Here is a 115,343-nt window from a genome sequence, read left to right as displayed (position 1 = left end):
CTCCGCACCGGACATGAAGGACGCCGAAGTTCGCGGCATTCTGGGGTCATTCCTGTTCTCAGGTGACGACGTCGAGAAGCCGGCCGGTGTTCTGTCCGGTGGCGAGAAGACCCGGCTCGCCCTCGCAACCATCGTTGCATCCAGCGCCAACGTGTTGCTCCTGGACGAGCCCACCAACAACCTGGACCCAGCCAGCCGTGCGGAAATCCTCGGTGCACTGAAAAACTACAGTGGCGCTGTCGTCATGGTCAGCCACGATGAAGGCGCCGTCTCGGCCCTGAATCCAGAACGCGTGGTGCTGCTCCCGGACGGTGTTGAAGATCACTGGAACGAGGACTACCTGGACCTGATCACGCTGGCGTAGGGGCTGTTCACTTCTGCATCCGATGCGCGCCGTGGTTGCGTTCGCTACGCGGCGCGCCGGATTTGCCGCGTGCTCGCTCGTTCCTCGCTTAGACGCACGCTACGCACTTCAACCGCGTCGCGCCGCTCGGGGGCCCGTCACGATTACGGCGGTTAGCGGACTTGTAGTGGCTCCGCGTGAGTGATGTGAGCCAACTCCCCGTAGGTGATGGAGAACATTGAATTGTGGTCTCCGGCGCCGGCCCATAGGACGGGGTGTTGCTTCAGCGAGATATCCAGAATGGTGCGGATGTGGTTGGGGTGACCGACAGGGGCGACGCCTCCCACTTCCTGGCCGGTGTGTTTGAGCACGAAATCAGGCTTCGCCCGGCGGATCTTTCCGGTGCCCAGTAGTTTGGCTACCAGTGTTGTATCTACTCTCGCGGCTCCGCTGGCGAGGATCAGCAAGGGTTTGCCGTCGAGTTCGAAAATCAGGCTGTTGGTGATGGCCGCAACCTCGCATCCAAGGACCGAGGCGGCCGCTGCAGCGGTGGGCACTTTGTCCTCGAAGATCCGGACGGTGTCCTCGGCGCCTGCCGCCGTGAGGGCCGACTTCACGTTGAGCACCGGGTCCGGAATCGCTTCAGTAACCTTGGGCATCCAGGATTGCGTCTTCCTCTTCTTCCGACGTGGGGCGCTTATTCTTTCGGCTTGTAGGCACACGACGCTTGGACGGCCCACTGACGGCAATAACTTCGTCCTCGCCGTCTTCGTCCTCTTCCGCGTCGATGGCAGCGTTACGCGCCTGCTGCCGGGCTGCGTAACCAAAGCCAATGAACATCAGGACGCCGAAGGCAAACCACTGCAGGGAGTAGGAGAGGTGCGTGCCCTCTTCCGTGGCTGGTTTGGGGAAGGGCGTCGGCATGGGCTGGACCGCGGGATCCTCGCTGGCCAGCTGCCCATAGGCGCCCGTCGCTATGGGGTAGGGGAGTTCGCTTGCAAAGCTGGCAAGGTCAATGGATGGTAGCTGTCCATCCACCGCACCGCGGTCCAGCTTCGGTTCCGTTGGCTTGAGGCGGGCAATCACGGTCACCTCACCCACGGGAGGTGCCGGAACGACGTCGGGACGGCCAGGTGTGTTGTTGCCAATTGGCAACCAGCCGCGGTCGATAACCACCGCTTCGCCGGTGCTCAGGCGGAAAGGAACCACGACGTCGTAACCTGGCTGCCCATTCAACGGACGGTTTCGCACAACGCGCTGGCCGTTCAGGTCGTAGCTACCGCGCAGCTCTACCTGGGTCCATTCCCGCTCGGGGTCCATGGTACGGAACTGGTCCTTGATGTTAGCGAAAGGGACCGGTGTCGCTGAGTAATTGCTCACTACGCGGTTGATCTCAGCCAGCGTCTCTGCCCGCCGATCCATTTGCCAACGGCCGAGGAACACGCATGCTGTGGCGAAGATAACGGCCAGAACAAAATAGCCCAGCCACTTGCTGGAGAAAAGGAAACGATACATTCAGCGGGCCTCGCCAACGGCAGCGGCATCTGCCTCGAAAGGGACGGTCTCTTTCCAAAGGCCCCGGGTCTGGAGGTAGTCCTCAAGCCAATCGCGGTGCTCGTTGCACGAAAGCCAAACTTTCCGCCGCTCAGGAGTGTGGATCCGCGGGTTGTTCCACAGGAGTTGCCAGGCTGCGCCCTCCCGGCATCCCTTACGGGAGCAGAGAGCGGGGCCAGTGGCGCGATCAGGCTCCTGGCTGCCCAAACCGGCGCCCCCCAGGTTAAAGATGTTCATGAAGCCGCCCGTTCGTTGCCGGCATCGCCGGCCTTGGGTGTATGAGTCTCGTCAGGCTCTGTTCCCTGACCTGGTGGCTCGTCGTCTACCACTTCGCCTTTCAGCACCGTGACGTTGTCTGTCGATTCGTCTTCGGTGGAGTTCGAAGAGCCCTCGATTTCCGCTGATGCCACGTAGTCCAGCAGGGAATCGCTGTGGTCCTCGGCCTTATCGCTGCCATTAGCTATGACAACGGCAATCCAAGGGAGGAACACTGCGCCCGCCACGGCGATTATTTTCAACCAGCCGTCCACCACGAAGATCAGGATGATGCAGACCATGCGAATACCCATAGCTACTGCGTACTTGATCATGCGCTCCCGCATGTCCTCCGAGTGGGCAGCCGCGGCATCGGTGATGCTGTGGACTTCGGGGTCGCCGGAGAAAGCGTCCGGATCCCCGGGCACCTGCTGTAGGGGACTGTTTTCTCGTGTCACAGCTGAATCATCACGCTCCAAAGGCTTCTCTCAATTCTCTCACCAAGGCGGTAGGCGCCCAAACCGCGGGACAGGCCGGTTACCCGCGGGTTGGAGCAGGTGCCCGATAAGATCTAGGCAGGAAATCCCCTCTTCACCGCAGCACACCCATGCCGCAGAACCTGGAGCGAAAGTATGTCTGAAGCAGTATCCACCGGCCGCAGCGTCCTCATTACCGGCGGCAACAGGGGCATCGGTCTGGCCATTGCCGAGTCCTTCCTCGCAAACGGTGACAAGGTGGCAGTGACCTATCGAAGCGAAACAGAACTGCCTGAAGGCATCCTGGGAGTCAAAGCCGACGTCACTGACGAAGCCTCGATTGATGCCGCTTTCAAGACAGTAGAGGAAGCGCATGGCCCGGTGGAGGTTTTGGTTGCCAACGCGGGCATCACTAAAGACACACTGCTCCTGCGCATGAGCGAGGACGACTTCACGTCTGTGCTGGACACAAACCTCACCGGTGCGTTCCGCGTCATAAAGCGTGCTTCCAAGGGCATGATCCGGCTCCGCAAGGGCCGCGTGGTCCTCATCTCATCCGTGTCCGGCCTGTATGGAGCTCCGGGTCAGATCAACTACTCCGCATCGAAGGCGGGCATGGTAGGCATCGCACGCTCACTGACCCGCGAACTGGGCAGCCGGGGGATCACGGCCAACGTGGTAGCTCCCGGATTCATCAACACGGACATGACGGCAGAACTGCCCGAGGAAACCCAGAAGTCGTACCTGGCAAACGTTCCCGCAGGCCGTTTCGCCGAGGCTGCCGAGGTAGCCAATGTTGTGCGTTGGGTAGCCAGCGATGAAGCCGCCTACATTTCAGGCGCTGTAATTCCCGTTGACGGCGGTCTCGGGATGGGCCACTAAAGCGGCACGCACTGAGGCTATCAGCCAGTTTTTGTCGTCACCCGACAAAGGGGTTCGTTCCCACCACTGGCATGATGGAACCCGGACCCGCATATTTTTAGACGAAGTGAACAAAAGGAGCACGAATGGGAATGCTGGATAACAAGACCGCGATCGTCACGGGATCTTCCCGCGGCATCGGTGCTGAAGTCGCCAAGATCCTCGCGGGTGAGGGCGCCGCCGTCGTCGTCAACTACCGTCAGAAGGCACCGCGCGCCAACAAGGTAGTTGCTGAAATCGAGGCAGCCGGCGGCCGCGCTGCGGCCGTCGGTGCAGACCTCACCACCGACGAAGGCGTGCACACTCTTGCCAGCACCGCCATGGAGCAGTTCGGTTCGCTGGACGTCCTGGTACTGAATGCTTCCGGTGGCATGGAATCCGGAATGGAGGAGGGTTACGCCCTCAAGCTCAACCGCGACGCCCAGGTCAACATGCTCAATGCGGCTGTTCCCCTCATGCGCGAAGGCTCGCGCGTCGTCTTCGTGACCAGCCACCAGGCGCATTTCGTGGAGACCGTTCCCACCATGCCTGAATACGAGCCCGTGGCAAAGAGCAAGCGGGCCGGCGAGGACGCATTGCGCGCACTTCTGCCCAACCTTGCTGACAAAGGGATCTCGCTGGTGGTTGTTTCCGGCGACATGATCGAGGGCACCGTCACGGCCACCTTGCTTGACCGCTCCAACCCGGGCGCCATCGAGGCCCGCCGCGCAGAAGCGGGCAAGTTGTATTCTGTTGAAGAATTTGCGGCAGAGGTCGCCAAGATGGTGACGGCCGACGTCGAAACCGGCCACACCGAATACGTGGGCGGAGCAGACTACTTCGGCAAATCCGCCGAGTAGGCAACCTCGCAGGATTAGTTGTGGCCTGGACACGCGTCCGGGCCACAACTGTTTAACCGTTGAAATGCCAGGCAAAGGTGGGGGTGACAATTTGATAAATTATTCAGTTTTCCGCGACACGAAATGCGGTTAGTTGTTTCAAGTTCCAGTTTTTGCATTCACGAAGTCAATCTGATTGAATCTCCAAGGCGTCGTCGTCCCTAAATGTAAGCGAACTGTATTAGGCCAAGGTAGGAACTTTATGGCAGTGTCCAGGGTCGAACCCACTACTGTGAACTAGGAGCATCTTTGGACCTGTTACTGCATGCTGATGATATTCACGCGTCCTACGATCAAAGGCGCATCCTCAAAGGCGTTGAACTTTCACTCCACCGCGGCGAGATCCTGGGATTAATCGGAACCAACGGTGCCGGCAAAACAACTCTCATGGGTGTACTGTCCGGATCCCATAAGCACGATAGCGGGCAACTCATGCTGGCTGGCGAGAAATATGGACCGGATTCGATGGAGGAAGCCCAAGCTTGCGGCGTGGGCCTCATCCCGCAGAACTTCCGGCTCAACTCTGACCTGACCGTCGCCGAGGCAATTTTTCGGGAAACTTTTCAAGCCGATAAATCCCATGATGAACTCCGGGTTCAAGCAATCAAACTCATCCAGGACGTCGGAATCACCTTGGATCCCGACGTAAAAGTGGGCACTCTGATTCGTGCCGAGCAGACCCTTGTGGAAGTTCTGAGAATGGTTGCCGAAGAAGCCCAACTCGTGATCATGGACGAGGTTGCCGCGTCGCTACCGGATCATGACGTCGCCGTCCTGCATCGAGTCCTGAGGATGCTGGTCGGGCAGGGGCGTGCGATCATCTACATCACCCACCGACTCGATGAAGTCCGGTCCATAGCGCACCGTATCGCCGTCATGCGCGATGGCAAGGTCCACAAAATGCTGGAAGCCAGCCGGACCGACGTCGACGAGCTCGCCTTCCTCTTGCTCCAGCACAAGTTGGCTAACAACTCCAGGCCCACTGATCCGGCACCCGGAGATGAGGCTATGCGGGTGGTGGAGCTCACCGTGGAAGACAGTATCCGAGATATTTCCTTCAGCGTATCCAAGGGTGAGATTTTCGGTTTGGCCGGAACGCATCGCTCAGGCATATATCAATTGGTTGAAGCGCTGGTAGGTATTCACCCGAGTACCTCGGGCCGCATTTTCATACAAGGGAAGCCCGTAGAGATCCGGGGGCTGCAGGATGCACTGCGTTTGAAGATCGGTTACTTGTCAGACACCGCAGACACCCTGGAATCGGCAAGCGGAATCGTTGAAGGCCTTCAGCGCAGCGACGATACTTCCGGGGCGAATTTACAGGATGAGATCACACAGCTTCGTGGCGTGATCGAACTGGTTCGCCGCATGCGCATCAACACGACAAACATTCATGGCGCCATCACTACTCTTTCCGGTGGCGATCGGCAGAAGGTGCAGCTTGCCAAATGGATGACCAGTGATTGCGATGTGTTGATTCTTAGCCACCCCAGTCGCGGCATAGATGTTGGGGCCAAAGAGACGGTGTACAGGATGCTCCAGGAGCTCAGCCGGACGGGGGTTGCAATCATCCTCTTGTCGTCGGATTTATCGGAACTGGTCAGTTGGTGCCATCGGATTGGTGTGATGCGCAACGGCGAAATGGTGGCCATCGAGGCAAATGCCAATACCAACGAAGACGCCCTGGTGCACCATATGCTGGGCGAGAAGTTCACCTCGGGCAGTGGGGAAGCACGCCGGGTAAAGAGTTGACGGCACTGTGCCCTCTTGACGTGAAACGACTGTGCCCTTCCTGACGTAAAACGACTGTTCCCTTCCTGACGTGAAACCGAAAGGGGCGCCCGCGAATGCGCGGCCGCCCCTTTTACTCTTCCAGTGAAGATCAGATGGTAATTCCCTTGGCGAGGTTACTGAGCTTGTGGCGCGCCAGTGCAAGGTTTGCGTACGTTCGGTCCAGCACCAAGTAGACAAACAGGCCCTTGGAACCGCCCGAGTTCAGGACGTTAATCAGGTGGTACTGCGAGCCGAGAGTGATGAGGATATCTTCGATATCGCTGTCCACGTGGAGGTCCGCCATGGTGCGGAGTTTTGCACTGACAACATTGGAGTTGCCGGCAGCTGCCACGCCCAGGTCAAAGCCAGGGTTTCCACCTTGGGCTAAAGCCATTCCGCTGGAATAGTCCACGACGGCCGCGCCTGTTGCGCCCTCGATAGACAGCAACTGCTTTATGGATTCGTCAAGCGTGCTCATAATTTGTTCTTCCTTTTCTTTCTCATCATCACCGATATGTGTGAAGTAGACCGCCCGGGCTTCCAGGTGCACCGGCACATTACGAAATGACTCATCCTCATTGGCGCGCACTTCAGTAGATAAATACTTTTTCTGACGTTTCCACCATCTTCGTGCGTGCCGCGAACGATTCACTTTCTGCCCCTGCTTTTTATTGACCCCGGGCTGCCTAACGCATCACGGCTCTGTCTTGGAGTTCCCAACTTTACACATTAAAAAGCCGCAGGAATGCTCCGTCTCAAGAAGCGAAACAGTCAATGACAATCGCATAAATTATTCCCGAGTTGGCGTCACGAATTGTGACCCTAAGCCTCTGAATCGTTTCTGTACAGCGACTTTCGATTAATGAAGGCAACGTTGATAATATGGTCCGCTCCGGCCTCGGTCGTATTTTGGAAGATCACTTGATACGGGATACGCCCAATCAAAAGGGCTATCCCGTCAGGAGCCCTGTCAGGCGTTTTGGACGCGTGTGCGAGCATGTCCCGGAAACCCGGGTGGTTCTCCACGTGCCCACGGATCCCGGATTGATCAAAGGATGCAAGGGTAGACAACCACACAGTTCCATCTGCTTCGATAACTCCGTGAGCCGGGTACACAACATGGCCGGTTTCGGTGGCGAAGCCGGATTCTGTTGGAAAGATCTTGAACCGCGCACACCACAAGGTGAAGTGCTTCCTCAGCACCCCGTCCGGGTCAGCTGAAACAACAGATCTGCAAAGGATTTCATGCTCCAGCAACGCATCTCCTTCGGTATGGGCAAGGCGACGTGCGCCAACTGGCAAGCGTCACATCTGATGAGTGTCCTGAGAGCGCCAATCGTTTCGCTGAAAAGGTTGTGGAATCCGCGTCATGAAGACTGTGCGGGCGCTACTCGGATGGTGGAGGCCCTCGGCCACGTGTCCAGGGCACCATCAATCGAAGGGGAAAAGTGTGACCAATCAACGCGCCTCACGACATTGGCGAGCGGCCGCAGCCACCTTGGTGGGGGCGGTGCTGGCTGTGTCCCTCTCCGTCGCGCCGGCATCCGCAGCGCCGGTGATCAACAGTGACCAAGCCGGTTCCATCACCGTTCACAAGTTCGAGAAGCCCAATATCGGCGGCGGTGGCAGCGGGAACAACGGCGGCGGTGGCCACAACAACGGCGGCGGGAACAACTTTTCCCGCGCCGTTCCTGACACCACCAACCTGACGCCCTTGCCTGGTATTGAGTTCACCATCCAGCAGGTCAATACCATTGATCTATCCACCAATGCCGGCTGGGACGCGGCACACAACCTTAGCTATGTGTTTGCGTCGTCTGACCCGTCCGGTTCCATCAATGCCGCTGGATACAGCCTGGGTGCCAGCCAGGCCCAGGTCACCGCTGCCGACGGTACTGCCATCTTCGCCAACTTGCCCATAGGCCTGTATCTGGTGACCGAGACCAACTATCCTGCCGGTGTCACGCCTTCGGCTCCGTTTCTTGTCTCGGTGCCGATAACCGATCCGGATAACCAGGACAACTGGATCTACGACGTCGATGTGTACCCGAAGAACTCTGTTTCCGGTGCGGAGAAGATCGTCACTGATGCTCCCGACGTCAAGCTCGGCGACCAGATCGATTGGACGATCACCGCTGATATCCCGAACGAGGCCGTGATCGACGGTTACAAGGTTGTGGATCAGCTCGACACCAAACTGACGTACGTCGGTGCCACCGTCATGCTGGAAGACGGTACTGAACTTATTGAAGGTACCGAGTACGTTGTGGGCTTCGATGCCACAACCAACACCGTCTCGGTGGTCTTCACCGACGCCGGCCGCGCCTTCCTGGCCTCCAGCAGCGGAACCCGTGTGCAGATCGTTGTGAGCACCAAGGTCAACACCATAGGCGAGATTGAAAACGTCGCACTTGCCTACCCGAACGCTGCGAGCTTCAACATCACCCCCGGTCAACCCGGAGGGCCGGTAGTAACGCCGCCTGTCGTTACCAAATGGGGCGGCATGACGTTGCAGAAGGTAGACGAGAATGCAGCCGGCCTGGCCGGCGCTTCTTTCTCCGTCTACACCAATGAGGCTGATGCCAAGGCGGGTACCAACCCCGTGGATATTGACGGCCAAAGTGTCTTCACCGTTGCCGACGATGGAACCTTGACTATTTCAGGCCTGCGCTACTCGGATTGGGCCAACGGTGCAGCCGTTGCCCCTGGGGACACCGACTACCGCACCTACTATCTGGTGGAGACCGCAGCACCGGCAGGCTACGAACTGCTTGCCGAACCCTTGTCTTTCCTGATCAACTCCTCGACCACAGCCGTCGGCATTGACCTGAGCGTGAAGAACATGCCTTCCAACGCCGGGTTCGAGCTGCCGCTGACCGGTGGGGTAGGATCGGCCCTGCTTTACGCAGCCGGCGCTCTCCTGGTCATTGGTGCGGGCCTGCTGTTCGTCCGTAACCGCAGGGCAGGTAACAACAGCTAGGCACCTGGGGTTCAGACGTTGGCGATGTGCCGCACGGCATCAAGGTACGGCATGTTGACGACGGCGTCTGCCACTGCACGGACGGCCGGTTTGGCGTTAAAGGCAACGCCAATTCCGGCTGCACCCAGCATGTCGAGGTCGTTGGCGCCGTCGCCCACCGCGATGGTGTGCTGAAGGTCGATCCCCTCGGCAGCTGCCCATTTACGCAGGTACTTCTCCTTCGCTGCGCGGTCAATGACGTCGCCCAGCACCCTGCCCGTCAAAGCGCCGTCGACTATTTCCAGCTCGTTGGCGATCCAGTAATCCAAACCGAGCTCTTCAGCTATGGGCCCCAGGATCTGGTTAAAGCCACCGGATACCACAGCCACCACGTGGCCAGCTTTCTTGAATGCGGCCACCAGTTCTGCTGCGCCAAGGCTGAGGCGCACTTCCGCACGTACAGAATCGACGACGGCGGCCGGCAGCCCGGCGAGGACCTCAACACGGGCGTAGAGGCTCTGTGCGAAATCCAGCTCCCCACGCATGGCTGCTTCGGTAACAGCTGCAACTTCGTCGCGCTTGCCTGCATAAGCGGCAAGCAACTCAATGACTTCCTGTTGGATCAGCGTGGAATCCACATCCATGATGAGCAGTTTCCTTGGAGCCTGTCGAAGGGCCTCCGGGACGATCGCAGTATCTACTCCGGCATCCGCGACCTCAGCCACCCGCCGTCGAACCGCCGCCAGGGCTTCGGGCGTGACTGCTTCAACGGCGAGACCAGCCGTGTGAACACCAAAGCGGTCGTCCCCGGACTGTGATTCCGATGACACTGCGGCACCGGCGTCAGCCAGCACTTTGCGCACGTTATCAAGCGATTCAGGGGACAAATTTACGCCATAGCTGACCGCAGCCAAGTTCGAAGTCATGGCCTCAATCCTACTGAGCATGCTACGTTCACCCGAATTCGTTTCTCCGCAGCAGCGGGCACATATGGCCAGTTATCAGTCATCTGTATTTTTGTCCTAGTGTCTACTGCTATGAGTGATGTTCTGGAATTGGCTTCCGTCAGCGTTGTCCGAGGCAAAAAGACCCTGCTGGACAAGGTTGACTGGCAGGTCAACGAAGGCGAACGCTGGGTCATTCTTGGCCCCAACGGTGCCGGCAAAACCACACTTCTCCAGATTGCTGCAGCGCGCCTGCATCCATCCAGCGGGACGGCCGGAATTTTGGACGAAACCCTGGGCCGCGTCGACGTCTTTGAACTGCGGCCCCGCATTGGCCTCTCTTCGGCAGCACTCGCTACCCAGATTCCGGAACACGAGAACGTCCTCAATGTCGTAGTTACCGCAGCTTACGGCGTTACGGGCCGCTGGCGCGAGGGATACGAACGCGATGACGAGCGACGTGCTTTCGGCCTCCTGAACGACTGGGGGATGGGCCCGCTGCTTAACCGTACGTTTGCCACGCTGTCCGAAGGCGAACGGAAACGGGTGCAGATCGCGCGCGCACTCATGACCGACCCCGAACTCTTGTTGCTGGATGAACCGGCCGCTGGCCTGGACCTCGGGGGCCGCGAGGAACTCGTCCACAAACTAGGTGAGCTGGCCAAGGACGAGGCAGCTCCTGCGATGGTCCTGGTCACCCACCACCTTGAAGAAGTTCCCCCGGGCTTCACCCACGCCATGCTGCTACGCGAAGGCGGGGTGGTGGCCGCCGGTGTGATTAAGGACGTCCTCACGGACGAACACCTGAGCAACACCTTCGGTCTTGCCCTGGACGTCACGGAAAACGCCGGCCGCTACACCGCAACCGCCCGCCGCTAGGCGGACCCCTGGTCGACTGTGGAGATTCTTAGCAGCGTTCTGGTCTTTTTTGCGGGCCTGTGGGCCGGCACCATCAATGCGGTGGTCGGCTCCGGCACCCTCGTGACCTTTCCTGTGCTCATCGCGCTGGGTGTGACTCCGGTGGTTGCCTCCATGAGCAACGCCATGGGCCTGGTGGCCGGCACTGCCGCCGGAGCATGGGGATATCGCCGGGAACTTGCGGGCCGCGGTAGGCAATTGTTGAAGCTGCTGCCAGCTTCCCTCCTGGGCGGTATCACCGGCGCATGGTTGCTGCTGCACCTGCCGGACAAGGTGTTCCACTACGTCGCCCCCTTCCTGCTGGTACTGGCGCTGCTGATGGTGATGTTCCAGCCTCGCCTCCAGGCCTCCGTGCGAAACCGTGAAGAGAACCCGGAGCATGCCCTCAGGGACCGGAGCCACGGCATCCTCCTGGTGGTCCTGGTTTACCTCGCCGGCGTTTATGGCGGCTACTTCGTAGCAGCCCAAGGGATTCTGCTCGTAGGAATACTGGGCGTGTTCCTCACCGGGACCATGCAGAACGCCAACGCAATGAAAAACATCTTGGTGCTCGGCGTCAACATGGTGGCTGCTGTGTCCTATCTGATCTTCGCCTTCGATCGAATCAACTGGCTCGTGGTCTTGCTTATTGGCGTGAGTTCAACTATTGGCGGCCTGGTTGGATCCAAGGTTGGCCGCAAGCTTTCGCCGCGCGTCTTGAGGGCTGTCATCTTTACCCTGGGCATCGTCGCCCTCGGCTTCATGATCGCCAATCTGCTGAAATAATCAGCCGGTGACGTTCCACTATCTCGAGTCCGCCGATGATCCCCGCGTGACCGACTACACCACGTTGACGGATGTGCACCTTCGCAAGCTTCGCGAGCCGGAGGAAGGCATGTATATTGCCGAATCCTCCAGGGTCCTTCGCCGCGCATTGGCAGCAGGTCATCAGCCACGCTCGTTCTTCCTGGCGGAGAAATGGCTGGAAGACCTCGACGACGTTTTCCAGGCCTATCCCGACGTTCCGGTGTTCATCGGCAAAGCCAAGCTTCTGGAAGAAATCACGGGATTCCACCTGCACCGCGGAGCGATGGCAGCCATGCACCGTCCGGCACCCGTGCCGCTGACGCAGCTGCTGGGGGGTGCCCGGCGGGTTGCCGTGCTCGAAGACATCGTGGACCACACGAACGTCGGCGCAATCTTCCGTTCGGCTGCCGCGTTGGGCATGGACGCCGTGCTCGTTTCGCCGCGCTGCGGGGACCCGCTGTATCGCCGGAGCGTCCGGGTCAGTATGGGAACGGTCTTCCAGGTTCCTTGGGCCCGTCTGGAAAGCTGGCCTGGTGACCTGGAAAGGCTCAAGGATCAGGGCTTCACAGTTGCCGCCATGGAATTGACCGAAGACGCTGTTGACCTTGATGAACTCGCTGCCCGCAACATCCCCAAACTCGCTCTGGTACTCGGCACGGAAGGTGCCGGAATGAGCGCGGAGACGCTTGCCGCCGTCGATCTCGCCGTCAAGATCCCGATGCGCGCCGGCGTCGATTCGCTAAACGTCGCATCCGCTTCGGCGGTGGCGTTCTGGGAACTTCGCCCCCAGGGCTGAGCCTGGTTCGTGCACCCGGCTGGTTTCGGCTATGATTGATTGTTGGCCCGGCCGCTGAAATCTCTACCTTGCAGCAGGCGGACCACCTCCATTCATACCTGGCAGCTGGCAAAATCCAGTTGCGTGAACAAAAGGTCCCATTATGAAGTCTGATATCCACCCGAAGTACGAAGCTGTTGTTTTCAACGACCTGGCTTCCGGCACGAAGTTCCTGACCAAGTCGACTGTGTCTTCCTCGAAGACCATCGAATGGGAAGACGGAAACACCTACCCGGTTATCGACGTCGAAATCTCTTCGGAGTCCCACCCGTTCTACACGGGCAAGCAGCGCATCATGGACTCCGCTGGCCGCGTCGAGCGCTTCAACGCTCGCTTCAAGGGCTTCGGCGGCACGAAGTAACCCACTTCGCCCCAAGGCTTTTCGAAAGCCCGCATTGCTGGAATTTCCAGCAATGCGGGTTTTTTCGTTTTCCGGCAAGATGGAAACCATGACGTTCCAGCCCGCACCCGAACAACACCCTAAGTACATTGACGACGGCGCCGCTCGCCTTCACGGGGAGTATAAAGTTCCCGGCGGCAAACTCGTGGTGGTGGACTTGGACGTCCAGGACGGCCTCTTGGCCGACGTTTCACTCAGTGGAGATTTCTTCCTGGAACCCGATGAGGCCCTGGGGGACATCAACGCCGCTCTGACTGGACTGCCCGCGACGACCCCGGCTGCAGACATCTCTGCGGCTGTCTCGGCCGGGTTGCCCCAAGGGGCTGTGTTGTTTGGATTCTCTCCAGAGGCCGTCGCGGTGACCGTCCGCCGTGCGCTGTCCAAAGCCACCAGTTGGTCCGATCACCAATGGGAAATCATCCCTCCTACGGTCCTGCCCACACACGTCAACGTTGCACTCGACGAGGTCCTCACGGAAGAAGTTGGCGCGGGACGCCGAAATCCCACCCTGCGGTTCTGGGACTGGGAAGAACCTTCGGTGGTCATCGGGAGTTTCCAGTCCGTTCGGAACGAGGTGGATCCCGACGGCGTGTCCAGGCACGGCATCACGGTAGTTCGCCGTATCAGTGGTGGCGGTGCAATGTTCATGGAAGCTGGCAACTGCATCACCTACTCCCTCTACGTACCGCAGACGTTGGTGGATGGCATCAGTTTCGCCGATTCCTACGCCTTCCTTGATGCATGGGTCATGGCGGCGTTGGAGAAGCTCGGCATCACCGCTTTCTATGTTCCCCTCAATGACATCGCCACTGAGCAAGGCAAGATCGGGGGCGCGGCCCAGAAACGGCTGGCCAACGGAGGGATGCTGCACCACGTGACCATGAGCTATGACATCGACGCCGACAAGATGGTGGAGGTGCTGCGCATCGGCAAGGAAAAGCTCTCAGACAAAGGCACGCGCAGCGCCAAGAAGCGAGTGGACCCATTGCGCCGTCAGACCGGCTTGGCCCGCGCCGCCATCATTGAGGCCATGCAGGAAGTTTTTGCGGAACGCTACGGCGCAGTTGAATCCCGCGTGTCGGACGATGAACTTTCCGAAGCCAGGAAGCGGGTGGAAACGAAGTTCGGCACGGAGGAGTGGTTGAACAGGGTTCCTTAATGCGCTGATGCCCCTACCCGGCTGCCTGTGCCGTCAGCGCCCGCAGCAGGTGGCTACGCTGTTCGATGATGATGCGGCGCAAAGCACGGGGAGCGTCAGTATGCTCCTGCAGCCACCGGTCAGTCGTTACCAGCACTGGATGCGTGATTGGCTCCATTCCGGCCGCCAGATCCTGGGCGCCGGGGTAGAGGCCCCTGACGATCCTGCCTGCGATTTCGATGCTGCGCTCAGTCCAGACACGTTCCAGGCATTCAAAGTAGGGCTCGATGTATGGCTCCAGGAGGTCTCTGGGCGCAATGGTGAAACCCGTGATTGTTGCGCTGAGGATCTCGTTGGACAGCCCGGTAGTGTTGACGGCTGCGTCCCACGCTGCCGCCTTTACGGAGGCATCAGGGCGGGCTGAGGAGGCTACTGCATGGCCTTCGCGGCCGGAGGCCGTCTTGTCCGCCTCAAGTTCAGCGTCCAGCTCGCGCTGCATGGCTTGTCCGTGGGCGGCGAGGGCCTGCCAGAAACTCCAGCGCAGTTCGGCATCGACCGCCAAGCCGTCAATGACCGTGGCGCCTTCAAGGATGCCCCGCAGCAGGGGGAGCTCGCTGTCGCCGTGCCTGGAAACATCGGCCAGGGCCCTGGCCCAGGCAAGCTGGTGGTCGGATCCAGGGGCTGCGGATTGCAATTGGGCGGCGGCGACTGCCAGAAAGTCCTTACGCACGCCATCCCGCACGGCACCGGGGACGTAACGTTCAATAGCGGTGGCTGCATTTCCCAACACGTTCTGGAGGACGCCGATCCCGGTTTCAAGGGGCGCGAAACGCTCGACGGCGGCAATGTACCGTACCGCTGGCGTTGCGCCGTCCCGAGCCGAATCCCACAGGGCGGTCCAGCATAGCGCCCGTGCCATGGGGTCCTGGATGGTTCCCAGGGAGGTCCGGACTGTGTGCTCCGAAAGGGCGTCCAGCCGCACCTTCGCGTAGCTGAGGTCCTCATCGTTGACCAGCAGCAGGGCGGGCCGGGGCCTCCCTGCCAGTTCGGCCACCAACGTGCTCGGGCCGGAGACGTCCAGCTCGATGCTCTCCCTCCGGACGAGGTGTCCCGAGGAATCCGGGTCATACAAGCCCAACCGGAGCCGGTGGGGCCGCAACTCCTGCTTGCCCGTCAGTGGGTCCCTCGCATCCTGTTGGAGCGTCACGGCGCCCATGATCCCGTCGTCATCCACAATGTCTGCGGTGATGGTGGAAATGCCTGATGTCTGCAGCCATTGGCGCGCCCAGCCGGCAAGGTCCCTTCCCGACGCGACGCTGAGCGCTTGTAGAAGGTCGTGTAGCGAGGTGTTGCCGAACTCGTGGTCCCGGAAGTACTGACGGGATCCGGCGATAAAGTCGTCAAAGCCCACGTAAGACACCAGTTGCTTCAGAACAGAGGCCCCTTTGGCATACGTGATTCCATCAAAATTCTGCTTGGCCGCTTCGAGGTCCGGAATGTCGGCAACGATGGGGTGCGTGGTAGGCAGCTGGTCCTGTACGTAGGCCCAGGCTTTGCGCTTGCTGGCGAAGTTCACCCATGCGGTATCCCAGTCAGTGGCCCGGTCCACGCCGAGGGTCCCCATGTAGTCGGCAAAGGATTCTTTCAGCCAGAGGTCGTCCCACCAGGTCATGGTGACGAGGTCACCGAACCACATGTGGGCCATCTCGTGCATCAGAGTGTTGGCGCGCGCCTGGTACTGGGCGTCTGTTGCCCGCGAAGCATAGACATACTTCTCAGTGAAGGTGACCAGGCCGGGGTTTTCCATGGCTCCGAGGTTGTACTCGGGCACGAACGCCTGATCGTATTTGCCCCAAGGGTAGGGGTAGTCGAAAAGTTCATTGAAGAACGCCAGCCCGCTCTTGGTCAGCCGGAAGAGTTCATCGGCATCGAACGACTCCGCCAAAGACGCCCGGCAGTAGAGGGCCAGTGGGACGTCAAGGCGGGTGCCGTCGTCGAGCGTTGCTCCCCAATGATCAGTGGCCTTGAAGTAGGGCCCGGCAAGGATGGTGGTGATGTAGGTGGACATCCGCTTGGTGGTAGCAAAGTCCCAGCTGCAGGCTGCCGCATCGTCCGCTAGAGGCGCTCGGGCGGTCTCCACGCCATTGGAGGCGACTTCCCATCCTGCGGGAGCGACGACGTGGAAAGTGAATTCGGCTTTGAGGTCGGGCTGCTCGAAGTTGGCGAAGACGCGACGGCTGTCGGCCGGTTCGTACTGGGTGTAGAGATAGCACTGGCCATCGGCGGGGTCGACGAAACGGTGCATGCCCTCTCCGGAGCGGCTGTAGAGCGCTGTTCCTGTCACAGTGACCGTGTTTTCGGCGGCCAGGTCTTCCAGGATGATCCTGTCCCGGTCCACTACACGGTCAACTTCAAGGGCCTTGCCGTTCAGCATCACTGACTTCACTCCGCCACTGATGAAATCCAGGAAGGTAGCTGAGCCGGGTTCGGCTGAAAACCTGATAGTGCTGGTGCTCGGGTAGCCGGCGGTTGCGGGATCTGCCGCGTCGCGGACATCGAGGGTGACGTCGTAGCTATGGGTGGTGATCAGGGCTGAACGTGTTGCGGCTTCATCGCGCGAGAGATTGTGATTCGACACACAGCTATCTAATCATGATCCATACGGCGCCCAGGCCTAGCGATGCGATGAGCAGCCACGATCCCAGTGCCACAGCAACGGCACGGCCCCCGGTATGAACGAGGGTGCGTACACGCACCGCGGAACCGAGCCCGAACAGGGCGGTCGCGAGCAGGATGTCCTGTACACCGGCGGCGGCTTCCAGAGCTGCCGGTGGCACCCACCCCAAGGTGCGAACGCCCACCATCGCGATGAAGCCAACCACAAACAGAGGGACAATTGGCGGAAACCGGCCATCGGCGTCGTGCTGTCCTGATTGACCCGATACGCCGTTGGCCCGTCGCCGTACGTGCACCACGCGCTGGTGAAGCCCTGCTGCCGCCGCGATGGGCGCCAAGAGCACCACCCGCGTCAATTTAACGACGACGGCGACAGCCAGCGCCGCCGTCCCTGCAGTTTGGGCGGTGGCAACCACTTGGCCCACGTCGTGCACGGACGCACCGGTCCACGCTCCGAATTGTTCCGGGTTCAAGCCCAGGGGGTGCATGAGGAGGGGGAGCACCCCAATCGCCAGGGTGCCACACAACGTCACCAGCGCCACGGGAAGTACAGTGTCCTGGTGCTTGACCCGCCTTACCGCTGCCATGGCCCCGATGGCCGACGCACCGCAAATGGAGAACCCTGTGGCGATCAGGAGTGCCGCCTCATCCGGAAGGCGGAGGATCTTCGCGAGTCCGTAGGTTCCGGCAAAACTCAGTAACACCATGGCTGCAATCAGAAGCAGTGACAGCCACCCCATTCCGAGGATGTCGCCCATGCTCACCTTGAGTCCAAGCAGGACGATTCCGGCACGCATAAGGTGCTTCCCGGCGAAGTCCAGGCCTGGCCGGGCGCGCCCCGCCGCCCAGACAGCAGTGCCCGGTATATTTGCAGAGAGCAGGCCCAGTGCAACAGCAAGCGTCATGACGGGAATAGCCCCCAATGCCGGAAATACCGCGTGGACGGTGAAGGCGACTCCCGTTGCGGCAATACTCAGGACCAACCCCGGCCCCAGCCGGGACAGGTGGGGCGCAGGACTGTTCAAGGGCATGCCTCAACCCTGCCGGATGGGGGCACCGAAAGGCGAACCGGGAGTCTCCGGAAACCGCGACACAACCAGTGCGAAATGCGCTTGACTCAAAAAGGTGATTGTCTAATTCCCATGTCTGACCTATTTCAGGATTATTCCGAGGCCGCTGCGCGCAGCGGCGCCTACGACGAGATGTTCGCCCCCGGCCACGTCGCCAGAAAATCCTACGGTCAGGTTGCCGGTGCACTGCGCGAGCTTTCCCTGGCCGATGTCACCGCCCGCGCCGATTCCATGGCACGCACGTTCCTGGACCGCGGTGTGACTTTCGACTATGCGGGGGAGGAGCGGCCGTTTCCGCTGGATATCGTCCCGCGCGTTATCCCTGCTGACGAGTGGGATGTCCTTGAGCGCGGCGTGGCACAGCGGGTCAAGGCCCTTGAAGCGTTTCTCAACGATGTATATGGCCGGATGGCAGTGGTGGCTGACGGAGTCATTCCCCGGCAACTTGTCACCACAAGCGCCCATTTCCACCGTGCCGTTCACGGCTTCGAACCGTCCGGCGGAGTCCGCGTCCACGTATCCGGCATCGACGTCGTCCGTGATGCTGAAGGCACCTTCCGTGTCCTCGAGGACAATGTCCGCGTCCCGTCCGGAGTGAGCTACGTACTGGAGAACCGCCGCGCCATGGCCAAGGGCCTGCCCGAGGCATTCGGCCAGCAGCACATTCGGCCCGTGGAGGAGTACCCCCGCAGGCTCCTCTCAGCGCTGCGCAAGACCGCACCGGCCGGCGTCGACGATCCCACGGTTGTGGTCCTGACGCCGGGCGTTTTCAACAGCGCATATTTTGAGCACACCCTCCTTGCCGGACTCATGGGCGTGGAGTTGGTGGAAGGGCGGGACTTGATCTGCCGCGGCAACCGTGTGTACATGCGGACCACAGCCGGCGAGCAACGCGTCGATGTCATTTACAAGCGCATCGACGACGACTTCCTGGATCCCTTGCAGTTCCGTTCCGATTCCATGCTTGGCTGCCCGGGCCTCGTCAACGCCGCCCGCGCTGGTGGTGTCACCATCGCCAACGCTGTTGGGAACGGCGTAGCCGATGACAAGCTCGTGTACAGTTACGTGCCTGACCTGATCCGGTACTACCTTCACGAAGAGCCGATCATCGCCAACGTCGACACTTTCCGGCTCGAGGAAAAGGAAGCCAGGGAACATGTTCTGGACCGCTTGGAGGAGCTGGTGGTCAAGCCCGTCGATGGCTCAGGCGGTAAGGGCCTGGTCATCGGCCCGGATGCTTCCAAGGACGAGCTTGATGCTTTGCGGAAGCGCGTGATGGCGGATCCCCGTGGCTGGATCGCACAGCCAGTTCTCCAACTCTCCACGGTACCCACGCTCTCCGGAGATAAGTTCGGCCCGCGGCACGTGGACCTCCGCCCCTTTGCAGTCAACGACGGCGACGACGTCTGGGTCCTTCCCGGCGGCCTGACCCGGGTGGCACTCAAGGAAGGTTCACTGATTGTGAATTCCAGCCAGGGCGGCGGTTCCAAGGACACCTGGGTGTTGGCCAATTCGCCGCAAATGCCTGCCGAGATCATTCCGCGCCAGTCCGTGACGGTCCGCGAACAGGTCTCTGTGTGGCCGGTGGAAAGCAACTGGCGGGACCGCCAGACGGAGCAGCAACAATGATCCGGATGGCAGGGCCCAGAGGGACCCCTGCTCCATTGACCCCCGAACTTCGACAAGCACCACGCGAAGGAGGCGCAGTTTCATGCTGAGCCGTATTGCCGAGTCACTTTTCTGGATCGGACGCTATGTAGAGCGGGCCGACGGCACTGCCAGAATCCTGGACGTGCACTTGGAGCGCCTGAACCATCTGCCCCTTGAAGAGCAGCGCAGTGTTGCGCGCGAACTCCTCGCCGTAATGGGCGCTAAACCACAAAGCGAAGACTTCGGCCTGCCCGAATTGCTGCATGCACTTGCCTATGACAAGCAGAGCGCATCCTCCATCGCGGGCTCGCTTGGCGCCGCACGTGAGAACGCACGCAGGGCGCGGGAAACCGTCTCGCAGTCACTCTGGGAAAGCCTCAACACCACGTATTACGGCCTCAGCCAGCATCGCAAGGACGTTGTGGGAACCTACCGTTTCTGCAACTGGGTCCTTGAGCGGACCGCCATGGTGCGCGGGCTGGCGGACACCACCGTCAGCCACGACGAGAGCTGGCTGTTCATGGTGCTCGGGCGTTCGCTTGAGCGTGCCGACATGACAGCACGCATGTTGTCCACACGGGATGTGCAGTCCGCCGGAATGTCCTGGGTGAACATGCTGCGGTGTGCTGGCGCGTACGAGTCCTTCATCCGGACCCGGAGGGCCGCATTTGGCGACCAGCACGCAGCCGAGTTCCTGCTTCTGGACCGTTTGTTCCCACGCTCGATCGTCTACGCCCTGCGCGACGCGGACGAGTGCCTGGCAAAGCTGGATCCGTCAGCACAGCGGGTCGGCTTCATCAACGATGCCCGTCGGATTGTTGGGCAGGCCAGAACGTTCCTTGAGTTCCACAGGACCGATGACCTGATGTCCGAATTGCCCGAGCATATGGAACGTGTGCAGAAGGCCGTAACCCAGGCTTCGGACGCGATTTCCCGTAAGTACTTCAATCAGGCTGATGAGCACGCCTGGGTGGGAGAAGTTTCATGACCCGGCTGAGCATCGTCCACAAGACGGCTTACAAATACAACCGACGCGTGACGTTGTCCTACAACGAGGCGCGGATGACTCCATTGACGGACGGCCAGCAGGTTGTCTTGGAATCCTCGCTGAAGGTTTCACCGAACCAGGCCTCGGTCAGCACCTACCGCGACTACTGGGGCACGCGCGTCACTGCCTTCGATATGCAGATGCCCCACGAGAGCCTGGAGGTCCTTGCGACGGCCACGGTGGAAGTGCACCGCACCGAGCGCGTGGCAACCGAAGACGACATCGTGGGCTGGGACGTCATCGGCTCGGAGAAGATCCAGGACGAGTTCAGCGATTGGCTGCCCCAGTCCCGCTTGAGCGGTCCGGGTGAGGAAGTCCTCGGCATCATTCCAGGCGTGGTGGACGGTAAGAACCCCCATGAGGCCGCGTTGGCCATCTTTTCGTGGATGGCCGGCGAGATGACGTACATGAAGGGCACCACGGGTGTCACGACGAATGCCGAACAGGCGTGGACGCAACGCCAGGGTGTCTGCCAGGACCTTGCCCATTTGGCCATTGGCGCCTTGCGTAGCCGGGGCATACCAGCGCGCTACGTTTCGGGCTACATCCATCCGCGGTCCTCCGCTGACATCGGCGAAACGGTGGCCGGTCAGTCCCACGCGTGGCTGGAATGGTGGGACGGCGAATGGCGCAGTTGGGACCCCACCAACCACAAGCCCGCCGGCGACTACCACGTGACCGTGGCGAAGGGACGGGACTACCGGGATGTTCCGCCGCTGAAAGGCATTCTTTCCGGGGGTGGAGGTTCGGGCCTATCCGTTTCCGTGGAGATCACCCGCCTCGCATAAGTATTTTTCTTTACAGATATGGCCCCTGGAAGCATTCCTAGGGGCCATATTCTGTATCAAAACTCAAAGAATTCTTGATTTACCAGGGGGAGGGCTTGTAGTCCTTGAGGAACACCCCGTACTGGTCCTCGCCGTTCTCGCCCATCACGATGGGGTCGTACACGCGGGCGGCACCGTCCACCAGGTCCAAGGGCGCGTGGAATCCTTCTTCCATGAGCCGCACCTTGGTGTAGTGCGGGCGTTCATCGGTGATCCAACCGGTGTCTACGGCAGTCATGAGGATGCCATCGGAATCCAACATTTCCTGGGCGCTGGTGCGCGTCATCATGTTCAAGGCGGCTTTGGCCATATTGGTGTGAGGATGTCCCGGACCCTTGTAGGCGCGGGAGAACTGCCCTTCCATGGCCGAAACGTTCACGATGTACTTTCGACGTGCCGTTGAGCGTTTCATGGCATCGCGCAGTCGGCTGACCAGCAGGAACGGAGCTGTGACGTTACACAGCTGCACTTCGAGCATTTCGAGCGGATCCACTTCGTCCACTACCTGCGTCCAGCTGTTGATAGTGGCGAGGTCGGGGACCAGCCCACCGGCATCGATAGCCGTTCCGGATTCGATCCTGGCCAAAGACGCCGAACCGGTAGAGAGCGCCAGGGAAGTGATCGCGTCTCCGGCAAGGACAGGATGTTCGGTGACGCTGCTGGCTAGGGCCAGTGGATGCTTGTCATGGGCGTGGCCGAACGTGACCAGCTCGGGGCCTCCGTTGGCAGCCTCCAAGGCGGCCGGCAAGGGTTCGTCCTCGGCGTCTACCAAGGGCTTGTAGGCGTTGCCGGAGCGTCGCACGGTTTGCGCGGCATTGTTGATGATGATGTCCAGCGGGCCGGCCTTGTTCAGGGAGTCCGTCAGGGCCATCACCTGGGCGGGATCACGGAGGTCGATGCCAACAATCCGCAGGCGGTGCAGCCAATCCGCGCTGTCTTCCATGGCAGCAAACCGACGTGCCGCGTCTTTGGGGAAGCGTGTTGTGATGGTGGTGTGGGCGCCATCCCTGAGCAAGCGGAGCGCAATGTACATACCAATCTTGGCGCGTCCACCGGTTAACAAGGCATTGCGGCCCGTGAGGTCCGTGCGGGCATCGCGTTTACTGTGGCTGAATGCAGCGCACTCCGGGCACAGCTGGTGGTAAAACGCATCCACCTGCGTGTAGTGCTGCTTGCAGATATAGCAGGGACGGGAACGGATCAGGTGGCCCGCAACCTCGCCGGTGGCTGACGGAGCAAGCTTGTTGCCACGCGTTTCGTCGTCAATGCGGTCCGGCGCAGCTGTTGCGGTGAGGGCAATGACTGCACGGTCGGCTTCCGCTATCAGGTCCCGCTTGGTGACGCGGCGGTGCCGCTTGACGGCTTTGAACATCTTGCCCGTTGCACGGCGGACTGCGACGTAGTCCGGGTGCTCCTCGTCATAGACGTGGATTGTGGTCAGAACCTTGAGGCAGGCCTGGATCTCTTCAGGCGTCAGATCGGTGGAGCTCATTGACCTGATTTTACAGCCTTGGGAGCCTGAGGCCTGCCTCGGGTTCTACCAGCGCAGCCGGTGCCGGGCGGGAGACTAGCGGCCGGCGCCCTGTGATGCTGCGTCTACTACCCGGGCCTGGATGCCGGCAGCTACCTTTTCTGCAGAATCCAGGATTTCGGGGTCATCCTGGGTGGCAGCCTTAACGGCTTCCGGCAGGCCGCGGCGGTACTCCGCGGACAACGCGAGCTCCTCCTCGCCAGGTTCAGGTACAAGCTGTCCCTTGGCAAGTACTGTGATCCCGGATTCGGTGACCTTGTAGCCACGGGCCTTGTCCAGCGCCGGGTCCAGGCCGATCGCGGCGCCGGCAGGGACCTTGACGTTCTTGTCCAGGATTGCCCGCTTGATCACTGCGCCTTCGCCGACGCGGACCTTATCCATCAGTACTGAATCCTGGACACGGCTGCCCGCCTCCACGAAGACGTCGTTGGAGAGCACGGACCCTTCAACGATGCCGCCTGAGATGACCACACCGCTGGCCACGATGGAGTCCAGGGCGGTGCCCACTGTGCTGTTCCCGCCGCGGACAAACTTAGCGGGAGGGGAAATGCTCTGGCGGGTGTAGATGGGCCACTCGGAGTTGTAGAGATTGAAGACGGGAACGGGGGAAATGAGGTCAACGTGGGCGTCGTAGAAGGAGTCGATGGTGCCAACGTCCCGCCAGTAGGTACGGTCGCGTTCCGTCGCCCCAGGGATGTCATTAAGCGTGAAGTCATAGACGCCGGCCTCACCCTTGTCCACGAAATAGGGAATGATGTCCCCGCCCATGTCGTGCTTTGTATCCAGGCGCTCGGCGTCAACATGAAGGGCCTCAACCAGGGCGTCCGCGTTGAAGACATAGTTGCCCATGGAGGCGAGGAACTGGGTGGGATCGGCCGCAAGCCCGGGCGTGCTGGCCGGCTTCTCCACGAATGCCGCAATCTTCTGGGGATCGTTCTGGTCAACTTCAATCACACCGAACTGGTTGGCCATGTTCAGCGGCTGCCGTACGGCTGCTACTGTAGCCTTCGCGCCGCTGGCGATGTGCTGTTCCACCATTTGTGAGAAGTCCATGCGGTAAACGTGGTCCGCGCCGACCACAACCACAATGTCCGGAGCGTCATCGTGAATAAGGTTCAGGGACTGGTAGATGGCGTTGGCGCTGCCAAGGAACCAGCTCTTGCCGACGCGCTGCTGCGCGGGTACGGAAGCTACGTAGCGGCCCAACTGCGTGGACATGCGCCAGGTCTCGGAGATATGTCGGTCAAGGCTGTGGGATTTATACTGCGTCAGAACGACGATTTTCAAATATCCCGAATTGACCAGATTCGATAGTGCAAAGTCAATAAGCCTATAGCCCCCCGCAAACGGAACCGCTGGCTTCGCCCGGTCCGCCGTCAAAGGCATGAGGCGATTGCCTTCGCCGCCAGCCAACACGATTGCCAATACTTTCTTCAACGCCATGGTCATAGCTCCCCGTACGTCTTCGTAGCCCCCAAAAGTCCGATTTTCCGGACCCTTTCACACTAGAACACATAAGCCGGAACGACTACGTTGGGTAACGTGCGAATAGACATTGTGACTAAAGAATTCCCTCCGGAAATTTATGGCGGTGCCGGTGTCCACGTTGCCGAGCTCAGCCGGGTGCTGGCGAAGCACGTGGATCTTCATGTTCGGGCGTTTGGCGCCCCACGTGATGCCGACTACCATGGGGCCACCGTGGCTTCCTACGGCACACCCGAGGACCTCGGCGACGCCAATGCTGCCCTCCAGACGTTGGGCGTGGATCTTCGGATCGTTCCGGACATTGCGGGAGCGGATCTCGTCCACTCGCACACCTGGTACGCGAACATGGCAGGGCACCTCGCTTCGCTGCTGCATGGCATTCCCCATGTACTGAGTGCCCACAGCCTGGAACCGTTGCGTCCGTGGAAGGCCGAACAGCTCGGTGGCGGCTACGCATTGTCCTCATGGGTGGAGAAGACAGCCTACGAAGCTGCCGCGGCGATCATCGCCGTATCCGATGGAATGAGGCAGGACATCCTGCGCAGCTACCCTGACGTTGACCCCGCCAAGGTCCGGGTGGTGCATAACGGGATCGACGTTTCCCTGTGGGAACGGGACGAAGAGGACGACGCCATCCGTGCGTTGGGCATAGATCCCGCCAAGCCAAGTGTGGTGTTCGTTGGCCGGAACACCCGCCAAAAGGGCGTCCCCTACCTGCTGCGCGCCGCTTCCAGCCTTCCCGCCGATGTTCAACTGGTCCTCTGCCTTGGTGCAGCTGACACTCCCGAATTGGCAGCTGAAACAGCACGCCTCATTGAGGAGCTCCAAAGCAAGCGTGAGGGCGTGATCCTCATTGAGCGAATGCTGCCGCGCCGGGAACTCATCCAGGTCCTCAGCCATGCCACCGCATTTGCCTGCCCCTCCATCTACGAACCGCTGGGCATCGTGAACCTTGAAGCCATGGCTTGTGGCGCCGCTGTGGTGGCAAGCGCAACCGGCGGCATTCCAGAGGTGGTCCAGCATGGCGAAACCGGTTTGCTGGTCCCCTTGGAGCAGGTAACCGACGGTACGGGAACACCGCTGGACCCACAGAAATTTGTGGCCGACTTTGCTGCAGCCCTTAACGAGGTAGTGGCAGATCCAGCGCGCGCCCGCAAGATGGGCATGGCGGGACGGCGCCGCGCCGAGGAACACTTCTCGTGGGAATCGATCACTGAAACCACCCTTGAGGTATACCGCTCCGTTCTTAACTGAGCAGCCTTAGCTCAAAACCGTCCGGAAAAGCAGAGAAAACTACGACGGCGCCGCCCCCTTGACTGGGGACGGCGCCGTCGTGGTTTGGCCAAGCTTTCGATAAAGTTCACTGACCGGAAATCTCGTACCGTTAGCGGGACTTGGACGCCTTCAGTGCCAGCAGTGACTTCTCGTCCGCTGGCGCGGTGCCGCTGGCCCGCTCTTTACGGAAATGGGTTCGGGCCTCATCCTGGCGGCTTGCTTCGGCGCCGGTCGCGATTGCTGCGCGCAGGTGCTCGGGTCCGTAGCCAAAGGCATCCACGAGGTCCAGCGCGTGGGGACGGATCTTGACCAGCAGCCGGTTGATGTACGTCCCCACGGTCCGGCCCCGTTGCATGGAGAGCCGGCCGTTCATGAGGTACCACGACAAGTGCTTCTCGATGAGCGAAAGCCCGAACAGATCCCGCAGCCAGGTGAGGACCCGCTTGGTTCCCTCATCGGAAACCTCCGCCAGTGCCTCCGTGAAAGCTTCCCACTGGAGGAGCTCGGCATGGGCTTGAGCGGCTTCGATGAGTTCATGCTGGTGCTGGTTGAACAGGGCTGCCGCCTGGTGCTGCGGCAGCTTGTTGGCGCCCTTCAGCGCCGCACCTACTTCGGCCACCATGGACTGCACGCGGTCCGTCAGCAGGGTCCGCTGGCCTTCCTCGTCGCGCAAAGCCAGTGCTGCTTTCTGCACCGAACCCGTGTCAGCTACGAACTGAGCAACCTGCCGAAGGCCCGTCCTGTGCAAGGCGACACCCGCGGCCTGGTCCACTACATACCGCGCAAGCACGCCGAAGTCTGCATTGCGGAATTCCTTGGCATAGTCGGCCAGTAGACGCTTGGCCACCAACTGCAGCAGGACGGTGTTGTCGCCTTCAAAAGTCACGTAAACGTCAAGGTCGGCGCGCAACGAGGCAAAGCGGTTCTCGATCAGGAAGCCTGCGCCACCACAGGCTTCGCGGCACTCCTGCAGAGTGTCCAGCGCATGCCAGGTGCTGAGGGGCTTCAGTGCGGCCGCCAAGGTTTCCAGATCCTGACGGTCGGCGTCGGTATCGTGGGCGCCGGAGAAAACGTCGTCGAACTTTTGCAGGAGCTGCTCGTGGGCAAAACTCGCAGCGTACGTCGTGGCAAGGCGGGTGAACAGGCGCCGCTGATGACGCTGATAGTCCAGCAGGACTTCTTCGTCAGTGGGTGAGGAAGCGTTGAACTGACGGCGCTCGGTGGCGTACTGGATGGCTGTCTTGAGCGCCACCTTGCTGGCCGCCACAGCTGCCCCGTCCAAGGAGACCCGGCCTTGGACCAAGGTTCCAAGCATCGTGAAGAAGCGGCGGCCCGGGCTCTCGATGGTTGATGAATACGTGCCATCGACAGCTACATCGCCGTATCGGTTCAGGAGGTTGGTGCGGGGGATACGGACGTCGGTGAAGTGGAGCCGGCCGTTGTCGATGCCGTTGAGACCGCCCTTGATGCCATCATCTTCCCCGCCGATGCCTGGCAGGAATTCTTTGGTGGTGGGGTCGCGCAGCTCCACATAGAAGGCGTGCACGCCGTGGTTAATGTTTTTGGTTACCAGCTGCGCAAACACGACGGCGGCCAGGCCATCGTTTGCGGCGTTGCCGATGTAGTCCTTCCAAGCTGCCCGGAAGGGGGTGTTGATGACGAATTCCTGGTTCGCCTCGTCATAAGTGGCCGTAGTGGCGATGCTGGCGACGTCGGAGCCGTGGCCCGTCTCCGTCATCGCGAAACAACCCGGAATTGCCAGGCTCATGATGCCGGGGAGCCATTTGTCGTGGTGCTCCCGGGTACCAAGGTGCATGACAGCGGAGCCAAAGAGGCCCCACTGAACGCCGGCCTTGATCTGCAGTGACGGGTCGGCCGTAACGAGCTCTTCGAATCCGGCAACATTGCCGCCGTGATCATCCGAACCTCCCAGGCGGGTGGGGAACGCCCGGTGTACAGCATTGTTGTCCACCAGGAACTTCAATTGTTCAAACACGCGGGCCCGGTGTTCCGTGTGGTGGAGGCCTTCAATTTTGCGGACGTCGGGATGACCGGCTATTTGGCGGGCTTGGTGCCGGATGTGGGCCCATTTGCCCAAGAGCTGCTCACCCAGCGCTGCGACATCCACCACCGGGTCCGCAGCCCGCTTGCCGGATCCACTGGTACCGGAGTCACTGGTGCCGGAGTCATTGGTGCGAATGGCCGCGTCCTCGCGGCCTGATGGTTGATGGGCTGATGAAGCCCGGTCCACTACTTCAGTCATGTTGGTTCCTTCTTTGGTTCTTACAACTGATGGATCACTTCTCATGTCAGTTGGCCGCTTTGAGTTCAGGAGCGATGCCCAGGCATAGCCAATCCGTAATGTGGCCGGCCATGGTTGCCTGGTTCGGTTTGCTGTCCGAGGCAGGGCTTCCCAGCCACATTTCACCGGCGTTCCGAACGAGCCCGATGGCGGCAGTGGGCCAGTACTCGATCAACGCCTCTTTTTCTGCACCGAGGTACTGCCGCATAGGCGTGGCGATCATGTCGGTGATTTGTTCGAAGAAGTTTCCCAACGCGCCTGACGCCGCAATCGCATCCTGCGAGGAAGCTTCGCCAGGCATCAACCGGGTGATGAACGCATAAACGTTGGGACTGGATTCCGCCATTTGCAGGTAAGCCGAAACCATGGCGTACAGCCCTTCGCGTGGTGTCTGCGCCAACTGGGCCGCCTCTTTCATGCGGCGTTGCATTTGCCCTAGAACTACTTCTCCCATGGCCTGTTGAAGGCCTGCCTTATCGCCGAAATAGCGGTAGTAGACCGACTTTGAGGTGCCCGCGGCACCGGCGATGTCTTCCATGGATGCTTCGCTTCCCAAGGCGTGCACAGCCCTGCGTGCTGCCTTGATGAGCTCGCGCCGACGCTCCTCGCGATGGCTCTGCCATCTGGCGGCACGCCCATCTACCGCAAGGTCCCGAACAGAGTTGCCGGACTCCACGGTGGCATCAACAGCACCCGTGCTGGAAGAGGCAGGTGCGTTCGGAAAATCTGTACGGCGACGGTTCACGATACCCAGCGTATCAGGTACGCTGGGTATCAGTAACTGCTATTCATCGAAGGAGTCAAGCATGGCTGCAGCAGACGCGCCCGCGGGCAAGAACACAGGTACCGCGGGCACGCACAGCACGCACACAGGTACAGACGGCTTCGCAAGCGGAGAACAGAGCAAGGGCGTCAAGGGGACGCGTGCTGCCGTGATCGTTGGTGGCAACCGGATCCCGTTTGCCCGCACGGGCGGCGCTTACGTGAAGTCCTCCAACCAGGACATGCTTACTGCTGCACTGGATGGGCTGATCGCCCGTTTCGGGTTGCAGGATGAGCGGATCGGTGAGGTAGCTGCTGGAGCGGTGCTGAAGCATTCACGGGACTTCAACCTCACCCGGGAGGCTGTACTGGGTTCGGCGTTATCTCCAGAGACGCCCGCGTACGACCTTCAGCAGGCATGTGCCACGGGACTGGAAACCGTGCTTGGGCTTGCAAACAAGATCAAGCTTGGGCAGATCGAGTCCGCGATCGCCGGTGGCGTTGACTCCGCGTCCGATGCCCCGATCGCCGTCAGCGAGGGGCTGCGGGAAATTCTGCTGGACCTCAACCGCGCCAAGACCTCCGTCCAGAAGCTGAAGGTCCTGGCCCGCATCCGGCCAAAGGATTTGGCCCCGGATGCTCCCAACACCGGCGAACCGCGTACTGGCCTGTCCATGGGCGAACATCAAGCGCTCACCACGGCACAGTGGAAGATCAGCCGGGAGGCGCAGGACGAACTGGCCTTCAACAGCCACCGCAACCTCGCCGCCGCGTACGAGCGCGGCTTCTTCGAGGACCTCATTACTCCATACCGCGGCCTCAACCGGGACTCGAATCTTCGCGCAGACACCACGTTGGAGAAGCTCTCCACACTGAAGCCTGTCTTTGGCAGGAACCTGGGATCCGAGGCCACGATGACCGCCGGCAATTCGACGCCGCTGACCGATGGCGCCGCAACCGTCCTGCTTGCCACCGAAGAGTGGGCGGACAGCCGGGGCCTTCCCAAGCTCGCCACCGTCCTGGACGGCGAGGCGGCCGCCGTCGACTTCGTCCACGGTAAGGACGGACTTCTGATGGCGCCGGTCTTTGCCGTACCGCGCCTCCTCGCGCGCCATGGGCTGACTTTGGAGGACTTCGACTTCTTCGAAATCCATGAGGCTTTCGCCGGGACCGTCCTCAGCACGCTGGCTGCCTGGGAAGATGAAGACTTCGGACGAACGCGGTTGGGGCTGGACGGTGCGCTGGGAAAGGTGGACCGCACGAAACTCAACATCAATGGTTCTTCACTCGCTGCCGGGCACCCGTTTGCAGCAACCGGTGGCAGGATCGTGGCCTCGCTGGCAAAGATGCTCCATGACAAGGGAGCTGTGGATGGAAGGCCGGCACGTGGCCTGATTTCGGTGTGTGCCGCCGGGGGGCAGGGCGTTGTTGCCATTCTGGAAGCAGCCTAGGGGAGCGTGATGACAGACAAGTACGCCAAAATCGTCAGCAAGGGACTTGGCAAGGACGTCGCCAAAAGGCTCGGGCTGCCGCAGCCGGTTGAGCTGCGTCGACACCAGCCAGGCGCGCCGCTTATCGATGGGCCGGTGCTGGTCAACGGCGACAGCCGCGGCGCGGATGACCTCGCCACCACGCTTCTTGGTTGGGGCCTGGACGTCCGCCGTCATGCATTGCCCAAGGAAAAGCTCGGGGCCATCATTGTTGTCCTCGACGCCGTGCAGCACCCAGAGGACCTGGGCAAGCCGGTGCTCACGATTGGTGCTTCCTTGCGGGACCTTGCACCCAACGGACGGGTGATTACCCTCTCAAGAACGGCCGGGTCCGCATCAGGGCCCGCTTCGGCGGCTGCCCGGCAGGGCGTAGATGGCCTGCTGCGTTCATTGGCCAAGGAATTGCGCGCAGGCGCCACCGCCAACGGCCTTCTTCTCGATGCGGATTTGGCCACCACCAGTCCGTCCGCGCTGGGAGCCCTCCGGTTCTTCCTTTCCGGCCGCTCCGCCTATGTGGATGGCCAGTTCCTGACCATCAGCTCCTCGTCCGGTAGCTTGCCCTTTGACGCCGAAAAACCTCTTGCCGGCAAAGTTGCCGTGGTCACTGGTGCAGCGCGGGGTATTGGTGCCGCGATCGCCCGGACGCTACACCGTGATGGGGCCAAGGTTGTGCTGGTGGATGTCCCTGCCGCGGGGGATCATTTGGCGGCAGTGGCCAACGAGGTCCGCGGGACCGCCCTCCAGCTCGACATCACCCGTGACGACGCCGGTCACCGGATTATCGACCACGCGGTGGAACGCCATGGCAGGCTCGACGTCGTAGTCCACAACGCCGGCATCACCCGCGACCGGCTCCTTGCCAACATGGATGAGCGCCGCTGGCAGTCTGTCATCGCTGTCAACATCGCGGCGCAACTGAGGATCAATGAGGCCCTCCTGGCATCCGAGCACTTCAAGGAGAGGCCGCGCATCGTTTCGGTGGCATCCACCAGCGGCATTGCCGGCAACAGGGGCCAAACAAACTATGCCGCGTCCAAGGGTGGCGTGATCGGAATGGTGCGCTTAACAGCGCCGCTCATGGAGTCCTTCGGGGGGACGATCAACGCTGTAGCACCGGGGTTTATTGAAACAGAGATGACAGCCCGGATGCCGTTCGTCATACGGGAAGCCGCGCGTAGGGCCAACTCCCTCAGGCAGGGCGGCCAGCCCCGGGATGTGGCGGAAGCCATCGCTTTCCTGGCGAGCGATGCCGCGGGAGGAATCTCGGGCGAAGTCCTTCGCGTGTGCGGACAGCAACTGGTGGGAGCATGAGCAAACCACAGCCGGTCATCCTTGGGGAGCTGCCGTCGCTGTCCAAGCTCTACATGAATGCCGCGGCAACTGCCGCTCGCCGCCGCATTATGGGGTCATCTGCGGGGCAGGCGACACTGCCCGCCGTCAGCCACGAGGTCAAGGGAGTCCAGGCGGACGTCGCCAACCTGACCGCCTACCAGCACTTGCTGGGGGAGACCGCCAGCGACATCCTGCCAGCAGGATTCGTCCACGCGCTGGCTTTTCCGGTGTCCATGAGCGTGATGAACCGGGATGATTTTCCGTTGCCGTTGCTCGGGATGATCCACCTCAGGAACCATGTAGAGCAGCTGGTTCCCATCCAGTTCACAGAAGCCCTGGACATCCGGTCTTGGTCGGAGAACCTTTCGGGTCATCGCGTGGGTACGCAAGTGGATGTCATCACCGAAGTCCGCTCCAGCTCCTCAGGCGAGCTGCTGTGGCGGGGAATTTCCACGTACCTTGCGAAAGGGGTCTTCCTGCCTGGTATCGACAAGCCGGGAAACTCAAGCGGCTCCGGGGACAATGGCAACTTTTCCCCGCCGGACCCCACAGCCCTGTGGCAACTGGACCTGGACATCGGACGCAGTTATGCCGCCGTCTCCGGAGATTTCAATCCCATTCATCTGAGCGTGCTATCGGCCAAAGCATTGGGTCTGAGGGGATCCATTGCCCACGGCATGTACCTTGCGTCGCGAGCGTTGGCAGACGTCGGAGCGGTCAAGTCTGATGCCTTCACCTGGGACGTGACGTTTGAAGCGCCGGTTTTCCTGCCTGCCCGGGTGGCGCTGGACATATCCACCATCCAGGCGGAAACCGGGGCTTGGCAGCGTTCGGACTACGTGGCGTGGAACCCACGCAGCGGCCGGCGCCACTTCAGGGGGAGCGTGGCTCCATTGTCGTAGGCCCTCCATAAATCCTTAGGGGCGGGATATTCTCTTCAGACGGACCGCCCGTAGGAGGAGAGTCTTGCCACATGAACCAGATAAGTTTGTGCGTCTCGACCTACAACCGGGTTGATGATCTGAAGAGGTTGCTCTCCAGCGCTCTCGGCCAGGAACCCGCAATTCCCATCATCGTCTATGACGATGCATCCTCGGACGGCACTTCAGAGGTGGTCCGAGAGCAGTTTCCCGCCGTTGAACTTATTACGGGTCAGGAGAATGTCGGTTTGATCGCTGCCCGGAACATCTGCATCCGGGCAGCATCCACTCCATTCGTCCTCATCCTCGATGATGACGCGTACTTCACATCCGCCTCCACGGCCCGGCAAACCGTGGCCGACTTTTCATCGCCTGCAATTGCCGCCGTTGCGGTCCCCTTTACCGAGAACGGCGCCTTGATGCAGGGCGACCAATCAGGCGATACTGTTCAGCTGGCCCGGAGCTTTATCGGCGCGGCTCATGCTCTGCGCCGGGATGCCGTCCTGGCCTGTGGCGGTTTGCGTGAATCCTATAGGTTCTATTGTGAGGAATCGGATTTATCGATTCGACTGTTGGCTTCGGGCCTCGTAGTCAGGCACGGAACCTCGGATCCGGTGGAGCACTGCCCGAATCCTGACCGTCACCCGCTACGTAGGCGCCAATTGCGCTGGCGAAGCGAACTTCGCTTCAAGTGGTGCCACACACCAACTTTGTTTGTGGTGCCGGTACTCGTAGGTCATGCGGGTCTCCTGCTCGTGAGGTCGGGGCAATTTGGTGGCCTTCGGGAATCTTTTCGGCTGTGCTACTCATCCTGCAGGGACGTCTTCATGTCGCGGTTCGAACGCAAAGGTGTGGATATCCGGACCTATCTCCTGTGGAGACGCCTTGCCAAGCTTCCCCGATTGACTCTGGACGCGACTGACCACGTTCTTGCCTTTCGACGTGCTCCTCAGCAGCGGCAGGTTCAGGGGCGCGGCATTTCGCTCAAGCGATGAGCCAGGAAAATTGGATTGGTGGGAGCGATGATCATGAGGGAACGCCACCTGACCGTACGGCGACAAGCGGCTGCATCCGGTGCCTCCATCTGGGCTGTGTTAGCCGATTTCGGGAACCTCGCCGACGTCTGGAACGGCCTAAGGGCATCACAATCGGTCGGTAACAAGACCCAAGGGCTGGGCGCCCGCCGTCAGGTACGCTTGTCGCCCGTCGGCTCGATGATCGAAACCATCACCGAATGGGAGGAAGGCCGCGTCCTCGCAACGAAGAACGAGCAGTCGACACTGGTGCCCTTCAAACAAGCCAACTCCAGGCTCGTCCTCCAGCCGGATGGCGAGGGGACAGCGATGGCCTTTGACTACCGTTATGTACCCAGGGGTGGGCCTCTCGGCCGCCTGACCGGCCCTCTGATTGACAGAATGCTGACGGCGACCTTCGAAAGTATGCTGGCGGCGGTCGAGAAGGCTGCCCGCCAAGGCAGCTGAAAGGTGATGCCGCCGTGCAGACCCTCAGCCTTATTCGAATATATGTTCTATTCTTAGTCCATGAGACCCAAGCAAGACTCCAAAGCTTTCGCCCGCATGATGTTGCAGACGGAGGCGGAGGCAAAGCACCCTAAACCTGACGATGGCAAAATCATGGAGCTGGAGCCGGGTGCCCAACCGCTTGTTCGTGTTGGTGAGGTGTATGGACGGGCGATCAAGTACACGCGGACCTATGGCCTCGTGGAGTGGGTGGATGATCGGCGTGACTACCATGTGGAATGGTTTCCAGCCGGACAGATCAAACGGGTGGCCCAGGAGTCATGGCGGGGCTGGCCGTTGGCGTAGTAAAACGCCACCCATGACTGACTAGAAGGGGGGCGGCGTGGTTGAGGGCACAAAAAAACCCCGGTTTCCCGGGGCCTTCTTTGTGCGCGGAGGGGGACTTGAACCCCCACCCCCTTTCGAGGACTAGCACCTCAAGCTAGCGCGTCTGCCATTCCGCCACCCGCGCAGGTGGTGTTCAGAGAAGCCATTCCGCACCTTCCGGTGCTTCACTTTCCTCCGAAGCAGCGAGAAAAACTCTAACACGGTTTGAAGCAACTAAAAAATCGATGCTGGTCAGGACGGGTTGCAGGCCTCCAACGCGTGGTGGCGCCGGGAATTGCCAAACCGACGGCGCTTCCGGTGAGTAGGCTGGTGGAACACGGGACGGTAGAGCTGCGGGGTCCGCAGTGCGCGTCGCCGGCACCTGCAGCCCAGCCAACGCAAGGAGAATTTCCATGTCTGTCATCCGCCCCGAAGACGAAGTTGTCCGGATCTGCCAGGAGCTCATCCGGATCGACTCCTCCAACTTCGGCGACGACACCGGACCGGGCGAACGTGCTGCAGCGGAGTACACAGCTGGCCTGATCACGGAAGTGGGTCTCGAGGCCGAGATTTTCGAGTCTGCACCGGGACGTGCCAACGTCGTCACGCGCATGGCCGGGGAAGACCCCTCAGCTGACGCGCTGGTGGTGCACGGACACTTGGACGTTGTACCTGCCCTGAAGGATCAGTGGAGCGTTGACCCCTTCAGTGGTGAGCTGAAGGACGGACTGATCTGGGGTCGCGGTGCCGTGGACATGAAGGACATGGATGCCATGATCGTTTCAGTGATGCGGGACTTCGCCCGGACTGGTCGCAGGCCCAAGCGGGACATCATTTTCGCCTTCTTCGCAGACGAGGAAGCTGGCGGCACTTATGGCGCCCGGTATGCCGTGGAGCACCGACGCGAATTGTTCGATGGGGCCACCGAGGCTATCTCCGAAGTGGGCGGCTTCTCCGCGACCATCGGCGGCCAGCGAACGTACCTGCTTCAAACTGCCGAGAAGGGTTTGTCCTGGCTGCGGCTGGTGGCCCATGGACGGGCTGGCCACGGTTCGCAGATCAATACGGACAACGCGATCACCCGGCTCGCGGCGGCCGTCACCAGAATCGGCGAATACAAGTGGCCCGTAGAACTGACTCCCACAACCAGGCAGTTCCTGGACGGCGTGACCGAACTTACTGGCGTGGAGTTTGATGCCGACAACCCGGATATCCTGCTCAAGGAGCTTGGCACGGTGGCCCGCTTCGTGGGAGCAACGCTGCAAAATACTTCCAACCCCACCCTGCTCCGCTCGGGCTACAAGCACAATGTCATCCCGGAATCGGCCGAAGCATTCGTGGACTGCCGCACGCTGCCCGGCCAGCAGGAACTGGTGTTCGAAACCATCAAGGAGCTCGCTGGGGACGGCATTGAGATCAGCTACGTCAACAAGGATGTCTCCTTGGAGGTGCCGTTCGCCGGCAACCTGGTGGACTCCATGATCGACGCCTTGCACTCCGAGGACCCGGGCGCCAAGGTGCTTCCCTACACCCTCTCCGGAGGGACCGACAACAAGTCCTTGAGCAAGATCGGCATCACCGGCTATGGCTTCGCTCCACTGATGCTGCCGGACGAGCTGGACTTCACAGGCATGTTCCACGGCGTGGACGAGCGAGTGCCGGCGGAGTCCCTGCAATTCGGCGCGCGCGTCCTCAACAGGCTGCTGAGCAACTACTAAAACGCAATCTTTACGAAAGACGGTGGGCGATGACTCCAGAGGAAATCCTTCCGGATGCGCTGTTGGAACGTCTGCGCGGACGGGCGGCCGGTTATGACCACAACAATCTCTTCTTCCATGAAGACCTGGAAGAGCTGGCAGCCGCCGGTTACCTGAAACTCTTCGTGCCAGTTGCCGACGGCGGTATGGGACTGGGTCTGGAAGCGGTAGCTGCGCTGCAGCAGCGCCTCGCCACGGCCGCCCCGGCCACAGCACTGGCAGTCAACATGCACTTGGTCTGGACCGGCGTCGCGCATGTCATGGCTGCCAGGGGAGAGGCCACGCTGGACTTCGTGCTGAAGGAAGCCGGCAAGGGGGAAGTGTTTGCTTTCGGAATTTCCGAAGCGGGCAATGATTCAATGCTGTTCGACTCCACTACTGTTGCGGAGCCGCTGCCCGACGGTGGTTATCGATTCACCGGACGGAAGATCTTCACTAGCCTCTCCCGTGGCTGGACCCGTCTGGGAACGTTCGGCAAGGACGCCAGCGCCAGGAACGGAGAGGGCGAGTTGGTTTTCGGGTTTATCCATCGTGATGAACCCGGGCACGAAACCCTTAACGATTGGGACACCCTGGGAATGCGGGCCAGTGCCTCGAACACCACCCTGTTGAAGGGAGCGGCGGTTCCAACGGAGCGGATCTTCCGCAAACTGCCTGTCGGGCCAAACCAGGACTTACTGATTTTCGCGATTTTTGCCTGCTTTGAGACCTTGTTGGCAGCCGTCTACACGGGATTGGCGGAGCGTGCATTCATGCTGGGCATTGAAAGTGTCAAGCGACGGGTCTCGGCAAAACACGGGGGACGCAGTTTCGCGCAGGACCCGGACATCCGCTGGAAAGTTGCCGACGCGGCCTTGGCCATGGACGCTATCTATCCCCAGTTGTCGGCTGTAGCCCGCGACATCGACAACCTGGTGGACCATGGAGCCCAGTGGTTCCCCAAGCTTGTTGGACTCAAGTTGCGGGCCACGGAAAATGCCCGCTATGTGGTGGATCTGGCGATCAGGGTCACTGGAGGATCGAGCTACTTCCGCGGCTCGGAACTGGAACGCCTCTACCGGGATGTACTCGCTGGAATTTTCCATCCGTCCAACGACGAATCGGCGCACAACACGGTGGCGAACGCCTGGCTTGGGCCCCTGGATAACTGAGGAACCTGTACAGCTGAGGAACCTGGATAACTGAGGAACCTGGCAGCTGACTAAACCGTGCGCTGCACGGAATAGACCTTTCGGCGCAACCAGAAGCGCCTGCCGCCACCGAGGTATAGCCGGCTGCGTTCCAGCTCCCACTTTCCGTACTCGGAGTGCTCTGCGAGCCGACGCCGAGCTTCGGGCAGTGAATCGTCAGGTCCTACCGTCAGTACGAGGTACTCGTACTGACGTGCATAGTCACGTTGGCGCTCTTCGGAGCTGCCTCGAAATTGTTCCTTCATCCCTCTCCATTTTCGTCCTTTTCGGGCTAACGTGAAGTCATGAGCATCGATCCGCGTGTCGCGCTTCAGTCACTGACTGCTGCCCTGGAAGAGCACTTGGCCGCCGCTTCAGCCCGCCGGGGCGAGGGTGACCCCAACGTCGAGGCGGCGTTCTTCGCCATCGCAGACGCCTTCGAGGTTTACGAAGACGCCCTGTACGAGGCATATTCCGAGGTTACTCCGCTGCAGGTGTTTGATGACGAGGAAGAGGACGATGACGAGGTCCTGGACGAAGACCTCGAAAGCCTGGAGGACTAGGGAGCCTCTAATACTAGGGAGCCTTCAATAAGCGGCAACCAACCGGCCACCGACGGTGGCCGGTTTTTGGGTTATAGGACAAAACGTGTGTAAATCCCGGGTGTGTCATGATCGTCCGGCCCAGCCTGCGCGGTGCCAGAGGCCTTCATCGGGGCTGAGGCCGGTGCTGTAGATCTCGGGGCCGGGCTCCGGTTCTGTGGTTGTGCTGGCGTTGGTCCTGCCGGGTTTGTAGTGCCGGTTTTCGATGAGCTTCGCCGGGGGCCGGGGTTGGTCGCTGTGGAGGTAGAGGTACCACTCGATGGCGCGTTTTTGGTGGTCCTCGCTCATGCCCCGGTGGGCCCGCAGGATCAATCGGAGTTGCGCGTTGGTGCCTCCTTCGATCCGGTTGGTCGTCGAGGCGATATCCAGTCCGGTGTATTCAGCCTGCAGATAGGTAAAGAGGGTCCCGGCTTGGCCGAGTCGTTCCAGCAGCCGGTAGGCCTTGCGGAGTCTGTCGTGGGTGTACCACCAGGTTTGGTTGGCCCGGACCCATCCCGGAGCCATGGCCGTAGCGGTGCGGTACGTGCGGGCCTTGACCAGATGCCCGTGTTCCTGATGCCAGTCATTGAGACCCGCGAGCCAGGCGGCTGCTTCGGCGGGGGCTTTGATCCTGGTCAACGCCCGTCCCAGCCGCAGCAATGCTTTGCCCGCATCCGTTCGGGGCCGGCTGGTCAGGTAGGTCCGGACATTGCGTTGGACATGGACCAGACACCGTTGGACCGCGGTTTCTGACCAGCACTCCGACAGGGCTGCGGCGATCCCCGAACCGCCGTCAGTGATCACCACGCGAGGGGCAGGGAACCGTTGCAGCAGCGCCGCCCACGCGGCCTTTTTCTCGGTGTCGCACCACTGCCGGCCAAGCACGTAATCACCGGCAACAGCGATCAGGCAGCACCACGACCCGACAAAGATCCCATCGACCTGGATCTGGTCATGGACCTCCCCGGTCACGGGAATGCGCGGGGCGATGTTCCAGCACCAGGCCGTGCGCCGTCGGAAGGACCGGGCCGTGCCGAACATGGTCAGCGACGACTGGCCTGAAGTGCCTAACAACCAACCAAGAAACGCCTCCAGCTCAGCGCGACGGCTGACATCCGGACGTTGACCGGAACGGCTCGCCCCGCAGTTCAGGCACCGGTAGCGCTGTTTGCCCGCTGCCGTTTTCCCGTTCCGTACCAGCGTCTGGCCGCAGACCAAACATTCCCCAGATATGCAAGCACCCCAGCCACCCTAAGCTCCAAAAGCTTAGCTATCCCGGAATTCGCCCGCCAGCGCTGGAAAGCAGGCCCAACCAATACACACGTTTTGTCCTGTAACCCCGGTTTTTTGTGTCGTTTCGCGAGCTGTTTGTCCTGTTTCCAGCCCGGAATGTAGCGGTTTTCGGTGGCGCCGTGAGGCTTAAAGCACGTAGTCCTGCCACATCAGGCTAGGTACTCGCACGTAGGAGCCATGGGTAAAGCTGCGCAAACTTGAGTACCGACTACTGGTGCGCCTCCTGACAGCCGCCGCTTCACTGGGATGTAGGCAACGGCAGGTCTGCGAAGAAGGCTGACATGGTAAAAGTTCCAGTCTTGCGTTCGGGCAAGGTGGCAGCACCACAGGGTGCGCCTAACTTTTCCTTGGGCGCGGCGTTCACCGCGAAACCTGGTGTTGTCGATGTCAATCCGCCGGTGTCTCCCTGGATTGACAAGTCCGTTGCTGCACAACGGGCTGAAAAGGCGGGACTGGCGGCGTTGAGGGCAGATGTCACCCTGGACCTCGAGCCGCCAGTCACCCACCGCAACTCCCGCAGCGCCTCCTCCGGGGCCGAACGGTACAACGGATCCGGCTGGGCCAAGGCGCTCACCAACAGTCTTCGATTGGCAGACAGCGCCCTGGTAGCGGCAGCAGTCACGTCAGGTTTCCTTCTCAACACTGACGGTCTTGCCGTTGCGGCAGGCGGCGCGGGACATGAGCGGCAGCTTTTGCTCGGCTTCATACTTGGAATTGCCTGGCTGGGCGCACTGGAGGTCTATCGGACACGGGATCCGAAAGTGCTCGGGGTTGGGCCCGAAGAATACAAGCGTGTCCTGTCCGCAAGCCTGCGCGTTTTCGGCTTTCTGGGGCTCGTGGCAGTCGTTTTCCAGTTGGAGTCCGCAAGCTCATTCGTCTTGGTGTCCCTGCCAGTGGGCTTGGTGGCCCTGACAGGCAGCCGGTGGATGTTCCGCCGCTGGCTGACGCGCGAAAAATCACGCGGCCGCTGCCTCTCCCGTGCCATTGTGGTCGGGGAGCCGCAGGATGTCAGATACGTCATCAAGCAAATCAACCGGAAGTCCGGTGCTGCGTACAACATCCTGGGGGCATGCCTTCCAGGGGCCCGGCGTGGCGCCGTCCTGGTGGTGGATAACGTGCGGGTTCCCGTCTTGTCATCGATTTACGGTATTGCCCATACCGTGCGTCAGACGGGCGCCAACGCGGTGATCGTTGCCGGTCCGGTCCCTGGCGGCAACCAGTTCATCCAGGAGTTGGGCTGGCGCTTGGAAGAAGATGCCGCCGAACTCGTCCTGGCAGCAACGCTGACCAACGTGGCAGGCCCGCGCATCCATTGGCGCCCGGTTGAAGGCCTGCCCTTGATGCACGTGGATATTCCGCACTACTCCGGTGGCAAACACACTCTCAAACGCCTCATGGACATTGTGGTGTCGGCTGCTGCCTTGCTTTGCCTGGCGCCACTGCTGGCTGTTTTGTCGCTGATAGTCAGGTTTGACAGCCCGGGGCCAGTCCTTTTCCGGCAGGAACGGATAGGTAGGCGAGGCACCACCTTTCAGATGCTGAAATTCCGTTCCATGGTGGTTGATGCCGAAGCGCGGCTGGAAGAACTCAGCGGTAAGGACCAGGGAGCCGGTGTCCTCTTCAAGATCCGCGAGGATCCCCGCATCACCAAGTGCGGCCGTTGGATGCGCAAGTACTCCTTGGACGAGCTACCCCAGTTCTGGAATGTGCTGGCCGGGAACATGAGCCTTGTGGGCCCCCGACCGCCACTCCTTCGCGAAGTCAATGGCTACGAACGGCATACCCATCGCCGGCTGCTCATCAAACCTGGAATTACTGGCCTGTGGCAGATCAATGGACGATCAGACCTTCCCTGGGATGAAGCCGTCCGGCTGGACCTCTATTACGTCGAAAACTGGTCGATAGCGGGCGACCTGATGATCATGTGGCGCACCTTCAAGGCCATGATCCAGCCCTCCGGTGCCTACTGATGAGGGTTGGAACCAACCGTCTGACCCGGGACATGCCGGGCAGCACAACAAGCAGTACTTGAGAAAGAACCGAGCTATCCAACACAGAATCCGAGTGGAAAATGAGCATAGGAACTATTCCATCAGGCCACCTCAACGGCCACGGGATGACCCCGAAATTGCGGATCGCCGTGGTCGGAGCGGGATATTGGGGCCCGAACCTCGCCAGAAACCTTAAAGCCAGCCCCGACTGGGAACTCGTGGCAATTTGCGATCTTGACGTGGAGCGCGGACTTCGGCTGGCCGAAACAGTAGGCGGCGTCGCCGTCGTCGAGTCCTTGGACGAACTCCTGGACACCTACAACCTGGACGCCGTCGCCGTGGCGACCCCGGCGCACACACATCACGGAGTAGTGATGACTGCCTTGCGCGCCGGCATGCACGTACTCGTCGAGAAGCCACTCGCGGATAGCCGTGCCAAGGGCCTGGAAATGGTGGAGGAAGCCAAAGCCCGCGGCCTGGTCCTCATGGCAGACCACACCTATTGTTTTACTCCCGCGGTTTTGAAGATCCAGGAGCTCGTATCAAGTGGGGCATTGGGCGACATCTTGTACGTCGACTCCGTGCGCATCAACCTCGGACTTGTCCAACCGGACGTCAACGTGTTCTGGGATCTTGCACCGCACGATCTCTCGATCCTCGATTTCGTCCTACCGGGAGGCCTGCACCCCACCGAGATCTCTGCCCACGGCGCAGACCCACTGGGTACCGGCCGCGACTGCGTAGGCCACCTGACCTTCGGCCTGCCAAACGACGCCATGGTACATATCCACGTGAACTGGCTCAGTCCCACCAAAATCCGCCAAATGATCATTGGCGGCTCAAAGAGGACGCTCGTCTGGGACGACCTGAACCCGCAACAACGCCTCAGCGTCTATGATCGCGGCGTCAGCCTGGAACAACAGCCACGGTCCGCGGCGGACAAAAAGACCTCGGCCATCTCTTATCGCCTAGGCGACACCTGGTCACCGGCGTTGCAGGAGCGCGAACCGTTGGGCCAAGTGGTCGCCGAGCTGGCCGGCTCCATCCGGAACCACACGATACCGCGCACCAGCGGAGAATCCGGGCTCAGGGTCCTCTCAGTACTGGAAGCCGTCACCCAAAGCCTGGGAACAGACGGCCAGTCCACCATCGTTGCGGGCAACGAGGTCGCTCTCCAGGTCGCACAATGAAGAAGCTGCTCGGCGCCAACGTCCTGGTCACCGGAGGCGCCGGAACCATCGGATCCACCCTGGTAGACCAACTGCTCGACGCCGGTGCGGCGCACGTGGACGTCCTGGACAACCTCGTCAGGGGGCGCCGGTCCAACCTCAACGATGCCTTGGCTACCGGACTCGTACAGCTGGTGGAAGGTGACCTGAGGGACCGGGACATGGTCCACGACCTCACCAGGGGCAAAGATCTGGTTTTCCATCAGGCTGCGATCCGTATCACCCAATGCGCCGAGGAGCCACGGTTGGCGCTTGAGGTCTTGGTGGATGGAACCTTCAACGTGCTCGAAGCCGCCGTTGAGCACAATGTGGAAAAGATCATCGCGGCGTCCAGTGCCTCCGTCTACGGAATGGCAGAAGAATTCCCCACCACCGAGAGACACCACCACCACAACAACGACACCTTTTACGGGGCCGCGAAATCGTTCAATGAGGGAATGGCGAGGAGCTTCCGGGCCATGTCCGGCCTGGACTACGTCCTCCTGAGGTACTTCAACGTCTACGGTCCCCGCATGGACGTCCACGGCCTCTATACAGAGGTACTCGTCCGTTGGATGGAGCGGATAGTCGATGGCCTTCCGCCCCTGATCTTCGGCAGCGGCCACCAGACAATGGACTTCATCCACACCGTCGACGTCGCAAGGGCCAACATCCTCGCAGCCGCCAGCGACGTCCGGGAGGGCGTCTACAACGTGGCCAGCGGCACGGAAACCAGCTTGGCCGAACTCGCGCAAACACTGCTACGGGTCATGCAGTCCCCACTGCACCTTGACCACGGACCTGAACGTGCAGTCAACGGCGTTGCCCGACGGCTCGCAGACGTCACCGCCGCCAAGCGGGACCTCGGTTTCGAAGCCGCGATAGAACTTGAAGACGGACTCCGCTCACTCGTCACCTGGTGGCGTCCGCTCCGTGAAGAAATCGCAGCCTCCCGGCAGCTTGCCCGGCCGGAAGCACCCTCAGTGGGTGCACGATGACAACCGCCGAAACCTCCCTGGCGCGCATCGACGTCATGAAACCGTGGCTGGGGGAAGAAGAAGCCCAAGCAGTGGCCGAGGTCATCGCTTCCGGCTGGGTGGCCCAAGGCCCCAAAGTCAAGCAGTTCGAAGAAGCCTTCGCCCTGGAGCAACAAGCCGCTTTCGCCGTCGCGGTCTCCAGCTGCACCTCCGCCCTGCACCTGGCACTCGCCGTCGCCGGTGTCGGTCCGGGAGACGACGTCGTCGTTCCCTCCTTCTCCTTCATTGCCACGGCAAACGCCCCCACCTATGTAGGCGCCCGGGCGGTCTTCGCCGACGTCGACGTACTAACCGGTTGTGTCACCGCTGAAACGATTGCCGCTGCCTTGACTCCTGCCACACGGGCAGTCATAGCCGTGGACCAAGGCGGAGTACCCGTGGATCTCGATCCCATCCGGGCCCTGTGCGACCCCCTCGGCATCACCGTCGTGGAAGACGCAGCCTGCGGCATCGGTTCCCGCTACCGCGGCCGCCCGGTAGGAGCCGGCGCCGAACTGGTCGCTTGGTCCTTCCACCCCCGCAAAATCCTCACCACCGGCGAGGGCGGGATGCTCTCCACACCACGCCAGGACTTCGCAGACCGGTCCCGCCGCCTCCGCGAACACGCAATGAGCGTCTCAGCCGCAGACCGTCATGCAAGCATCCTCGCCCCCGCCGAGGAATACCTCGAAGTAGGTTTCAACTACCGCATGACTGACCTCCAGGCCGCCGTCGGGATCGTCCAACTCGGCCGCCTGCACCAAGCAGTACAACGCAGGCGTGAACTGGCCGCCAATTACGCACACGCCTTCGCTGGCATCGAAGGCCTCCGTCTAGTGGAGGACCCCGGATACGGAACCGGCAACTTCCAGTCCTGCTGGCTGGAAGTAGGCACAGCTTTCCCCCTCGGAAGAGACGCCCTGATGACCCGCCTCGCAGAGGACGGAATATCGGCACGACGCGGCATCATGGCCGCACACCGGCAACCTGCCTACGCCCGGACAGCCAAAGGAGCGGTTTCACTGGCAGCAACCGAATGGCTGACAGAGCACACATTGATTCTGCCTCTCTACCACCAGCTCACCCTGGGTGACCAGGTCCGGGTCATCGACTCAGTACTTCGCGCGGCAGGACAGGGAAGATGACCGAACTCCTCCTCATCGCCGCCAGCGGACTCGCCCGCGAGGTCCTGGCCATGGTCCGCAACACCGGACAATACGACGTCATCGGAATCCTCGACGACGACGAAGACAAACTCGGACGCGTCGTGGACGGCGCCCACGTACTGGGCCCCATCCGCGATGCCCTGACCTTCCCACACGCCATGCTGCTTGTCTGTATTGGATCCGGCCGAGGACGCGAAAGCGTCGTCATGCGCTTACGCACTCTGGGCCTCGCAGAGGACCGCTACGCGACAGCGATCGACTCATCAGTACATCCGCCGGAGGGATGCAGGATCGGCCTTGGCAGCATCCTCCTGGCCAATGTCACCATGACAGCCTCCGTCACAGTGGGAAGCCACGTAGTAGCCATGCCAGGAGTCACGCTCACCCACGACGACGTCATCAGCGACTTCGCCACCCTGGCCGCAGGCGTATCCCTCGGCGGCAACGTCCACATCGGGCGCGCAGCCTACATCGGCATGAACGCTAGCGTCCGCGAGCGCCGCACCATCGGCGCCGGCGCAACCATCGGCATGGGGGCGGCCGTGCTTACCGATGTTCCCGACGAGGAAACCTGGGCCGGGGTGCCCGCACGCGTCATCCGCCGCGGCTTTTCCCCCGAACTGGAGGACGCCCTGTGACACTTCGCAGCCGTCCTGCAATCCCGCGAACGCCCACTCCAACACGGGCGTTTGTCATCAGCGTCCTGAACGCAGTCGTGACACGCCTGGGAACGATCGCAATTGGCATAGCACTCGCGCGGTTACTGGGGCCCGAGCAATTCGGAACATACGCTGTGGCCTTTGTGGCACTCATGGCTGTACTGAGCTTCAACGAACTTGGGGTCAGCCTGGCAATCGTTCGATGGCCAGGGGATCCGAAGGAGATCGCAGCGACCGTGACGACGATCTCGACGGCATGCAGCATTGTTCTCTTCGCAGGTTCGTATGTGATGGCGCCATACTTCACAGCAGCCATGGGAAACGAAGCTGCCACCGACGTGGTCAGGGCGCTCGCATTATGCATCATTCTCAACGGGCTGGTGGCTACGCCTGCGGCCGTTCTGCAACGAAACTTTCGCCAGGGCCAACGAATGATCATTGACCAGGTCAACGTTTGGCTTGGGGCAGGCGTCTCCCTTGTTCTCGTCATTATGGGGATGGGCGCTATGAGTCTCGCCGTTGGACGCGTGCTGGCCAGCCTTGTTTCCGCTGTCCTTTTCCTGGTTTACTCTCCGTTGCCTTATCGCTTTGGGTTCTCCATGAAGCTGGCGAAACAGCTGCTGGGTTTTGGGTTGCCTTTGGCGGGCGCGAGCATAGTGGTCTTCGGCGTGGGTTACGTTGACCAACTGGTTGCTGGAAAGATGCTCGGTCCGGTGGTGTTGGGTTTTTATGTCATGGCCACGAATATGGCCGGTTGGCCAGCCAGCTTGTTGTCGCAGCCTCTGCGCAGCGTGGCACCTGCGACATTTGCCAGACTGCAGGATGCTCCCACGGAGATGCGTGCCGCCATGCTGTCAATCGTTGCGGTGGTGGCATCAGCCATGCTGCCGGTTTCGGCCGTCCTGACTGCCTGCGCGGTTCCGGTGGTGACGCTGCTGTATGGGGAGGCGTGGGGGCCGGCTGCCGGGGCCCTGGCTTGGCTGGCGCCGGTTGCGGTCTTCAGGGTTTTTCACGAACTCATTTATGACTACCTGGTGGTGATAAAGCAGTCTGTTCCCATTCTGAGGGTCCAACTCTTGTCCCTCCTTGCTTTGATTCCGGCACTTGTGCTGGGCGCACAACTGGGCGGCCTCCAAGGCTTGGCGGCAGTTCCGCTGTTCATTGCGGCGGTCGTAACTTCGCCGCTCTATTTAGGTGCGCTCTCTCGGGCTGGCATTCCCTTGAGGAGCCTTGCAGTCAGCGTGAGCGTGTCCACCGGTATCTCGCTCGCCGCCGGAGTGGCGTGTTTCGTGCTGTCCTCTTCGATTCCTTCGCCGTTTCTGGCAGTTGGTGCCAGCCTGTTGGTTGGTTTGCTGGCGCTCGCGGTCTCGGTGTTCCTCCGGCTGGGAGACATTCATCAGTTGCGTCGAATGGGTCGGGAGCAGGAGGCTGTCCGGTGAAGATTCTTATCTATCCGCATGACCTTCGAATCGGTGGCAGCCAGGTCAATGCCATTGAGTTGGGAGCCGCTGTCCGGGATCTTGGCCACAGCGTGGTCATTTTTGGGCAGCCCGGAACGCTTACCCGGAAGGTGCGGGAGCTTGATCTGGAGTTCATTCAGGCACCGACTCCCCGAAAGCGGCCATCCCCGTCAGTGTGCGCGACGTTGGGCAAGCTCGCCCGGGGCCGCATGCTTGACGTACTCCATGGTTACGAGTGGCCACCGGCCCTTGAGTGCTTGATTGCTTCAAGACTGGTACCCGGCAGCAGCAGCATGGCGACTGTCATGTCCATGGCCGTTGCGCCGTTTATCCCCAGGACGATGCCCCTTCTTGTAGGAACTGAACAGATTCTAGGTGCAGAGTCAGCTTCCGGTCGCCAGCGCGTGGGGCTTCTGGAGCCTCCCGTCGATGTCATCGCAAACAGTCCGTCAGCCGTTGCAGGGCCGGTCAAATTCCGGGAACGGTTTGGACTCAATGACCAGGCCCAACTAGTTGTTTGCGTTTCACGACTTGCCCGGGAGTTGAAGCTTGAGGGCATCTTGTCCTCGATGGACGCCATCGCTGAATTGGCACGGCTGAGAGACGTTCGCCTAGTGATCGTTGGCGACGGGCCAGGGATGAGCGACGCGATTGCCAAGGCTTCCGCTATCAATGACGGGCTGGGACGTCGCGTGGTCCTGCTAACAGGGGAGCTTGAGGACCCCAGGCCAGCGTACGCGGCTGCTGATGTTGTCCTGGGGATGGGCGGCTCGGCCTTGCGTGGTCTTTCCTTTGGGAAGCCGCTGGTGGTTCAAGGGGAGCGCGGCTTCTGGGAATTGTTGTCCCCGGAATCTGTGGACCGCTTCCTCTGGCAGGGATGGTACGGCGTAGGCAGCGGCACGGAAGCGGGGCGGGAAAACTTGATTTCCATCCTTGGATTCCTGCTGGACAACGAGCAGGAACGAGCCCAGCTGGGCTCCTTTGGGCGCGAACTTGTTCAGGACAGGTTTTCGCTCACAAACGCAGCCCGGGTACAGGTGCAGTTCTACCGGCGTTCACTGGAAGAAAGCACAGGTACATTCTCTTCGTTGAGGGCCGAGGCGCTAGCTGGTGCTCAATATGCCGCCTACGTGGGGCGTCGACGCTTTCACCGCTATTTCGGACACAACGCAGCCGATGACTTCAATGCCAAGCCGGTGGCATCGATGCCTTCCTTGGCCGTGCGTGGACGGGACAGCTGATGGAAACGATCGTCTATTTGTCCGGGACCCGCTGGGACAGCCTTTCGGGTACTGACAAGATGCTGGCCACCTCGTTGGCCAAGACACACCATATCCTCTGGGTTGATCACCCGGTTCCACTTACCAGCTACGAGGATGTCCGACGCCACCTCGTCCGGAGCCTTCGTGGTGTCGGCGAAGATGTGGCGACGAATATCAGCCGCCTCCGGATCCCGGCTCTGCCCGGCGTGAGCAAACCAATGGTGCGTCGCTCTACGGATGTCCTTGTACGCCGCTGCGTGGGTGCAGCGTTGGATCGGAGTGCCAGGCGTATTGCCGGCATAGTCAATTCGTCGCCGATCATGCTGTTTCCGTCCCGCCGCCCGGAAGGGACACGGCTCCTGCACGTGACAGATGATTGGTTGGCGGGGACGAACCTCATGGGCTTCACTTCGTCCCATTTGATCCGCGTATTGGAAGAGAACATCCGATCTGCCGACGCTATTAGCGCAGTCTCTGAGGAACTGGCAGCCAAGATCTCCCGGTTTTCCGGCAGGCCCGTCGAAGTCTTGCCCAATGGCTGCACTCCCGCGACCACGCCATCAGGTTCCAGCCGCAGTCCGGTTGTGGCCCTGGTTGGTCAGCTCAACAACCGGTTGGACCTGGACGCCCTGGAATCCGTAGCAGCAACGGAGGTCCCACTGCTCATCATTGGTCCCCGGGCGGACGGTGATCCAGTTGTCCGCTCCAGGTTGGATGCCCTCTTGTCCAGGCCAAACGTGGATTGGAGGGGGTTGGTGGCCCAGGAGGACGTTGCCCTATTGCTGCAAAGCGTGTCAGTCGGGATCACTCCTTATGCGGACACAGAGTTCAACCGATCAAGTTTTCCTTTGAAGACCCTTGAATACCTTGCTGCAGGGCTCCGGGTAGTAGCCACAGACCTGCCCTCGACCCGATGGATTGACTCGCCCGCCATTGCGGCGGCCCGGACACCGACCGAATTCTCGCAACTCGTTCTCAAGGCCCTGCGTGAGCCTATGACACGGGAACTCCGCAAAGATATGGACGCAACCGCCAGGCAGCACAGCTGGGACTCACGGGGCGCCAAAATCCGGGGGCTCCTGTCGGCTCCTACCGTGGAGGGGCTGGCGGATGACGTGCGGCCGACGGTAGACCACGCGCTCCTGACCCGGTTCAACCTTCCGTCAAAGGGCTTTGAGAGCCTTGTCCGAGCCAAAGACGGGTGGCTTCACAACCGTGTTGAACTCTTCGAGAGATATTGTCTTCCCTCGGTTCGTGCCCAAACACGCAAAGGTTTTCATTGGATCGTCTATTTCGATCCCGAGAGTCCTAAGTGGTTGCTGGACAGGATTCAGGATCTGAGCGCCGACGGTCTGTTCACTCCGATTTTCCGGGCGGAAGTTTCTGCCGACGAGCTCCTCTCGGACATCGAGGAGGTAACGGGGCGGCAGACACAAAATCTGCTGACCACCAACGTAGACAACGACGACGGCCTGGCAGCTGACTTTGTGGCCCAGGTTCAGGATGTCCAATGCTCCGAGCTGCCGTCAGCTATTTATCTCTCCTCCGGATTGATAAAAGGAGATGCCTCCGTGTACTTGAGGCACGACGACCGAAACGCTTTTTGCTCGGTCCGGTCCAGCTGGAGTGCTCCAGTAACTTGTTGGTCTGCCTGGCATAACCAGCTGAGCGAGATCATGGCCACGGAGGAAATCGGTGGCCCGCCAGCATGGTTGCAGGTTGTGCATGGGCTAAACGTCAGCAACAGAATCCGGGGACGGCTTGTGGCCGCTGATCCATTCGCTGACAGGTTCCCTGGGTTGCTCGACGACGTAGCCACAGTGCGCATGCTGGAATTAGTGCGCGATGCCCTGTTTGAGGGGCCGGTGCGGCTGCTGCGCGACGGCCTTCGCAGCGCAATCAAGGCGGCCACGATCAGGCTCCTTGGCAGAAGCGGAATCGACAGGGTGAAAGTGTTCCTGGGACAGAGTAGGCGGGAGATCGAATAATGCAAATTCGAACGATTCTAAGAAGCCTGGGACGCAGGTGGTACTTCGTGATCATCGGCTTGGCCATGACTCTTGTTCTGTGTTTTCTGGTCCAACAAAACACCCCCGAGAAATTCAAGGCGCAAGCCAGCCTGGTGATCATGCCATCAGCGCATAGCGTTGGCGTCGACGGTAATCCGTACCTGAACCTGGGCGGGATGGGTGAGGCGCTGGACATCCTGACGCGCCGGCTCTCGGCCGAAGACATCCGTGGCAAGATCGCGGACCACTTTGCCAACGCAAGCTATACGGCCGAGACCGATCGAGGCACGAGCGGCGCTATTCTTCTCATCACCGCCACGTCACCGAACCCGGATGAATCCTTGGGCACCATGCGCGCGGTCATGGACCAAGCCCCACTCGTGCTGGAAAACATGCAAGGCGCGTTGAACGTTCCACAGGAGTCGCGGATCTCAACCATGACCCTTCTGGTCGATAGCCGGGCAACGCCTGAATCCAAGGCAAGGACCCAGATCCTCCTCGTGGCGGCAGCCGGGGGAGTAGGGCTGACCTTGGTGCTCACCGTTCTGTTGGACAGCCTGCTGAAGTCACGCAAAGCCCGTCGCCACAGGCAAAAGGGTTCCCGGATTCCGGAGGAGATCAACCATAGGGTGTCGGTTACAGCGCCAGCACTGGAACCAGTGCGCGACGACGTCCCGCTCACCTTGCCAGTCTCCCATAGGCCCTCATAGCCATGATGCCCAAGACTCTGCTCCAGGTCCTGCGAAGGAGGTGGTATGCCGCCGTCGCTGTTCTGCTGATTGGCTTCGCCGGATTGGGGGCGATCCGGTCCCTGGATCCTGTGTATTGGACGCAAGCAGAAGTCTCCTTCGTTGCACCTAGTGGAGAACCTGCCTACTGGATACCGGGGGGAGATGTTGCCTCGCTTGTCCCATTCGCCGCTTTGGTGGAGCGCCGGGTCAACGATAACTCCGACTCAGTCGATTTGGTGCTGTCCCGGGGCACCCTCTATGGAGCGGGAGTCAAGCACGGGTATTCCGTGACGCTCCCCAACACTGGAGGTCAATGGACCAAGAGCTTTTCCAGGCCAGTGCTGGCGGTTCAGGTGGTGGACTCGAGCGCGGAGCGGGTGAACGAAGTACTGTCCGCGGTCATTAAGAGAATCCAGGAGGAGTCCGCAGCGCTGCAGAAGGAAACGGACGTTCATGGCGCCCTGATAACCACGGTGACCACGCCCTCAAGTCCCGAGATCATCTTCGGCGGGGGTACGCCGACGGACCGCATTAAGGGTGCCAGCGCCTGGCTCGCCCTCGCTGGCGCTGCCGCCGTGGCAGTGGCCGCCACTGTTGAACGCCAGATTGTCCGGCGCAGTGTGCTACGTCGAGGGGCAGGTCAGTAGACATGCGGGACACATCAGGTGGTTGGGACCCGCGGGGAGCAACTGTGGTCCCGGCTGCGGTCCAGATGGAGAAGCAGCGCGAGCGCTCGGATGTCGCCACATTCGTGACCATATATCTGGTGGTCACGTGTGCCGTTCCTTCCAATCTGACGATATCGGCCTTGGGCACCGTAGGACGATTGACTACCTTGTGGGCCCTCTTGGCACTCGTATGGTGGGTTCTGTACCAGGTCCACAGGACCAAGCCGGAGGCTGTGGGTCGCCGCCCCGTCCGTCTCGCCCTTGCCCTCTTTTTGGCTGTTGCGATAGCCAGTTACGCCGTGGCGATGCTCCACGGCCTGCCCGATAAGGAATCCAGTCCTGCAGATGGTGGACTCATTCGTTTGCTTGCCTGGGCCGGGATTCTCCTCCTGATCCACGATGGGCTCAAGAACCGACGTGGACTGATTATCATCATGCGCAGTGTTGTCATGATGGGAACGTTCACCGCAGTCCTTGGACTTCTCCAGTTTGTTACCGGAGCGTCCCTCATCGACTGGATCACCATCCCGGGTATGTCATCGAGCCCGGACTTCTCCAACATTGACGTCAGGGGCGGATTTGTCCGGGCCGCCGCCATGGCGTCCCACCCGCTCGAGTACGGAGTTGTACTTTCGACCTCATTCCCCATTGCTTTGACCTTGGCACTGACGCAGACCACCAGGAATTGGCTGCTCCGGTGGCTACCGGTTATGGCTATCGCCGTTGCTTCCGTCTTGTCCGTCTCCCGTTCTGCATTGATCGCGGTCGCCATCGCATTCGTTATCCTCATCCCTGCGTGGTCCAAGTCAATGCGGCGACGTGCCTATGTGGCGTCGGTAGGCCTCGTAGGCGCCATCTATATCGTGACTCCTGGACTGCTTGGCACGCTTCGAGGGCTGTTCACGGTGGGGGGCGATGACTCAAGCATTACTTCCAGGACAAATGGGTACTCCACCGCCTTGGGGATGTTGGAAAACAACCCCGTCATTGGGCGGGCGTTCGGAACGTTCCTGCCCGAGTACGTCATCGTCGACAACCAGTATTTGGGACTGCTTGTGGAACTAGGGTTTCTTGGACTGGCCCTGTTCCTGGCCCTCATCGTCAGTGGGCTTACGTGCGCCTGGCGCGCGCGGCGCCTGGCGGTGGACAACGACATGCGTCAATTGAGCCAAGCAGTCCTGGCGTCCCTTGCAGCCGTAGCTGTCACCTTTGCCTTCTTCGACGGGCTCTCTTTTCCCATGGCCGCCGCGATGTTGTTCTTGATGCTTGGAGTCGCGGGAGCCTTGTGGCGCATCGTGCGGGAAGAACGACGGGACCTTCCCACGGCAAAGCTGACCGCGCCAACCATCGGAAAGACCCCTGGATTTGGATTGCTGCACCCGTATCGAGACGGAGTTGATGATGGTTCGAACAGATGAGGCCTTCCGTGTTGGTGCGCCGAGAATCCTCCTCGTCAAGACCAGGGGACGCTCGACAGTGGAGCGGGCTGACCGACAACGCCTGGAGTCCTCTGGCGCAGAGCCCCGCAGTCTCCTGTTTGAAGAAACCCTGAACTGCGATGTCCTCGATGAAAACACCATTCAACACACGGAGGGCCTCCGGGCACACATCTATAAGCGTTTACCGGCCTTTGCCGCCCAGGCCTTCGAAGCCGCGCGGCTCAGCGGCTCCTACGATGTGATTATTACGTGGTCGGAACGGCATTCAGTTGCCGTTGCGGCACTCTTCGCCGTCCTCCGTATCAGGACTCCGCATTTAGCCATGATGTTCTGGCTTTCAAAACCGGCAGTTCGATGGCCTCTGAGGGTTGTCCGGACCGGTATTGACAGAATCGTGACATGGAGCTCGATCCAACGGACCGTGGCGATTGAACAGATTGGGTTCAGGCCCGACGACGTAGTCCTCGTTCGCCATCCCGTAGATCTGGAATTCTTCAAACCAGTCGATTCCGAGCGTGAAATTATCTTTTCAGCAGGCTCAACCCAACGGGACTTTCCAACCTTCGCAGACGCAGTCCGGGGATTGGACGCGCCCGTTCATATAGCCGCCTCACTGGTGGTTGCCCTTGACGGATACAAAATCATCACGCGGGACGTTCGTGATGAACCGGGCTGGCCAGAGAACTGCCAGGTCCGACCCCTCACGTCCGTTGAGCTGCGGGACGCGTATGCCAGTGCCAAGGTGGTGGTTGTCCCGCTGCTGCCCACCGACATTGACGCAGGCGTGAACGTCATTCTGGAGGGCATGGCCATGGGAAGACCTGTCATTGTCTCGGAAACCCAGGGCCAGGTGGACGTTATCCGTGACGGCGACACCGGAGTTTTCGTGCCAACAAAAGATTCCCCGGCACTCAGGAGTCGCATAGAGTCTTTCCTCGCCGACCCGGAAGCCGCGGAGGAAATGGGGCGTCGTGGTCGCGCCTACGTGGAGCAAAACCACCGTCTGGAAGACTTCATAGATCACGTCAGGAGCAATGTGCTCGAGTTATCGGCGCGGCCAAGCAGAAGAAGCTTTTGGTCCCGGAGGAGCGGCGTAACGCTGGGGTCGGTCCGGAACTAGCCCGGCCCGCCCGGAACTAGCCCGAGCTTGCAAGGCAAGCCCACCCGCCCGGGTCCGCCCACAGTGGTTCTACTGCCTGCTGCTCTCATCGCGTTCCCAGGAAGAGCTCGCTCTCCCCGTAAAGAATGCTCCACACCGGCCAATAACGGCGAAAGCAGCGTATACGAGCGCATCGAATGCACTGACCGGCCCGCGTACTGAAACGGCCAGCTCCTGCAAAGTCCGCGCCGTAGAGGTGGCTGTGCCGGATGACGTCGACAGGGGGCCCCGTGAGGGTCCTTGCTGTTGGTTTCCGCGGTATGTGCGCCGAAGAATCGCGAGCAACGCCCTGGATGAGCGCGGGGTCCGGACAACCACAGGGTCGGTCGCCAGAACAGCTTTTTCGGCCGGCTGGAACAAACGGTCCACGTAGTAGTCGTCGCCGGTCAGAGCGGGAAATTCTCCGAGCCGTTCATGGCCATCTGCGTTCATTGCGTAGACTCCGGCGCCCCACAGTCCTTGAGCGTTTCCAGGAATCCGGTTCCGGGCCCTGTAATAGGCCCTGACCAATACGGAGGCTCCGCTGGTGTCGTAGCGGAAGGCTGGCCGTGCAGCCAGAAGGGGCCCGGCCTCCAGGGCCTTAAAAACGGCGTGCAGGGCCTCGGAGTTGAGCTCTACATCGGCATCCAGGTACAGGCGCGGCCACAGTTCCGTGGCATCGTCCGCGGCGTTCAGTGCTGCTGTCTTTGACGCTTCCTTGACGTGCAGGACCTTAACGCCGCGATACCGCGAGGCAATGGATTCCGTATCATCGGTGCAGCCATTGCACGCCACGATGACATCTACAGATCCGGCACTTATGACGTCCTTCAAAGAATCCAATGTCCGGCCAATCACTTTTCCCTCATTGTGCGCCGGGATGATGACGGCTCCGGTTGGAAGGCCTTTCGAAAGACCAGGGGATCGGGTGGCATGAGGCAACGTCTGCCACAGCTGTTTCCTCAAAAGGGCCCGCGCTGCTTCCCGGTGGCCAGGTTTGTTTATGCGTGCTATCTCAGCGGCGCACACGGCCGCCCGGAAGAACAGAGCCCTGCTCCGCCCGAGATGTTTGGCTGCATAGCGAACACGATTCACGGACAGAAGTGCCGTCAGTTGAGGCGAGGTACCTGAACCCCCGCCTTCATGCCACATCCTTGCTGTGGGCTCGAACCAGATTGACTTCCCTGCTTCACGGAGTCGATGGCAATAATCTGTCTCTTCCGAATACAAGAAGAATTGCTCGTCCCATTCCCCAACGGCCTGGGCTGCCTCGTCGCTTATCAGGAGGGCCGCGCCTGTGGCCCATTCGATGCGGTGAGCGTATTGGTAGCCCTCCACGTCGAAGTCCATTTCCGAGAGCCAGGCGGGCCGACGGCGCAGATGGCTGCCCAGTGCGGCATCCCCAAGAGCCCGCATCACGCTCGGCTCGCGGCGCAGCGAGGGATAAACACTGCCATCATTTTCCAGCAGGACCGGCACAACGGCCCCAGCGTGGGACAGCCTCATTCTTCGGCGCAATGCTGCTACTGCGCCCGGCTCCACCCGCAGGTCCGGATTCAAGATGAGGTAGGCGTCGGCGGGGCCCGCCACGCGCATCGCCGCGTTGATGCCACCCGCGTAGCCGAGATTTCCGCCCGTCCGCAAAGAGATGACATCCGAATGCTTCCCCAGCTCTGTCATGGTGCGATCGTCAGGAGAATTGTCCGCCACCACTACCTTCATGGTTTGCTCGCCCGTCATAGCCCTCAGGCTCGAAATCAGGGGCCCGACGTCGTCGGCGTTGTTGTAGGTAACAACTATGGCTGCCACCTCTGCCCTCACCTCAGCCGGGAGGAAGGGCTGCGGCGCCTGGTTGTTGATCGGGGCAGGGGCAATTATTGAATCCTCTGGCTTCCGGCCCGCGGGCAGTGCGGTAGGAGGCACTTCCGCAGCGCTGACCTGACGCAACTTCAGGTATGCCTCGGGCCCATCCACCAGGTACCGGCGGGCAAGTCTGCGCGGCTCCAGCATGAGTCGCCAAGCCCACTCAAACCCGTGGGAACTGATCCAGGATGGGGCACGCCGGATTCGGCCAGCCAGGAAATCGACAACAGCACCGAACGCCAGCAGGATCTTGGCACCCGTGAGCCGACCATACTTGCTCACCCACAATTCCTGGCGAGGCTTGCCCATGCCCACCACCAGGATGTCCGGAGCAGTGGCCGATATCTGCGCGGCAAGTTCCAGCGAAGCCTGCTCATCGCTGATCACGGACCTCTCCGGGGCCCACCAGCCTGCGATCGCCAAATCCGGACGCTCCGCAGCGAACCTGCTGCGGATAAGTTCCTGGGCCTGCTCCGTGCCACCAAGGAATCCCACGCTCAGGCCGCGGCGTTCGGCTTCGTCCAGCAAGGGCTCCACAAGATCGCTTCCCGCCAATCGCGGCCACGGTTGATCCGTAAGACGACGGGCCTCGGCTACCAAGGGGGCTCCGTCCAACAGCGTCAGCCACTCCACGGACGCGTGCTCCGCCATGGCACCCATCCACCTGCTTCCGGCCCCAAAGTGCAGGATATGGTCCAAGTTCGCAGAACAAACTCCAAGAGGTGACGCGCCAACCGAAGTTGCCCGGTCCATAATTTCCCGCAGGGCGCCATCAAACTCCAAGAGCTTGACGGGAACTCCGCCCAAGCTCACCCACAGACCCTGCCCTGCTGGTGAAACTGTTGGCGGTCGGGAACCATGCGCTCTGGCGTCCCCAGGGCGAAGCCGGGTAGAAATGTGGTGGGTGGCCACCCGGGAGGGCGCAGTCTCTTGGTGCAGCATTCTCGGCTCCAGGCTCGACGATCCAACTCACGGCACAAAAATATGCCGGCGATCCAAGTTGCTGCACTTCCCGGATCGCCGATGCCGGACGGCGGGTGCCGCCCGAACTTACTTCCTTGAGTTGTCTCCCGGCCCTACTTTTTCGAGGCTGCCGTAGGGCTACTTTAGGACGATTTGCCTGCGTACACCAGAGCGCGCGTTTGACTCATGGGAAGATCCGCGGTCGCAGGGTATTGCCTGCCGGCCCCTGCCGGGAGAGGATGCGTTATGTCGACACCGAAGGGACCAACTCTGACCACGTAGAGGACGGACATGGGCAGCGAGATCACAGATTGTTCGCGGGGCTCGGCAACGCATTTTGTTCTGACACGCTTCAACGTCCGCAGCTTTTATCACAAGGCAGAGCCCACGGACGAATGGCTTCGCGAGCGCCTTCAACTATTTGAAATGTACTGCATCCCTTGCTTCCGGAATCAAACCGAGGCCCGGTTTACTTGGCTGGTTTTCCTTGACTCCCTGTCACCATTGTGGTTGCGGCAGGAAATAGACAAACTATCCCAAGGCCTCTTTCGGGCTGTTTACGTTGAGGGTGCCTTCTCGCAGGAATTCCTTAGCCGGACAATTGGCCAACTTAGTGTCACTCCCTACGTCATCACCACACGGGTCGACAACGACGACGCAGTAGCAAACGACTTCATTGAGACAATTCAGAACTGTTTCGCGGAACAGGACAAAACCTTCGTTAATCTAGTGAATGGTGCGCAGTATGCCGGGCGGAAACTTTACGTCCGCCCCTACACGATGAATCCATTTTCGAGCTTGATAGAGCGGGTTGCGAACCATCGTCCCGCCACCGTGTTCGTTGAACATCATTACCGGATCGATGCATATGCCCCTGTCCTGAACGTGCGCACCGCACACCCGATGTGGTTGCAGGTGATCCACGGCGGCAACGTCCTCAACGAGGTCGTAGGCCTGCGAACGAGTGCCCAACGCATTGCCCCACACTTTTCTGTTTCCCTCGAGGTGGATGATCGACTGTTCAGCCGCAGCGTGGACAGGGTGCTGGGCGCCTGGAGGATTTTCCTGCGTCTGCTCCGAAAGCCATCGCGGCTGAGGGACTTGACCAGGACCCTCGTGGCGCGGAAAGCGGGAAGCTTCGTCTCAAAGTGACGTTCCGGAACGCAGATATGCTTCCAAGCGGGCATGCGACATGGACGGAATGAAGCCCGCTTCCTTTATTTTCGAAAGGTCCAGGATGCTGCTGCCTGGGCGCGGCGCCGTCCCGGGTTTTGCGTATTCGGAGGTGCTGATGGTGGTGATTTTCCCTGGATCCGCACCGCAGAGTCGATAGACATCCTGTGCAATGTCCGCCCAGGACTGCGGCTCGCCGTCGTTGGTGAGGTTGTACGTTCCGTAAGGTGCCTGTTGGGTAATCAGGTGCCTGATGCCTGCGGCAATATCAGAGGCAAATGTCAGCCGCCCCCATTGGTCACCCACCACCGTGGGCGCAACGCCTTTCGCCGCCAGGCCAGCCATGGTGCGGACGAAGTTGCGGCCCTCGCCCACTACCCAACTGCTCCGCACAATGTAGTGCCGCGGCACCGCAGCAACGGCAGCGTCTCCGGCGGCTTTGCTTTGCCCGTAGACACCCAGGGGAGCAGGTGCCTCGTCCTCCCGGTGCACGGCGGCCGTGCCGTCGAACACATAGTCGCTGGACACATGGACAAGCGTCAGTGAATGTTCGACGGCGGTCCTGGCAAGGCGGGACACTGCAGCTGCGTTAATGCTCCAGGCAGCAGTGCGGCCTTCCGCTGTCTCCGCGGCGTCGACTGCTGTGAAGGCGGCGGCGTTGATGATGGTGGAGTACTTGCGCCAATCGGTGGCGAGATAGGAATTCTCTGCGGAGATATCGAACTGGGCTCGTCCCGCAAAGTCGACTGTGGGGTCGCCGTCGAACTCCTGTCTGAGCGCCTTCCCCAATTGTCCGTCCGCGCCGAGTACCAATGTCCGCCTGGATTGCATGGGTGTGACTGCTGCCAGCCTCGGATGGTTGCGGTCCTGCGCTGACAGGATGGCCCGCTCCAAGGGTATGGGCCACGGGACGGCGACGTTTTCGTCGCCAACGTTCAGGAACGTATATTCGGCTTGGGCGCTGGCGCTCCAATGGTCGTTGACCAAGTAGGTGTAGGCAGTGTCGTCCTCCAGGGTTTGAAAAGCATTGCCCACACCGCGCGGAACGAAGATAGCGTCCTTGGCCGTCAGCTCGGCATGGAACATCGTTCCGAAGGTTGGCCCATCCCGCAGGTCCACCCATGCACCAAAAATCCGCCCCGATGCGAGCGAAACAAACTTGTCCCATGGTTCGGCGTGGATACCGCGCGTTGTTCCACGGAGGGCATTGAAGGAGATGTTGTTCTGCACCGGCCCAAAATCCGGCAGGCCCAAAGCCATCATCTTGCTACGGTGCCAGTTCTCCTTGAACCATCCCCGGTGGTCACCGTGGACCGGCAGCTCGAAAAGCACCAACCCAGGGATGGGGGTGCTGCGGGCTGTCAATTCAGTGGGTTCCATTGGTTAGTGGCCTTGACCCGCATACTTGGTTTCGGTCGCAGCTTTTTGCGGCCGCCACCAAGCTTCGTTGTCCTGGTACCAGCGCACGGTGTCAGCCAATCCGGCGTCGAAGTCTGCAAACCGGGGGACCCAACCAAGTTCCTTTCGAAGCTTGCTGGAATCGATCGCGTATCGAAGATCGTGACCGGGCCTGTCGGTCACCAGGTCATAGGCTTCAGGGGACTGTCCCATCTGTCGAAGAAGCTTCTCCACGACGACCCGGTTGGACTGCTCACCGTCAGCACCGATCAGGTACGTTTCACCAATCCGCCCACGCTCCAGGATTGCCGCCACAGCCGAGGAGTGGTCCTCCACATGGATCCAGTCCCGCACATTGTGGCCGTTGCCGTAGAGGCGGGGACGGTTGCCATCCAGGATGTTGGTGATCTGTCGTGGAATGAACTTTTCCACGTGCTGGTAGGGCCCATAGTTGTTGGAGCAGTTGCTGATGGTCGCTTGGAGGCCGAAGGAACGGACCCAGGCCCGCACCAACATGTCTGAACCGGCTTTGGTTGCCGAGTAGGGGCTGGTGGGCCGATAGACCGACGACTCGGTGAACCGCTGCGGATCTTCCAGGGCCAAATCCCCATACACCTCATCTGTGGATATGTGGTGGAAGCGGGTACTGTGCTTCCGCGCCGCTTCAATGAGCGTGAACGTGCCGACGAGGTTCGTGTCCACGAACGGCCGGGGATCCTGCAGCGAATTGTCATTGTGGGATTCGGCCGCAAAATGCACCACGGCGTCAACGCCTGCTGTCATGCGGTCTACCAGTGGGGCATCGCAGATATCGCCCTGGACGAATTCGAAACGTTCAGGAGGCAGACCGGCGAGGGACTCGATGTTTCCGGCATAGGTGAGTTTGTCCAGGGCCGTGACATGGAGGCCTGTGTGCTCCATGATGTAGTGGATAAAGTTGCATCCAATGAATCCGGCCCCGCCGGTGACAAGGATTCTCTGCATGGCCATAGCGTAGCCGCCAATTGCGGCTATGTGCAGCGGGAAGGGACAGCTAATATGCGCGGCATCGTTCTTGCAGGCGGCACGGGCTCCCGGCTTCACCCAATAACGCTTGGAATCAGCAAGCAATTAGTCCCCGTATTCGACAAACCCATGATTTATTACCCGCTTTGCACGCTGATGCTTGCCGGCATTCGGGACATTCTGGTGATTACTACACCCACGGATGCGCCCCAGTTCGAGAACTTACTGGGCGACGGATCCCAATTCGGCATAAACCTCAGCTATGCACAACAACCCACGCCTGATGGATTGGCCCAGGCATTCGTCCTGGGGGAGCAGCACATTGGCAGCGGCAAAGTAGCGCTCATCCTGGGGGACAACATCTTCAACGGTCCGGGGATGGGCAACCAATTCCGCAAGTACGCCGACGTTGAAGGCGGCGCGATCTTCGGTTACTGGGTCAAGGATCCAAGTGCTTACGGCGTCGTGGAATTCGATGACGATGGTCTTGCCGTATCCATCGAGGAAAAGCCAGCGTCCCCAAAGAGCAACTACGCGGTCCCGGGCCTGTATTTCTACGACAATGACGTTGTCGCCATGGCAAAAAACCTCAAACCTTCCCCTCGAGGGGAGCTGGAGATCACGGACATCAACCGGCAGTACATGGAGCTCGGAAGGCTCCATGTGCAGAAATTCCCCCGCGGCACCGCCTGGCTGGATACGGGAACATTCAGCGACCTCAACGACGCATCGAACTATGTCCGCACCACCGAGAACCGGCAGGGCCTGAAGATCGGAGCGCCTGAGGAGGTGGCCTGGCGAATGGGATACCTGAACGACGACGAACTCCGCCAACAGGCGTCCAAGCTCGCCAAGAGCGGCTACGGCAGCTACCTGTTGGACATCCTCGACCGCCAGTAAGGACCTCTAAGGCTATACCGCCGAGACATCCTCCAGAGCGCGCGAAATTTCGGCCGGGAGAACCGTCAACTGGGCATCCAGCAGTTCCTTGAGCTGGACAGCGTTCCGGGCTCCCACTATCGCCGTGGCAACGCCGGGACGCGAAAGCAGCCAACTCAGCGATACGTCCACCGGCGATCGTCCCAAACCCCGCGCCGCCATGGCGACGGCCTCCACTACACGTGATGCCTTGGGTTCAAGGTACGTCTCAACATACGCAGCAAGCCTGCTCTGCGCAGCACGTGAATCCGCGGGAATCTGGCCCCGGTACTTTCCGCTCAAGACACCACGGCCCAGGGGAGCCCAGGCCATCAGGCCGAGCCCGGCATCCTCCACGGCAGGAATGAGCTCTTCCTCCGGCTTTCGCTGCACCAGGGAATATTCGGATTGGTTAGCTACCAGCGTGAAACCAGCGACTGCCGCCGCTTTGGCTGTCTGCCAACCGTTGTAATTGGAAATTCCCACGTAGCGGGCACGTCCTGTCCTCTGCGCGAGCTCCAACGCTGACAGGGTCTCGTCCAAGGGAACATTCGGGTCCCACTCATGAACGAACCAGATATCGAGGTAATCGGTTCCAAGCCTTGCCAGGCTGGCGTCCAACGCTGACAACAGGGCACCGCGTGATGCGTTGATGCTGCGCCTGGATTCCGACGCCGAGACACCGGCTTTGGTAGATATCACGACTTCGGAGCGAGCCACGACGTCACCCAACATGGAGCCCAACATCGCCTCAGCCTGGCCTTGGGCATACGATGCAGCGGTGTCGATGACGGTGCCACCTGCGTCCACGAAAGCGTGGAGCAACTCCGCAGCGTCCTGCTCATCCGTCTCCTGCGCCCAGGACATTGTTCCGAGGGACAAAGAGGAGACACGGAACCCGCTGTTCCCGACATAACGCTGCTGCATGCTGATAGCTTACGGGGAGTTCCCAGTCTTCATGACGTAGGGTCTATTCACGTGAACTGGATAGAAGCAGCCTTGCTGGGCCTGGTGCAGGGCCTCACCGAATTCCTCCCGATCTCTTCAAGCGCACACCTGCGGATCGTGGGCTCATTCCTTCCGAATGCAGCCGATCCCGGTGCCGCCTTCACGGCCATTACCCAACTGGGTACGGAGACTGCGGTCATCGTCTATTTCTGGCGCGACATTGTGCGGATCATTGGAGCCTGGTTCAGGTCCCTGGGCGGAAAAGTGCCCCGAAACGATCCTGACGCCCGAATGGGGTGGTTGGTGATCCTGGGCAGCCTTCCCATCATCGTGCTCGGCTTGTTGTTCCAGGACCAGATCGAATCGGTCCTGCGGAGCATGTGGATTGTCGCCACCATGCTCATTGTCTTCGGCATGATCCTGGCAGTCGCCGATGCCGTAGGTCGCCAGGAACGCGATCTCACACAGCTCAGCTACAAACACGGCATCCTGTATGGCCTTGCCCAGGCGATGGCCCTTATTCCCGGCGTTTCACGGTCTGGCGGAACCATCACCGCCGGCTTGCTGATGGGGTACACGCGTGAAGCTGCGGCCCGGTATTCGTTCCTCCTCGCCATTCCGGCGGTTTTCGGCAGCGGCCTCTACCAGCTCTACAAAACGGTTTCCAAGGAGGGCCTGGCCGGTCCCTTCGGCCTCCCGGAGACGGCCCTGGCCACAGTCATCGCCTTCGTGGTGGGCTACGTGATCATTGGTTGGTTCCTTAAGTTCGTCTCCACACGCAGCTACAGGCTCTTTGTCTGGTACCGCATTCTCCTTGGCCTGGCCTTGTATGTCCTGCTCGGTTTCAATGTGATCAGCGCCTAGCACTAAGGTTGAGTCGTGAAATCGTGGACTTCCCGCCCTGTTCCTGAGCTGCCCGGCACAATGCCGCAACTACGCCTCTTCGACACCGCCCTCGGCCGTGTCGTGGAGATAGAGCAGCAGCCGGAACAATCGATGTACGTCTGCGGCATTACGCCGTACGACGCCACGCACATGGGCCACGCCGCCAGCTATGTGGCCTTCGACCTCCTCAACAGGGCTTGGCGCGATGCCGGGATCCGGGTGGCCTACGTCCAGAACGTTACGGATATCGATGACCCGCTGCTTGAGCGCGCCACCGCCACCGGCGTGGACTGGCGTGAGCTGGCGCAGAGCCAGATTGAACTGTTCCACACGGATATGGACGCGCTCAACGTCCTTGCTCCGAATCACTACATCGGCGCGGTGGAAGCAATTCCGGATATTGTGCCCGCCATCGAGCGGCTTATTGCCGATGGCGTCGCCTACCGCGTACAAGGCACAGACGGCGAGCCCGACGGCGATGTCTACTACGACGTCGAAATGGCCGGCAAACGATCCGACGCCACGGATGCATGGACCCTGGGCGACGTTTCAGGCCTCGGCGAAGCGGAAATGCTTGCCCTCTTTGCAGAGCGCGGCGGCGATCCGGACAGGGCGGGCAAACGCCAAGCGCTCGATCCCTTGCTCTGGCGGGTAGCGCGTGAAGGCGAACCCAGCTGGCCGGGGGCCACTCTCGGCGATGGCCGTCCCGGTTGGCACATCGAGTGTACGGTTATCGCGCAGAAGTACCTGCCCGCACCTTTCACCGTGCAGGGCGGCGGCTCCGACCTCGTGTTCCCGCACCACGAAATGGGAGCTGGACATGCTTACTCACTGGCGGGCGTTCCACTTGCCCGGCACTATGCCCACGCTGGCATGGTAGGCCTTGATGGGGAAAAGATGAGCAAGTCAAAGGGCAACCTGGTTCTGGTCTCCAAGCTCCGGGCTGCCGGAGAAGAACCAGCAGCCATCCGCCTTGCCATCCTCGCGCACCACTACCGCTCTGATTGGTCCTGGACCGAGGCGGACTTCGGGGCAGCAAAGGATCGGCTCGCCCGGTGGCGCACTGCCCGCGACGCCGCCCCTGCCGGTTCGGCCGCAGCACTCGTCGAGGCCATGCGCCTGGAATTGGCCAATGACCTCAACGCTCCCGGAGCCATTGCCGCCGTCGATCGCTGGGCTGAGGAGGCATTGCGGAACAACGCCCCGGTGTCCGGGATGGACGCCGCACTTATGGGCGATGCTGTAGACGCGCTGCTCGGCGTGGAGCTTTAGGGCCGGTCCTTACGCTTTAGGGCCGGTCCTTGCCGCGCCGCTTGAGGTAGCGCTCGAATTCCCGTGCAATCGATTCGCCGGATGCTTCCGGGAGGTCTGCGGTGTCCTTGGCCTCCTCCAACTGGCGCACGTAGGCGGCAATCTCAGGATCCTCGGTGGCAAGTTCGTCCACTCCGCGTTCCCAAGCCTCGGACTCTTCCGCCAGGGCCTGGCTGTCCAAGGGAACCTGGAGCAAGTCCTCGATCTTGTGAAGGATGGCAAGTTGGGCTTTGGGCGAGGGTGGTTGCGCAACATAGTGGGGGACCGCTGCCCACAATGACACCGTTGGCAGCCCTGCCAGCATGGCAAACTCGGCGAGCACACCCACAATGCCCACGGGCCCCTCGTATTGGGAGGCCTCCAGGTTCAACCGTTCCCGAAGGGAACTGTCTTCTGTGGTGGTGCTTACCGGAATAGGCCTGCTATGGGGAACGTCGGCCAGCAGCGCGCCCACAAGAATGACCGAGTCCACCTTCAGCGCCTCCGCATGGACCAGGAGTTCGGTGGTGTAGGCGCGCCAACGGTATGAAGGTTCGGTGCCAAGAACAAACACAGCGTCCACATTGCTGTCCGGAACTGACGCTTTGTAGATCCGGGTTGACGGCCATTTGACTTTGCGCGCACCAGAGGACGTGCGCCGCACGGTGGGCCGGGTGAACTGGAAGTCGTAGTACTCCTCGGCGTCCACTGTGGCAACCTTCTTGCCCTCCCAGAGCTTGTTCAAATAGTGCAGCGCATCGCTGGCAGCCTCACCGGCGTCGTTCCAGCCTTCAAACGCGGCGATCATTACGGTGACGCGCTGGCCTTCCGCGGGTTCCTTAAGGAAACGCTCGGGCTCCGCGGTGTTGTCCTGTCCTTCGGGGGTCCCGTCCACACTGTTCATCCACTCACCCTACGTCCAAGTCCCTTGCGGATGCATGGCATTTCGCGCCGGAGCGTGTCCTGTATTCGCCCACAGCGCAAGCCCGGCCGGAAGCGCCCCGGCTTCCACGTAGACTTGAAACCATGCCTTCGTCATCCAGTCAGCCCCTCCTCAAAGCCGTGCTCTGGGATATGGATGGCACCCTCGTGGACACTGAGCCCTACTGGATCGCCGCCGAGCGCGCACTCGTGGAGGCCCATGGTGGGACATGGTCACACCAGCAGGCCATGCAGTTGGTGGGCCAGTCCCTGCTGCACTCCGCCGCTGTACTCCAATCTGCAGGAGTCCGCCTTGAAGCCCGGGAAATCGTGGATACCCTCAGCGCACAGGTGATCACGCACGTCCGCAATGAAGTTCCCTGGCGCCCGGGAGCACGGGAGTTGCTTGACGAATTGCACGAGGCAGGCATCCGCTGTGCTCTCGTCACCATGTCCGAGGGCCCGCTCGCCGGCGTCATCGTTGAAAGCCTCCGCAAGCCCTACTTCGAATTCCTGGTCACCGGAGACACCGTCACCAACGGCAAACCGCATCCGGAGGCCTACCTTACGGCTGTTGAACGGCTTCGGCTCGACGACCCGTCCCTGACCATCGATCACTGTGTTGCGTTGGAAGATTCCATTCCGGGCGCTACGGCTGCCTTGGCATCGGGCGTACTGACTGTGGGCATCCCGCACCAGGTTCCGTTGCCCGGGTACCCCGGCATGGTCATGTGGGAAACCTTGGTAGGCCGGTCCGCAGCAGACGTCAGGCAGTTGGTTGCCGACCGCTTCGCGACAGGAAACCTGCTTGAAGGGGCAAACTAGGTGAGCAGCTCCTCCACGCCACACCATGCTGTTACCAAGAAGGACGGCATTCCACTAGGGAGAATCGCGGGAATCCGCGTGTACCTCGCGTACTCGTGGTTCGTCATCGCGGGTTTCACGGTGATCGTCTATGGGCCGGCCCTGCTGGTTCGAATGCCCAACCTGGGCATTTGGGCCTACTTCGTTGCCCTCGGCTATGCCTTGCTGCTCGCCCTCTCCGTCCTGGTCCACGAGCTTGCCCATGCGCTGAGCGCCAAAGCGTTCAACTGGCCGACGGAAAAGATTGTCCTGAACCTGTGGGGCGGGCACACCCAATTCGAGAGCTTCACCGCATCCCCGGGACGCTCAGTCATCGTCGCACTTGCCGGACCGGTGTCGAACTTTATCCTGGCCGGCGGCATGTGGGCTGTCCTTACTTCAGGCATCCTCGGTGGCGTTGCGGAAATCCTGGCAAACATCCTGATGTGGGCCAACCTCCTCATTGGCATCTTCAACGTTCTTCCCGGTTTGCCCTTGGATGGCGGCCGCTTGGTGGAGTCGGCGGTATGGAAAGCCACAGGCAGCCAGGACAAGGGAACCATAGCGGCAGGATGGTCGGGCCGTGTCATCGTCGCCGCACTTGTCATTTGGTTCATCGGAGTGCCGTTCCTTACTGGAGCGCCCCTGGACATCAGCCTTATGCTCATCACCGTCCTTGTTTGCGGTTTCCTGTGGATGGGCGCATCGAGCTCAATCCACCATGCAAAACTCCGCAGCCGCCTTTACCTGGTGAGCGCGGCCGGGCTTGCGGAGCCCGCGGTGGGCCTCCCGAACGCGGCTACTGTGGCGGACATCCTGCTGGTATCACCTGCCGGGAGTCCCGCCGTCGTAATTTGCGGTCCTGACGGAAAACCCCAGGGAGTGGTGGACCCGGGCGCGGTTGCCGCGGTTCCTCCCGAAGCCACAGCGACGACGCCGGTCACCGCCGTAGCGCATGCCCTCGCTGCCGGCGCCTACGTCCCGGAATGGTCCAAGGGCCAGGAGCTGATCCAGTATCTGGCGCGGCTGGAGGGTGGCGAATACGCTGTGGTGGACCACAACGGAACCGTGACCGGGTTGCTCCGCCAACAGGCGGTAGTGACAGCGATAACAGGTAAAGAAGCACGGGGCAGCGGGCGCGCCTGACCCCCTTGCCGGTAGAGTTACGTGCCGGTCAATAAAACAAACCATAGATTTCGGCGCCCATACGGCAGCAACACATGGCGGCCCAGCCGCAAGGAGCGAGGAACACCACATGAGCAGCGAAACCGCCGCGGCTGAGACAAGCGCAGGCACTGTCACGGGTGCGGACACCGGCATCGACAAGCCAGCCACTGACTCTGCCACGCAACCAACCGGGGCAGCCCGGCGCCGTGGGCCTTTCCGTGTGGGCGAGCGGGTGCAGCTGACCGATGAGCGTGGCCGGATGAACACCATCACGCTTGAGGTGGGGGGAGCTTTTCATACCCACCGCGGGTTCCTGAACCACGACGAAATAATCGGCAAGGTTGATGGTTCGGTAGTCAGTAATAACATCGGCCAGCAGTACCAAACGCTGCGTCCCCTCCTCTCGGACTTCGTGCTGTCCATGCCCCGCGGTGCGGCGGTTGTCTATCCGAAGGATGCCGGCCAGATTGTCACGATGGCAGATATCTTCCCCGGTGCCCGTGTTGTGGAAGCCGGCGTGGGCTCCGGTGCGCTGTCCATTTCCTTGCTCCGTGCAGTAGGCGACGGCGGCTACCTCCATTCCTTTGAGCGTCGGGAAGAATTCGCGGATATCGCCCGGGGGAATGTGGAGACGATTTTCGGTGGCCCGCACCCCGCTTGGCAGATCTCCCTGGGTGACTTCCAGGAAGAAGTGGTCCGCACCGAGGCGCCCGGCTCCGTAGACCGTGTAGTCCTGGACATGCTTGCTCCCTGGGAGTGCCTTGACGCAGTGGCAACGGTTCTGGCTCCGGGGGGCGTCTGGATCAATTACGTGGCCACGGTGACGCAACTTTCCCGCACGGCCGAGGCCATCAGGGCTGACGGACGCTTCACCGAGCCCGATGCCTGGGAATCCATGGTCCGCGGCTGGCACCTTGAAGGACTCGCAGTGCGCCCGGACCACCGCATGGTTGCCCACACGGGATTCCTCCTGGTCACCAGGCGGCTCGCCGACGGCGTCACTGGAATCTCCGTCAAACGGCGCCCATCCAAGACCGAATTCAGCGAGGAAGACCTGAACGCCTGGACTCCGGGAGCAGTAGGGGAGCGTGCCGTATCGGATAAGAAACTCCGGCGCGCCGCACGTGATGCCATCGCCGGAACCAACGTCCAGGACGACCCCCCGGTCACAAACTGAAAAGGTCACAATAGGGTCCGCATTCCGGATGTCACACAGCACCCTGAGCTTTTCGGGACTAAGGTCTTCTTAAGCGCAGGAAGGGGCTGATGAATCGTGGATACGTCGAACAACAACGACATTGGACGGCCGACGCCGGAGGAAGCTAACGCCGCTGCTGAAGAGGCAGCAAACCGGAGGCTTGCCGCCATCCAGCCGCCCGACCCATCCAGTGAATTGACCGTGGCCGAACGCCAGATCAACATCCTTCGGGACAAGCTTCGCCACATCGACCGCCAGCTTGCTGCCGCCACCCAGAACAACAGCAAGCTCGTCAGCATGCTTGAAACGGCGAAGAGCGAGATCCTCCGTTTGAAGGGTGCTTTGGAGCAGGAAGGGCAACCGCCCTACAGCTTCGGAACAGTGGTTCAGATCAACCCCCGCAGGCAGCCGGCCCCGGGAAGTTCCGGGCAGGCGGCCACGGAGGAATCCGTGGACATTTTCAATGCAGGCCGCAAGATGCGTGTTGGCATCAGCCCGCTGGTAAATGTCAACCAACTCGCCGTTGGTCAGGAAGTCCTCTTGAATGAGGCACTGCTGGTGGTTGCCGGGCTTGGCTACGAACGGGCGGGTGAACTCGTTACGCTCAAGGAGTTGCTGGGCAAAGACCGTGCGTTGGTTGTTGGCCGTGCGGACGAGGAACGCGTAGTCCGCCTTTCCGGGGCGTTGCAAAACGTGCACCTGAAGGTAGGAGACGCACTATCCCTGGATTCGCGCACCGGCTATGCACTGGAGAAAGTCCCGCGCGCTGAGGTGGAGAACCTTGTCCTGGAAGAAGTTCCGGACATCACCTACCAGGACATCGGCGGCCTTGGTCCCCAGATTGAACAGATCCGAGATGCTGTAGAACTCCCGTTCCTGCATCCGGACCTGTACCGGGAACACGGGCTCAAGGCGCCCAAAGGCATCCTCCTCTACGGTCCGCCAGGTTGCGGCAAGACCCTTATCGCAAAGGCGGTGGCCAATTCCCTGGCAGCCCGTGCCGCTGAGCGCGCAGGCAACACCGACCTCAAGAGCTACTTCCTCAATATCAAGGGCCCTGAGCTCCTGGACAAGTACGTCGGCGAAACCGAACGGCACATTCGGCTGATCTTCTCCCGTGCCCGGGAAAAAGCGTCCGATGGCAGCCCCGTGGTGGTCTTCTTCGATGAAATGGATTCACTGTTCCGCACCCGTGGAACTGGCGTATCTTCCGACGTCGAAACCACCATCGTCCCGCAGCTGCTCAGCGAGATTGATGGGGTGGAGCGATTGGACAACGTGATCGTTATTGGTGCCTCAAACCGCGAGGACATGATTGATCCCGCAATCCTCCGGCCGGGCCGCCTTGACGTAAAGGTCAAGATCCAGCGACCCGATGCCGAAGCCGCTGCAGATATCTTTGGCAAGTACATCACCACCGACCTTCCCTTCCATGCACAGGATCTGGCGGAGTACGGTGGGGACGTCCAGGCCACTGTCGACGCCATGATCCAGCGCACGGTGGAGGCAATGTACTCCACGGAGAAGTCGAACGAATACCTTGAAGTCACGTACGCCAACGGTGATACGGAAATGCTTTACTTCAAGGATTTCAACTCCGGCGCCGTGGTTCAGAACGTTGTGGACAGGGCTAAGAAGTACGCCATCAAGGACCTGCTCACCAACCATCAGAAGGGTCTGAGGATCGATCACCTGCTGCGTGCGGTGGTGGATGAATTCCGGGAACATGAGGACATGCCCAACACCACAAACCCTGACGACTGGGCAAGAATCTCAGGGAAGAAGGGTGAACGGATCACGTACATCCGTACGATCGTGCAAGGCAAGGCCGGCCAGGAACCTGGCAAATCCATCGAGACCACAGCCAACACGGGTCAGTACCTGTGACGGCCAGAACCGAGGGTGTGCCCGGGGAAAGGTTGCCTGTAGGTGGCGCGATGCGCGTCATGGGTTCCGAAACCGAGTACGGAATCCATGCGCCATCGGCGCCCGGGGCGAACGCCACCATGATGTCCGCCCGGATCATCCAGGCCTATGCCACGGTCACGCGCCAACGTGCCGCCGGGGGAGCGGAAACGCGTTGGGACTACACAGACGAAGAACCTTTACACGATGCCCGCGGTTGGACCGTTGACCGGGCGTCCGCCGATCCCAGCCAGTTGACTGACCAGCCGCCAGTGCTCGACGCCGAGGCAGTGGCGTTGGCGTATGGCCGCCAGGAACTGGAACTGGACGGCCAGGACGAATCCGGTTCGCTCCTCATGAACATGGTCCTCGGGAACGGCGCGCGCCTTTACGTGGACCACGCACACCCGGAATACTCAAGCCCTGAAGTCACCAACCCACGGGATGCGGTGGCCTGGGATGCAGCCGGCGATCTCGTCGCACTTGCCACGGTGAGGAAAGTGGCGGCAGACACCAGCCTTCCGCCGATCAATCTCTACAAGAACAACACTGACAACAAATCAGTGTCCTATGGCTCGCACGAGAACTACCTCATGCCCCGTTCAGTTCCCTTTGGCGACATCATCCGGGGGCTCACGCCATTCTTCGTGTCCCGGCAGGTGATTTGTGGGGCCGGACGTGTGGGGATCGGACAGGACAGTTCCACGGCCGGCTACCAGATCAGCCAACGGGCAGACTTCTTCGAGGCTGAGGTGGGCCTTGAAACCACTATCCGACGCCCCATCATCAACACCCGGGACGAGCCCCACGCGACGGCGGATAAGTACCGGCGGCTTCACGTCATTATCGGCGATGCGAACCTCAGCCAGGTTTCCAACTACCTGAAGTTCGGCACCACGGCCATGGTTCTCAGCCTCATTGAAGCTGGCCAGGCACCCCGCATCGAAGTCCATGAACCCGTTCAGGCGCTGCAGGCCATCAGTCATGACACAACCCTGGCCACTGCCGTAAGACTGCTGGACGGACGCAGGGTGACAGCCCTGGACATCCAGTGGATGTACTACGAAGCCGCCGCAAAGCTGGCGCAGGAGACCGGAGTTGCCGATTCCGTCACTGGCGACGGGCACACGCATGGCGTCCTTGAGCGCTGGGAGTCAACCCTGTCACTGCTGGGCAGCGACCCCGCTGCTGCGGCGTCATCCGTGGAGTGGGTAGCCAAGAAGTCCCTCCTTGAGGGGTACCGGAACCGGGACGGCCTTGGCTGGGACGATGCCAGGCTTGGGCTGGTGGATCTCCAATGGTCCGATATCCGGCCGGAGAAGGGCCTCTACTACAGGATGCTGTCCAGGGACAGGATGATCCGGATCGTCGACGACGCCGACATCGCCAGGGCGGTGGGTGAACCGCCGTCGGATACTCGCGCGTATTTCCGCGGACGGTGCGTCTCAAGCTTCGGCAAAGATGTTGTCGGTGCCAGTTGGGACTCGGTCATCTTCGATGTGCCGGGACTGGGGAAATTGCAGCGTGTTCCCACGCGCGAGCCGTTGCGGGGCACCCGGGCGCTCACAGGAGCCCTCTTTGACCGGCATAAGGAGGCTGGCTCGTTCCTGGCCGAATTGCTGGGCCAGAAGCCGCCGCCGCCGCCCAAGGACTGACGCGTTCAGTCCCGGGACTGTGGCGTTCAGGCACAGGAAAATGGTGCCCCGGCAAAGCCGGGCGCAGCAGCCCACGGCGTGGCAATATGGCAGTAGGAAGTCCCCACAAACGGGGGCTGACAGTAGGGAGAGAGAAATGGCAGCTCAGGAGCAGCAGCAACCGCAGTCACGGGACACCGAGACCGAAGTAGACGTCCCGGAGGCACCACCGGCAGCACCCGAAGCCCAGGCCTCGGACGCCACGCAGGGTGTGGACGATCTCCTCGATGAAATCGATGGCGTTCTGGAATCCAACGCTGAAGAGTTCGTCAGGGCGTTCGTCCAAAAGGGCGGCCAGTAAGCGGACCCGGACAAACCATGTACTGCCCGGCCGGCGCGAGGCCGCCGGGCATCGGAATGCAGAGTCGAAGGAGTGCAGCAATGCAGGACCCATCAACCGGCCCCCTGGCCACCCAGGCAACGTCTTCATTCACGGAGCACCTTCAACGCTCGCGTCCCGAACTCCTTCCTTTCAACCAAACGTTGCCGGCCGGCACCGTACCGTCCTCGCCGCACGCAACCACCATTGTCGCCTTGACGTATGCCGGCGGGGTGCTGATGGCGGGGGACCGGCGGGCAACCATGGGAAACGTGATCGCCAGCCGGCACATTGAGAAGGTCTTTCCCGCGGACCAGTATTCGGTTCTGGGTATTGCCGGTACAGCTGGCCTGGCCATCGACATCACCCGGCTCTTCCAGGTGGAACTTGAACACTACGAAAAGATTGAGGGCACCCTCCTCAGCCTGGTTGGCAAGGCGAACCGTTTAGGCGCCATGATCCGGGGCAACCTGCCCATGGCGATGCAGGGAATGGCGGTGATTCCGTTGTTCGCCGGCTTCGACCACGTGTCAGCCACCGGGCGGCTTTTCTCCTACGACGTCACGGGTGGACGCTACGAAGAACAGGAACACCACTCCGTGGGTTCCGGTTCTGTTTTTGCGCGGGGAGCGCTGAAAAAGCTTTGGAAGCCCAATCTCACGGAAGAACAAGCCGTGGCCGTCGCGGTGGAGGCCCTCTATGACGCCGCGGACGACGACTCCGCGACGGGCGGCCCGGACCCCGTCCGCCAACTCTGGCCAGTGGTTTACACGGTCAACCGTGCCGGTAATCGCCGGGTACCTGAACGGGACCTGGCGGCGATAGCCGGTGCCATCGTCGAATCCCGTGCCATCGCCGGACGGGAGGCCTGACATGACGCAGCAGTTTTATGTCTCGCCCGAACAGCTGATGAAGGACCGTGCGGACTTCGCACGGAAGGGCATTGCGCGCGGACGTTCCGTAGTGGTGATCAGTTGCGCCGATGGCATCGCACTGATTGCTGAGAACCCGTCACCTTCGCTGCACAAAATCGGCGAGATCTACGACAAAATCGCGTTCGCGGCAGTGGGCAAGTACAACGAGTTCGAAAGCCTCAGGCAGGCTGGGGTACGGTACGCGGACGTCCGCGGCTACTCGTACGACCGCGAAGACGTGACCGCCCGGGGACTGGCAAGCGTCTACGCGCAGAGCCTCGGCGCCGTGTTCACCGCCGAACAAAAGCCGTTCGAAGTGGAACTGGCGGTGGCTGAAGTCGGCCTGGCGCAGGAGCAGGACCACCTGTACCGGCTCACCTTTGATGGTTCGATTGCCGATGAGAACGGCTTCGTGGTGATGGGTGGACTTGCCGATCAGATTTCCGACGTCGTAAGCGGGGCTTGGGAGCCCGAGCTTGGTTTTGCAGGGGCCATGAGATTGGCTTTGCGCGCTTTGGCGACAGATAAGGAAGCCGACGCCCTCCCGGCGACCGCCGTCGAAGCCGCCGTTCTGGACCGCGCTTCGGAGAGTCGCCGGGGTTCCCGCCGGGCTTTCCGGCGTCTGGGTCCCGAGGACATGACACAGCTGCTCACAGAGGAGGCTTGAGATGGACAAACGCATATTCGGCATCGAGACGGAGTTTGGGATTTCCTATTCCAGCCCCGACTCACGTCCTTTGGCCCCCGAAGAAGTGGCCCGCTATTTGTTCCGCAAAGTGGTGAGCTGGGGCAGGTCTTCCAACGTCTTCCTGACCAACGGTTCACGCCTGTATCTGGACGTTGGTTCGCACCCGGAATACGCCACCGCAGAATGCGACGACCTCGCGCAACTGATCGCCCACGACCGCGCCGGCGAGCTCATCCTGGACGACCTCGTCGATGAGGCCCAGGCCCGCCTGGCCGCGGAGGGTTTCAATGGCACGGTGTACCTCTTCAAGAACAACACCGACTCCGCCGGAAACTCCTACGGCAGCCACGAGAATTACCTCATACCCCGGCGGGGGGAGTTCTCCAGGCTGGCCGAGATCCTCATCCCGTTCCTGGTGACCCGGCAGCTCATCGCGGGAGCGGGCAAAGTCCTGAAGACGCCCCACGGTGCAACGTTCGCCTTTTCACAGCGGGCGGACCATATCTGGGAAGGCGTGTCCTCTGCCACCACCAGGTCACGCCCCATTATCAACACCCGTGACGAGCCGCATGCCGATGCAGAGTTCTACCGTCGGCTTCATGTGATCGTGGGTGATTCCAACATGTCCGAAACCTCCGCGCTCCTCAAAGTGGGCACGGTGGACCTCATCCTGCGCATGATCGAGGCAGGGGTGATAATGCGGGACATGCGGATGGAAAACCCGATCCGGAGCATCCGGGAAATTTCGCATGACCTCACGGGCAGCGCCCTGGTCCGCCTGGCAAACGGCAGGCAGCTTTCGGCGCTCGATATCCAGCGGGAGTACCTGGCAAAGGTGACAGAGTTCGTCGCCGCGAACGGCGCGCACAATGCCCACGTGCCCCTTATTCTCGATCTCTGGGAGCGGACTCTGGACGCGATTGAAAGCGGCGATACCAGCACCATCGACACCGAGGTGGACTGGGCCATCAAGAAGAAGCTGATGGACAGTTACATGCGTCGGCACGACCTCAGCCTGGACTCGCCTCGCATTGCCCAGCTGGATCTCACCTACCACGACATTTCGCGCCAGCGCGGCCTCTTCTTCCTGCTGCAATCACGGGATGCCGCACGGCGTTTGGTCCCCGAAACCGAGATCAAGGACGCCGTGGACACTCCTCCCCAGACAACCAGAGCCAAGCTGCGGGGAGACTTCGTCCGGAGGGCGCAGGAACTCGGACGCGACTACACGGTGGACTGGGTGCACTTGAAGCTCAACGACCGCGCACACCAGACGATCCTGTGCAAGGATCCCTTCCGTAGCGTGGACGACCGCGTTGATGCGCTCCTGGACTCCATGGGCTAAGGGGTTTCTTAGCGGACTCCCAGCTTCACCGGCTATTCTGGACTGTGGCCTCTTTCCAAGAGGCCATTGGCTTGGATCTGCCATGCGCCTTTCCGAGTGTCCTTTGCCCCGACGAAAGTGTCTTTTTGTGCGCCGACTCCTAGCAATTCTTCTTCCTGCCCTGCTGCTCATCACTGCGTGTGGGGGCGGGGGCACGCCAGCCGCCGAGCCCACCAGCCAGTCATCCGGCGATGTCTCCAAACTCGATTCCGTGAAGGTGACGGACAACGGAGATGACAAGGCCCCTGGCCTGGACTTCACCAAGCCGCTCACCGTCGCTGAACCCACTATCAAGGTAGTCAGCGAAGGCAATGGCGAGCGTATCAAGGCCGGCCAGGTTGCCGAGCTCGCATACATCGCGGTGGATGGCAATGACGGCAAGACCGTTGAAGACGTCTACAAGAATGGCCCCCAGCCCATTGAGCTGAATGACGAGCTTAAGAAGGGCAACGAGCTGATCTACAACGCCATTGTTGGCGCCAAGATCGGTTCCCACATCGCGTTCGCTGCGCCGGGTTCGGCAGCTACGGGCGCGGCAGCCGGCTCTACGCAGTTGGTGGTTTTCAAGCTGCTTTCAGCTAAGGAAGCAGCTCCGGTCCTGTCGAAGCCGGAAGGTGAGACCGTCACTCCTCCGGCTGGGCTCCCCACCGTGAAGGAAGACGACAAGGGCATCCCGCAGATCTCCGTTGACGGCGCAGCCGCTCCGAAGGAACTTATCGCACAGGACCTGATCAAGGGCTCCGGCGCTGCTGTTAAGGCCACAGACACGCTCACGGTGAATTACGTAGGCGTCAACCTTGTGGGCGGCCAGAAGTTCGATTCGAGCTTTGACCGGGGGCAGACGGCAAGCTTCGCGCTTTCCGGTGTCATCAAGGGCTGGACCCAAGGCCTGGAAGGCAAGACGGTTGGCTCCCGCGTCCTTCTGGTAATCCCGCAGGACCTTGCTTACGGCGCCGCTGGACAGGGTGAAGCCAAGGGCGATCTCGTATTCGTCGTTGACATCCTCGGCGTCAAGTAGACTGCCACCTGATCCGGGACTGGCTAAGCTTGATCCTGACACCACTCACCCCACACACCAAGGAGCAACCATGTCATTTGGTCAGCGTGACTTCGACCGCACCAAGCCCGAAATCGACTTCCCCGAAGGCGACGTTCCCACCGAACTCGTCATCACGGACCTCATCGAGGGGTCCGGCGCTGAGGCCAAAGCCGGCGACACCGTTTCCACCCACTACGTTGGCGTCGCCTGGTCAACGGGCGAAGAGTTCGATGCTTCCTGGGGCCGTGGCGCTCCGCTGGACTTCCGCGTTGGCGTGGGCCAGGTCATCCAGGGCTGGGACCAGGGCCTGCTGGGTATGAAGGTTGGCGGCCGTCGCCGTCTGGAGATCCCTTCAGAACTGGCGTATGGATCCCGTGGCGCCGGCGGAGCAATCAAGCCCAACGAGGCGTTGATTTTCGTCGTTGACCTCGTAGCTGTCCGCTAAGGCGCAAGCTTCCTGCCAAGGCGCGTTACCTTCCGGCTTTGCCGGACCGGTGACGCGCCTTGCTGCTTTCGCCCAGGACTTTAGTAACGTAGCAAGCGTGTCCGCATCCCGCACTGAACGACTCCTGAACCTCCTGCTTGCCCTGCTCAATACCAGGGTGGGCCTGCCGCGCTCTGTCCTGCGGGAGAAGGTCTATCACGACACCGCCGAAAACGACGTCGCGTTCGGACGGATGTTCGAGCGCGACAAAGTGGATCTGAAACAGTTCGGCTTTGAGATCGAGACCCTCACAGACCCCCGGAGTTTCGGCGCCGAGGATCCCGCATCAACCCGCTACCGCATCGGCAAGGACTCCAACAGGCTGCCTGATGTCAGCCTGACGCCCGCCGAGTCCACCGTTCTCCTCCTTGCGGCCCAGTTGTGGGAGCGCGCTGCTCTCGGCAACGCCGCAGTCAACGCCGTCCGCAAACTGCAGGCCGCAGGCGGATTCACCGACGTCGACCTGCCTGCCGGCGTCCAGCCGAGGATTAAGCCAGCCGGACAAGCCTTCGACGACGTCGTTGCAGCCATGCACGCCCGGCATGCGGTCCGCTTCGGGTACCTCGCCGGAAGCACCGGCCGAGAGGAAGTGCGCGAGGTGGAGCCGTGGGGCCTGGGGAGCCGGTTCGGGCAGTGGTACCTCGTGGGATTTGACCGGGGGAGGGCAGCCAAGAGGATTTTCAGGTTGTCACGCATGACCACTGCCGTCTCGGTCATGCCGGGCAGTTCCTTCGAGCCACCAGCGGGGTTCAATGCCCGGGCGGAGCTGGATTCGCTGAACGAACTTCCCCTGCAGCAAGCTGTCATGGACGTAGACGCCGGACGCCTTCTAGCCCTGCGCAAGCGTGCTGGTTCCAGCGGTGCCGGGAAGGAACCGGCTGAGAAGGAATTGGGCGGCCGGGACAGGCTGATGGTGGACTTCCGGGATCCCGAGCAGTTCGCCGAGGAACTGGCCTCGTATGGCCCCCACGTCAAAGTAGTTGAACCCGCCGGTCTGCGTGCCGCCGTCGTACGCCGACTCAAAAGCGCTGCGGAGTTCAATGCGTCTCCGGCCATCGAAGTGGAATTTCCAGAAGCTGCACGCGCGCAGCGATCCAGGAAACGCACCTCCGAAGACCAACTCACGCGCATGCTGCAATTAGTTCCCTTCCTGGTCCACCATCAGGGCCTGCACGTACAGGAAGTAGCCGATCGCTTCGGCATCAGCCGCAAAGCACTTATCGACGACCTAAAAATCCTGATCTGTTCCGGGCTGCCCGAAGGCTACCCGGACGATCTCCTGGACATCCAATGGGAAAACGACCATGTGTACATCACGGAACATTTGGACCTGAACCGTCCGGTTCGCTTCAGCGAGGACGAAGCAGCCGCGCTGCTGACTGGATTGTCGATGCTGGGCGATCTGCCTGCGCTTGCAGGTTTGCCCGAAGACGAACCGGGCAGCGCCCTGGAGTCTGTGACCATCAAATTGACGGGCGCCGCAGGACAGGCCGGACGCCTGGCCGGTGCAGTTGCAGGCCAATCGGTGGCACCCGAGCAATCGGAGGCGTTCGCCACCATTACGCACGCCATCAGGGACGGCCAACAACTGCGCCTGAGTTACCTTTCCCCCCAAAGGGATGAAGTAACCGAGCGCGACGTGGACCCGCTGCGGCTGTACTCCCTGGACAACACCTGGTACTTCGAGGCCTACTGCCATAGCAAGTCAGGACTCCGGAATTTCCGGCTGGACCGCGTGCAATCCCTGGAAGCCAACGGCCGTCCAGTCTCCGGAACAGCAACTGCTGATGCAGACTTCCCGGCAAGGCTCTTCACCCCCAGTGACGACGACGTCCTGGTGGTGCTTGAGTTGACCCGGCAGGGCGCTGGCCTGGCTGATGACTACTATGCCGAACGCACTGCGGAATTGCCCGAGGGCGGACTGCTCGCTGAGGTGCGCTTTGGAAATGCGGAGTGGTTACCGATGTTTGTGTCCCAACATGGCGGGACGGTGCGGGTCCTGGACCCTGCAGAGTTGCGCCAGGAAGTCCAGGCGTGGCTCACGGCGGCGCTTGACCAATACGGTGCCGTTTCCTCCTCGGACAACATGGCTGGCTAGACTACTCAGATGCCTTGGTGGTTTTGGATCCTGCTGTGGATCGCGCTCATAGCACTGTCGTTGCTCCTTCACGTGACCTTGGGTTTTCGGCTGTTCAGGAAATTCATGGCCACTGTTCACGAGTTAGGGGACGCTGGTCAACGTTTCAGCCATGTCCCTCCTGCCGTAGAAACCTCCGATGTTGAGGCGCCGGAACGCCGACCGGAGCCGGGATCCGCAATTTTTGCCTCGCCGGAGCAGATGCGTCATGATTACCTGACGGCCAAAGCCTTCCGCCAGGAAGTTCGTCGCCAGAAGCGCGTTCAGCGCAAAGCAGAGCGGGGTCAGCCCCAATCCCTGCACGACATTGAATTCAGATAGACGTAGGATGTATCCAAAAGGAAAGGACCTCCCCAATGGGACGACTATTTGACGGGCCGTGGCCGATCGTCATCATCATCATCGTTGCGCTTCTCCTGTTTGCTGCCCCCAAACTGCCAGCGATGGCACGAAGCCTTGGACAGTCGATGCGGATCATCAAGTCCGAAGTCAAAGAGATGAAAAACGATGGCAAGTCCGACGCCAAGGACGCTGCCGAAACAACCGACGCCGTGGAGGGACGGGTTGTGGACCACCCGGACGTCAGGGCTAAGAACAACGGCGAAACCGACGTTCCGCCATCCAGCCGCATCTAAGAAGAAGTGGTAACAACGAAAGGGCGCAAAGCCAATCCTGAAGCCCGGATGGCACTTCTTGACCATCTTAAGGAGCTGAAAAACCGCCTCATCAAGGCAGCGATAGGTGTAGTGGTCGCGGCTGTTGCTGGCTGGTTTTTGTATGACCCGGTAATCGATGCTCTGAAGTCGCCGGTTGATTCAATTGCCGGCCATACCGGCGCGATCGCAACCATCAACTTCAATAGCATTGCTTCCCCTTTCGACTTCAAGCTTCAGATAGCCATGCTGATTGGCTTGGTTATCTCTAGCCCCATCTGGATCTATCAGTTGTGGGCATTTATCACGCCTGGACTCACAAAGAAGGAACGCCAGTACACCCTAGGTTTTATGGCAGCAGCTGTTCCTCTGTTTTTGGCCGGAGTCTGGGTGGGCTGGTTGGTGACTCCTCAGGTTGTCAGGGCCCTTACGCAGTTCACGCCGTCCGGCGTGGCCAACATAATCGATGCTCGAGACTACATCGACTTCGTAACTCGCATGATTTTGTTCCTTGGGCTCGCATTCCTCGTGCCAGTGGTCTTGGTGGGCATCAACATGGCGGGCCTGGTTTCTGGTAAGACGATCTTGAAAGCATGGCGAATCACCGTATTCCTCGTCTTCGTTCTGGCGGCCGTAGCAGCCCCCGGTGCTGACGCGTTGTCAATGTTCCTCCTCGCCGGGCCACTTCTGGTTTTGTTCTTCTCGGCCATCGGTGTGTGCATGTTCAACGACCGCCGGCGAGAGCGCCGCGCCATCAAGCGTGCTGCTGAGACCGAAGCCACGGCAGATATTGCCACCCCGGCCTCGGATCTGGAGAATCTCTAGACCTCAGGCCATTAGGCTTGGTGCATGTCCTCCATTTCCGGGTCTCCATCACCATCAGACCGCTACCAGGCGGCCGCTCACCGGGCAGCTGAGGCCAAGACGTATCTTGGTGCCTTTGCCCGGACGCTGGACTTCGAATTGGATGACTTCCAACGTGAGGCGTGCAGATCATTGCAGGAGGGCCGAGGCGTCCTCGTCGCGGCTCCCACAGGTGCGGGAAAGACGATCGTTGGCGAATTTGCCATCTATCTGGCTTTGGAACGCGGGCTCAAAGCGTTCTACACAACGCCCATCAAGGCCCTGAGCAACCAGAAATTCTCCGAGCTCGCCGCCAAGTATGGCTCTGCCAACGTTGGCCTGCTGACGGGTGATACAACCATCAACGGTGAGGCGCCCGTTGTGGTGATGACCACCGAAGTCCTCCGCAATATGCTGTACGCCGACTCGGAGACACTCGGCGATCTCGGCTTCGTCGTGATGGACGAGGTCCACTACCTCGCAGACCGCTTCCGCGGAGCCGTTTGGGAGGAAGTCATCATTCACTTGCCCAGTGAAGTGCAGGTTGCTTCGCTGAGCGCCACTGTTTCCAATGCCGAGGAGTTCGGCGCCTGGCTGGATACCGTTCGGGGCGATACTGACGTCATCGTGTCCGAGCACCGGCCCGTACCACTGTGGCAGCACGTCATGGTGGGCAGGGAGATTGTTGACCTTTTTGCCGGCGATACCACTTTCGATGAAATCGCTCCCCAGATACCGGACACAGAAGTTCCGGATCTCAGCGATACTGACGACGCCGTGGATGAGGCTACTCTGCCGGCAGAATCCCGGAAGATCGCCGTTAAGAGTTCTGTAGCATCTCCTGCCCGGCAGGCAGTGACCGGCCCGGAGTTCGAAGTGAACCCCGATCTGCTGGCAATGGCCCGCTCCGAGAGCCGGATGAACTTCAACGGCCGCTTCGGCCACGGTGGCCGGAGCCGCCGACGGCAGGACCGCTATAGGGATGAGCGGCAGACCACTGAACAACGCAGCCCGGTCCGGAAGGCAAGCCGCCCCCAGGTTATTGAAAGCCTTAACCGACAGGGCCTGCTGCCTGCTATTACGTTCATTTTTTCCCGGGCCGGTTGTGACGCTGCAGTGGCCCAGTGCGCGGCATCGGGACTGTGGCTCACTACAGAGCGTGAACAGCAGATCATTGCGCAGCGGGTGGATGAAGCTAGCCACGAGATCCCTGCCGATGACCTCGATGTCCTGGGATTCTGGGGCTGGCGCGACGGCCTCATCCGGGGCTTCGCGGCTCACCACGCGGGCATGCTTCCCACTTTCAAGGAGGTAGTGGAGAAGCTGTTTGCGGATGGCTTGGTCAAGGCAGTTTTTGCCACCGAAACGCTGGCGCTCGGGGTCAACATGCCCGCGCGCTGCGTGGTGCTGGAAAAGCTTGAGAAGTTCAACGGCGAAGCGCACGTCAACATCACGGCGGGGGAGTACACACAGCTCACCGGCAGGGCTGGACGCCGGGGTATCGACGTCGAGGGCCATGCCGTAGTCCTGTGGCAGCCGGGAACGGATCCGGCTGCCGTTGCTGGCTTGGCATCCCGCCGCACCTACCCGCTGAATTCCAGCTTCAGGCCCACGTACAACATGAGCATCAACCTGATAGCCCAATTTGGGCGGGTCCGGGCACGGGAAATCCTTGAGTCGTCCTTCGCGCAGTTCCAGGCGGACCGCTCTGTCGTCGGGCTGGCGAGGCAGGTCCGTGGCCGTGAGGAGTCGTTGGCAGGATACGCGAAATCCATGGAGTGCCATCTTGGCGACTTCACCGAATACGCCAGGCTCCGGCGGGAGCTTAGTGATACTGAGCAGTTCGCTGCCCGGGACTACCAACGCGCGCGGAAATCCAGGGTGGCGGACTCGCTGACGCGGCTTATTCCAGGGGACGTCATCAGCGTCTCCAGCGGCAGGCTGGCGGGGTACGCCGTCGTGCTTGATTCCGATGCCAACGCCCGCGAGCCCAGGCCTTCGGTCCTCACCTCGGACAATCAACTGCGCCGGATCGGCGTCCACGACGTCGACGCCCCGGTCTCCCCTGTAACCCGGATCAGGATCCCGAAATCCTTCAATGCCAAGGTTCCCAAATCGCGGCGTGACCTCGCCTCCTCCATGCGCCACGCAGTCAGCGACGACGCCCCCAAATCGCGCCGCAACAGCAGGCATGAAGACTTTGGCTTGGGGTCCCGGCTCCCGGACCAGGAACAGAAGATCACTGAACTGCGCAGGGCACTCAGGGCCCATCCGTGCCATGGATGCAGTGAACGCGAAGACCACGCGCGCTGGGGGGAGCGTTGGTGGAAACTTCGCAAGGAAACAGACGGCCTGATCCGCCAGATCCAAAGCAGGACCAACACGATTGCCAAAACGTTCGATCGCGTATGCGACGTCCTGTCCGCCTACGGTTACCTCGAAACCAACGACGCCGGAACGGTCACCATCAGCACGGACGGGCAGCGGTTGCGGCGGATTTACGGTGAGAAGGACCTGCTCATTTCACAGTCCATCAGGCGTGGTGCCATCAACGATCTCGATGCTGCCGAGCTGGCCTCCTTGGCCAGCACCTTGGTGTACCAGGCAAAGCGCGAAGACAGGGGCCTTCGCCCGAGGATGCCCTCGGTTGCACTGGAAACGGCGGTGGACATCGTCGTCCGGGAATGGTCGCAACTTGAGGACACAGAGGAACAGAACAGGCTTCCGCTGACCGGCGAACCGGAGCTGGGCCTCATGTGGCCCATGTATAAGTGGGCCAAAGGACGCCATCTTCAGGACGTGCTCAGCGGCACTGACCTTGCTGCAGGGGACTTCGTCCGTTGGGCAAAGCAAGTGGTTGACCTCCTGGACCAGCTCGCCAAAATTCCACAATTGGATCCGCGCTTGACGCGGATCTGCCGTGAATCCATCGATCTGGTCCGCCGGGGTGTCGTGGCTTACTCCACTGTCGCCTGAACCTCCACAGCCGCCTGTACCTGCACAGTTGCGCCTGACCCGGAACCGTTTTAGAGACCCCCAGACCTTCTTCAAACGCTCAAGGAGCACACCGCATGAACCAGCCAGGCCTGTCCGCAGGCGACCGCCCCAACGAAAACGTCCGTAAGGTCACCCTTTACCGGAACGGTTCCATCTATACCGCTGCCGATCCGTTCGCTACCGCCATGGTGGTGGACGGTGACACGGTCGCGTGGGTGGGCTCCGAGCAAGCGGCGACGTCCATCGCGGATTCCACCATGGACGTCATTGATCTTAGGGGAGCCCTCGTGGCGCCGGGCTTTGTTGACTCCCATGCGCACTTGACGGAGACGGGCCTCGCTTTGGCTGGACTGTCTTTGACGGGCGTGCGCTCTGCCCGGGAACTGCTGGACGCCGTTGCCGCTGCTGGCGGTACAGGAACGGTGATTGGGCATGGCTGGGATGAAACAACCTGGCAGGATGCCACCCTTCCAACGCTTGAAGAGCTGGAACAGGCCTCGGGTGGCAGGCAGGTTTACCTTTCGCGCATTGACGTTCATTCCGCCCTCGTTTCGTCCTCCCTGGCGGCGTCTGCAGGCCTTGCCGGCATGGACGGCTTCACGGGGGACAGTGGGCGCGTAGTCAGGACGGCCCACACCGCCGCCCGTCTCGCGGCACGGCGCTTCAGTGACACCGAGCGGAGTGGGTATCAGGAACAGGCCCTGCATCATGCGGCTTCCAACGGGTACGTTGCCTTGGCTGAAATGTCGGCCCCCCACATTTGCGGGCCGGAAGATCTTCGCATGGCCATGTCCTGGAACAGGCAACCCGGCAAACCGCAGGTGCTGCCATATTGGGGCGAGCTGGCGTCATCGGAAGATCACGCCCGCAGCATACTGGACAGCGTGGGACCGGAGGTCCTTGGCTTGGCGGGAGACCTGAACATCGACGGATCCATCGGGTCACGAACAGCTGCCTTGAGGCAAGACTATTCCGATGCGCCGGGCCAACGCGGCAATTTGTATCTTTCAGTAGATGAGGCCGTCAAGCACCTTGCCGCATGCTCACTTCTGGGCGTCCAGGCCGGTTTCCACATCATTGGTGATGCGGGCCTCGATGTTGCGCTCGACGCATTGGATGCCGCAGCCGCCGAGGTGGGGGAGCAGCGGATCCGCGCAGCAGGTCACCGCTTTGAACATGTTGAGCTTGCCGATCAGCCTGCAGTGGACAAGTTGGCCAGATACTCGGTGACGGTCTCCATGCAACCGTCCTTCGATGCTGTGTGGGGAGGACCCGGAGGACTCTACGAGCAACGGCTAGGCGGCCGCAGCAAGGCCATGAACACGTTTGCTGCGTTCTACGCCAGCGGAGTTCCGATCACCTTTGGCAGCGATAGCCCCGTGACACCACTCAGCCCTTGGTCAAGCATCCGGGCCTGCCTGGAACACAGCAACCCGGACCAGCGCATTTCGGCCCGCGCCGCTTTCCTTGGCCACACCAGGGCGGGCTGGCGGGCCACCAAGCACAGGAACCCTCTCATGGGCCAACTCGTCCCGGGTGCGCCAGCCAGCTTCGCAGTATGGGAAATTGAGGAACTCATGGTGCAGGTGGCGGATAGCCGCGTGCAATCCTGGAGCACCGATCCCCGTGCCCGGACCCCCTTGCTCCCTGCCCTGGATACCGGCACTGATCCTGTGTGCCTGCAGACCGTGAGGGAAGGCCAGGAGCTCTTCGCGCACGAATCCCTCCGCGTCTGAGGGCACTATTTCCTTGCCTTCGAATGCGGCGCCTGAACTGGGACGATGCACGAACGCGCAGGTCAACCCCTGGTTGACAGCTTTTGTAAAGTCCGTAACATTGAGGCTCAACAGATTGTTAAGGCTTGGGGTTTCCCCGGAGGTAACTATCTGGTCGTGGCCAGGACGTAGTCTGGTGGCGGTACGCGAGTGGGCAGGCCCATAGGGCCCCAGAAAACAGTTCGTCCGGCAAATTACCTGTCCGGACAACACTGGTCCTGGGTCTATGGACCTGCCCGCAGCGCTTTAAGTCCGTGTGGCCGGGGACACAGCTGCCCATAGGAGTGCGCAGGATCGTCCTATAATGGAGAGTTGCGCCAGAACGCCAGCCTTAAGGCTGGCCCGGCACACTGACCGCTCCATCAAGGAAAGGCCTCTTCTTGCGTGTCCTGACGATCATCCCTACCTACAACGAGCTGGAATCGCTCCCCAAGACATTGGGTCGGCTGCGGACCGCAGTGCCTCAGTCGGACGTCCTGGTGGTTGATGACAACAGCCCGGACGGCACGGGACAACTTGCTGACGGCATAGCCGCCGAGGACAAGCAAGTGCACGTACTGCACCGCAAGGGCAAGGAAGGCCTTGGCGCGGCGTACATCGCCGGCTTCAAGTGGGGCCTCGCCGCTGGGTATGACGTTCTGGTGGAGATGGACGCCGATGGCTCCCACAAGCCCGAGCAGCTGCCCCTCCTCCTTGATGCGGTCAAAGAGGGCGCCGACCTCGCCATGGGCTCGCGCTGGGTACCGGGAGGCAGTGTTGTGAACTGGCCTCTCTACCGCCAGGCAATCTCCCGCATCGGCAGCACCTATGCCCGCATCATGCTTGGCCTGAAAATCAAGGACGTCACGGGCGGCTACCGTGCTTTCCGCCGCAGCACACTTGAAGCCCTCAAGTTGGATGAAGTGGATTCAGTGGGTTACGGCTTCCAGGTTGATCTCGCCTGGCGCGTGGCCAAGCTCGGCCTGCGTATCGAGGAGCGTCCTATCACCTTTGTTGAGCGGGAACTCGGTGCATCGAAGATGAGCGGCAACATTGTGCTGGAAGCCATGATCAACGTCACCAAATGGGGCCTGGCAGCACGGTGGGCCAAGCTCACCGGAAAACAGCCTGCCCTCGCAAAATAAAGATAGTTCCACAACAAAAGGCCGGACCGGTTCCCAAAGGAGCCGGTCCGGCCTTTTTGCTTGAGTCTGAAGACTAAGCTGAGCGGCGCTCTCCGCGGCGCTCACGCAGGATGTTCAAACGATCCTCAAGGATCTGCTCCAGCTCCGGAAGGCTGCGGCGTTCCAGGAGCATGTCCCAGTGGGTACGGACGGCCTTCTCGTTGGCATCCACGGGACGCTCGCCGTCTACGAGCAAGGCTTCCTTGCCAGTCTTGGAAACCCAAACAGGGGGGATCTCGGCTTCAGCAGAGAAGGTGACGAAGACCTGCTCGCCGTCCTCGCAGCGGTATTCAACCCGCTGGCGCGGTGCCGGTTCAACGCCGGACTCGGTTTCCATGCTTTGGGCGCCAAGACGCATACCCCGCAGGCTGCGATCGCTCATGATTACTCCCTCTGTCTGTTCGCGGAGCCTGAACTCCGCGCTAGCCGTAAGCCGTTTTCACGGTCCCTACGGACTACTTCTGCACACCTTGCATCACTAATTGCAACGCCTGGCCAAGCTTTAATGTTCCATCCACACTGAACCAGCCGGACAAATATCCCATTATACGCGGATCGATGGTCAGTACCCAAAAGCAGTGCAAAACGCGATGAGCGGCCAGCCATTTGGCTGACCGCTCAACTGCCTCACAACAGAGTTACTCTGTGGGCCTTGAGTGTGCTGCCGTGGTGGATTCCACCGGGGCTGCCGGCTCCGAGGCCGCGGCTTTGTTGCTGCCGCCAAAGAAGCCAGCAGCATCGGTGTCGCCGTTGGCGCCTCCGAGCGCACTGCCAATGCCCTTCAAGGCCTCGCCAACTTCGCTGGGGATGATCCACAGCTTATTGGAACTGCCCTCAGCGAGCTTGGGTAGCGTCTGCAGGTACTGGTAAGCCAAAAGCTTCTGGTCGGGGTTGCCCTTGTGGATCGCGTCAAAGACTTTCTGAATGGCCTGGGCTTCGCCGTCGGCCCGAAGGATGGCGGCCTTCGCATCACCTTCAGCTGCGAGGATGGCCGCTTGGCGCTGGCCTTCTGCTGTAAGGATTTGCGACTGCTTGGTTCCCTCAGCAGTCAGGATCGCTGCTCGACGATCGCGCTCTGCACGCATCTGCTTTTCCATCGAGTCCTGGATGGAGTGGGGCGGATCAATAGCCTTCAGTTCCACACGCGAAACGCGGATCCCCCAGCGGCCTGTGGCTTCGTCCAACACTCCACGTAGCTGGCCATTGATCTGGTCACGGGAGGTTAGTGCCTCTTCGAGGTTGAGGCCACCCACCACGTTACGAAGCGTGGTGGTGGTCAGCTGCTCTACCGCCTGGATGTAATTGGCGATCTCGTAGGTGGCTGCGCGGGGGTCCGTTACCTGGAAGTAGACCACGGTGTCGATCGAAACCACGAGGTTGTCCTCGGTGATGACTGGCTGCGGCGGGAAGGACACTACCTGCTCGCGGAGGTCGAGCAACGGCAGGAGCCTGTCGACGAACGGAATCAGGATGGTAAGGCCCGGGTTGAGCGTGCGCTGGTACTTGCCGAGGCGTTCAACGACGCCGGCACGTGCCTGCGGGATGATCCTTACCGAGCGGACCAACACGATGATGACAAAAATGACGAGAACAATCAGCACAACTGCTGCCGCTGTTCCTCCTAAACCGTCCATGCGTCTCCTTGATTCCCCAATTGCGTGGCTTGCTTTGGCCTTTTGCGGGCAGGTTGCCAGCCCGTTATCCGCAGAATTCTGGTTTTCCGGTTCGAATCAGCGCGGGCTGTTTTCGGCAGGCGAGGCTACTACCGCGGTCGCGCCGTCAATCCTGGTGACCTGAACGGTGGCGCCGGCGTCGAGGACTCCAGCGGTGCTGCGCGCGCTCCAGACGTCACCGCCGATCTTTACCAGCCCGCTGGTGCCCGTGACAGCTTCTATGACGAGGGCGGGCTGACCGATAAGCCGGTCGATGTTCGTCCGCTGTTCTGCTGGTCCCTTATGCAGGTGTTTCAAGGCGACCGGCCGCACGAAAGCGATCATCAAGAGGGAGACCACGCTGAAGATGACGATCTGGAGCCAGAAATCCGCCCCGGCGAAGTCGGCAATGAGCCCTGCCAGTGCGCCGCCGCCGAGCATGATGAAGAAGAGGTCGAGTGTGAGCATCTCCACCACCGCGAACGCGAGGAAGACCGTGAGCCAGAGAGCCCACCAATTCTCGCCGAGCCATTCAAACATCATTTCCCCCTTGGTCCCGGACCCCGTCGAAGACGGGATCACAGTCGCTGTTCCTCCATCCTAGCCCGACGCCGAGTTCCTCGTCAGGAAGCCGAAGCACCCACTGTGAAGAGGCTGATACGGAACTTCGCCGTGGTTGCTGCGGCTCTATCCTCGCCGGCCAGCAGTGCGAGTTCTTCGGGCTTGATGTGGTGACCGGCCGGTCCCATATAGGCGATGTCGGCCAGCTCGGAGCCCGTGAGGGTGAGCGGCACGTCCAGGTTGTACGTTGAATCCGCGTGGAAATAGCCGCCCAGGGATTCAGCCAAACGCTCGGCCTTGCCTTCCTCAATACTGAGCATTCCGGTGCGGGCAGCGATTTCAGCCAGGTGTCCTTGCTGCGGTGTCACCACAATCAGCTTTCCACCGGGTCGCAGCACCCGGGCGAACTCCGGCGGATTCCTTGGAGCGAACACCACCAGGACCACGTCCACCGCGTCATCGGCTACGGGCAACGGACGCCAAATGTCCCAGACGAGGTTGGCAGCATCCCCGTTGAGCCGTGCAGCGCGGCGGAGCGCGAATTTGGAGATGTCCAGGCCTATCGCAGAAGCCGGAGTGCTTTCCAGGACACTGTGGAGGTAGTGCCCGGTGCCCGTGCCGGCGTCGAGAACCACGGCCCCGGGCCGCTGCAGCGATGCGGCTGCCAGGCCGGCGACTCGCTGGGCCAAAGCAGCGTAATGTCCGCTGTCCAGGAATCGATGCCGGGCTCCCACCATCTCCGCCGAATCAGCTTCGAAGACTGTGCCCTTACCTGTCAGCAGGTTGAAGTAACCTTGCTTCGCGGCGTCGAATACATGCCCGGAGCCGCAAACGAGCCTCCGCTGCGGATCCTCGACAAGCTGAAACCGCCCTTCGCAAACGGGACAACGGAGGGCGGCAACGGCATCGGACAACATGGATTCAATCCTACGGTGGGCCGGAGTGTCTGGTGCCTGCGCCAGGGCGGCGGGGCTAGGCTCACCAAGGTGAAACCCGAGCAGCTGCCTTTGTTGAACTCCGTCTCCGCCCCTGCCATCCATCCGGACGGTACTAAAGCGGTGGTATCCGTGGTCAGGCCTGATTTCGACGCCGATGCTTACGTTGGTCAATTGTGGAACGTACCGCTGGACACCAACAAGCGCCCACGACGCATCACCCGCGGGTTCAGGGACACTTCCCCGGCTTTCTCGCCTGACGGCCTGGTTTTGGCCTTCCTGCGCAGCGATGCAGAGGGAAAAGCGCAACTGTTTGTTGTGGAGTCGGCAGGGGGCGAACCGCAGCAGATAACGGATCAGCACGGCGGGGTCAACGGGTTTGCGTGGGCTCCGGATTCCCATCGGGTGGTCTTCACCAGCCGTGTTGCGGAACCGGGCCGCTATGGAACGGTCGACGGCGTTACTTCCGGCAGCGAAGACGCCCGGCTTATCGCCGTGAACCAGTACCGGATGAACGGCGTGGGGTACGTCCTGGACCAGCGCCAGCAACTGTTTGTGGTTGACGTGCCGGAATTAGGTGGCGAGCCTGTGGTCATTCCCCGCGGCAGAGCCGCCCACGAACAGCCGGGTGCCAAGGTAACCGGGGTTCCCGATGCCAGGCAGATGACGTTTGGCGAATCAGACCATGAGGCGCCGTGTTTCTCCGCCGACGGCAGGTTCGTTTACTTCATAGCTGCCCTTCACGACGGGCATGATGACGACCTCGTAACGTCCGTGTACCGGATTGACGCAACGGGCGGCGAACCAGAGCTCATCAAACCCCACAACCCAAAACTGCAGACCGTCACGGCCGTGCGGGCGTCCACCGATGGCCGCTCGCTCTTCTTCACCGCACAGGATCTAGGCGATACAGGACGGGATTTTGTCGCGCGCAACAGCGTCCTCTATTCAATGCCCGTCGCCGGGGGAGATGCCGCTGCCCTCACCGACGTCGAGCATTTGGACATCTCCGGTCCGCTGGAACCGAGCGGACCGGACAGCGTCCTACTCCTGAACACAGCATTGGGCAGCGTGGAGCTCCTCGATGTCACGGCGGCGGGAAGCCTTACGCCACTGGTGCATGGCGCCCGCGTGGTCACCGGAGCCACAGTTGCTGCCAATGGTGAAATGGCCGTGAGCTTCCTGGATGCGTCCACCGCTGGCGACGTCGCCTCCCTGGAGCGTGGTGAACTGCGCCTGCTGACAGACTTCTCGGCGGAACTACGGAATAGCTCAAGGGTCAGTGAGCCGCTGGATTTCCAGGCAATCGCCGACGACGGATACCCCGTGAACGGTTGGTTGGTGCTGCCCGACGGACCCGGACCACACCCTGTCCTGCTGAGCATCCATGGAGGTCCGTTTTCCCAATACACGGGAGCCTTCTTTGACGAAGCGCAAGTCTATGCAGCTGCAGGATACGCGGTAGTGATGTGCAATCCGCGGGGCTCCTCAGGCTACGGACAATCCCATGGACGGGTTATCAAGGAGCGAATGGGGACAGCGGACATGCAGGACGTACTCGCCTTCCTGGATGCTGCCTTGTCCGCCCATGCAATCTTGGACGCCGATAGCGTGGGCATCATGGGCGGATCCTATGGCGGTTACCTCACGGCCTGGACCATCGCACACGATCACCGCTTCAAAGGGGCAATTGTCGAACGCGGATTCCTGGACCCTGTCAGCTTTGCCGGCACTTCTGACATCGGCTGGTTTTTTGGCGGCGAGTACGCTGGCGCCACACCCGGTCAGCTTGTGGCACAGAGCCCCTTGGCCGTAGCTGACTCCGTCGTGACACCGACCCTGGTGATCCACAGCGAAAACGATCTTCGGTGTCCCCTCGAACAAGGGCAGCGGTACTACGCGCTCCTCAAGGAGAGGGGAATTGAGACGTCGTTACTCGTCTTCCCGGGCGAAGACCACGAATTGTCGCGTTCCGGGACACCGCATCACCGCAAGCAGCGGTTCGAGCACATCCTTGCCTGGTGGGCCAGGTATCTGCCGACTGCATCAAACCGCGTGACGGGCTGAAGCCCGCTACGGACCAGCTAGCCGTGCAGGAAACCGAGGGTCCGGCGCGCGTCCTCAATGTCCGGATTGGACCACCGTAGGGAGTGTTCCGCGTTGCTGCAAAGCGACCGCAGTTCTGCCTTGTCCACGTAAAGAATTCCCTGCACGTGGTCCGTTTCGTGCTGCACTATGCGTGCCTGCCACCCTGAGAACCATTCCTCCACCGGACGTCCCTCTGGCGTGAGGTAACTCAGTTCCACGTTGCGGTATCTGGTGACCACCGCTTGATAGCCGCTGACGGACAGGCATCCCTCATAGAAGGACGCTGTCTCGCTTCCCAGAGGACGATATTGCGGGTTGAGGACAGCCATGAACTCCAGCGGCTCCCTATGCCGGACCGTTGCCGACTCCGGATCCACCTCGTACTTGTCTTCAAGGACTGCCAACTGCAACGGAATGCCCAACTGAGGAGCCGCCAGTCCAACCCCCGGCGCCGCATGCATGACCTCACGCATCCGCTCTATGAGCGCCTCCAATTCAGCGCCATCAAGCTGGCCGTCATATGGCGCCGCCTGTTGCCGGAGGACGGGGTGCCCGGCTTGAACGATCGGCGGAAGTTCCTCTGTTTCAAGTAGCCGCCGGACTGCGTCCCTGATCTGGAGGGGATTGAAGTCGGTGGCGGGGCTGGGCGCCTCGGAGTGAGGTTGCTGCGTCATGACTTGAGCCTAACGCGAAGGCTCCTCTTCGCGCCCGTTCCCTGCTCCGGGTTCGCCCTTGCCGGGCTTTGGCCTCCGCGTTCAGCTAGGCTCGTCGGATGAGCGAAAGCAACCCCCTGGACCATGTACTCGGGTTTATCAGGACGGTTGAGTCCGGTGGCGGAGCCGCTGAGATCAGCCCGTATCTGGCCCACGACTTCACACTTACGGAATGGCCGCACGCCCTGTCCAAGACCGGGTCCGTCAGGACCCTTCAGGAGACCCTCACTGGCGCGGATCACAGTAAGAACATTGTGGCGAACCAGAGATTTGAGGTAGCCCGCACTACTTGCGAAGGCAACCGGGTAGTCGTGGAGATGAACTGGTCAGCCACGTTGCTCCTGGACCTGCCGCATTGGGACGCCGGCGAAACCGTACGTGCGCGGAGCACTGCTGTATTTGAGCTGCGGGACGGTTTAATTGTCAGCCAGGACACCTACGACTGCTACTACACACTCCCTGAACAAGGGAACTTTCTTAATAACAAGGAACGTCCTGAATGAACACGCACCCTAGCGCATCGTGAATCGCCGCTCCACCAACGCTGAGACAGTGGGAAATTCCAAGGCATATGTAAAAACCGAGTTCCTGGCTGCCATGACTGGGGGAGGCAGGGGCCTTCCAAGTGCCATGTTCAAACTGGCCTGCAAGGATGCGCGGGCGGCTGCCCGGCGTCGGTCCTTCTCGAACAACTGAAGCTGGCGACCGACAGCGTGTCCCCTGAGGGAGGCATCAATGAGAGGTGCCAAGGCAGCAGCATCAAGCCATCCAAGGTTCATGCCCTGGCCACCAATGGGACTGATCTCATGGGCGGCATCGCCCAACAACACAGTTCTGCCATGGATCATACGGCCCGCAAGCCTGGACTGGACGTCAAATGCGCTGAGCATGCTGTTGCTTTCCGGATCCAGCACGGCGCCGGTCCGGGCTTGGACCAAGGCAGCCAGGTCTGCCGCCGTCGCTCCATCGGCCGAGACTCCAAGCCGCACCACCCACCGGCGAACATCCCCAGGCAAGGGGAAGGACTCTACGATCCCCTCGGGCTCCAGATACAAGACCGCGTTGTCTCCGTGGCCTGTCCCATCAATGAAATCTCCCATCAGATAACTATCCGGATAGCTACGTGCCGGAAGGCCAGGGAGAAGACGTTGACGTATCAGCGAGTGCGCTCCGTCAGCTGCCACCAAAAGGCGGCTGGTGAAGGTGTGTTCTCCGGAAGGTGAGGCCGCCCGGACGCTGACCGTGCCGCCGTCGTCGGCAAAATGGCGCACGTCTGCGCCGCGGATGATCGCCTCGGAGTCCAACGCCAGAACCGCTTGCTCCAGTGTCTGCTCCGTCACTGGTTGCGGCACTGCGAGGATGAAGGGAAAGTCCGGGTCCCCTGTAAAGGGCAGCTCGGCGATCTTTTTGCCTTTGCTGTACGCAACGCCCCGCTCGATCCGCACGCCCGAAGCCAACAACGGCGCGGATAGACCGGCCCGGTCCAGTTCAGTGAGCGCCGGGGGGTGAATCCCTATTGCCCTGGAACGGTGGCTCCTGTTCAGACGGCGTTCAAGGATTCGGATCTGGCGCCCTTGTTTGAGCAACAAGGCACCCATGAACAAACCGACCGGACCGGCACCCACGATGATGACGTCAAGCACGTCCGGCGCTCATCTCCGGGATCCATTGCCGGCAGGCTCGTAGACGAGCAGGTTGTGCCAAGGTCCGTTTGGATCCACCCTCCATTGTTCCGGGGCCACCGCCTGGAGCTCCCCGGAGGTGAAGCTGCGCCTGATGGAGACCAAACCGTCACCGCAGATGAAAGAGCCAACGCCCAAAGGCCAGAAGCCGGCCGCGAAGAGAAGGTATGCGACGTTGCTCCGCTTGAGGTCATTGTGCAGGGCTACTTTCCGGCACAGTACTTCTGAGTCATTCAAGACTCCGGCGAGTTGGTCAGCATCGAGATGGTGGAGGATGTGATTCGAGAGGACGATATCGAACCCCCTGCCCTCCGCGACAAGATCGGCGCTGTGCGCCTGCCGGTAGGTGACGCCCTCGATCGCTGGCGCCCGGATCGCAAAATTGTATGCCCGTTCGTCAGGGTCTATGGCAGTTACCTTCAGCGTATATCCATCCTTGAGGGCCCATCCGGCCAGGCTTCGGGCGACGTCCCCACCACCGCACCCGATGTCCAGCACCGACGCCGTGCCGCTGGCTGCGAGAAGTGGACGGAAGCGATCACGGTACGTCCGGTGCCATCCGGAAAGGAGACGGTTAACCGCGGGGAAGCGGGCGTAACTGCGATCCAGGCGCCGGAGGTCACAATCAGGCCGGTCCATGTCCTCGATGGCACCCACGTCCCTGTCTTTCAGGGATCCCCACGGGCTCACAGGGTGGGAGAGACCAATGTAAAGAGGCCAGTCTCCACCGTGAGGCCGGGACCGAACGCCATGGAGCAGATTGGTTCCTCCCGTTGGTTTGCCGGCTGCCCGAGCATGTACTTCAAAACAAAGAGCACGGTGGCGCTACTCATGTTGCCGTATTCCCTGAGTGTTTCCCTTGCCGGGACCAGTTGCTCTGCGGTGAGTTCGAGCTTGGATTCGACCTTGTCCAGAATGCTGCGCCCACCGGGGTGAATGGCCCAGTGCGTTATATCGCGATAGGGGAGTTCTGCCAGTCGCGGCTCTTTCGCGAGCAACGGCTCCAACGCCCCGGTGATGTGCTCCTCGATGATGTGGGGCACATAGGAACCCAAGACCATTTCAAATCCCTCGTCGCCAATATTCCAGGCCATTGCCTCTTCACCAACGGGGGTGAGGACCGTTTCGAAGTGGTCCAGCCTGATCACCGGTTCGGGCCCTTGGGGTTCCTTGGACGTCACAATGGCCGCGGCAGCACCGTCACCGAAGATGGCTGAACCCATGATGGTGTCGGGGTCGTTGGATGTACGCACGTGTAGCGAACAAAGTTCCACACAGATAACCAGTACGACCGCGGCTGGATCTGCCAGGCAGAACTGCTTGGCTGCCTTCAGGGCTGGAAACGCGGCATAGCACCCCATGAAGCCGAGGTGGTAACGCTGCACGGCGGGGTTCAGTCCCAGCGCCCGGACGACCTTGTAATCAGGACCAGGGTTGAAGAATCCCGTGCAGGACACCGTGATGACATGAGTAATGTCATCTAGGTCGATGTCCGGCACGCGTGCTACCGCAGCCTTGCCGGACTCGATAAAGAGCTTGGTGGCCTCCGTGGCAAAAATCTCGTTCCGGACTTTGGTGCTGGGGCTCAGTACTTGATTGGTCGAGGGGTCAAAGAATCGTGGATTTTCCGGATGCGCGTCGAGGCTCAGTTCTTCGACCGCGGTATATCGGGTATCTATTGCAGCTGAGTCGAAGCAAGTGGATACCAACCGCGATCCGAGCCTTGTCAGGCCTGGTTGAGCTGCGAAGACATCGCGTGCCTGCGACTGCACGAGGATGGTTGGCGGAACTGCGGTTTCGAGGGACCTCATGTATACCGGCATGCTTCATTCTTAGCGAGTCGGCGGCTGATGACAATGGTTGGAGCCGCTCAGGCTTCGCGTCCTCCCAATGGCCTGCAGCAGGGGCCGTTAGTGTGGTCAATGACCGTTGCCGCATTCGCGACGACGAACGAGAATTTGACGTACTGACCGAGGTTGGTAGTACGGGCAGGCGGTGCCGACGGGGGACTGTTGGACAGCACCGACCAACAGATGCCGGCCAGCAGTTGCCGCCTAACAGATGGAGAGATCATGAGCATTGCCACGAGCACCGACACACAGTCTCCTGCGTCGCACGTAGCAGACACCCACGACCTCATACGGGTGCAGGGTGCGCGCGAGAACAACCTCAAGGACATCAGTGTCGAGATCCCTAAACGTCGCCTCACGGTGTTCACGGGTGTCTCTGGCTCGGGCAAAAGTTCGTTGGTCTTTGGCACCATCGCAGCAGAGTCCCAGCGAATGATCAATGAGACATACAGCGCTTTTGTTCAGGGCTTCATGCCTTCATTGTCGCGGCCGGACGTGGACATGCTGGAAGGCCTGACAACGGCCATCATCGTGGACCAGGAGAGGATGGGCTCAAATCCGCGCTCGACGGTGGGTACTGCGACAGATGCCAATGCCATGCTTCGTATTCTCTTCAGCCGGCTCGGGCAGCCCCACATCGGATCGCCGAACGCGTACTCGTTCAACGTGCCCACCGTAAAGGCCAGTGGGGCCATCACGGTCGATCGCGGAGAGGGCAAGACCAAAACGGAGAAGGCCACCTTCAATCGCCTGGGCGGCATGTGCTCACGATGCGAGGGAATGGGTTCAGTCAACGATTTCGATCTCACCGCGCTGTATGACGACAGCAAGTCCTTGAACGAGGGCGCGCTCACGATTCCTGGTTACACGATGGATGGCTGGTATGGCCGTATCTTCAGCGGTTCAGGCTTCTTTAATATGGATAAGCCAATTGCCAAGTTCACCAAAAAGGAGCTCCACGACCTCCTGTACCGGGAACCTACCAAAATCAAGGTCGAAGGCATCAACCTCACCTACGAAGGCGTCATCCCAAAAATCCAGAAGTCGATGCTCTCCAAGGACGTTGACGCACTTCAACCACACATCCGGGCTTTCGTGGAGCGGGCCATCACCTTTACCACCTGTCCGGAGTGTGAGGGCACCAGGTTGAGCCCGGAGGCACGTTCTTCCAAGATCAGAGGCAAGAGCATCGCGGATGTGTGCACGATGCAGATCAGTGACCTTGCTGTATGGATCCGGGAAATCAATGAACCCTCCGTGGCTCCGCTTCTCAAGGGACTGCAGCACCTCTTGGACTCCTTCGCCGAGATAGGACTCGGATACCTGTCCCTCGATCGGCCTGCCGGTACCTTGTCCGGGGGAGAGGCACAGCGAACCAAGATGATCCGGCATCTGGGCTCGTCCCTGACGGACATCACCTATGTCTTCGACGAGCCAACTATCGGCCTGCATCCGCATGACATCGAGCGTATGAACCAGTTGCTGCTGCAGTTGCGCGATAAAGGCAACACCGTGCTGGTAGTCGAGCACAAGCCCGAAACGATTGCGATCGCTGACCACGTGGTGGATCTCGGTCCTGGTGCAGGCACGGGCGGCGGCACGGTCTGCTTCGAAGGCGATCTGAACGGGCTGCGGGGGAGCGACACCATCACTGGGCGCCACCTCGACGATCGCGCATCCATAAAAGAGCAGGTACGGACAGCTTCCGGCACCCTTGAGGTCCGGGGAGCTTCCACCAACAATCTTCAAAACGTGGACGTTGATATTCCACTGGGCGTGCTGTGTGTACTCACGGGTGTGGCCGGATCGGGCAAGAGCTCGCTGATTCACGGGTCGGTGGCCAAACGTGACGGCGTCCTGGTGATCGACCAAGGTGCCATCCGCGGTTCCCGCCGGAGCAATCCTGCAACTTACACCGGGCTCCTTGAACCCATACGCAAGGCATTCGCCAAGGCCAACAATGTGAAACCGGCGCTCTTCAGTTCAAACTCGGAGGGCGCGTGCCCCACCTGCAACGGCGCCGGCGTCATTTACACAGATCTGGGCGTCATGGCGACGGTGGAATCAACGTGTGAGGAATGCGAAGGAAAGCGCTTCCTGGCCTCGGTATTGGAGTACAAGCTTGGCGGACGCAATATTGCAGAGGTGCTTGCAATGTCTGTCAACGAGGCTGAGACCTTCTTCGGCGAAGGGGAAGCACGCACACCGGCCGCACACAAGATCCTGGACCGCCTCGCCGACGTCGGGCTCGGTTACCTGACGCTTGGACAGCCGCTCACTACGCTGTCTGGCGGGGAACGCCAGCGGCTCAAGCTTGCTACGCAAATGTCGGAGAAGGGCGACATCTACATTCTGGACGAGCCGACCACGGGGCTCCATCTAGCTGACGTCCAGAACTTGCTTGGCATGCTGGATCGATTGGTCGAGTCGGGAAAGTCCGTCATTGTCATCGAACATCACCAGGCCGTCATGGCACATGCGGACTGGATTATCGACCTCGGACCGGGCGCCGGACACGATGGTGGCAAGATCGTTTTCTCTGGCACGCCCGCTGATCTGGTGGCCGACCGCTCGACGCTGACCGGTAAGCACTTGGCGGTTTACGTCGACGCCTGACACCTTAGGTGGCATGAAAACATGCCAATATCGAGTGTTTCAGAGTGGCCGTATTACTAGCAATTCGTCCCAATCTCTTGACTAGGCCACGTGATGTGGCACACACTTACTCAGAACTTTGGACTATTTACAGACCATTGAGAATCGGGGGAAGGTATGTCCACATTTTCGTTAGGGTTAGTCAAGGATGACAACAACCGTAGGAAGGAATTCCGCAGGAAACAGTATTTCCGATTTGCGACCACCGCGGCCGTAGTTGCGACCCTCATGTCGGCAGCGTCGTGCGCGACAGCTCCTGCGACCAACACTCAGCCAGCAGCCGAATGCCGCCAACTTGACGCTCAACTGGCATGGCCAAGCGAGGTCCGTGGGCAATTACAAAAGACCATTGACGCCCACAGCAGCTGCACCGGAACAGCCCGCGGCGACAAAGCTCCAGTGGCGATCTTTGACTGGGACAACACGGTAGTAAAGAACGACATTGGCTACGGCACGAATTTTTGGATGCTCAGGCACGACAAGGTCCTGCAACCGGCCAATAAGGATTGGAAGAGCACAAACCGTTACCTGACAGATGCGGCAGCGAGAGCGCTGACAGCGGCATGCGGTACCGACACGCCCGCAGGTCAACCGCTCAAGACCAGCATCAACACGGAGTGTGCCGATGAAATCCTCGCCATCCTTGAGGACAAGACGCGTTCCGGCGAACCGGCTTTTGAGGGCTTCAATGCCCGTCACCTCATAGGCGCCTACGCCTGGGGTACGGCCCTGTCTGCTGGATATACCGAGGAGCAACTCGGCCAGTTCGCTCTCTCGATGAAGCAGGAGAACCTGCTGGCAGCACAAGGTAGCACGCAGACCGTTGGAAGCCAGCAGGTGGACGGTTACATCCGGATATACCCACAGATCAAGGACCTCATCGGCGTCCTTCAGGCTCACGGCATCGAAACCTGGGTGGTCTCCGCTTCGCCGGAGCCGGTGGTCAAGGCATGGGCTGGTGAGGTCGGCATCGACGCCGGGCACGTCGTAGGCGTCCGCAGCGTATACGAGGACGGCATCCAAACTTCCCACCTGAAAGGCTGTGGCGGAATACCCGACGGCGAAGATTCAGTCATGACCTACATCGAGGGAAAACGTTGCTGGGCCAACCAGGTGATCTTCGGCGTCGAGGGTCCTTCAGCCTTTGAGCAGCTGCCTGCCGAACGCCGCCAGATCCTGGCCGCCGGTGACTCCGGCACGGACGTAACCTTCGTTGCCGACGCCACCGAAGCCAGGCTGGTGGTGAACCGGAACAACGCCGAAATCATGTGCCGCGCGTACGACAACGAGGACGGCAAGTGGCTGATCACGCCAATGTTCATCGACCCCAAACCACAGCGTAGCGAGCCGTATCCATGCAGCACCAAGGCGTACACCAACCCGGACGGCAGCAAGGGTCCGGTGGTGCGCGAGGACGGCAGCCTCATCCCGGACCAGGTGGACCGTGTCCACTGAGGGGAGTTCCTGGTAGCCGCTTCTGTTGCGACGGGTCCTATTTCAGGCTTCCCATGGTGACTCCGGAGCGCCCATGGCGTTGCATGGCATAAGTCTCTCCTTTGAGGTAGCGCGAAACCTAGGAAAGGCCCTTACAGATGGAATTCCGTCTGTAAGGGCCTTAGCCGCTGACCGACCTCGAAGCGGTAGTTATCTCCCTGTGGCTACGGGGCAAGAGCCGTATCGAAAAGTTGCTCGGCCAGCTGGAGTAAATGAGCGGGTGCATCTTTCTCCTCGCCGTGGGCGTCATGGCCAAGAAGAACAGCTGTCCCCCTGACGGGCTGTTCGATCTCCGGGCCCGCTTCGCGGAGCAAAACCTCGGCCCGGGAATTCAGGGGCAGCGGAATAGACCCTGCCTCGTCGTTCAAATAAACGTGCCAACCGTTGCAGGTAATTGCTTCGACGTTTCCTTCAAGCAGCCTTTGCCGGGTAAGCAATGTCGCCTCGATCCTTTCGACGCGGACGGGCTGCCTGAGGGGAGCGGGGACAATCAGGGCAATGCGCTCCCAATACATAATTCATCCCTTCCATTTCTGGGCTGGCGGAATTCTCAGACATCGCCGTGCCTCCGGTACCAGCTCCACTACCAAGACGGAGCGTAAGGGCGACGTGTCACCGTTGGTTTTTACGCGGTTTTTGGAAGAGATTTTCACTGGTACTGTTTTTTGCCCTTTTTGCAGCTCTTTTTTCAAGGATAGATTTTCCTGCTTTTTTGGTCCCAACATTTCTCGGAGACTTGCCAGACACTGGAATCACGCCTTTCTAAACGCTATCTACCCATCACCATACCGACTTTAATTTTTAATGCCAGTCCGCGGCTTGCTGGATATTTCTACCGGCCACTCCCGGACGAGACTTTCGATGAATTTGCGGCGGACGCTAGTCACCCGAGCGCGCCGACATCGGCGAGGGCAGCTGGCAGGGAGCGGTTAGTCAGGTGGCCAGTTCTACTCCCGCTACCCGACTGGCAGCTAGGGGAGTGGTAAGTCTCTTGCGTGCACGTCAGTCTTCCAGGACTGCGCGCGCGGATACGGCGTTGTGGAGGTCGGGCAGATATGTTTCTTGTTCTTCGATCCCTCGCCGGTAAAAGTCCTAGGCTTGCCATACTTTGAGCAACTCGTGGACATCCCCGCTGTTGAGGGCTTGGTTGATGGCATCACCGTCCATGGCGTCAAGTTAGCGTGACGTCATGGACGGTGATGAGGCGGAAGTTCCGCCCACGGCCGGTCAGTCAAAACCGAGAGATCGCTCGATGAATTAGAACAGGGACGCGAATGAGCCCCATCCTGGGCCGATCCAGTACCGCTCCTGCCAAACGCCTGCCCTCTGTGTATATATGAACAGGTTCCCGTTCGAGTCGACTCCCGCGAGATCGTTCCACCCGTTGAGGCTCGTGTCTCCGAAGCTTCCAACGTACTTAAAGGATGACCATCCTTTACCAATTACCTTGGGCTAAGCCAGCCCCTTCGCCCGTCACTCGGATAAAGGTGCAACCGCCCGCTGACGTCTGTGGCCAAGAGGTCGGGACTGGAATCACCGTTGAAGTCACCTCGTGAAAATACTCTGTTGAAAACGTTCCAGCCTTGACCGACTTGTCTCGGGGATCCCCAGCCGCCTTTGCCGTTCCCTGGATACAGAATCAGCTTTCCCTCGCGCTCCTTGGCCAGGACGTCATCGTGACCATCAGCGTCGAAATCACCGGGAGAGAGCAGTCACCCGCTGGCGCTCGAAGCTCTAGGTTCTGCTTCTCACAATGCTGAAACTGACATCTGCGCGCAATAAGAATTGCTTGCCTAATCCTTCGCAAAACCCCTTAACTTCAGCAGGCGAATTTTTCTGTCCGCTGGACCCAGACCAGCCTATCCGCGCAATCTCAGATGATCATTTGGCCCTTTTGCGTGAACATGCGCGGTAGCAGATGCCGCCTCATTACGTGCACGTAAGCCGATCCCTCACCGTACGGCCGTCATCTGGATTAAGGACACCTGTTTGAGGCAGAGAAGTGCAGAGCCGTTTTCCAGGGGAGTGTCGCGATCTGCGATCAGGACTAGCATTCGGTCATGCCAGACAAGCCAGCTCGTCGCATTATCCGCCTGTTCCCTGACTACGGTCATTTATGGCCGCTCTGGGAGAACAGCACGGCCGAGCACCCGACCAAATACACCATGGAGCCGGCGGACTTCGGACTCTCACCGGCCCTCACCGCCCGGCTTCGAGCATGGTACGACGCCTGGGAAGCGGAAAAATTGCACGTGAGCGGCTGGAGTTCGCCGGATGCTGAGAACGCATGGAGAGCTGAGGGAGCGAAGATTGCGGAGCAGCTTCGCGACGAGGTCGAAGCCTTCGCCGATGTGGAATACGACGTTTAACAGCCACGGCGATCCAGACGGCAATGCCCTTAACTGGGCGCCCGGTAAAGGATTTGGTTACTGGCACCTACTGGTTCGTTGTTCCGGCGGGAAAGTGCTGGAGCGAGTGTTCGTCTCCGATAAAGTTCAAGCATGTCCAATCCTTTCTCCCCATACAACGAACCAGCGTTCGTTGCGTGGAAGGCAGGAGTGCAGGCATTGCCATCTTCGGAGGTCTTGATACGCAATGCGGATCAGACCGAACCGGACGGCCGTTCAATGCGATGGATCCAGATGAGTTGCGAGTCAAGCAACATTCACTCTGTCGAAGGCAATGTATCGAGGATTCGCAGGCAGTTCGTTTTGCTGGCAGAAATCGCTGGTCATCCAGTTGGCTTTTGTTGTGCGATCACGGGCCGCACCTCTTCGGATCCACTGTTCATTCAACTGGTAACCGTGGTTCCCTCCGTGCAAAAGCAAGGAGTGGGGAGCGCGCTGCTTAGCGCCATCGCTCATTGGCAGCCCCACCGCGATATCGCGATGGCCACTATGGACACCAACCTCGCCGCCTATAAATTCAACGAGCGTCTCGCTCGATCAATCGGCGGGACCATCCAGAGCGTTCCACGCAACCGGTTCCGGCCAACTGATTTAGGAATCACCCGAGACGAGAAGCACCGGCCATGGCTCATCACCCGCCCACAGGAAACCAACTGACCACCCGCCGGTGATCACAGAACCGCCACTGCTGCCGCCCCGCGATCAACAGCGCCGGCCAACTGATGGTTCTCCTCATGGCATTACAGGAGCGGCCGCGGGCGCTAGTGACCACTTCCAGCTAATCATCAACGAGACTAGAGAGGTCCGCAGCGGTTCCCGTGTGGGGATGGCCAAAGTAACAAGATGTTGGCTAGCTGAAACGGGCCGAACATGGCAAAGAACCCATCCCATGTCGCCTTGATGGACCCGTCCTTCTCCTTCATCCAAGCACCCATCCGTTTTGAGGAGATACGACCGGCCGAGGGAGCTTGAGAGCCCCGGTCCCTTCCCTAGACAGCCATTCTGCTACAGACGAATACTGGCACGTCTGCTCGGCGATTACTTTCCCCAAATCATCACCCCCAGATTATGAAAGGGGGTTGCCATCTGGCCGAAGTCCTCGGTTGAGGTTTTCCTTGTCCTGCTGTTCGGAACGGTTTAGGGCGGGAAGTCGGGACGCTGCGATAGCCACCGGGATGCACATGGCAACAAATAGGGCGGTCAAAATGAACACGGGAACCGCGTCGCCAAATGAAGGCCGCGTTGTCAGCGCGAAAACGACGAAGGCTATAACAAGGGGAACATTCCAGATCAGGGGCTTGAAGACGCTGAGGTACGCCTCAGTTGTCCGCTTGCTGCGTGGGAAATTATCGTCCCTCTCATTCACGGCTATCTTCCTCCAAGTCGTTTGAGGTCGTTCGCATCTCTCCCAATGCCGGGTAGGTAGACATGGTATGCCCCCTTCTGGATAAGTGGCGGGCTCGGGTTTTCTTTATCATGACCAGGCACACGGCCGACCGCAGGGGAAGACAGGTCATAAGCCATAACCGCTCCTAAGCGCCCGTAAGCATCGGTCCTCTACCGGGCGAAGCCGGTGCGCGTGAGTACTTCAATGCCCCTGCCTGCTCGGGGGAATTGAAGGTGCCTGCCCCGACGATCCAGTTCACGAAGTCCGAGCCGAGCAACATGAAAGGGGTAAGGCTCAGAACCAATGCAGGATATTTTGCATTAGCCACATGACAAAGCCGAAGAGGAAGAAGATCGGCAGTAGGTACAACACCCAGACACCGTGCACTTTCCGCCTCGTCATGCCACGCCCCTTCCTGCTAGCCACGAGTTTACGCAGTGCCGCAGCCCTTGGACTTGAAGAGGTCTCTGCGGCCCATCGAGCGCCCGTTAGCCGATCCTCTACCGCCCCGTCGCTACGCCTCTAAGGCGGCACGGGTGTGCCCGTGGCCGGTGAGGGTTATAAATTCAGCATCACCAACGGTGGAGTGTCCATCGTGATTCGGGGAGGAAAACAATGGCACCGGAGCTGCGGCCGAAACCCGGAATGAATCGGCTTGAGTTGGCTGACCTCATTGACCAACTCAGAGATAACCTGCATGAAGATCCGGAATCCTGGGAGAATCCCGACCTGGACAGATTCTTGGAGTCTTGGGTGCATGGACCCGAAATATGGACGGTTGGTTCAATAACCGGGGCGAACCAGTCCCCGAAGCACCATCCTGGGAAATGCTCGGCCACATGCTGCTTGCCGCAAGAGTTTATGAGTAGACCGCGGAATGCTGTATTGCCCCTCGCAGCTGCAAGGGGCAATACAGTTTCCTCATGGCAATTTGGGACTTGGCCGACGAGCTTACTCATCCGCTGGACTTTTTGTTGATCCAGAACGGCTTCATCAACCTGTTTCATCAGCGATCGATCCTCGACGAAACAGTGTCGTGGTTACGAGACCACCGCTACAAAGTCGTTCAGGTAGACGCTGCTGCATGGCAATCCCAGGCTGATCTCCATCAAGACATTGCCCAAGCTCTAGATTTCCCTGATTACTACGGCTCAAACCTGGCTGCTCTCAACGATTGCCTCAGCGACGTAGCCGTTCAAACCTATGGCTGGACCCCAACAGATACCGGGCTAGTTCTCGCGATCGACGGGTATGAAACCTTCGAAGGCAGGGACGCGCCGACAGCCCATCACCTCCTAGACATCTTCGCGAGGCAAGCAACTTACGCCGCTCTATTCGGCCACCGCATGATGTGTCTGGTCAGAACCGAGGACCCAAAGCTGGAGATCCCTCCCGTTGGTGGCCTCTCTGTTGCTTGGAATCAACGTGAAGTCCTCGACGCCCGGTAAAGGATCCCTTACCGGACGTGGCAATTCGGTGCCGAGGAGTACGGTCAGTGGATGCGAGCAGAACGAATCGGCCCGCGGGATCAGACCCTCCAGATGAACGCCCCGGCGTACCGCGTGTACTCCTGGGCTGAGGGCGGCGGGGCCATGAGTAGGAGCTTTCAAGAGCAGACCTTCCTGAGGCACTCCCTTCGCTGGGGAGCGGACACAGCAAAGCCCCCGGCCTAAGCCGGGGGCCGTTGTGCGGTTGCTTGGAGGTTATGGGGCTGAATTGACCACTGAGGTCTGGACTGAGGTCCAGGAGGTTGCTGTTCCTGCCGGGAAGGTCTCGCCGGCTTTCAGTGTGACCACCCGTTCTCCAATCAGCAGCCCGGTGGCTGGATCAACGATGATGTCCGTCCGGGTTTTTCTGTTCGGATGCTCGATTCCGATTGCTGTGCCTACCTTGCCGCCAAGGTTCCCTTCCCTGTCTACGACGGTGACTCCGGGAATGAGCGCGGCCGCGTTGTACAGTGCAGCGCGAAGGTCGGCCGGGACGACTCCGGTCCGCAGGGCGGCCGCGATGCGGGACGCTGCACAGTACGAACCAGCTCGGGTTCGGTCAAGGATCCTCTGGTCGCAGCCTGCATACCGGGCAGTCAGCTTGTGACCTCGGCCAGTAGTCGGCGCATCATGAGATCGAGCGCTGAGTCGTCGATGCCCAGCGAGAACACGTCGGACGCATGCAGGTGTCCGGGGTCTACCGCGAAGTACGGGAGCGCACCGCGTGCCTGGAAACGTTCGGCCAGTAGGAGGAGGGCCTGCTGCTGTAAGGTTGCAGGGTCGAATTCGGCCACCGTGACCAAGAGTGGCCCCGGCCAGGCGGCCAGCCCGGGCACGGAGGACCGGGCCCTGAGTTCGTCGTGGTCGACGCCGTAGTACTTGCCGACAAGGATGCTGAGCGGGGCCTCGGTTACCGAGGCCGGGGCATAGATGCCTGACACGACGACCACCCCGGCCAGGCTGCCGGGGTCACCGCCGTGGCCGGCCACGAAAGAAGCTACATGTGCTGCGCCTGAGGACGCTCCGGCGAGCACGATGCGGTTGGGATCGCCGCCGTACGCGATGATGTTTTGCCGCACCCATTCGATGGCCGACGCGAGGTCTCCGGCCGCTACGGGCCAGGTGTACTGCGGGGCGAGGCGGTAGTCGATGATGACCGCGATCGCATGGTTGCGGCGTGCCCAAGCACCGATATTGTCCCAATGCGGGGTGCCGGGCTGCCACTTCGTGCTGAAGACGAAGCCGCCGCCAGGCACCCACACCAGCACCGGCACCTGCTGGTTCACAGCTTCTGGATCATAGTGGACGTCGAGCCGTTGGCGGGGGTCGGGCCCGTAGGCGATGTCGCGCTCGATACCCGGAGCGGCATAGCCGCGCCGTTGGTGCGGCTCGCGGACGACCCGCATGATCGCCTCCGTGGTCTGAGTGCTGAACGGGGTCTGCGCAAGCGTGCGGAAGGCATCGCTGAGTGCGCGATCAGCCGAAGAAAAGCCTGCCACGGGGCCTCCTTGTCCTACGGTCCGCCCTTCCCGGGGTTCTTCCCGTCGCAGCGGTTGATCGACGGGGAACCAGCCAGTCGATGAGTCAATCTCACCGCTCATGTACATCATTGTCCGGGGTACTAGCAGGAAGGCAAGAAGCGTCATCCGTCCTAGTCACAGTAGCGGTCTATCAAGTGATAATTCAGGTTGGGGCAAACGAACGCCAACGCATCTCGGAGAGCCGATCCAGAGTCTTGAAAAACAAATGCTTCCTGAGGCATTGCTGCATCTGCGGCTGGCAAGCCAGATAATCAGGATTTCCGTGCACCACGGGGGTCTCGTTTAGTCGTCTCGGCGTGAAGCGTCTCAGTGTCGGCGGTGGAGGGGTTTCCGAGCGACGGAACGTAAGGGGATCCTTCACCGGGCAGCGGCCGCCAGCCGTCCACCGGCTTACGAGAGACCATTGCTGGGGTCCGCCATCGTCCCGCAGCTCTCCATGAACTGCCGCCCGTCAGTTTCGGTTTCCTGCTACAAATGACTCGATGCAAAGTTCAAATAGTCGGACTCCACCGCAGCCGATCAGCTTTCGTGAGGGAGTCGAGTCAGATTTCTCCCGGTGTGCAGAACTTTGGATGCACGCCTTGGCCACGCGCGACAGCACACCCCGAGATCCCCAAGTGAGGCGCAGAGCGTTGGAGAAACTCACTGGTGGAGGAAACATCCTCTCCATCGCAGAAAGCGCTTCGAGGATCCATGGGTTTGCGATGGCAACGGACAGCACTCAACCAGGTGCGGCCCGAACGGCGCACCTCACACTGCTGGCAGTGGACCCAGAAAGCCAGTCGCAAGGCTTGGGAAAATCGTTGCTGACGAGACTCACTTACTCGCTTGCGCTTGAGCAGTTCGCAGAAGCCACTCTCAGGGTCCTGGCAGAAAATCTTCCCGCCCGCAGGATTTACGAGAGCACAGGTTGGCGGCCCACAGATCACGGACTATTTGAGGATTCCGGGCGGCCCTTTATCCGCTACGTACTAACGCTTGGAACAAATATTTCATGACGGATCCGGGAGCAGTGTTCCAGAGACACCGGCCCTGGAACACGCCGGGATCCTGATGTCATCAAGCGCCCGGTTGAGGATCCCTCAACGGGCTTCCTGGGCAAGGTCAGATGATTAACGGCAGGGTCAGGTCATTCGTTGTGCGGCACTAGCAGGCGTACGAGCCAGACCTGATGAGACCGGCTCGGAAGCCCCTCCCCGCAATCAATTGACACGGCGGCTTGTCATCTCTTCTCTGTTTTGCTCACCCTCCACTGGATCCAATGAAACAATCGCGGTATGACGCGTGTGATCGTTCGGGCTACTGCGGTTCGATGGGCAGACGACCACTTCCCGGGATGGATCGAGGTCGACATTGTCGACGCGGAGGATCGGACTCATCGGATCGTTGAGAAGGCCCCCGTCCTCACCCGTGCCAACATCACGGCTGCGTCGACGTTCCCGTTTGAACTGTGGATAGAAGCTGAGTTCGAGCGCACGAAGGGCGGAGTTGCCTTGGTACGGTTTGCCCATGGCGTAGAAACCACCGATGGCCTGGACGTGATCGGAATGGACGGGCACGGCGTCCGCTGGCTGTAAGGGTTATTCGCCCGACGTTCCGTAGTCTGACTGAAGGGTGGGCAGCCGGGCATACGACGACGCCCGTTGGGGGATCCCTCAGCGGGCGTTGAGGCACTTTGCGCGGCGAAGCTGGCAGGTCCCAGAATCGTCAGGGCTGCGTTTGCAGTCCGCCCTTGAAGGTCTCCGTGCCTGGGGCGTAACTTGCCTACACAAGCTGAGATGCAGGATTTCTCCAGGAGCACGGGATGAATTTGCTGAGCCAGATACTCGCGGGGTTCACTGGCCTTGCGCTGATAAGCGTTGGCATCCTGGAGATCTTCTTCCATGGCGATCAACGCTTTCATCGGATCTTCCTCATCCGACCTGACGACGTGCGTCCAGCGCGGATGTGGGCGATGAACGTTGGTGCCTACAACATCACTTTTGGGCTTGGAATAGCAGTAGGTCTGTGGCTAGTGAACTTCTCGGGCACTCCCGCCAGTGGGTCAGCGATAATAATCTTCTGCTGCGCCTGCCACATCTTCCTTGGTTTTTGGCTGTGGGTCACCGAGAAGCGCCTTCTGGTCAGTGCCATCGGCCAGGCACTCTTTCCCGGACTAGCGGTAGTTTTCTACGTTCTCCTTCACTAGAAGGGGTTCCAGCTGAATCCTCGTAGCGGCATTTTTTGTTGCTCCGCGTCAACAGCGGCGCCCGTCACGGGATCCCTAACCGGATGAAGGGGCCCGAGAGCTACTGGCCATCGACAGCGGCTTGCGGGTCGTATTAGCCGAAGATTCTAGATATGCACGATTGATTAATACCGCCAGGTCGGACTAACAGAGGTAATCGCTTCTAGGATGATGAAACGACGAGGACTTGAGGGGGAAGCATGACACTTGGGCTCGTCTTCATAGGGATCGGCTTGGTGTGGCTGCCGATCAGGAAGTGGATCGCCCACCTGCAGTATCGGGCCGCCTTGGAAATGCTCGGCCGGCACTCCGCCTTCTCCACGTCCGAATCGCACCCTGATGAACACACGGAATCAGATGAGGAACGGGTCCGGGGCTTCGAGGTGCTCGGGGTGTTCTTCTGCTCAGTGCTGATCGTTGGGGGCCTGCTGATTGTGGTGCTGACGCTCATTCTCCGGCCACCGTGGTCAGGTACTTAGATGGGCGATTCCTTCCTCGCTATCGTCGGGGCCTTCCTGATACTCAGCGGCTCTGTGCTGTACCTGATTCGCAACGTCATGGCACGTTTCGGTGTCGACGGTTGGGCGTGGCTGCCTGAGGGTAATCAGTTCAAGACCTATGAGCATCAACTCGCGTGGTCGAAGGTGGCAGCCGGTATCGTAGCCACCACCGGGCTGGTCTTCTTAGGCGTTCTCCTGAGGCCACGGTAGATAAATCTGCGGGGGGGGGGGGGGGGAATGCTTGACGGAATCGGTTAGCGCTGCTGCAGCGCAGACGGAAGACGTGACTTTGCATCGGGAAATCGAGGAGGGCGTGAAGCGCTGGCATGACCGCGCCGTTGCCACGGGAGAGGACCGAGTCCTTGCCTGGACGGCAGACGGTGGTCTCTGTAGCTATCGACGGGATGAAATCACCCTCAATGGAAAGTACGTCCCGGTAGTGGCTCCCCTCTGGTTCATGACCACCTTTGCCGCGGTGATCATAGTTATTGCTCTCGTCGCACTGGTCTTGTCAGTCGTGTTCTCGGCATCAGACAGTCAATGGGCCCGCCTGTTTATGCCGGTCGGCTTTGGTCTCTTCGCCTGGCTTCTTGTCTATTGGGCGCGTCAGGACTGGAACGCGCGGGCCCGGCGACGGAAAAGGGGCGTTCCCGATCCGAAGACGGACACGAGGCCGGTGCAGATTGATTTTCGTTGGCCGCCGCCGCGGAAACGGAAAAGAATGTCGGGATCCTCAGGCCAATGATCAGTTATTGAAGGTCGTCGTAGTTTTGCAGAGTGAACAATTTATGGTGACGACTTGGGACAAAGGCCGAGAACAAGAATCTTCGAGAACTCTCCCGCTACCCAGAGCTTGTCCGTTAGTCGGTCCCTCACCGCGCGTCACCGAAACCTCGTTCGGACCCGCGTCGAAACTAGCTAACGGCATGTACGTAAGACCCGCACGATGAAATGCACGGTGACGGGGGGATTACTGCAACTATGTTCCTTATGACTGGAATGAAGATCGGCTACGCGAGATAGTTTGGCATGAGACGTGTGCGGTCTGGCCTGTGTCTACAAAAAGCAGGTCGGGTGGTCACCACGAAATAATGACTACCCGACCTGAATGTGTTGCAAGATTGTGTCCATGCTCATGGGGCGGGCCACCGACGGCGGGCTGCACGTGAGGGCCGGCTGGAGCAGGACTACCCCTGTGGGCCAGATCGGTTGGGGCTGGGACGTCATGACGGCCGTGGCCTCCCCGGGTGACTGGAACGGTGACGGAGCCGCAGACGTCCTTGCCAGGGACAGCACTGGTGCCCTGTGGATGTACAAGGGCAACGGTCACGGCGGCTGGCTTCCCGGCCGGACCCAGGTCGGCTGGGGGTGGAACGTCATGACGGCCATTTTCAGCGGACATGATTTCAGTGGCGACGGGCCCTCGGACGTGATCGCCAGGGACACCAACGGGCAGCTGTGGCTCTACCCAGGCAACGGGTACGGCGGATGGCTGGACCGCATTCAGATCGGGTGGGCGTGGCAGGGCATGGACCTGATCACCGCCCCGGGCGATTACGACAACGACGGGTACGGCGATGTCATCGCCCGGGACAACACTGGCACCATGTGGCTCTACCCCGGAAACGGAAGCGGGGGCTTCACCGGTGCTAGAAGCGTCATGGACATCCCAACTCCGCAGCTTTTCGGGTGACGGCGTTTTCGCTAGCAGCACCCCATCAGCAGCTGGCGAAACATCCTCGACGGCAGGATCCAACCGACGATCAGCGCCGCCAGCAAACGACGGTGTTCGAAGCCTGCGTTGGAAACGCAACAGTGATTATTGCGGCGGCTATGGCAGGCCGGGTACCCTCGCGGCAAGAGCGTTTCGCTGGGGTGCGCTAACAATTGGGGGGCTACCGTGCGCCGTCTGGTCATGATCCTTTCTGCTGTAGTTGCCATGACGCTTACCCAGCCCGCGATGGCTGCTCCTGCCCGGGCAGATGACTCCTGGCACAACTTCATTCAGCTGTGGTGGGACTGGGGTGTAGTTTATTCCGACCTGGTCACCATCACTGACCAAGGCGGAGTGATCGTCTATGAGGGCAAGCCCGGCTGGGAAGGGCAGGGTCTGGGCCCTGGAAACACTGTCGTTTTGGACGCGGATGCCTTGGTTACGCCGGGGGACTGGGATGGAAACGCCCAAGCCGATTGGATGTTCCGCAGCAGCGACGGCGGCTTGTACCTGCGTACCGGCATTGGCGGGGCGGACGCGGAACAGGTCGGGTGGGGCTGGGACGTTATGACAGCCATGGTTTCACCTGGCGACTGGAACGGTGACGGCGCCTCCGATGTTCTGGCACGCGACGGAGCAGGGGTGTTGTGGATGTATCGGGGCGACGGCTCTGGTGGGTGGCTGCCCGGGCGCACCCAGGTCGGGTCGGGATGGAACATCATGGCCTCCATCTTCAGTGGACGCGACTTCAACGCGGACGGTAAGCCGGACGTTCTTGCGGTGGATACAGGTGGTGCGATGTGGCTGTATCCGGGAAACGGGACTGGCGGGTGGATGAGCCGCGTGCAGGTTGGTTGGGGCTGGCAGAAGATGGATCTGATTGCCGCCCCCGGGGATTTTGACTATGACGGACATGCCGACGTCATCGCCCGCGACATCGCGGGTTCCATGTGGCTCTATCCTGGCAACGGGGCGGGTAGCTTTACGTGGACACGGCGACTGCTGAACATCCCGACGCCGGCGCTCTTCGGCTGAGCAGGCATTCCTGGCCCCGCTGCGCCATGAGCGTGTCTCCGGCGACTGCCCGACTGGGCCAATGGCTGGCCTAGTGGAGTTCTCGCAGCTACTTCCACTCCCGTACTTTAACTGGCATGCACGGGTATTCGTGAGCCGGGAGTAGGTCCGTCCCGGGGTGGCCGTCCAATGCCTTCGAAGTCACTGGAAGTTTTCGCCGAACGCCTATGCTGAGCCAATGGGTTTTGGTCGTGAGTCGGGGCGTGTTCGTGATGCGTCGTTGCCGTTTAGCCATCGCTTTATGTCCCTTGGTTCCTGGATCCAGCAGGCTCAGCCGATCGGCTTTGAACCCACTTGGGCGTACCTTGAAGCGAAGTTGAATCTTTCTTGGTATGAGACGGACTTCTTGTTGCCAGCCTTGGACATGTTGGAGGCAGAACGAGCCGTTCATCTCAGGATTGCTGCGGAGTATGCCGATCTTCGTAGGCTGCAGAAGGCTGCCGGTCATCGATCTCCGCCGAGGGACCAAGTTACCCCTATCGAGCCGCGTCGTTGGCATGGCGATGAACGGGCCGGCGCACGACACGCGCTGGAATCATGGCTCCGGCGCGTAGGCCTGGAACTTTCCGACCCGTACGAGCGAAGAATCCGCGGTGTGGTTGAAGATGCTCTGTCAGGATCAGCGCTGACAAAGCTTGACGCTGACGAGCTCCAGTCACTTCTTGATGGCGCCCGCGCCCAGAGTGTGGGCTTCGCAGGTGGCACGGTTCCGTATCGGGATGCCTTGTCCTATCGTCAGCCTCTTGGGCACTTGTTTTTGATGTTTCATGAGGTTCCTTCCGTCGGGAAGTCATGGAATTTTCGAACCCCTTAGATTCAGGTTGCCTGCTTTCGGGCGGCAATGTATTGGGCGTAGGCGGCGGCTGAGTCGGTGGCGTGGCGTTCGATGGTGGTGGGGGAGTAGCCGAGGGTTTCGGCGATGATGGCCACGGGTGCGAGTTTGGTGAGTTCGTGGAGTGTTCCCAGGCGTGCGGCGCGGGTGCTGAAGAGTTTGCTGAGGCGGGTTGTGAGGTGTCCTGGGTGGATGTGGCGTCCGGGTGATGCCCCGCGGAACACCCACTTGGTGTTGGGGTGCGCGGCAGTCAGTTCGTGGCCCGGGTTTGCGGCGAGCTCCCGCCACGGCTGTGCAAGGGGATCCGGCAATGCGATCTGGAGAGTCCCCAGTTGAACGGTGACCAGTTCGTCGGTGACGCTGACGTCGTCCCAGGTTAGCCGTGCGATGTTCTCTGCCTGTTGTCCGAAGACGAGGATCAGGATGGCCGCGGCCCGGTCGCGGGTTTCCAGTTCATCGGTGTGGATGACGTGGTGGAGTGCTTGGTCTTGTCCAGCTTTGGGGAGTCGTGGGCTCGTGCCGCGGCGGTGCGGAATGATGGTGAGCCCAGCTGGGGCGGCTTTGGTTTTGATGGCCCATTTGAGGAAGCGCTCAGCGATGCGCCTGGTCGTGGGTCCTTCGGCTTGCCATACGTCAAGGTGGGACTGCTGCAGTTCCGGCAACGTGATGTCATGACTGGTAAGCCAGTTCAGGAAGTCGATGGCGACGGTGACTTCCTGCTTGGCACGAAGAAAAGTGCCGCGCGTAACTTCGTCCATGAGATTCATGCGCCGTTGGTGATGCCAGCGGATGTAGCGGCGGATCACGTCAAGGTTCTGGGGGTCGCTGACGCGGTTCATGGCCTGGGTTGCCCAGCTGTCGTAGCGGGTCAGGAAAGCATTTCGTTGGGGGAGCACCCCGTGTTCGATGAGGAGTCCCCGGACGTATTCGCGGGTGCGTGAGTCGGGTAGTTCGTCGAAGGTTGCGTGGCTGATGGTGGGTGCGGTGGCGAGGTTTCGAAGGAAGGCTGTGACGTGCTTTTGTCGGATCCAGGTCATGCCGCTGTTGGCCCGTTTCATGGTCTTTAATGCCGCGGCCAGCGGGATCAGTTCCGTGGCGATGATTCCCGGGGCCGGGTTGGTCAGGAGGTTATCAACGACGTCGCCGAGGACGCAGGCCCAGCAGTGCGCACCGGTATAGAGCTCGTCTTCGGCGCCGCAGCCCTGGCAGTCGATATTGAGCCGAACGCCCGAGCAGTTCCGGCATGCCGGCTGTTCATCGATGATTCCGGGCAGGATGCCGTCGTGGCCGCATTCGCAGACCCCGCGGGTGCGTTTTGCCTGCTGATAGCAGTAGCCGCAGACTCCGCCGTCGGGCCAGCGCGCGACTGTTTGGTGGTGCTGGCCGCAGCGGCCGCAGGGGACAGGCCAGCGGGTGGGGTCCTCTGCCTTACGGGGCCTACTCACCGTCCTCGGGAGCGACGAGCCGGACGCGTCGGGCGATCGGGTTGCCGGGTTGGATGCCGAGGTCTTCACTGCGCTTGGGGGCGTTCGCTGTCGCTGCGGCGCGCATCTCCACGAAAGGTTCGAAAAGGTCGTTTGGTGTGCAGTCCAGGATGTCGCAGAGCGCGGCGAATGTCCTTGCAGGAATGCGCTCCGGCGTGGAGGTGACCAGCCTGTAGACCTGGCTTTCGGAAAGGTTGATGCCACGGGATTTCAGGAGCGGCATCAATTCGGTGGTCTTCCAGAGGTTCTGCTTTGCCATCAGGGCTCGCAGGTTCCAGCGGTAGCCGATCCGGCGCTGTTCAGGCATCTGGGTCCTCCAAGTTCGCGATGCGGCGTGCAATCATCTGCTGCACGGTTTTCTGCTTGAAGTCCGACGATACCGAGGTATAGAGCCCGGTAGTCGACGCATAGGAGTGGCCAACCTGCGGCTGGATTATCTTGAGCCCGTCGGGCTGGTGTGCCTCTGGCCTGCGGTTTTGTGTTGGTGGGTGTGTCCGGGACGTGCATGACGGTGGCATTGGCTGTCCTTTCCTTCTCGTGGATCCGTTAT

The 115,343-nt window shown here is 60.7% G+C and carries 107 protein-coding genes, 1 tRNA gene and 1 pseudogene (1 of these 109 running past the window's edge); 74 read left to right on the top strand and 35 right to left on the bottom strand.

From position 1 onward, the window contains the following. Positions 1–364: the end of an ABC-F family ATP-binding cassette domain-containing protein gene (locus KSW38_RS15210; RefSeq protein ID WP_216925762.1), read on the top strand. 1,235 nt of this gene lie to the left of the window's left edge; the window shows 364 of its 1,599 coding nt (coding positions 1,236–1,599); its start codon lies off the left edge, out of view; the stop codon is at positions 362–364. 152 nt (positions 365–516) lie between these two features. On the opposite strand, the gene KSW38_RS15205 is transcribed toward KSW38_RS15210, so the two are convergent. The 4 genes from KSW38_RS15205 to KSW38_RS15190 are packed head-to-tail and all read right to left on the bottom strand — an operon-like array spanning position 517 to position 2,631. Continuing rightward, the gene (locus KSW38_RS15205) at positions 517–1,002 is read right to left on the bottom strand and encodes a YbaK/EbsC family protein (protein WP_216925761.1); all 486 of its coding nucleotides are present in this window, start codon (positions 1,000–1,002) and stop codon (positions 517–519) included. Further along, positions 986–1,858, bottom strand: coding sequence for an SURF1 family cytochrome oxidase biogenesis protein (locus KSW38_RS15200; protein ID WP_216925760.1), 873 nt, complete (start codon positions 1,856–1,858; stop codon positions 986–988). Before KSW38_RS15200 ends, KSW38_RS15205 begins: the two co-directional genes overlap by 17 nt. Further along, complete coding sequence (locus KSW38_RS15195; protein ID WP_216925759.1) at positions 1,859–2,134, bottom strand: hypothetical protein; 276 nt, start codon at positions 2,132–2,134, stop codon at positions 1,859–1,861. After that, the gene (locus KSW38_RS15190; protein ID WP_216925758.1) at positions 2,131–2,631 is read right to left on the bottom strand and encodes a DUF3099 domain-containing protein; all 501 of its coding nucleotides are present in this window, start codon (positions 2,629–2,631) and stop codon (positions 2,131–2,133) included. Before KSW38_RS15190 ends, KSW38_RS15195 begins: the two co-directional genes overlap by 4 nt. A 153-nt stretch (positions 2,632–2,784) precedes the next feature. On the opposite strand from KSW38_RS15190, the gene KSW38_RS15185 reads away from it, so the two are divergent. From KSW38_RS15185 to KSW38_RS15175, 3 genes are all read left to right on the top strand, one after another. Beyond that, complete coding sequence (locus KSW38_RS15185; protein ID WP_216925757.1) at positions 2,785–3,510, top strand: beta-ketoacyl-ACP reductase; 726 nt, start codon at positions 2,785–2,787, stop codon at positions 3,508–3,510. Positions 3,511–3,635: 125 nt separating this feature from the next. Beyond that, positions 3,636–4,388, top strand: a complete 753-nt coding sequence (locus tag KSW38_RS15180) for an SDR family oxidoreductase (protein ID WP_216925756.1) — start codon at positions 3,636–3,638, stop codon at positions 4,386–4,388. A 288-nt stretch (positions 4,389–4,676) separates the two neighbouring features. Further along, complete coding sequence (locus KSW38_RS15175) at positions 4,677–6,179, top strand: sugar ABC transporter ATP-binding protein (RefSeq protein ID WP_216925755.1); 1,503 nt, start codon at positions 4,677–4,679, stop codon at positions 6,177–6,179. Between the two features lie 130 nt (positions 6,180–6,309). On the opposite strand, the gene KSW38_RS15170 is transcribed toward KSW38_RS15175, so the two are convergent. Both KSW38_RS15170 and KSW38_RS15165 read right to left on the bottom strand, forming a co-directional pair. After that, positions 6,310–6,678: a hypothetical protein gene (locus KSW38_RS15170; protein WP_216925754.1), complete on the bottom strand. Its 369-nt coding sequence runs from the start codon at positions 6,676–6,678 to the stop codon at positions 6,310–6,312. 344 nt (positions 6,679–7,022) lie between these two features. Next, complete coding sequence (locus KSW38_RS15165) at positions 7,023–7,457, bottom strand: hypothetical protein (RefSeq protein ID WP_216925753.1); 435 nt, start codon at positions 7,455–7,457, stop codon at positions 7,023–7,025. Positions 7,458–7,650: 193 nt separating this feature from the next. Between KSW38_RS15165 and KSW38_RS15160 the strand changes: the two genes are divergently transcribed. Beyond that, positions 7,651–9,180 carry a SpaH/EbpB family LPXTG-anchored major pilin gene (locus KSW38_RS15160; protein ID WP_216925752.1) on the top strand — a complete coding sequence of 510 codons (1,530 nt, stop codon included), beginning with the start codon at positions 7,651–7,653 and terminating at the stop codon, positions 9,178–9,180. A gap of 11 nt (positions 9,181–9,191) precedes the next feature. Here KSW38_RS15160 and serB read toward each other — a convergent pair whose 3' ends face one another. Then, entirely contained in the window at positions 9,192–10,085 is an 894-nt protein-coding gene (gene serB / locus KSW38_RS15155) for a phosphoserine phosphatase SerB (protein WP_216925751.1), read from the bottom strand. A 111-nt stretch (positions 10,086–10,196) separates the two neighbouring features. Here serB and KSW38_RS15150 point away from each other — a divergent pair, with 111 nt between their 5' ends. The 5 genes from KSW38_RS15150 (at position 10,197) to lplAB (ending at position 14,201) form a co-directional block, all read left to right on the top strand. Then, on the top strand, positions 10,197–10,982 hold the full coding sequence (locus KSW38_RS15150) for an ABC transporter ATP-binding protein (RefSeq protein WP_216925750.1): 786 nt from the start codon (positions 10,197–10,199) through the stop codon (positions 10,980–10,982). 18 nt (positions 10,983–11,000) lie between these two features. Then, complete coding sequence (locus KSW38_RS15145) at positions 11,001–11,786, top strand: sulfite exporter TauE/SafE family protein (RefSeq protein WP_216925749.1); 786 nt, start codon at positions 11,001–11,003, stop codon at positions 11,784–11,786. A gap of 7 nt (positions 11,787–11,793) precedes the next feature. Then, the gene (locus KSW38_RS15140; protein WP_216925748.1) at positions 11,794–12,603 is read left to right on the top strand and encodes a TrmH family RNA methyltransferase; all 810 of its coding nucleotides are present in this window, start codon (positions 11,794–11,796) and stop codon (positions 12,601–12,603) included. Between the two features lie 142 nt (positions 12,604–12,745). Then, the gene (locus KSW38_RS15135; protein ID WP_216925747.1) at positions 12,746–13,003 is read left to right on the top strand and encodes a type B 50S ribosomal protein L31; all 258 of its coding nucleotides are present in this window, start codon (positions 12,746–12,748) and stop codon (positions 13,001–13,003) included. A gap of 88 nt (positions 13,004–13,091) precedes the next feature. After that, positions 13,092–14,201, top strand: coding sequence for a lipoate-protein ligase LplAB (gene lplAB / locus KSW38_RS15130; RefSeq protein ID WP_216925746.1), 1,110 nt, complete (start codon positions 13,092–13,094; stop codon positions 14,199–14,201). Between the two features lie 13 nt (positions 14,202–14,214). On the opposite strand, the gene pepN is transcribed toward lplAB, so the two are convergent. Together pepN and KSW38_RS15120 are read right to left on the bottom strand one after the other, a co-directional pair. Then, positions 14,215–16,818 (bottom strand): aminopeptidase N, encoded by a 2,604-nt coding sequence (gene pepN / locus KSW38_RS15125; protein ID WP_216925745.1) that lies wholly within the window; start codon positions 16,816–16,818, stop codon positions 14,215–14,217. Positions 16,819–16,822: 4 nt separating this feature from the next. Continuing rightward, entirely contained in the window at positions 16,823–17,887 is a 1,065-nt protein-coding gene (locus KSW38_RS15120; RefSeq protein WP_216925744.1) for a YeiH family protein, read from the bottom strand. Positions 17,888–17,998: 111 nt separating this feature from the next. Between KSW38_RS15120 and KSW38_RS15115 the strand changes: the two genes are divergently transcribed. The 3 genes from KSW38_RS15115 to KSW38_RS15105 all read left to right on the top strand — a co-directional run bounded on the left by KSW38_RS15115 (position 17,999) and on the right by KSW38_RS15105 (position 21,412). After that, positions 17,999–19,555, top strand: coding sequence for a circularly permuted type 2 ATP-grasp protein (locus tag KSW38_RS15115; RefSeq protein ID WP_216925743.1), 1,557 nt, complete (start codon positions 17,999–18,001; stop codon positions 19,553–19,555). An 82-nt stretch (positions 19,556–19,637) separates the two neighbouring features. After that, complete coding sequence (locus KSW38_RS15110; protein WP_216925742.1) at positions 19,638–20,564, top strand: alpha-E domain-containing protein; 927 nt, start codon at positions 19,638–19,640, stop codon at positions 20,562–20,564. Further along, a complete protein-coding gene (locus tag KSW38_RS15105; RefSeq protein ID WP_216925741.1) occupies positions 20,561–21,412 on the top strand; it encodes a transglutaminase family protein in 852 nt (283 codons plus the stop codon). Before KSW38_RS15110 ends, KSW38_RS15105 begins: the two co-directional genes overlap by 4 nt. Positions 21,413–21,491: 79 nt before the next feature. Here KSW38_RS15105 and KSW38_RS15100 read toward each other — a convergent pair whose 3' ends face one another. Together KSW38_RS15100 and glgC are read right to left on the bottom strand one after the other, a co-directional pair. Beyond that, a complete protein-coding gene (locus KSW38_RS15100; protein WP_216925740.1) occupies positions 21,492–22,943 on the bottom strand; it encodes an SDR family NAD(P)-dependent oxidoreductase in 1,452 nt (483 codons plus the stop codon). A gap of 75 nt (positions 22,944–23,018) precedes the next feature. After that, a complete protein-coding gene (glgC, locus tag KSW38_RS15095) occupies positions 23,019–24,431 on the bottom strand; it encodes a glucose-1-phosphate adenylyltransferase (RefSeq protein ID WP_216925739.1) in 1,413 nt (470 codons plus the stop codon). A gap of 93 nt (positions 24,432–24,524) precedes the next feature. Here glgC and glgA point away from each other — a divergent pair, with 93 nt between their 5' ends. Continuing rightward, positions 24,525–25,721 (top strand): glycogen synthase, encoded by a 1,197-nt coding sequence (glgA, locus tag KSW38_RS15090; RefSeq protein ID WP_216925738.1) that lies wholly within the window; start codon positions 24,525–24,527, stop codon positions 25,719–25,721. Between the two features lie 130 nt (positions 25,722–25,851). On the opposite strand, the gene KSW38_RS15085 is transcribed toward glgA, so the two are convergent. Then, positions 25,852–28,005 carry an acyl-CoA dehydrogenase family protein gene (locus tag KSW38_RS15085; RefSeq protein ID WP_216925737.1) on the bottom strand — a complete coding sequence of 718 codons (2,154 nt, stop codon included), beginning with the start codon at positions 28,003–28,005 and terminating at the stop codon, positions 25,852–25,854. A gap of 46 nt (positions 28,006–28,051) precedes the next feature. Next, complete coding sequence (locus tag KSW38_RS15080; RefSeq protein ID WP_216925841.1) at positions 28,052–28,720, bottom strand: TetR/AcrR family transcriptional regulator; 669 nt, start codon at positions 28,718–28,720, stop codon at positions 28,052–28,054. Positions 28,721–28,850: 130 nt separating this feature from the next. Here KSW38_RS15080 and KSW38_RS15075 point away from each other — a divergent pair, with 130 nt between their 5' ends. The 6 genes from KSW38_RS15075 (at position 28,851) to KSW38_RS15050 (ending at position 34,374) form a co-directional block, all read left to right on the top strand. Next, positions 28,851–30,257 (top strand): acetyl-CoA C-acetyltransferase, encoded by a 1,407-nt coding sequence (locus KSW38_RS15075; RefSeq protein WP_216925736.1) that lies wholly within the window; start codon positions 28,851–28,853, stop codon positions 30,255–30,257. 9 nt (positions 30,258–30,266) lie between these two features. Continuing rightward, a complete protein-coding gene (locus tag KSW38_RS15070; protein WP_216925735.1) occupies positions 30,267–31,607 on the top strand; it encodes a 3-oxoacyl-ACP reductase in 1,341 nt (446 codons plus the stop codon). Beyond that, positions 31,604–32,530: a MaoC/PaaZ C-terminal domain-containing protein gene (locus KSW38_RS15065; protein WP_216925734.1), complete on the top strand. Its 927-nt coding sequence runs from the start codon at positions 31,604–31,606 to the stop codon at positions 32,528–32,530. The genes KSW38_RS15070 and KSW38_RS15065 overlap by 4 nt, the downstream gene beginning before the upstream one ends. A gap of 71 nt (positions 32,531–32,601) precedes the next feature. Then, positions 32,602–33,543 carry a glycosyltransferase family 2 protein gene (locus tag KSW38_RS15060; RefSeq protein ID WP_216925733.1) on the top strand — a complete coding sequence of 314 codons (942 nt, stop codon included), beginning with the start codon at positions 32,602–32,604 and terminating at the stop codon, positions 33,541–33,543. A 33-nt stretch (positions 33,544–33,576) separates the two neighbouring features. After that, positions 33,577–34,029 (top strand): SRPBCC family protein, encoded by a 453-nt coding sequence (locus tag KSW38_RS15055; RefSeq protein WP_216925732.1) that lies wholly within the window; start codon positions 33,577–33,579, stop codon positions 34,027–34,029. Positions 34,030–34,089: 60 nt separating this feature from the next. After that, on the top strand, positions 34,090–34,374 hold the full coding sequence (locus tag KSW38_RS15050) for a hypothetical protein (RefSeq protein WP_216925731.1): 285 nt from the start codon (positions 34,090–34,092) through the stop codon (positions 34,372–34,374). A gap of 83 nt (positions 34,375–34,457) precedes the next feature. On the opposite strand, the gene KSW38_RS15045 is transcribed toward KSW38_RS15050, so the two are convergent. Continuing rightward, positions 34,458–34,540, bottom strand: a tRNA-Leu gene (locus KSW38_RS15045). Positions 34,541–34,808: 268 nt separating this feature from the next. On the opposite strand from KSW38_RS15045, the gene KSW38_RS15040 reads away from it, so the two are divergent. Continuing rightward, on the top strand, positions 34,809–36,113 hold the full coding sequence (locus KSW38_RS15040) for a M20/M25/M40 family metallo-hydrolase (RefSeq protein ID WP_216925730.1): 1,305 nt from the start codon (positions 34,809–34,811) through the stop codon (positions 36,111–36,113). 29 nt (positions 36,114–36,142) lie between these two features. After that, positions 36,143–37,303, top strand: a complete 1,161-nt coding sequence (locus KSW38_RS15035) for an acyl-CoA dehydrogenase family protein (protein ID WP_216925729.1) — start codon at positions 36,143–36,145, stop codon at positions 37,301–37,303. A gap of 50 nt (positions 37,304–37,353) precedes the next feature. Here the strand turns inward: KSW38_RS15035 and KSW38_RS15030 are convergent, their stop codons facing one another. Then, a complete protein-coding gene (locus tag KSW38_RS15030) occupies positions 37,354–37,587 on the bottom strand; it encodes a DUF5703 family protein (protein ID WP_216925728.1) in 234 nt (77 codons plus the stop codon). A 39-nt stretch (positions 37,588–37,626) separates the two neighbouring features. Between KSW38_RS15030 and KSW38_RS15025 the strand changes: the two genes are divergently transcribed. Continuing rightward, positions 37,627–37,884: a hypothetical protein gene (locus KSW38_RS15025; protein ID WP_216925727.1), complete on the top strand. Its 258-nt coding sequence runs from the start codon at positions 37,627–37,629 to the stop codon at positions 37,882–37,884. 105 nt (positions 37,885–37,989) lie between these two features. Here KSW38_RS15025 and KSW38_RS15020 read toward each other — a convergent pair whose 3' ends face one another. Further along, complete coding sequence (locus KSW38_RS15020) at positions 37,990–39,120, bottom strand: IS1249 family transposase (RefSeq protein ID WP_216925726.1); 1,131 nt, start codon at positions 39,118–39,120, stop codon at positions 37,990–37,992. 356 nt (positions 39,121–39,476) lie between these two features. On the opposite strand from KSW38_RS15020, the gene KSW38_RS15015 reads away from it, so the two are divergent. The 12 genes from KSW38_RS15015 to KSW38_RS14960 all read left to right on the top strand — a co-directional run bounded on the left by KSW38_RS15015 (position 39,477) and on the right by KSW38_RS14960 (position 53,924). Then, positions 39,477–41,165 carry a sugar transferase gene (locus KSW38_RS15015; protein WP_216925725.1) on the top strand — a complete coding sequence of 563 codons (1,689 nt, stop codon included), beginning with the start codon at positions 39,477–39,479 and terminating at the stop codon, positions 41,163–41,165. A 101-nt stretch (positions 41,166–41,266) separates the two neighbouring features. Beyond that, entirely contained in the window at positions 41,267–42,376 is a 1,110-nt protein-coding gene (locus tag KSW38_RS15010) for a Gfo/Idh/MocA family protein (protein WP_216925724.1), read from the top strand. Beyond that, complete coding sequence (locus tag KSW38_RS15005) at positions 42,373–43,392, top strand: NAD-dependent epimerase/dehydratase family protein (RefSeq protein ID WP_216925723.1); 1,020 nt, start codon at positions 42,373–42,375, stop codon at positions 43,390–43,392. The genes KSW38_RS15010 and KSW38_RS15005 overlap by 4 nt, the downstream gene beginning before the upstream one ends. Further along, entirely contained in the window at positions 43,389–44,555 is a 1,167-nt protein-coding gene (locus KSW38_RS15000) for a DegT/DnrJ/EryC1/StrS family aminotransferase (protein ID WP_216925722.1), read from the top strand. The genes KSW38_RS15005 and KSW38_RS15000 overlap by 4 nt, the downstream gene beginning before the upstream one ends. Continuing rightward, positions 44,552–45,214, top strand: a complete 663-nt coding sequence (locus KSW38_RS14995; RefSeq protein ID WP_216925721.1) for an acetyltransferase — start codon at positions 44,552–44,554, stop codon at positions 45,212–45,214. The genes KSW38_RS15000 and KSW38_RS14995 overlap by 4 nt, the downstream gene beginning before the upstream one ends. Further along, a complete protein-coding gene (locus KSW38_RS14990) occupies positions 45,211–46,674 on the top strand; it encodes an oligosaccharide flippase family protein (RefSeq protein ID WP_216925720.1) in 1,464 nt (487 codons plus the stop codon). Before KSW38_RS14995 ends, KSW38_RS14990 begins: the two co-directional genes overlap by 4 nt. Then, the gene (locus KSW38_RS14985) at positions 46,671–47,936 is read left to right on the top strand and encodes a glycosyltransferase family 4 protein (protein ID WP_216925719.1); all 1,266 of its coding nucleotides are present in this window, start codon (positions 46,671–46,673) and stop codon (positions 47,934–47,936) included. The genes KSW38_RS14990 and KSW38_RS14985 overlap by 4 nt, the downstream gene beginning before the upstream one ends. Continuing rightward, positions 47,936–49,945, top strand: a complete 2,010-nt coding sequence (locus KSW38_RS14980; protein WP_216925718.1) for a glycosyltransferase — start codon at positions 47,936–47,938, stop codon at positions 49,943–49,945. The genes KSW38_RS14985 and KSW38_RS14980 overlap by 1 nt, the downstream gene beginning before the upstream one ends. 140 nt (positions 49,946–50,085) lie before the next feature. Then, positions 50,086–50,676, top strand: a complete 591-nt coding sequence (locus KSW38_RS14975) for a hypothetical protein (RefSeq protein WP_216925717.1) — start codon at positions 50,086–50,088, stop codon at positions 50,674–50,676. 2 nt (positions 50,677–50,678) lie between these two features. Next, positions 50,679–51,344 (top strand): YveK family protein, encoded by a 666-nt coding sequence (locus KSW38_RS14970; protein WP_216925716.1) that lies wholly within the window; start codon positions 50,679–50,681, stop codon positions 51,342–51,344. Between the two features lie 2 nt (positions 51,345–51,346). Continuing rightward, positions 51,347–52,783, top strand: coding sequence for an O-antigen ligase family protein (locus KSW38_RS14965; RefSeq protein ID WP_254186546.1), 1,437 nt, complete (start codon positions 51,347–51,349; stop codon positions 52,781–52,783). Further along, positions 52,764–53,924 carry a glycosyltransferase family 4 protein gene (locus KSW38_RS14960; RefSeq protein ID WP_216925715.1) on the top strand — a complete coding sequence of 387 codons (1,161 nt, stop codon included), beginning with the start codon at positions 52,764–52,766 and terminating at the stop codon, positions 53,922–53,924. The genes KSW38_RS14965 and KSW38_RS14960 overlap by 20 nt, the downstream gene beginning before the upstream one ends. A 69-nt stretch (positions 53,925–53,993) precedes the next feature. On the opposite strand, the gene KSW38_RS23455 is transcribed toward KSW38_RS14960, so the two are convergent. After that, a complete protein-coding gene (locus KSW38_RS23455) occupies positions 53,994–56,747 on the bottom strand; it encodes a WecB/TagA/CpsF family glycosyltransferase (protein WP_487345394.1) in 2,754 nt (917 codons plus the stop codon). 312 nt (positions 56,748–57,059) lie between these two features. On the opposite strand from KSW38_RS23455, the gene KSW38_RS14945 reads away from it, so the two are divergent. Further along, positions 57,060–57,920, top strand: a complete 861-nt coding sequence (locus tag KSW38_RS14945; protein WP_216925714.1) for a glycosyltransferase — start codon at positions 57,060–57,062, stop codon at positions 57,918–57,920. On the opposite strand, the gene KSW38_RS14940 is transcribed toward KSW38_RS14945, so the two are convergent. Next, complete coding sequence (locus tag KSW38_RS14940) at positions 57,912–59,321, bottom strand: sugar nucleotide-binding protein (RefSeq protein ID WP_216925713.1); 1,410 nt, start codon at positions 59,319–59,321, stop codon at positions 57,912–57,914. The genes KSW38_RS14945 and KSW38_RS14940 overlap by 9 nt on opposite strands. Positions 59,322–59,324: 3 nt before the next feature. After that, positions 59,325–60,323 carry a dTDP-glucose 4,6-dehydratase gene (gene rfbB / locus KSW38_RS14935; RefSeq protein WP_216925712.1) on the bottom strand — a complete coding sequence of 333 codons (999 nt, stop codon included), beginning with the start codon at positions 60,321–60,323 and terminating at the stop codon, positions 59,325–59,327. Positions 60,324–60,377: 54 nt separating this feature from the next. Between rfbB and rfbA the strand changes: the two genes are divergently transcribed. Beyond that, positions 60,378–61,244, top strand: coding sequence for a glucose-1-phosphate thymidylyltransferase RfbA (gene rfbA, locus KSW38_RS14930; RefSeq protein ID WP_216925711.1), 867 nt, complete (start codon positions 60,378–60,380; stop codon positions 61,242–61,244). A gap of 12 nt (positions 61,245–61,256) precedes the next feature. Here rfbA and KSW38_RS14925 read toward each other — a convergent pair whose 3' ends face one another. Further along, positions 61,257–62,189, bottom strand: a complete 933-nt coding sequence (locus tag KSW38_RS14925; RefSeq protein ID WP_216925710.1) for an aldo/keto reductase — start codon at positions 62,187–62,189, stop codon at positions 61,257–61,259. Between the two features lie 51 nt (positions 62,190–62,240). Between KSW38_RS14925 and KSW38_RS14920 the strand changes: the two genes are divergently transcribed. After that, positions 62,241–63,074, top strand: coding sequence for an undecaprenyl-diphosphate phosphatase (locus KSW38_RS14920; protein WP_216925709.1), 834 nt, complete (start codon positions 62,241–62,243; stop codon positions 63,072–63,074). A gap of 15 nt (positions 63,075–63,089) precedes the next feature. Beyond that, positions 63,090–64,367: a cysteine--1-D-myo-inosityl 2-amino-2-deoxy-alpha-D-glucopyranoside ligase gene (gene mshC, locus KSW38_RS14915; RefSeq protein ID WP_216925708.1), complete on the top strand. Its 1,278-nt coding sequence runs from the start codon at positions 63,090–63,092 to the stop codon at positions 64,365–64,367. Between the two features lie 16 nt (positions 64,368–64,383). Here the strand turns inward: mshC and KSW38_RS14910 are convergent, their stop codons facing one another. Continuing rightward, on the bottom strand, positions 64,384–65,289 hold the full coding sequence (locus KSW38_RS14910; RefSeq protein WP_216925707.1) for a PAC2 family protein: 906 nt from the start codon (positions 65,287–65,289) through the stop codon (positions 64,384–64,386). A gap of 122 nt (positions 65,290–65,411) precedes the next feature. Here KSW38_RS14910 and KSW38_RS14905 point away from each other — a divergent pair, with 122 nt between their 5' ends. From KSW38_RS14905 to KSW38_RS14820, 18 genes are all read left to right on the top strand, one after another. Beyond that, the gene (locus tag KSW38_RS14905) at positions 65,412–66,131 is read left to right on the top strand and encodes an HAD family hydrolase (RefSeq protein ID WP_216925706.1); all 720 of its coding nucleotides are present in this window, start codon (positions 65,412–65,414) and stop codon (positions 66,129–66,131) included. Next, entirely contained in the window at positions 66,132–67,295 is a 1,164-nt protein-coding gene (locus tag KSW38_RS14900; protein WP_216925705.1) for a site-2 protease family protein, read from the top strand. A 109-nt stretch (positions 67,296–67,404) separates the two neighbouring features. After that, positions 67,405–68,493 carry a tRNA (adenine-N1)-methyltransferase gene (locus tag KSW38_RS14895; RefSeq protein WP_254186544.1) on the top strand — a complete coding sequence of 363 codons (1,089 nt, stop codon included), beginning with the start codon at positions 67,405–67,407 and terminating at the stop codon, positions 68,491–68,493. A gap of 96 nt (positions 68,494–68,589) precedes the next feature. Then, positions 68,590–70,401, top strand: a complete 1,812-nt coding sequence (arc, locus tag KSW38_RS14890) for a proteasome ATPase (RefSeq protein ID WP_216925704.1) — start codon at positions 68,590–68,592, stop codon at positions 70,399–70,401. A 50-nt stretch (positions 70,402–70,451) separates the two neighbouring features. Beyond that, positions 70,452–72,074: a depupylase/deamidase Dop gene (gene dop / locus KSW38_RS14885; protein ID WP_216925703.1), complete on the top strand. Its 1,623-nt coding sequence runs from the start codon at positions 70,452–70,454 to the stop codon at positions 72,072–72,074. A 136-nt stretch (positions 72,075–72,210) separates the two neighbouring features. Then, positions 72,211–72,414, top strand: coding sequence for a ubiquitin-like protein Pup (locus tag KSW38_RS14880; RefSeq protein WP_216925702.1), 204 nt, complete (start codon positions 72,211–72,213; stop codon positions 72,412–72,414). Between the two features lie 80 nt (positions 72,415–72,494). After that, on the top strand, positions 72,495–73,304 hold the full coding sequence (gene prcB, locus KSW38_RS14875) for a proteasome subunit beta (protein WP_216925701.1): 810 nt from the start codon (positions 72,495–72,497) through the stop codon (positions 73,302–73,304). A 1-nt stretch (position 73,305) separates the two neighbouring features. Next, positions 73,306–74,013: a proteasome subunit alpha gene (gene prcA / locus KSW38_RS14870; protein ID WP_216925700.1), complete on the top strand. Its 708-nt coding sequence runs from the start codon at positions 73,306–73,308 to the stop codon at positions 74,011–74,013. 1 nt (position 74,014) lies between these two features. Next, a complete protein-coding gene (gene pafA / locus KSW38_RS14865) occupies positions 74,015–75,379 on the top strand; it encodes a Pup--protein ligase (RefSeq protein WP_216925699.1) in 1,365 nt (454 codons plus the stop codon). A 127-nt stretch (positions 75,380–75,506) separates the two neighbouring features. Then, positions 75,507–76,436, top strand: a complete 930-nt coding sequence (locus KSW38_RS14860) for an FKBP-type peptidyl-prolyl cis-trans isomerase (protein ID WP_216925698.1) — start codon at positions 75,507–75,509, stop codon at positions 76,434–76,436. A 70-nt stretch (positions 76,437–76,506) separates the two neighbouring features. Continuing rightward, positions 76,507–76,902 carry an FKBP-type peptidyl-prolyl cis-trans isomerase gene (locus tag KSW38_RS14855; RefSeq protein ID WP_216925697.1) on the top strand — a complete coding sequence of 132 codons (396 nt, stop codon included), beginning with the start codon at positions 76,507–76,509 and terminating at the stop codon, positions 76,900–76,902. Between the two features lie 97 nt (positions 76,903–76,999). Continuing rightward, on the top strand, positions 77,000–79,039 hold the full coding sequence (locus tag KSW38_RS14850; protein ID WP_216925696.1) for a helix-turn-helix transcriptional regulator: 2,040 nt from the start codon (positions 77,000–77,002) through the stop codon (positions 79,037–79,039). Positions 79,040–79,048: 9 nt separating this feature from the next. Then, entirely contained in the window at positions 79,049–79,399 is a 351-nt protein-coding gene (locus KSW38_RS14845; protein ID WP_216925695.1) for a hypothetical protein, read from the top strand. A gap of 35 nt (positions 79,400–79,434) precedes the next feature. After that, positions 79,435–79,713, top strand: coding sequence for a Sec-independent protein translocase subunit TatA (gene tatA / locus KSW38_RS14840; RefSeq protein ID WP_216925694.1), 279 nt, complete (start codon positions 79,435–79,437; stop codon positions 79,711–79,713). A 48-nt stretch (positions 79,714–79,761) separates the two neighbouring features. Then, positions 79,762–80,556, top strand: a complete 795-nt coding sequence (tatC, locus tag KSW38_RS14835; protein ID WP_216925693.1) for a twin-arginine translocase subunit TatC — start codon at positions 79,762–79,764, stop codon at positions 80,554–80,556. A 24-nt stretch (positions 80,557–80,580) separates the two neighbouring features. Beyond that, a complete protein-coding gene (locus KSW38_RS14830; protein WP_216925692.1) occupies positions 80,581–83,550 on the top strand; it encodes a DEAD/DEAH box helicase in 2,970 nt (989 codons plus the stop codon). A gap of 95 nt (positions 83,551–83,645) precedes the next feature. Then, positions 83,646–85,307, top strand: coding sequence for an amidohydrolase (locus tag KSW38_RS14825; RefSeq protein ID WP_216925691.1), 1,662 nt, complete (start codon positions 83,646–83,648; stop codon positions 85,305–85,307). A 419-nt stretch (positions 85,308–85,726) separates the two neighbouring features. Further along, entirely contained in the window at positions 85,727–86,470 is a 744-nt protein-coding gene (locus KSW38_RS14820) for a polyprenol monophosphomannose synthase (protein ID WP_216925690.1), read from the top strand. 73 nt (positions 86,471–86,543) lie between these two features. Here KSW38_RS14820 and KSW38_RS14815 read toward each other — a convergent pair whose 3' ends face one another. From KSW38_RS14815 to KSW38_RS14800, 4 genes are all read right to left on the bottom strand, one after another. Next, positions 86,544–86,891 carry an RNA polymerase-binding protein RbpA gene (locus KSW38_RS14815; RefSeq protein WP_021470504.1) on the bottom strand — a complete coding sequence of 116 codons (348 nt, stop codon included), beginning with the start codon at positions 86,889–86,891 and terminating at the stop codon, positions 86,544–86,546. A 256-nt stretch (positions 86,892–87,147) separates the two neighbouring features. After that, complete coding sequence (locus KSW38_RS14810; RefSeq protein ID WP_216925689.1) at positions 87,148–88,143, bottom strand: SPFH domain-containing protein; 996 nt, start codon at positions 88,141–88,143, stop codon at positions 87,148–87,150. A gap of 96 nt (positions 88,144–88,239) precedes the next feature. Next, positions 88,240–88,701, bottom strand: coding sequence for an NfeD family protein (locus KSW38_RS14805; RefSeq protein WP_216925837.1), 462 nt, complete (start codon positions 88,699–88,701; stop codon positions 88,240–88,242). A gap of 83 nt (positions 88,702–88,784) precedes the next feature. Next, positions 88,785–89,639: a methyltransferase domain-containing protein gene (locus KSW38_RS14800; protein WP_216925688.1), complete on the bottom strand. Its 855-nt coding sequence runs from the start codon at positions 89,637–89,639 to the stop codon at positions 88,785–88,787. Between the two features lie 69 nt (positions 89,640–89,708). Here KSW38_RS14800 and KSW38_RS14795 point away from each other — a divergent pair, with 69 nt between their 5' ends. Continuing rightward, positions 89,709–91,724 (top strand): S9 family peptidase, encoded by a 2,016-nt coding sequence (locus KSW38_RS14795; RefSeq protein ID WP_216925687.1) that lies wholly within the window; start codon positions 89,709–89,711, stop codon positions 91,722–91,724. Between the two features lie 17 nt (positions 91,725–91,741). Here the strand turns inward: KSW38_RS14795 and KSW38_RS14790 are convergent, their stop codons facing one another. After that, positions 91,742–92,419 carry a peptide deformylase gene (locus KSW38_RS14790; RefSeq protein WP_216925686.1) on the bottom strand — a complete coding sequence of 226 codons (678 nt, stop codon included), beginning with the start codon at positions 92,417–92,419 and terminating at the stop codon, positions 91,742–91,744. Positions 92,420–92,517: 98 nt separating this feature from the next. Here KSW38_RS14790 and KSW38_RS14785 point away from each other — a divergent pair, with 98 nt between their 5' ends. Further along, positions 92,518–92,961 carry a nuclear transport factor 2 family protein gene (locus KSW38_RS14785; protein ID WP_216925685.1) on the top strand — a complete coding sequence of 148 codons (444 nt, stop codon included), beginning with the start codon at positions 92,518–92,520 and terminating at the stop codon, positions 92,959–92,961. A gap of 9 nt (positions 92,962–92,970) precedes the next feature. Here the strand turns inward: KSW38_RS14785 and KSW38_RS14780 are convergent, their stop codons facing one another. From KSW38_RS14780 to KSW38_RS14770, 3 genes are read right to left on the bottom strand one after another with little or no spacing between them, the layout of a single operon-like run. Next, positions 92,971–94,101 (bottom strand): FAD-dependent oxidoreductase, encoded by a 1,131-nt coding sequence (locus tag KSW38_RS14780; RefSeq protein ID WP_216925684.1) that lies wholly within the window; start codon positions 94,099–94,101, stop codon positions 92,971–92,973. A 9-nt stretch (positions 94,102–94,110) separates the two neighbouring features. Further along, a complete protein-coding gene (locus KSW38_RS14775) occupies positions 94,111–94,830 on the bottom strand; it encodes a class I SAM-dependent methyltransferase (RefSeq protein WP_216925683.1) in 720 nt (239 codons plus the stop codon). Next, positions 94,827–95,963, bottom strand: coding sequence for a type III polyketide synthase (locus tag KSW38_RS14770; protein ID WP_216925682.1), 1,137 nt, complete (start codon positions 95,961–95,963; stop codon positions 94,827–94,829). The genes KSW38_RS14775 and KSW38_RS14770 overlap by 4 nt, the downstream gene beginning before the upstream one ends. 249 nt (positions 95,964–96,212) lie before the next feature. Here KSW38_RS14770 and KSW38_RS14765 point away from each other — a divergent pair, with 249 nt between their 5' ends. Both KSW38_RS14765 and KSW38_RS23730 read left to right on the top strand, forming a co-directional pair. After that, entirely contained in the window at positions 96,213–98,606 is a 2,394-nt protein-coding gene (locus KSW38_RS14765; RefSeq protein ID WP_216925681.1) for an ATP-binding cassette domain-containing protein, read from the top strand. A gap of 438 nt (positions 98,607–99,044) precedes the next feature. Beyond that, complete coding sequence (locus KSW38_RS23730; protein WP_216925680.1) at positions 99,045–100,100, top strand: HAD family hydrolase; 1,056 nt, start codon at positions 99,045–99,047, stop codon at positions 100,098–100,100. 203 nt (positions 100,101–100,303) lie between these two features. On the opposite strand, the gene KSW38_RS14755 is transcribed toward KSW38_RS23730, so the two are convergent. Further along, positions 100,304–100,654 (bottom strand): DUF3846 domain-containing protein, encoded by a 351-nt coding sequence (locus tag KSW38_RS14755; RefSeq protein WP_216925679.1) that lies wholly within the window; start codon positions 100,652–100,654, stop codon positions 100,304–100,306. Between the two features lie 547 nt (positions 100,655–101,201). On the opposite strand from KSW38_RS14755, the gene KSW38_RS23645 reads away from it, so the two are divergent. Then, positions 101,202–101,324, top strand: coding sequence for a hypothetical protein (locus KSW38_RS23645; protein WP_256449733.1), 123 nt, complete (start codon positions 101,202–101,204; stop codon positions 101,322–101,324). A 257-nt stretch (positions 101,325–101,581) separates the two neighbouring features. Here KSW38_RS23645 and KSW38_RS23445 read toward each other — a convergent pair whose 3' ends face one another. Further along, positions 101,582–101,776 carry a hypothetical protein gene (locus KSW38_RS23445; RefSeq protein ID WP_254186553.1) on the bottom strand — a complete coding sequence of 65 codons (195 nt, stop codon included), beginning with the start codon at positions 101,774–101,776 and terminating at the stop codon, positions 101,582–101,584. Between the two features lie 423 nt (positions 101,777–102,199). Here KSW38_RS23445 and KSW38_RS14745 point away from each other — a divergent pair, with 423 nt between their 5' ends. Together KSW38_RS14745 and KSW38_RS14740 are read left to right on the top strand one after the other, a co-directional pair. Next, a complete protein-coding gene (locus KSW38_RS14745; RefSeq protein ID WP_216925678.1) occupies positions 102,200–102,508 on the top strand; it encodes a hypothetical protein in 309 nt (102 codons plus the stop codon). A 132-nt stretch (positions 102,509–102,640) separates the two neighbouring features. Beyond that, positions 102,641–103,204: a GNAT family N-acetyltransferase gene (locus KSW38_RS14740; protein ID WP_216925677.1), complete on the top strand. Its 564-nt coding sequence runs from the start codon at positions 102,641–102,643 to the stop codon at positions 103,202–103,204. Between the two features lie 409 nt (positions 103,205–103,613). On the opposite strand, the gene KSW38_RS14735 is transcribed toward KSW38_RS14740, so the two are convergent. After that, positions 103,614–103,913 carry a hypothetical protein gene (locus tag KSW38_RS14735; RefSeq protein ID WP_216925676.1) on the bottom strand — a complete coding sequence of 100 codons (300 nt, stop codon included), beginning with the start codon at positions 103,911–103,913 and terminating at the stop codon, positions 103,614–103,616. A gap of 636 nt (positions 103,914–104,549) precedes the next feature. Here KSW38_RS14735 and KSW38_RS23830 point away from each other — a divergent pair. Next, positions 104,550–104,803: pseudogene (locus KSW38_RS23830) on the top strand (DUF7660 family protein). Positions 104,804–104,857: 54 nt separating this feature from the next. Continuing rightward, positions 104,858–105,382, top strand: coding sequence for a barstar family protein (locus tag KSW38_RS14730; RefSeq protein WP_216925675.1), 525 nt, complete (start codon positions 104,858–104,860; stop codon positions 105,380–105,382). 635 nt (positions 105,383–106,017) lie between these two features. Here the strand turns inward: KSW38_RS14730 and KSW38_RS14725 are convergent. Beyond that, positions 106,018–106,920 (bottom strand): alpha/beta hydrolase, encoded by a 903-nt coding sequence (locus KSW38_RS14725; RefSeq protein ID WP_216925674.1) that lies wholly within the window; start codon positions 106,918–106,920, stop codon positions 106,018–106,020. Between the two features lie 524 nt (positions 106,921–107,444). On the opposite strand from KSW38_RS14725, the gene KSW38_RS14720 reads away from it, so the two are divergent. The 8 genes from KSW38_RS14720 (at position 107,445) to KSW38_RS14685 (ending at position 112,438) form a co-directional block, all read left to right on the top strand. Continuing rightward, complete coding sequence (locus tag KSW38_RS14720) at positions 107,445–107,960, top strand: GNAT family N-acetyltransferase (protein ID WP_308169384.1); 516 nt, start codon at positions 107,445–107,447, stop codon at positions 107,958–107,960. A gap of 279 nt (positions 107,961–108,239) precedes the next feature. After that, on the top strand, positions 108,240–108,539 hold the full coding sequence (locus tag KSW38_RS14715; protein WP_216925672.1) for a hypothetical protein: 300 nt from the start codon (positions 108,240–108,242) through the stop codon (positions 108,537–108,539). Between the two features lie 227 nt (positions 108,540–108,766). Further along, positions 108,767–109,150: a DUF1304 family protein gene (locus KSW38_RS14710; protein WP_216925671.1), complete on the top strand. Its 384-nt coding sequence runs from the start codon at positions 108,767–108,769 to the stop codon at positions 109,148–109,150. Positions 109,151–109,389: 239 nt separating this feature from the next. Continuing rightward, on the top strand, positions 109,390–109,668 hold the full coding sequence (locus KSW38_RS14705; RefSeq protein ID WP_216925670.1) for a hypothetical protein: 279 nt from the start codon (positions 109,390–109,392) through the stop codon (positions 109,666–109,668). After that, positions 109,669–109,899, top strand: coding sequence for a hypothetical protein (locus tag KSW38_RS14700; RefSeq protein WP_216925669.1), 231 nt, complete (start codon positions 109,669–109,671; stop codon positions 109,897–109,899). It abuts the gene before it with no gap. A 247-nt stretch (positions 109,900–110,146) separates the two neighbouring features. Further along, positions 110,147–110,434 carry a hypothetical protein gene (locus KSW38_RS14695; RefSeq protein WP_216925668.1) on the top strand — a complete coding sequence of 96 codons (288 nt, stop codon included), beginning with the start codon at positions 110,147–110,149 and terminating at the stop codon, positions 110,432–110,434. Between the two features lie 384 nt (positions 110,435–110,818). Next, positions 110,819–111,382, top strand: coding sequence for an FG-GAP repeat domain-containing protein (locus tag KSW38_RS14690; protein ID WP_216925667.1), 564 nt, complete (start codon positions 110,819–110,821; stop codon positions 111,380–111,382). Between the two features lie 222 nt (positions 111,383–111,604). Next, complete coding sequence (locus tag KSW38_RS14685; RefSeq protein ID WP_216925666.1) at positions 111,605–112,438, top strand: FG-GAP repeat domain-containing protein; 834 nt, start codon at positions 111,605–111,607, stop codon at positions 112,436–112,438. Between the two features lie 855 nt (positions 112,439–113,293). Here KSW38_RS14685 and KSW38_RS14680 read toward each other — a convergent pair. Together KSW38_RS14680 and KSW38_RS14675 are read right to left on the bottom strand one after the other, a co-directional pair. Then, on the bottom strand, positions 113,294–114,754 hold the full coding sequence (locus tag KSW38_RS14680; protein ID WP_216925665.1) for a site-specific integrase: 1,461 nt from the start codon (positions 114,752–114,754) through the stop codon (positions 113,294–113,296). Continuing rightward, positions 114,747–115,100 carry a helix-turn-helix domain-containing protein gene (locus KSW38_RS14675; protein WP_216925664.1) on the bottom strand — a complete coding sequence of 118 codons (354 nt, stop codon included), beginning with the start codon at positions 115,098–115,100 and terminating at the stop codon, positions 114,747–114,749. Before KSW38_RS14675 ends, KSW38_RS14680 begins: the two co-directional genes overlap by 8 nt. Positions 115,101–115,343 lie beyond the last annotated feature (243 nt).

The sequence above is a fragment of the Paenarthrobacter aromaticivorans genome (genome assembly GCF_019038615.1).
Classification (GTDB): Bacteria; Actinomycetota; Actinomycetes; order Actinomycetales; family Micrococcaceae; genus Arthrobacter; species Arthrobacter aromaticivorans.
Note: the sequence above shows the minus strand (reverse complement) of the source record. Positions and strands in the feature narration are given on the sequence as shown.

Excerpts from the sequence above, each read along its gene's own strand:
- KSW38_RS15205 (WP_216925761.1), bottom strand. The coding sequence starts at position 1,002 with ATGCCCAAGGTTACTGAAGCGATTCCGGACCCGGTGCTCAACGTGAAG.
- KSW38_RS15200 (WP_216925760.1), bottom strand. The coding sequence starts at position 1,858 with ATGTATCGTTTCCTTTTCTCCAGCAAGTGGCTGGGCTATTTTGTTCTG.
- KSW38_RS15195 (WP_216925759.1), bottom strand. The coding sequence starts at position 2,134 with ATGAACATCTTTAACCTGGGGGGCGCCGGTTTGGGCAGCCAGGAGCCT.
- KSW38_RS15185 (WP_216925757.1), top strand. The coding sequence starts at position 2,785 with ATGTCTGAAGCAGTATCCACCGGCCGCAGCGTCCTCATTACCGGCGGC.
- KSW38_RS15180 (WP_216925756.1), top strand. The coding sequence starts at position 3,636 with ATGGGAATGCTGGATAACAAGACCGCGATCGTCACGGGATCTTCCCGC.
- KSW38_RS15170 (WP_216925754.1), bottom strand. The coding sequence starts at position 6,678 with ATGAGCACGCTTGACGAATCCATAAAGCAGTTGCTGTCTATCGAGGGC.
- serB (WP_216925751.1), bottom strand. The coding sequence starts at position 10,085 with ATGACTTCGAACTTGGCTGCGGTCAGCTATGGCGTAAATTTGTCCCCT.
- KSW38_RS15150 (WP_216925750.1), top strand. The coding sequence starts at position 10,197 with ATGAGTGATGTTCTGGAATTGGCTTCCGTCAGCGTTGTCCGAGGCAAA.
- KSW38_RS15135 (WP_216925747.1), top strand. The coding sequence starts at position 12,746 with ATGAAGTCTGATATCCACCCGAAGTACGAAGCTGTTGTTTTCAACGAC.
- lplAB (WP_216925746.1), top strand. The coding sequence starts at position 13,092 with ATGACGTTCCAGCCCGCACCCGAACAACACCCTAAGTACATTGACGAC.
- KSW38_RS15120 (WP_216925744.1), bottom strand. The coding sequence starts at position 17,887 with ATGCCCTTGAACAGTCCTGCGCCCCACCTGTCCCGGCTGGGGCCGGGG.
- KSW38_RS15115 (WP_216925743.1), top strand. The coding sequence starts at position 17,999 with ATGTCTGACCTATTTCAGGATTATTCCGAGGCCGCTGCGCGCAGCGGC.
- KSW38_RS15110 (WP_216925742.1), top strand. The coding sequence starts at position 19,638 with ATGCTGAGCCGTATTGCCGAGTCACTTTTCTGGATCGGACGCTATGTA.
- KSW38_RS15105 (WP_216925741.1), top strand. The coding sequence starts at position 20,561 with ATGACCCGGCTGAGCATCGTCCACAAGACGGCTTACAAATACAACCGA.
- KSW38_RS15100 (WP_216925740.1), bottom strand. The coding sequence starts at position 22,943 with ATGAGCTCCACCGATCTGACGCCTGAAGAGATCCAGGCCTGCCTCAAG.
- glgC (WP_216925739.1), bottom strand. The coding sequence starts at position 24,431 with ATGACCATGGCGTTGAAGAAAGTATTGGCAATCGTGTTGGCTGGCGGC.
- KSW38_RS15085 (WP_216925737.1), bottom strand. The coding sequence starts at position 28,005 with ATGACTGAAGTAGTGGACCGGGCTTCATCAGCCCATCAACCATCAGGC.
- KSW38_RS15075 (WP_216925736.1), top strand. The coding sequence starts at position 28,851 with ATGGCTGCAGCAGACGCGCCCGCGGGCAAGAACACAGGTACCGCGGGC.
- KSW38_RS15070 (WP_216925735.1), top strand. The coding sequence starts at position 30,267 with ATGACAGACAAGTACGCCAAAATCGTCAGCAAGGGACTTGGCAAGGAC.
- KSW38_RS15065 (WP_216925734.1), top strand. The coding sequence starts at position 31,604 with ATGAGCAAACCACAGCCGGTCATCCTTGGGGAGCTGCCGTCGCTGTCC.
- KSW38_RS15060 (WP_216925733.1), top strand. The coding sequence starts at position 32,602 with ATGAACCAGATAAGTTTGTGCGTCTCGACCTACAACCGGGTTGATGAT.
- KSW38_RS15055 (WP_216925732.1), top strand. The coding sequence starts at position 33,577 with ATGAGGGAACGCCACCTGACCGTACGGCGACAAGCGGCTGCATCCGGT.
- KSW38_RS15050 (WP_216925731.1), top strand. The coding sequence starts at position 34,090 with ATGAGACCCAAGCAAGACTCCAAAGCTTTCGCCCGCATGATGTTGCAG.
- KSW38_RS15040 (WP_216925730.1), top strand. The coding sequence starts at position 34,809 with ATGTCTGTCATCCGCCCCGAAGACGAAGTTGTCCGGATCTGCCAGGAG.
- KSW38_RS15035 (WP_216925729.1), top strand. The coding sequence starts at position 36,143 with ATGACTCCAGAGGAAATCCTTCCGGATGCGCTGTTGGAACGTCTGCGC.
- KSW38_RS15030 (WP_216925728.1), bottom strand. The coding sequence starts at position 37,587 with ATGAAGGAACAATTTCGAGGCAGCTCCGAAGAGCGCCAACGTGACTAT.
- KSW38_RS15025 (WP_216925727.1), top strand. The coding sequence starts at position 37,627 with ATGAGCATCGATCCGCGTGTCGCGCTTCAGTCACTGACTGCTGCCCTG.
- KSW38_RS15015 (WP_216925725.1), top strand. The coding sequence starts at position 39,477 with ATGGTAAAAGTTCCAGTCTTGCGTTCGGGCAAGGTGGCAGCACCACAG.
- KSW38_RS15010 (WP_216925724.1), top strand. The coding sequence starts at position 41,267 with ATGAGCATAGGAACTATTCCATCAGGCCACCTCAACGGCCACGGGATG.
- KSW38_RS15005 (WP_216925723.1), top strand. The coding sequence starts at position 42,373 with ATGAAGAAGCTGCTCGGCGCCAACGTCCTGGTCACCGGAGGCGCCGGA.
- KSW38_RS15000 (WP_216925722.1), top strand. The coding sequence starts at position 43,389 with ATGACAACCGCCGAAACCTCCCTGGCGCGCATCGACGTCATGAAACCG.
- KSW38_RS14995 (WP_216925721.1), top strand. The coding sequence starts at position 44,552 with ATGACCGAACTCCTCCTCATCGCCGCCAGCGGACTCGCCCGCGAGGTC.
- KSW38_RS14980 (WP_216925718.1), top strand. The coding sequence starts at position 47,936 with ATGGAAACGATCGTCTATTTGTCCGGGACCCGCTGGGACAGCCTTTCG.
- KSW38_RS14975 (WP_216925717.1), top strand. The coding sequence starts at position 50,086 with ATGCCATCAGCGCATAGCGTTGGCGTCGACGGTAATCCGTACCTGAAC.
- KSW38_RS14970 (WP_216925716.1), top strand. The coding sequence starts at position 50,679 with ATGATGCCCAAGACTCTGCTCCAGGTCCTGCGAAGGAGGTGGTATGCC.
- KSW38_RS14965 (WP_254186546.1), top strand. The coding sequence starts at position 51,347 with ATGCGGGACACATCAGGTGGTTGGGACCCGCGGGGAGCAACTGTGGTC.
- KSW38_RS14960 (WP_216925715.1), top strand. The coding sequence starts at position 52,764 with ATGATGGTTCGAACAGATGAGGCCTTCCGTGTTGGTGCGCCGAGAATC.
- KSW38_RS23455 (WP_487345394.1), bottom strand. The coding sequence starts at position 56,747 with ATGCTGCACCAAGAGACTGCGCCCTCCCGGGTGGCCACCCACCACATT.
- KSW38_RS14945 (WP_216925714.1), top strand. The coding sequence starts at position 57,060 with ATGGGCAGCGAGATCACAGATTGTTCGCGGGGCTCGGCAACGCATTTT.
- KSW38_RS14940 (WP_216925713.1), bottom strand. The coding sequence starts at position 59,321 with ATGGAACCCACTGAATTGACAGCCCGCAGCACCCCCATCCCTGGGTTG.
- rfbB (WP_216925712.1), bottom strand. The coding sequence starts at position 60,323 with ATGCAGAGAATCCTTGTCACCGGCGGGGCCGGATTCATTGGATGCAAC.
- rfbA (WP_216925711.1), top strand. The coding sequence starts at position 60,378 with ATGCGCGGCATCGTTCTTGCAGGCGGCACGGGCTCCCGGCTTCACCCA.
- KSW38_RS14925 (WP_216925710.1), bottom strand. The coding sequence starts at position 62,189 with ATGCAGCAGCGTTATGTCGGGAACAGCGGGTTCCGTGTCTCCTCTTTG.
- KSW38_RS14910 (WP_216925707.1), bottom strand. The coding sequence starts at position 65,289 with ATGAACAGTGTGGACGGGACCCCCGAAGGACAGGACAACACCGCGGAG.
- KSW38_RS14905 (WP_216925706.1), top strand. The coding sequence starts at position 65,412 with ATGCCTTCGTCATCCAGTCAGCCCCTCCTCAAAGCCGTGCTCTGGGAT.
- KSW38_RS14895 (WP_254186544.1), top strand. The coding sequence starts at position 67,405 with ATGAGCAGCGAAACCGCCGCGGCTGAGACAAGCGCAGGCACTGTCACG.
- dop (WP_216925703.1), top strand. The coding sequence starts at position 70,452 with ATGCGCGTCATGGGTTCCGAAACCGAGTACGGAATCCATGCGCCATCG.
- KSW38_RS14880 (WP_216925702.1), top strand. The coding sequence starts at position 72,211 with ATGGCAGCTCAGGAGCAGCAGCAACCGCAGTCACGGGACACCGAGACC.
- prcB (WP_216925701.1), top strand. The coding sequence starts at position 72,495 with ATGCAGGACCCATCAACCGGCCCCCTGGCCACCCAGGCAACGTCTTCA.
- prcA (WP_216925700.1), top strand. The coding sequence starts at position 73,306 with ATGACGCAGCAGTTTTATGTCTCGCCCGAACAGCTGATGAAGGACCGT.
- pafA (WP_216925699.1), top strand. The coding sequence starts at position 74,015 with ATGGACAAACGCATATTCGGCATCGAGACGGAGTTTGGGATTTCCTAT.
- KSW38_RS14855 (WP_216925697.1), top strand. The coding sequence starts at position 76,507 with ATGTCATTTGGTCAGCGTGACTTCGACCGCACCAAGCCCGAAATCGAC.
- KSW38_RS14845 (WP_216925695.1), top strand. The coding sequence starts at position 79,049 with ATGCCTTGGTGGTTTTGGATCCTGCTGTGGATCGCGCTCATAGCACTG.
- tatA (WP_216925694.1), top strand. The coding sequence starts at position 79,435 with ATGGGACGACTATTTGACGGGCCGTGGCCGATCGTCATCATCATCATC.
- tatC (WP_216925693.1), top strand. The coding sequence starts at position 79,762 with ATGGCACTTCTTGACCATCTTAAGGAGCTGAAAAACCGCCTCATCAAG.
- KSW38_RS14830 (WP_216925692.1), top strand. The coding sequence starts at position 80,581 with ATGTCCTCCATTTCCGGGTCTCCATCACCATCAGACCGCTACCAGGCG.
- KSW38_RS14825 (WP_216925691.1), top strand. The coding sequence starts at position 83,646 with ATGAACCAGCCAGGCCTGTCCGCAGGCGACCGCCCCAACGAAAACGTC.
- KSW38_RS14815 (WP_021470504.1), bottom strand. The coding sequence starts at position 86,891 with ATGAGCGATCGCAGCCTGCGGGGTATGCGTCTTGGCGCCCAAAGCATG.
- KSW38_RS14810 (WP_216925689.1), bottom strand. The coding sequence starts at position 88,143 with ATGGACGGTTTAGGAGGAACAGCGGCAGCAGTTGTGCTGATTGTTCTC.
- KSW38_RS14805 (WP_216925837.1), bottom strand. The coding sequence starts at position 88,701 with ATGTTTGAATGGCTCGGCGAGAATTGGTGGGCTCTCTGGCTCACGGTC.
- KSW38_RS14800 (WP_216925688.1), bottom strand. The coding sequence starts at position 89,639 with ATGTTGTCCGATGCCGTTGCCGCCCTCCGTTGTCCCGTTTGCGAAGGG.
- KSW38_RS14790 (WP_216925686.1), bottom strand. The coding sequence starts at position 92,419 with ATGACGCAGCAACCTCACTCCGAGGCGCCCAGCCCCGCCACCGACTTC.
- KSW38_RS14785 (WP_216925685.1), top strand. The coding sequence starts at position 92,518 with ATGAGCGAAAGCAACCCCCTGGACCATGTACTCGGGTTTATCAGGACG.
- KSW38_RS14770 (WP_216925682.1), bottom strand. The coding sequence starts at position 95,963 with ATGCCGGTATACATGAGGTCCCTCGAAACCGCAGTTCCGCCAACCATC.
- KSW38_RS14765 (WP_216925681.1), top strand. The coding sequence starts at position 96,213 with ATGAGCATTGCCACGAGCACCGACACACAGTCTCCTGCGTCGCACGTA.
- KSW38_RS14755 (WP_216925679.1), bottom strand. The coding sequence starts at position 100,654 with ATGTATTGGGAGCGCATTGCCCTGATTGTCCCCGCTCCCCTCAGGCAG.
- KSW38_RS14745 (WP_216925678.1), top strand. The coding sequence starts at position 102,200 with ATGCCAGACAAGCCAGCTCGTCGCATTATCCGCCTGTTCCCTGACTAC.
- KSW38_RS14740 (WP_216925677.1), top strand. The coding sequence starts at position 102,641 with ATGTCCAATCCTTTCTCCCCATACAACGAACCAGCGTTCGTTGCGTGG.
- KSW38_RS14730 (WP_216925675.1), top strand. The coding sequence starts at position 104,858 with ATGGCAATTTGGGACTTGGCCGACGAGCTTACTCATCCGCTGGACTTT.
- KSW38_RS14720 (WP_308169384.1), top strand. The coding sequence starts at position 107,445 with ATGCAAAGTTCAAATAGTCGGACTCCACCGCAGCCGATCAGCTTTCGT.
- KSW38_RS14715 (WP_216925672.1), top strand. The coding sequence starts at position 108,240 with ATGACGCGTGTGATCGTTCGGGCTACTGCGGTTCGATGGGCAGACGAC.
- KSW38_RS14710 (WP_216925671.1), top strand. The coding sequence starts at position 108,767 with ATGAATTTGCTGAGCCAGATACTCGCGGGGTTCACTGGCCTTGCGCTG.
- KSW38_RS14705 (WP_216925670.1), top strand. The coding sequence starts at position 109,390 with ATGACACTTGGGCTCGTCTTCATAGGGATCGGCTTGGTGTGGCTGCCG.
- KSW38_RS14700 (WP_216925669.1), top strand. The coding sequence starts at position 109,669 with ATGGGCGATTCCTTCCTCGCTATCGTCGGGGCCTTCCTGATACTCAGC.
- KSW38_RS14695 (WP_216925668.1), top strand. The coding sequence starts at position 110,147 with ATGACCACCTTTGCCGCGGTGATCATAGTTATTGCTCTCGTCGCACTG.
- KSW38_RS14690 (WP_216925667.1), top strand. The coding sequence starts at position 110,819 with ATGCTCATGGGGCGGGCCACCGACGGCGGGCTGCACGTGAGGGCCGGC.
- KSW38_RS14685 (WP_216925666.1), top strand. The coding sequence starts at position 111,605 with ATGATCCTTTCTGCTGTAGTTGCCATGACGCTTACCCAGCCCGCGATG.
- KSW38_RS14675 (WP_216925664.1), bottom strand. The coding sequence starts at position 115,100 with ATGCCTGAACAGCGCCGGATCGGCTACCGCTGGAACCTGCGAGCCCTG.